Annotated in this window: 103 protein-coding genes, 2 pseudogenes and 1 riboswitch (2 of these 106 cut by a window edge); of the genes and pseudogenes, 52 read left to right on the plus strand and 53 right to left on the minus strand. The window is 70.8% G+C overall.

Annotated features, from left to right (window positions below):
• Positions 1–419 carry the end of a citrate synthase 2 gene (locus OG870_RS20730; protein ID WP_266516540.1) on the plus strand. It extends 682 nt beyond the left edge of the window, so 419 of the gene's 1101 nt are visible here — the last part of the coding sequence; its start codon lies off the left edge, out of view; it ends in the stop codon at positions 417–419.
• 381 nt (positions 420–800) lie between these two features.
• On the opposite strand, the gene OG870_RS20735 is transcribed toward OG870_RS20730, so the two are convergent.
• The 9 genes from OG870_RS20735 to OG870_RS20775 form a co-directional block, all read right to left on the minus strand.
• Positions 801–2021, minus strand: coding sequence for an RNA-guided endonuclease InsQ/TnpB family protein (locus OG870_RS20735; protein ID WP_327691245.1), 1221 nt, complete (start codon positions 2019–2021; stop codon positions 801–803).
• A gap of 290 nt (positions 2022–2311) precedes the next feature.
• Positions 2312–2932 carry a TetR/AcrR family transcriptional regulator gene (locus tag OG870_RS20740; RefSeq protein WP_266839827.1) on the minus strand — a complete coding sequence of 207 codons (621 nt, stop codon included), beginning with the start codon at positions 2930–2932 and terminating at the stop codon, positions 2312–2314.
• Positions 2920–3654 (minus strand): enoyl-CoA hydratase family protein, encoded by a 735-nt coding sequence (locus OG870_RS20745; RefSeq protein ID WP_266839825.1) that lies wholly within the window; start codon positions 3652–3654, stop codon positions 2920–2922. The genes OG870_RS20740 and OG870_RS20745 overlap by 13 nt, the downstream gene beginning before the upstream one ends.
• On the minus strand, positions 3651–5228 hold the full coding sequence (locus tag OG870_RS20750) for a 4-coumarate--CoA ligase family protein (RefSeq protein ID WP_327691247.1): 1578 nt from the start codon (positions 5226–5228) through the stop codon (positions 3651–3653). Before OG870_RS20750 ends, OG870_RS20745 begins: the two co-directional genes overlap by 4 nt.
• Positions 5229–5252: 24 nt before the next feature.
• Positions 5253–6389 carry an acyl-CoA dehydrogenase family protein gene (locus OG870_RS20755; RefSeq protein ID WP_266516549.1) on the minus strand — a complete coding sequence of 379 codons (1137 nt, stop codon included), beginning with the start codon at positions 6387–6389 and terminating at the stop codon, positions 5253–5255.
• Positions 6390–6471: 82 nt separating this feature from the next.
• Positions 6472–8313, minus strand: a complete 1842-nt coding sequence (locus OG870_RS20760; protein WP_266583622.1) for an acetyl/propionyl/methylcrotonyl-CoA carboxylase subunit alpha — start codon at positions 8311–8313, stop codon at positions 6472–6474.
• 11 nt (positions 8314–8324) lie between these two features.
• Positions 8325–9923 (minus strand): acyl-CoA carboxylase subunit beta, encoded by a 1599-nt coding sequence (locus OG870_RS20765; protein WP_266583620.1) that lies wholly within the window; start codon positions 9921–9923, stop codon positions 8325–8327.
• Positions 9920–11614, minus strand: coding sequence for an acyclic terpene utilization AtuA family protein (locus tag OG870_RS20770; RefSeq protein WP_266583618.1), 1695 nt, complete (start codon positions 11612–11614; stop codon positions 9920–9922). The genes OG870_RS20765 and OG870_RS20770 overlap by 4 nt, the downstream gene beginning before the upstream one ends.
• Positions 11611–12405, minus strand: a complete 795-nt coding sequence (locus OG870_RS20775) for a TIGR03084 family metal-binding protein (RefSeq protein WP_266516560.1) — start codon at positions 12403–12405, stop codon at positions 11611–11613. Before OG870_RS20775 ends, OG870_RS20770 begins: the two co-directional genes overlap by 4 nt.
• Before the next feature lie 157 nt (positions 12406–12562).
• Between OG870_RS20775 and OG870_RS20780 the strand changes: the two genes are divergently transcribed.
• Complete coding sequence (locus tag OG870_RS20780; RefSeq protein WP_327691248.1) at positions 12563–13306, plus strand: class I SAM-dependent DNA methyltransferase; 744 nt, start codon at positions 12563–12565, stop codon at positions 13304–13306.
• A 54-nt stretch (positions 13307–13360) separates the two neighbouring features.
• On the opposite strand, the gene OG870_RS20785 is transcribed toward OG870_RS20780, so the two are convergent.
• Complete coding sequence (locus OG870_RS20785; protein WP_405624511.1) at positions 13361–14290, minus strand: EamA family transporter; 930 nt, start codon at positions 14288–14290, stop codon at positions 13361–13363.
• A 254-nt stretch (positions 14291–14544) separates the two neighbouring features.
• A complete protein-coding gene (locus OG870_RS20790) occupies positions 14545–17475 on the minus strand; it encodes an FAD-binding and (Fe-S)-binding domain-containing protein (RefSeq protein ID WP_327691249.1) in 2931 nt (976 codons plus the stop codon).
• Positions 17476–17719: 244 nt separating this feature from the next.
• On the opposite strand from OG870_RS20790, the gene serC reads away from it, so the two are divergent.
• Both serC and OG870_RS20800 read left to right on the plus strand, forming a co-directional pair.
• Positions 17720–18838, plus strand: a complete 1119-nt coding sequence (gene serC / locus OG870_RS20795) for a phosphoserine transaminase (protein ID WP_266516568.1) — start codon at positions 17720–17722, stop codon at positions 18836–18838.
• Positions 18839–18942: 104 nt separating this feature from the next.
• Entirely contained in the window at positions 18943–19425 is a 483-nt protein-coding gene (locus OG870_RS20800) for a hypothetical protein (protein WP_266516571.1), read from the plus strand.
• An 87-nt stretch (positions 19426–19512) separates the two neighbouring features.
• On the opposite strand, the gene OG870_RS20805 is transcribed toward OG870_RS20800, so the two are convergent.
• Entirely contained in the window at positions 19513–21027 is a 1515-nt protein-coding gene (locus OG870_RS20805; protein ID WP_327691250.1) for a cellulase family glycosylhydrolase, read from the minus strand.
• A 329-nt stretch (positions 21028–21356) separates the two neighbouring features.
• Positions 21357–22367: a WD40 repeat domain-containing protein gene (locus tag OG870_RS20810; RefSeq protein WP_266516577.1), complete on the minus strand. Its 1011-nt coding sequence runs from the start codon at positions 22365–22367 to the stop codon at positions 21357–21359.
• A gap of 118 nt (positions 22368–22485) precedes the next feature.
• Between OG870_RS20810 and OG870_RS20815 the strand changes: the two genes are divergently transcribed.
• A complete protein-coding gene (locus OG870_RS20815; protein WP_327691252.1) occupies positions 22486–23160 on the plus strand; it encodes a GDSL-type esterase/lipase family protein in 675 nt (224 codons plus the stop codon).
• Positions 23161–23235: 75 nt separating this feature from the next.
• Here the strand turns inward: OG870_RS20815 and OG870_RS48200 are convergent.
• Positions 23236–23340 (minus strand): annotated as a pseudogene (locus tag OG870_RS48200) (aminoglycoside adenylyltransferase domain-containing protein); the annotation flags it as partial.
• A 119-nt stretch (positions 23341–23459) separates the two neighbouring features.
• Here OG870_RS48200 and OG870_RS20825 point away from each other — a divergent pair.
• Complete coding sequence (locus tag OG870_RS20825; RefSeq protein WP_266516583.1) at positions 23460–24050, plus strand: Uma2 family endonuclease; 591 nt, start codon at positions 23460–23462, stop codon at positions 24048–24050.
• Between the two features lie 10 nt (positions 24051–24060).
• On the opposite strand, the gene OG870_RS20830 is transcribed toward OG870_RS20825, so the two are convergent.
• Entirely contained in the window at positions 24061–24282 is a 222-nt protein-coding gene (locus OG870_RS20830) for a hypothetical protein (protein WP_266583602.1), read from the minus strand.
• Positions 24283–24425: 143 nt separating this feature from the next.
• Here OG870_RS20830 and OG870_RS20835 point away from each other — a divergent pair, with 143 nt between their 5' ends.
• From OG870_RS20835 to OG870_RS20845, 3 genes are all read left to right on the plus strand, one after another.
• Entirely contained in the window at positions 24426–25079 is a 654-nt protein-coding gene (locus OG870_RS20835) for a maltokinase N-terminal cap-like domain-containing protein (RefSeq protein WP_327691253.1), read from the plus strand.
• An 84-nt stretch (positions 25080–25163) separates the two neighbouring features.
• Entirely contained in the window at positions 25164–25379 is a 216-nt protein-coding gene (locus OG870_RS20840) for a type II toxin-antitoxin system VapB family antitoxin (RefSeq protein WP_266516591.1), read from the plus strand.
• Positions 25376–25792, plus strand: a complete 417-nt coding sequence (locus tag OG870_RS20845; protein ID WP_266516593.1) for a PIN domain nuclease — start codon at positions 25376–25378, stop codon at positions 25790–25792. The genes OG870_RS20840 and OG870_RS20845 overlap by 4 nt, the downstream gene beginning before the upstream one ends.
• On the opposite strand, the gene OG870_RS20850 is transcribed toward OG870_RS20845, so the two are convergent.
• Positions 25755–26192: a hypothetical protein gene (locus OG870_RS20850; protein ID WP_327691254.1), complete on the minus strand. Its 438-nt coding sequence runs from the start codon at positions 26190–26192 to the stop codon at positions 25755–25757. The two genes, OG870_RS20845 and OG870_RS20850, sit on opposite strands and share 38 nt — an antisense overlap.
• Here OG870_RS20850 and OG870_RS20855 point away from each other — a divergent pair.
• A complete protein-coding gene (locus OG870_RS20855) occupies positions 26136–26303 on the plus strand; it encodes a DUF397 domain-containing protein (protein WP_266583594.1) in 168 nt (55 codons plus the stop codon). The genes OG870_RS20850 and OG870_RS20855 overlap by 57 nt on opposite strands.
• On the opposite strand, the gene OG870_RS20860 is transcribed toward OG870_RS20855, so the two are convergent.
• Positions 26300–27256 (minus strand): nuclear transport factor 2 family protein, encoded by a 957-nt coding sequence (locus OG870_RS20860; protein ID WP_266516600.1) that lies wholly within the window; start codon positions 27254–27256, stop codon positions 26300–26302. The genes OG870_RS20855 and OG870_RS20860 overlap by 4 nt on opposite strands.
• Before the next feature lie 124 nt (positions 27257–27380).
• Here OG870_RS20860 and OG870_RS20865 point away from each other — a divergent pair, with 124 nt between their 5' ends.
• On the plus strand, positions 27381–28373 hold the full coding sequence (locus OG870_RS20865; protein ID WP_266516603.1) for an aldo/keto reductase: 993 nt from the start codon (positions 27381–27383) through the stop codon (positions 28371–28373).
• A gap of 207 nt (positions 28374–28580) precedes the next feature.
• Here OG870_RS20865 and thpR read toward each other — a convergent pair whose 3' ends face one another.
• Positions 28581–29177 (minus strand): RNA 2',3'-cyclic phosphodiesterase, encoded by a 597-nt coding sequence (gene thpR, locus OG870_RS20870; protein WP_327691255.1) that lies wholly within the window; start codon positions 29175–29177, stop codon positions 28581–28583.
• A 26-nt stretch (positions 29178–29203) separates the two neighbouring features.
• Between thpR and OG870_RS20875 the strand changes: the two genes are divergently transcribed.
• On the plus strand, positions 29204–29722 hold the full coding sequence (locus OG870_RS20875; RefSeq protein WP_266583592.1) for a GNAT family N-acetyltransferase: 519 nt from the start codon (positions 29204–29206) through the stop codon (positions 29720–29722).
• A 28-nt stretch (positions 29723–29750) separates the two neighbouring features.
• Here the strand turns inward: OG870_RS20875 and OG870_RS20880 are convergent, their stop codons facing one another.
• The gene (locus tag OG870_RS20880; RefSeq protein ID WP_405624517.1) at positions 29751–31097 is read right to left on the minus strand and encodes an MFS transporter; all 1347 of its coding nucleotides are present in this window, start codon (positions 31095–31097) and stop codon (positions 29751–29753) included.
• A 31-nt stretch (positions 31098–31128) separates the two neighbouring features.
• Positions 31129–31566, minus strand: coding sequence for a MarR family winged helix-turn-helix transcriptional regulator (locus OG870_RS20885; protein ID WP_266583590.1), 438 nt, complete (start codon positions 31564–31566; stop codon positions 31129–31131).
• Positions 31567–31747: 181 nt separating this feature from the next.
• On the opposite strand from OG870_RS20885, the gene OG870_RS20890 reads away from it, so the two are divergent.
• On the plus strand, positions 31748–31930 hold the full coding sequence (locus tag OG870_RS20890; RefSeq protein ID WP_405624518.1) for a ribbon-helix-helix protein, CopG family: 183 nt from the start codon (positions 31748–31750) through the stop codon (positions 31928–31930).
• Between the two features lie 9 nt (positions 31931–31939).
• On the opposite strand, the gene OG870_RS20895 is transcribed toward OG870_RS20890, so the two are convergent.
• Positions 31940–33391, minus strand: coding sequence for an NCS2 family permease (locus OG870_RS20895; RefSeq protein ID WP_327691256.1), 1452 nt, complete (start codon positions 33389–33391; stop codon positions 31940–31942).
• A 112-nt stretch (positions 33392–33503) separates the two neighbouring features.
• Here OG870_RS20895 and OG870_RS20900 point away from each other — a divergent pair, with 112 nt between their 5' ends.
• Both OG870_RS20900 and OG870_RS20905 read left to right on the plus strand, forming a co-directional pair.
• Positions 33504–33794, plus strand: a complete 291-nt coding sequence (locus tag OG870_RS20900; RefSeq protein ID WP_266516620.1) for a DUF2530 domain-containing protein — start codon at positions 33504–33506, stop codon at positions 33792–33794.
• A gap of 134 nt (positions 33795–33928) precedes the next feature.
• Positions 33929–36322, plus strand: a complete 2394-nt coding sequence (locus OG870_RS20905) for an HAD-IC family P-type ATPase (protein WP_327691257.1) — start codon at positions 33929–33931, stop codon at positions 36320–36322.
• Between the two features lie 120 nt (positions 36323–36442).
• Here OG870_RS20905 and OG870_RS20910 read toward each other — a convergent pair whose 3' ends face one another.
• The 5 genes from OG870_RS20910 to OG870_RS20930 form a co-directional block, all read right to left on the minus strand.
• Complete coding sequence (locus OG870_RS20910) at positions 36443–37315, minus strand: hypothetical protein (RefSeq protein ID WP_266516627.1); 873 nt, start codon at positions 37313–37315, stop codon at positions 36443–36445.
• Positions 37316–37541: 226 nt separating this feature from the next.
• Positions 37542–38462 (minus strand): hypothetical protein, encoded by a 921-nt coding sequence (locus OG870_RS20915; RefSeq protein ID WP_327691258.1) that lies wholly within the window; start codon positions 38460–38462, stop codon positions 37542–37544.
• Between the two features lie 55 nt (positions 38463–38517).
• A complete protein-coding gene (locus OG870_RS20920) occupies positions 38518–39297 on the minus strand; it encodes a DUF5707 domain-containing protein (RefSeq protein ID WP_266839793.1) in 780 nt (259 codons plus the stop codon).
• 215 nt (positions 39298–39512) lie between these two features.
• Complete coding sequence (locus tag OG870_RS20925) at positions 39513–42716, minus strand: sacsin N-terminal ATP-binding-like domain-containing protein (protein WP_327691260.1); 3204 nt, start codon at positions 42714–42716, stop codon at positions 39513–39515.
• A 252-nt stretch (positions 42717–42968) separates the two neighbouring features.
• Positions 42969–43895: a DUF3027 domain-containing protein gene (locus OG870_RS20930; RefSeq protein ID WP_266516638.1), complete on the minus strand. Its 927-nt coding sequence runs from the start codon at positions 43893–43895 to the stop codon at positions 42969–42971.
• Between the two features lie 333 nt (positions 43896–44228).
• On the opposite strand from OG870_RS20930, the gene OG870_RS20935 reads away from it, so the two are divergent.
• From OG870_RS20935 to OG870_RS20950, 4 genes are all read left to right on the plus strand, one after another.
• Positions 44229–45653 (plus strand): MFS transporter, encoded by a 1425-nt coding sequence (locus OG870_RS20935; protein ID WP_266516641.1) that lies wholly within the window; start codon positions 44229–44231, stop codon positions 45651–45653.
• Between the two features lie 61 nt (positions 45654–45714).
• The gene (locus tag OG870_RS20940; protein WP_266516644.1) at positions 45715–46227 is read left to right on the plus strand and encodes a DUF2771 domain-containing protein; all 513 of its coding nucleotides are present in this window, start codon (positions 45715–45717) and stop codon (positions 46225–46227) included.
• Positions 46228–46274: 47 nt separating this feature from the next.
• On the plus strand, positions 46275–46943 hold the full coding sequence (locus tag OG870_RS20945) for a futalosine hydrolase (protein WP_327691261.1): 669 nt from the start codon (positions 46275–46277) through the stop codon (positions 46941–46943).
• A complete protein-coding gene (locus tag OG870_RS20950; protein WP_327691262.1) occupies positions 46933–47784 on the plus strand; it encodes a 1,4-dihydroxy-6-naphthoate synthase in 852 nt (283 codons plus the stop codon). Before OG870_RS20945 ends, OG870_RS20950 begins: the two co-directional genes overlap by 11 nt.
• A gap of 36 nt (positions 47785–47820) precedes the next feature.
• Here the strand turns inward: OG870_RS20950 and OG870_RS20955 are convergent, their stop codons facing one another.
• A complete protein-coding gene (locus tag OG870_RS20955; protein WP_323178404.1) occupies positions 47821–48204 on the minus strand; it encodes a cold-shock protein in 384 nt (127 codons plus the stop codon).
• 165 nt (positions 48205–48369) lie between these two features.
• Here OG870_RS20955 and OG870_RS20960 point away from each other — a divergent pair, with 165 nt between their 5' ends.
• Positions 48370–48618: a hypothetical protein gene (locus OG870_RS20960; RefSeq protein ID WP_266516659.1), complete on the plus strand. Its 249-nt coding sequence runs from the start codon at positions 48370–48372 to the stop codon at positions 48616–48618.
• On the opposite strand, the gene OG870_RS20965 is transcribed toward OG870_RS20960, so the two are convergent.
• Both OG870_RS20965 and OG870_RS20970 read right to left on the minus strand, forming a co-directional pair.
• Complete coding sequence (locus OG870_RS20965; protein WP_327691263.1) at positions 48597–49262, minus strand: HAD family hydrolase; 666 nt, start codon at positions 49260–49262, stop codon at positions 48597–48599. The two genes, OG870_RS20960 and OG870_RS20965, sit on opposite strands and share 22 nt — an antisense overlap.
• A 63-nt stretch (positions 49263–49325) precedes the next feature.
• The gene (locus OG870_RS20970) at positions 49326–50315 is read right to left on the minus strand and encodes a hypothetical protein (RefSeq protein WP_266516664.1); all 990 of its coding nucleotides are present in this window, start codon (positions 50313–50315) and stop codon (positions 49326–49328) included.
• 354 nt (positions 50316–50669) lie between these two features.
• Between OG870_RS20970 and OG870_RS20975 the strand changes: the two genes are divergently transcribed.
• The 3 genes from OG870_RS20975 (at position 50670) to OG870_RS20985 (ending at position 56005) form a co-directional block, all read left to right on the plus strand.
• Positions 50670–53198, plus strand: coding sequence for a helicase-associated domain-containing protein (locus OG870_RS20975; RefSeq protein WP_266839782.1), 2529 nt, complete (start codon positions 50670–50672; stop codon positions 53196–53198).
• Positions 53199–53351: 153 nt separating this feature from the next.
• On the plus strand, positions 53352–54248 hold the full coding sequence (locus tag OG870_RS20980) for a UTP--glucose-1-phosphate uridylyltransferase (protein ID WP_327691264.1): 897 nt from the start codon (positions 53352–53354) through the stop codon (positions 54246–54248).
• Positions 54249–54358: 110 nt separating this feature from the next.
• Positions 54359–56005, plus strand: a complete 1647-nt coding sequence (locus tag OG870_RS20985; RefSeq protein WP_266583565.1) for a DNA repair helicase XPB — start codon at positions 54359–54361, stop codon at positions 56003–56005.
• 32 nt (positions 56006–56037) lie between these two features.
• On the opposite strand, the gene OG870_RS20990 is transcribed toward OG870_RS20985, so the two are convergent.
• Entirely contained in the window at positions 56038–56223 is a 186-nt protein-coding gene (locus OG870_RS20990) for a hypothetical protein (RefSeq protein ID WP_266516672.1), read from the minus strand.
• A gap of 343 nt (positions 56224–56566) precedes the next feature.
• Here OG870_RS20990 and OG870_RS20995 point away from each other — a divergent pair, with 343 nt between their 5' ends.
• Positions 56567–58693: a HelD family protein gene (locus OG870_RS20995; protein WP_327691265.1), complete on the plus strand. Its 2127-nt coding sequence runs from the start codon at positions 56567–56569 to the stop codon at positions 58691–58693.
• Between the two features lie 25 nt (positions 58694–58718).
• Here OG870_RS20995 and OG870_RS21000 read toward each other — a convergent pair whose 3' ends face one another.
• Both OG870_RS21000 and OG870_RS21005 read right to left on the minus strand, forming a co-directional pair.
• The gene (locus tag OG870_RS21000; RefSeq protein ID WP_266583562.1) at positions 58719–59420 is read right to left on the minus strand and encodes a copper homeostasis protein CutC; all 702 of its coding nucleotides are present in this window, start codon (positions 59418–59420) and stop codon (positions 58719–58721) included.
• A 96-nt stretch (positions 59421–59516) separates the two neighbouring features.
• Positions 59517–60225, minus strand: a pseudogene (locus OG870_RS21005) (maleylpyruvate isomerase family mycothiol-dependent enzyme).
• A gap of 46 nt (positions 60226–60271) precedes the next feature.
• Between OG870_RS21005 and OG870_RS21010 the strand changes: the two are divergent.
• The 4 genes from OG870_RS21010 (at position 60272) to OG870_RS21025 (ending at position 67358) form a co-directional block, all read left to right on the plus strand.
• Entirely contained in the window at positions 60272–60916 is a 645-nt protein-coding gene (locus tag OG870_RS21010) for an HD domain-containing protein (RefSeq protein ID WP_266924944.1), read from the plus strand.
• A gap of 83 nt (positions 60917–60999) precedes the next feature.
• Positions 61000–61344, plus strand: coding sequence for a Pepco domain-containing protein (locus tag OG870_RS21015; RefSeq protein WP_266516681.1), 345 nt, complete (start codon positions 61000–61002; stop codon positions 61342–61344).
• Between the two features lie 83 nt (positions 61345–61427).
• The gene (locus OG870_RS21020; protein ID WP_266520391.1) at positions 61428–62486 is read left to right on the plus strand and encodes a GNAT family N-acetyltransferase; all 1059 of its coding nucleotides are present in this window, start codon (positions 61428–61430) and stop codon (positions 62484–62486) included.
• A gap of 198 nt (positions 62487–62684) precedes the next feature.
• Positions 62685–67358, plus strand: coding sequence for an HD domain-containing protein (locus OG870_RS21025; protein WP_327691266.1), 4674 nt, complete (start codon positions 62685–62687; stop codon positions 67356–67358).
• On the opposite strand, the gene OG870_RS21030 is transcribed toward OG870_RS21025, so the two are convergent.
• A complete protein-coding gene (locus OG870_RS21030; protein WP_266516706.1) occupies positions 67324–67605 on the minus strand; it encodes a DUF4031 domain-containing protein in 282 nt (93 codons plus the stop codon). The two genes, OG870_RS21025 and OG870_RS21030, sit on opposite strands and share 35 nt — an antisense overlap.
• The gene (locus tag OG870_RS21035) at positions 67602–67982 is read right to left on the minus strand and encodes a hypothetical protein (RefSeq protein ID WP_266516709.1); all 381 of its coding nucleotides are present in this window, start codon (positions 67980–67982) and stop codon (positions 67602–67604) included. Before OG870_RS21035 ends, OG870_RS21030 begins: the two co-directional genes overlap by 4 nt.
• A 54-nt stretch (positions 67983–68036) precedes the next feature.
• Here OG870_RS21035 and OG870_RS21040 point away from each other — a divergent pair, with 54 nt between their 5' ends.
• The 4 genes from OG870_RS21040 to OG870_RS21055 all read left to right on the plus strand — a co-directional run bounded on the left by OG870_RS21040 (position 68037) and on the right by OG870_RS21055 (position 73641).
• On the plus strand, positions 68037–68972 hold the full coding sequence (locus OG870_RS21040; RefSeq protein WP_266516711.1) for a MurR/RpiR family transcriptional regulator: 936 nt from the start codon (positions 68037–68039) through the stop codon (positions 68970–68972).
• Between the two features lie 69 nt (positions 68973–69041).
• Positions 69042–69977 carry an N-acetylmuramic acid 6-phosphate etherase gene (murQ, locus tag OG870_RS21045; protein ID WP_266839773.1) on the plus strand — a complete coding sequence of 312 codons (936 nt, stop codon included), beginning with the start codon at positions 69042–69044 and terminating at the stop codon, positions 69975–69977.
• A 180-nt stretch (positions 69978–70157) separates the two neighbouring features.
• Positions 70158–70652, plus strand: a complete 495-nt coding sequence (locus OG870_RS21050) for a hypothetical protein (RefSeq protein WP_327691267.1) — start codon at positions 70158–70160, stop codon at positions 70650–70652.
• A 4-nt stretch (positions 70653–70656) separates the two neighbouring features.
• Positions 70657–73641 (plus strand): M48 family metallopeptidase, encoded by a 2985-nt coding sequence (locus OG870_RS21055; protein ID WP_327691268.1) that lies wholly within the window; start codon positions 70657–70659, stop codon positions 73639–73641.
• Between the two features lie 61 nt (positions 73642–73702).
• Here the strand turns inward: OG870_RS21055 and OG870_RS21060 are convergent, their stop codons facing one another.
• On the minus strand, positions 73703–74368 hold the full coding sequence (locus OG870_RS21060) for a class I SAM-dependent methyltransferase (protein ID WP_327691269.1): 666 nt from the start codon (positions 74366–74368) through the stop codon (positions 73703–73705).
• Positions 74369–74452: 84 nt separating this feature from the next.
• Between OG870_RS21060 and OG870_RS21065 the strand changes: the two genes are divergently transcribed.
• Positions 74453–74869: a DUF3592 domain-containing protein gene (locus tag OG870_RS21065; protein WP_327691270.1), complete on the plus strand. Its 417-nt coding sequence runs from the start codon at positions 74453–74455 to the stop codon at positions 74867–74869.
• Positions 74870–74874: 5 nt separating this feature from the next.
• Here OG870_RS21065 and OG870_RS21070 read toward each other — a convergent pair whose 3' ends face one another.
• Positions 74875–75264, minus strand: a complete 390-nt coding sequence (locus tag OG870_RS21070; RefSeq protein WP_327691271.1) for a hypothetical protein — start codon at positions 75262–75264, stop codon at positions 74875–74877.
• A gap of 115 nt (positions 75265–75379) precedes the next feature.
• Between OG870_RS21070 and OG870_RS21075 the strand changes: the two genes are divergently transcribed.
• The 6 genes from OG870_RS21075 to OG870_RS21100 all read left to right on the plus strand — a co-directional run bounded on the left by OG870_RS21075 (position 75380) and on the right by OG870_RS21100 (position 79955).
• Entirely contained in the window at positions 75380–76219 is an 840-nt protein-coding gene (locus OG870_RS21075) for a helix-turn-helix domain-containing protein (RefSeq protein ID WP_327691272.1), read from the plus strand.
• Positions 76203–76466: a DUF397 domain-containing protein gene (locus tag OG870_RS21080; RefSeq protein WP_327691273.1), complete on the plus strand. Its 264-nt coding sequence runs from the start codon at positions 76203–76205 to the stop codon at positions 76464–76466. Before OG870_RS21075 ends, OG870_RS21080 begins: the two co-directional genes overlap by 17 nt.
• 113 nt (positions 76467–76579) lie before the next feature.
• Positions 76580–77554: an ankyrin repeat domain-containing protein gene (locus OG870_RS21085; RefSeq protein ID WP_327691274.1), complete on the plus strand. Its 975-nt coding sequence runs from the start codon at positions 76580–76582 to the stop codon at positions 77552–77554.
• Positions 77555–77776: 222 nt separating this feature from the next.
• Positions 77777–78649, plus strand: coding sequence for a hypothetical protein (locus tag OG870_RS21090; protein WP_327691275.1), 873 nt, complete (start codon positions 77777–77779; stop codon positions 78647–78649).
• Between the two features lie 59 nt (positions 78650–78708).
• Positions 78709–79380, plus strand: a complete 672-nt coding sequence (locus OG870_RS21095) for a Uma2 family endonuclease (RefSeq protein WP_327691276.1) — start codon at positions 78709–78711, stop codon at positions 79378–79380.
• A gap of 5 nt (positions 79381–79385) precedes the next feature.
• Positions 79386–79955: a hypothetical protein gene (locus OG870_RS21100; RefSeq protein WP_266516727.1), complete on the plus strand. Its 570-nt coding sequence runs from the start codon at positions 79386–79388 to the stop codon at positions 79953–79955.
• Positions 79956–79968: 13 nt separating this feature from the next.
• On the opposite strand, the gene OG870_RS21105 is transcribed toward OG870_RS21100, so the two are convergent.
• From OG870_RS21105 to thrC, 6 genes are all read right to left on the minus strand, one after another.
• A complete protein-coding gene (locus OG870_RS21105; RefSeq protein ID WP_327691277.1) occupies positions 79969–81495 on the minus strand; it encodes a carboxylesterase/lipase family protein in 1527 nt (508 codons plus the stop codon).
• A 204-nt stretch (positions 81496–81699) separates the two neighbouring features.
• A complete protein-coding gene (locus OG870_RS21110; RefSeq protein ID WP_266583544.1) occupies positions 81700–82815 on the minus strand; it encodes an NADH:flavin oxidoreductase in 1116 nt (371 codons plus the stop codon).
• Between the two features lie 218 nt (positions 82816–83033).
• On the minus strand, positions 83034–84656 hold the full coding sequence (groL, locus tag OG870_RS21115; protein ID WP_115907423.1) for a chaperonin GroEL: 1623 nt from the start codon (positions 84654–84656) through the stop codon (positions 83034–83036).
• 384 nt (positions 84657–85040) lie between these two features.
• Complete coding sequence (locus OG870_RS21120; protein ID WP_016436693.1) at positions 85041–85247, minus strand: cold-shock protein; 207 nt, start codon at positions 85245–85247, stop codon at positions 85041–85043.
• A gap of 453 nt (positions 85248–85700) precedes the next feature.
• Positions 85701–85976, minus strand: a complete 276-nt coding sequence (locus OG870_RS21125) for a MoaD/ThiS family protein (protein WP_266516743.1) — start codon at positions 85974–85976, stop codon at positions 85701–85703.
• A gap of 110 nt (positions 85977–86086) precedes the next feature.
• Positions 86087–87370, minus strand: coding sequence for a threonine synthase (thrC, locus tag OG870_RS21130; RefSeq protein WP_266516745.1), 1284 nt, complete (start codon positions 87368–87370; stop codon positions 86087–86089).
• A gap of 18 nt (positions 87371–87388) precedes the next feature.
• A riboswitch (SAM riboswitch) is annotated at positions 87389–87544 on the minus strand.
• Between the two features lie 170 nt (positions 87545–87714).
• Between thrC and OG870_RS21135 the strand changes: the two genes are divergently transcribed.
• Positions 87715–88659 (plus strand): glucosyl-3-phosphoglycerate synthase, encoded by a 945-nt coding sequence (locus OG870_RS21135; protein WP_266516746.1) that lies wholly within the window; start codon positions 87715–87717, stop codon positions 88657–88659.
• 125 nt (positions 88660–88784) lie between these two features.
• Positions 88785–90203, plus strand: coding sequence for an alpha,alpha-trehalose-phosphate synthase (UDP-forming) (locus OG870_RS21140; protein WP_266839760.1), 1419 nt, complete (start codon positions 88785–88787; stop codon positions 90201–90203).
• A 52-nt stretch (positions 90204–90255) separates the two neighbouring features.
• Here the strand turns inward: OG870_RS21140 and otsB are convergent, their stop codons facing one another.
• The 3 genes from otsB to OG870_RS21155 all read right to left on the minus strand — a co-directional run bounded on the left by otsB (position 90256) and on the right by OG870_RS21155 (position 92777).
• The gene (gene otsB, locus OG870_RS21145; protein WP_266583540.1) at positions 90256–91143 is read right to left on the minus strand and encodes a trehalose-phosphatase; all 888 of its coding nucleotides are present in this window, start codon (positions 91141–91143) and stop codon (positions 90256–90258) included.
• Between the two features lie 88 nt (positions 91144–91231).
• Entirely contained in the window at positions 91232–91465 is a 234-nt protein-coding gene (locus tag OG870_RS21150; RefSeq protein ID WP_266516752.1) for a DUF3263 domain-containing protein, read from the minus strand.
• A 46-nt stretch (positions 91466–91511) separates the two neighbouring features.
• Positions 91512–92777, minus strand: a complete 1266-nt coding sequence (locus tag OG870_RS21155; RefSeq protein ID WP_443044431.1) for an ABC transporter substrate-binding protein — start codon at positions 92775–92777, stop codon at positions 91512–91514.
• Positions 92778–92888: 111 nt separating this feature from the next.
• On the opposite strand from OG870_RS21155, the gene OG870_RS21160 reads away from it, so the two are divergent.
• The 3 genes from OG870_RS21160 to OG870_RS21170 all read left to right on the plus strand — a co-directional run bounded on the left by OG870_RS21160 (position 92889) and on the right by OG870_RS21170 (position 96137).
• Complete coding sequence (locus OG870_RS21160; protein WP_266839758.1) at positions 92889–93845, plus strand: ROK family protein; 957 nt, start codon at positions 92889–92891, stop codon at positions 93843–93845.
• 80 nt (positions 93846–93925) lie between these two features.
• A complete protein-coding gene (gene nagA, locus OG870_RS21165; RefSeq protein ID WP_327692324.1) occupies positions 93926–95059 on the plus strand; it encodes an N-acetylglucosamine-6-phosphate deacetylase in 1134 nt (377 codons plus the stop codon).
• A 127-nt stretch (positions 95060–95186) separates the two neighbouring features.
• A complete protein-coding gene (locus OG870_RS21170; RefSeq protein ID WP_327691281.1) occupies positions 95187–96137 on the plus strand; it encodes a 1-phosphofructokinase family hexose kinase in 951 nt (316 codons plus the stop codon).
• Here OG870_RS21170 and OG870_RS21175 read toward each other — a convergent pair.
• Positions 96127–97068 carry a carbohydrate-binding protein gene (locus OG870_RS21175; RefSeq protein ID WP_266516756.1) on the minus strand — a complete coding sequence of 314 codons (942 nt, stop codon included), beginning with the start codon at positions 97066–97068 and terminating at the stop codon, positions 96127–96129. The two genes, OG870_RS21170 and OG870_RS21175, sit on opposite strands and share 11 nt — an antisense overlap.
• A 130-nt stretch (positions 97069–97198) precedes the next feature.
• A complete protein-coding gene (gene cdgB, locus OG870_RS21180) occupies positions 97199–98857 on the minus strand; it encodes a diguanylate cyclase CdgB (protein ID WP_266516757.1) in 1659 nt (552 codons plus the stop codon).
• 361 nt (positions 98858–99218) lie between these two features.
• On the opposite strand from cdgB, the gene OG870_RS21185 reads away from it, so the two are divergent.
• Together OG870_RS21185 and OG870_RS21190 are read left to right on the plus strand one after the other, a co-directional pair.
• On the plus strand, positions 99219–99803 hold the full coding sequence (locus OG870_RS21185) for a flavin reductase family protein (protein ID WP_266516759.1): 585 nt from the start codon (positions 99219–99221) through the stop codon (positions 99801–99803).
• 49 nt (positions 99804–99852) lie between these two features.
• Positions 99853–100353 carry a GNAT family N-acetyltransferase gene (locus OG870_RS21190; protein WP_266516761.1) on the plus strand — a complete coding sequence of 167 codons (501 nt, stop codon included), beginning with the start codon at positions 99853–99855 and terminating at the stop codon, positions 100351–100353.
• 34 nt (positions 100354–100387) lie between these two features.
• Here OG870_RS21190 and OG870_RS21195 read toward each other — a convergent pair whose 3' ends face one another.
• Together OG870_RS21195 and arfB are read right to left on the minus strand one after the other, a co-directional pair.
• On the minus strand, positions 100388–101308 hold the full coding sequence (locus OG870_RS21195) for a sigma-70 family RNA polymerase sigma factor (RefSeq protein WP_266516763.1): 921 nt from the start codon (positions 101306–101308) through the stop codon (positions 100388–100390).
• A gap of 159 nt (positions 101309–101467) precedes the next feature.
• Complete coding sequence (arfB, locus tag OG870_RS21200; protein ID WP_266516764.1) at positions 101468–101905, minus strand: alternative ribosome rescue aminoacyl-tRNA hydrolase ArfB; 438 nt, start codon at positions 101903–101905, stop codon at positions 101468–101470.
• A 168-nt stretch (positions 101906–102073) separates the two neighbouring features.
• On the opposite strand from arfB, the gene OG870_RS21205 reads away from it, so the two are divergent.
• Complete coding sequence (locus OG870_RS21205; protein WP_266516766.1) at positions 102074–102649, plus strand: TerD family protein; 576 nt, start codon at positions 102074–102076, stop codon at positions 102647–102649.
• A 131-nt stretch (positions 102650–102780) separates the two neighbouring features.
• On the plus strand, positions 102781–103308 hold the full coding sequence (locus OG870_RS21210) for a GNAT family N-acetyltransferase (RefSeq protein ID WP_266583534.1): 528 nt from the start codon (positions 102781–102783) through the stop codon (positions 103306–103308).
• Between the two features lie 81 nt (positions 103309–103389).
• On the opposite strand, the gene OG870_RS21215 is transcribed toward OG870_RS21210, so the two are convergent.
• Positions 103390–104784, minus strand: coding sequence for a M1 family metallopeptidase (locus tag OG870_RS21215; protein WP_266583532.1), 1395 nt, complete (start codon positions 104782–104784; stop codon positions 103390–103392).
• A gap of 37 nt (positions 104785–104821) precedes the next feature.
• Here OG870_RS21215 and OG870_RS21220 point away from each other — a divergent pair, with 37 nt between their 5' ends.
• Positions 104822–105322, plus strand: coding sequence for a hypothetical protein (locus tag OG870_RS21220; RefSeq protein ID WP_266516771.1), 501 nt, complete (start codon positions 104822–104824; stop codon positions 105320–105322).
• Positions 105323–105453: 131 nt separating this feature from the next.
• On the opposite strand, the gene OG870_RS21225 is transcribed toward OG870_RS21220, so the two are convergent.
• On the minus strand, positions 105454–106098 hold the full coding sequence (locus OG870_RS21225; RefSeq protein ID WP_266520400.1) for a pentapeptide repeat-containing protein: 645 nt from the start codon (positions 106096–106098) through the stop codon (positions 105454–105456).
• 254 nt (positions 106099–106352) lie between these two features.
• Between OG870_RS21225 and OG870_RS21230 the strand changes: the two genes are divergently transcribed.
• Genes OG870_RS21230 through OG870_RS21240 form a run of 3 tightly spaced genes read left to right on the plus strand, consistent with a single transcriptional unit; the run spans position 106353 to position 110160 of the window.
• Positions 106353–107525, plus strand: coding sequence for an NAD(P)-binding protein (locus OG870_RS21230; RefSeq protein WP_266516773.1), 1173 nt, complete (start codon positions 106353–106355; stop codon positions 107523–107525).
• 59 nt (positions 107526–107584) lie between these two features.
• Complete coding sequence (locus OG870_RS21235) at positions 107585–108565, plus strand: zinc-binding dehydrogenase (protein ID WP_266839753.1); 981 nt, start codon at positions 107585–107587, stop codon at positions 108563–108565.
• On the plus strand, positions 108562–110160 hold the full coding sequence (locus OG870_RS21240; RefSeq protein WP_327691282.1) for an MFS transporter: 1599 nt from the start codon (positions 108562–108564) through the stop codon (positions 110158–110160). The genes OG870_RS21235 and OG870_RS21240 overlap by 4 nt, the downstream gene beginning before the upstream one ends.
• A 116-nt stretch (positions 110161–110276) precedes the next feature.
• Here the strand turns inward: OG870_RS21240 and OG870_RS21245 are convergent, their stop codons facing one another.
• The gene (locus tag OG870_RS21245) at positions 110277–113519 is read right to left on the minus strand and encodes a Tat pathway signal protein (RefSeq protein ID WP_266516779.1); all 3243 of its coding nucleotides are present in this window, start codon (positions 113517–113519) and stop codon (positions 110277–110279) included.
• Positions 113520–113634: 115 nt separating this feature from the next.
• On the minus strand, positions 113635–114548 hold the 3' portion of the coding sequence (locus tag OG870_RS21250) for an NAD(P)/FAD-dependent oxidoreductase (protein ID WP_266839748.1). Its footprint extends 493 nt past the window's final position; only the last 914 of its 1407 coding nucleotides appear in the window; its start codon lies off the right edge, out of view; its stop codon occupies positions 113635–113637.

The following is a 114548-nucleotide window of genomic DNA, read 5'->3' on the forward strand; positions in this document are numbered from 1 at the left end:
CGTATGTGAAGCAGGCTCTGGACAAGGGCGAGCGCCTGATGGGCTTCGGGCACCGCGTCTACCGCGCCGAGGACCCACGCGCGCGCGTGCTGCGCCGTACCGCGCGTGAGCTGGGCGCTCCGCGGTTCGAGGTGGCCGAGGCGCTGGAGAAGGCCGCGCTGGCGGAGCTGCACGCCCGGCGCCCGGACCGGGTCCTGGCGACGAACGTCGAGTTCTGGGCGGCGATCGTTCTCGACTTCGCCGAGGTCCCGGCGCACATGTTCACGTCGATGTTCACGTGTGCCCGTACGGCCGGGTGGTCCGCGCACATCCTGGAGCAGAAGCGGACCGGGCGGCTCGTACGGCCGTCCGCGCGCTACATCGGACCCGGGACGCGGGGGCCGCAGGAGATCGAGGGTTACGAGGGCATCGGTCACTAGGGCCTGTTGCGAAAGTGGCGTCGTCGCCCGAAGGGCGGCCGCGCGGCGTCCGGCGTGGTGCTCTGGGGGTCCCCCCCGGCCGGAGGCTGGGGGAGTGCCGCCCGGAAGCCCTCGTACCGGGCGTACTCGGGCTTTCGGGCGGTGCGGCGAGTGGGGGCACCTCCCACGCCCTTAAGGCAGTGGGGGAGCGTGCCGGGCGTCGCGCGGCTGGGGGCACCCCCTCTGGGGGAGCCACTTTCGCAACAGGCCCTCGTGCCGGGGCACCGGCCGGGTGCGGTGGCCTCGCGTGGGGCTGGGCGGCTCCGCGTGGGGCCGCTCGGCCGCGACGGCCACGGGTTTTCCTTGAATCCTCCCCTCCCTGAAGGGAAGGGGATTCCTGGCTCAGGCTGCCTCCTGGAGCAGCGCTCCAGGAGGTCTTCCGCCATCAGCGCCAGCCGGGTTGAGACCAGCCCGGACGAGCATGACGCGTGCGGAGTTCTTGTCCCGTGGGGACACGTTTCCGCATACGGTGCAGGTGTAGGTGCGCTCACCCAGCGGCAGGCGATGCTTGGCTCTCGCATCGCAGTGCGCGCAGTCCATCGTGGTGTGCGCGGGGTGGACGAGGCGGATGTCCCGCCCGTGCTTGCGGCCCATCTCGATCAGCGCGGCCTTGGTGGCGCCGATGGCGGCGTCAGCGGCCTTGCGGGCCATCGTGGTCTTGGCGAGGAACTTCGGACGGAAGTCCTCGACAGCGATGGCATCGTGGTCGCGGACAGCCTTTTTGGCCCACTTGCGGCCGGTGTCCTGACGCTGTCTCGCAACCTTCTTGTGCGCCTTCGCCCGCAGTTTCTTCGCCTCGCGGTAGCCCTTCGACCCGGGCCGGCCCTTCTTCGGCCTGCGGCGGGCCATCATCCGGTCATACCGGGTCAGCTTCGCCTTCGCCTTCCTGCCGTGCTCGGCGTGCGGCAGGTCGTGCGCGTCGGACGTGGTCGTCGCGGTCTCCTTCACGCCCCAGTCGACGCCGAGTACACGGCCGGTCCGAGGCAGGGGCTCGACCTCGGCGGGGACGACGAACGAGCCATACCAGTGTCCGAGACTGTCCTGGTAGACGCGTACCGAGGACGGTTCGGCCGGCAGTTCCCGCGACCACACCACCGTCACGACGATGCCACCCGCCAGGTGCAGCCGGCCGTCCTTCAACCCGAACCCGCGCCGGGTGTAGTTGAGGGACGGCAGCGCCTCGCGTTTCGTCTTCCACTTCGGCATCCCGGCCTGACGCGCCATGGGCAGGCGCGCCTTGATGTCCTTCTGTGCCTTGGTGCGGGAGCGGCCGAAGTCGCGGATGACCTGCTGCTGAACAACCGACGAGCCCTCCCGCAGCCATGGCGTACGGGCGCGGGCCCCGGTCAGCATCCTGTCGAGCTGAGCCGGACCGCACGTGGCCTTCTGCCCGGTGGCCTTGTTGTGCAGGTGTATGGCCCTGGACTTGGCGGCGCATTCGTTCCACACCCAACGGCATCGGTCCCACTCCGCCGCCAGGGCGGTACGGGCGGCGGACGACAGGCGCAGCCGAAGGGTGTACCGGGCATGCCCGGCCTCCGCAGTCGCCTCCACCTGCGCCATCTCGCCCCCTCATGGCCCTGGGCCGGGACATCGCGCCGTCCCGAACCCTCCGAAGGACCATACGTACGACAGCCGCACACACGGACCATGATTCCCCGGCCATCACCCCGACCAGCGATCACGGGTACACGCGTTCGCCTCACCTCGGCGGTGCCGACAGCGGCGGGCGCTCCGCGCCCCTAACCGGATGCGGCGACGCTCCGCGTCGCGACACCCGGATGCGATTCCTCCCCGGCGTGAACGCCCGGGCCTCCTCGCAAGAAACAGGTGAACGGTTCCCGGCTCGGTGATCAGCCCAGGGCCTGGTCCAGCAGCGCCGCCCATTGCGCCACGACACGGTCCCGGCGCCCCGTGTCGTCGGTCAGCAGGTTGGCCAGGCCCAGGCCCCTGGCCATGTCCAGGAGGCCCTGGACGGTCTCCCGGGCACCGGGGCAGGATTCGTCGGCGCCCAGCAGGTCCACCGCTATCCGGTGTGTCTCGCGGCCGACGCGCGCCTCCAGTTCCGTCACGCGGGGGCGCAGCTGCTCCTCGTTCGAGGCGGCGACCCAGAGGTGGAGGGCGGCTCGGAAGAGCGGGCCGGTGTAGAGGTCGACGAGGGCCGACACGACGGCGCGCCGGTCGCCTGCCGCGCCTTGCGGGAACAGGGCGCGCAGGGCCGTGGACCGCTCTTCGGCGACGTATTCGACCGCTGCCGTGAAGAGGTCCTCGCGGGTCGGGAAGTGGTGCTGGGCGGCGCCGCGGGAGACGCCCGCGCGTTCGGCGACGACGGACACCGTGGAGCCCGCCCAGCCGTGCTCGGCGAGGCAGGCCACGGCGGCCTCCAGGAGCCGCTGCCGGGTGGCCCGGCTGCGGTCCTGCTTGGGCAGGCGGTCTACGCGTTCGGCGCTGCCGTCTGCGGTCACAGCACCCATGGGGGATCCCATCGTTCCAGGAAGGCCGTCATTCCCTCGCGGGCCTGCGGGGAGGCGAACAGCCGGGCGGAGAGCGCGGTGAGGTCGGCCGCGTCACGGTCGAATGTCTCCAGCACCCTAGCTGTGAGCAGCTGTTTCGTCTCGGCCAGGGCCTGGGGGGCGGCTCGGCGCAGACCGTCGAGGACGGGGGCGAGGGCCGTGTCGACGTCCTCGCCCGCCACCGTCAGCAGGCCGATGCGGGCCGCCTCCGTCGCGTCGAAGCGCTCGCCGGTGAGGTAGTAGCGGGCAAGGGCTCGCGGGTCCGTGCGGGGCAGGAGGGCGAGGGAGATGACCGCGGGGGCCACTCCGATCCGCACCTCGGTGAAGGCGAAGGTCGCCTCGGTGGACGCGGCCGTGATGTCGCAGGCGGCCAGCAGGCCCAGGCCGCCCGCCCGTACGTGCCCGGTGACCCGGGCGACCACGGGTTTGCGCAGGCCGACGATCTGCCGGAACAGCCCCACCAGTGCGTCCGGGTTCGGGGGGTCGCGCAGGTCGGCGCCCGCGCAGAAGGTGTTGCCGGTGTGGGTGAGGACGATCGCGCGTACGTCGGCGTCCTTGGCGCAGTCCGTCAGCGCGTCGGCCAGTTCGCCGACGAGCGCCGCCGAGAGCGCGTTGCGGTTGGCCGGGGCGTCGAGGCTGAGTGTCTCGACGCCCCGCGCGCGCGTGCGTGCGATCAACGTCATGTGCGCTCCCTGAGTGACCGCAGTTCCCGGCGCAGGATCTTTCCGGAGGCGGCCCGGGGGACGGCGTCCATGAAGGTGACCTGGCGGACGCGCTTGTAGGGGGCGACGCGTTCGGCGACGTACATCATGACCTCCCCTTCGGACAGGCCGGTCGCGTTCGGCTGGCGGACCACGTACGCGTGCGGGACCTCGTTGTTGTCGTCGTTGTAGACGCCGATGACGGCCGCGTCGGCGATGCCCGGGTGGGTCAGCAGCAGGGCCTCCAGTTCGGCGGGGGCGACCTGGAAACCCTTGTACTTGATGAGTTCCTTCACCCGGTCGACGACGAACAGCCAGCCGTCGGCGTCCACATGGCCCACGTCTCCGGTGTGCAGCCAGCCGTCCTCGTCGATCATCGCGGCGGTGGCGTCGGGGCGGCCCAGGTAGCCCTTCATGATCTGGGGGCCGCGGATGAGGATCTCGCCGCCCTCGCCGACGCCGAGGTCCTTGCCGGGGTCGTCGAGGGAGACGACGCGCATCTCGGTGCCGGCGATGAGCTTGCCGACGGTTCCGGGCGGTGCGTCGGCCATGGCGTCGAGGGGTACGACGTGGGTGCCGGGCGACAGTTCCGTCATGCCGTAGGCCTGCCCGACGGGCGGCAGGCCGAGCCGCCGGGAGCAGGCGGCGGCCAGGCCGGCGTCCAGCGGGGCGGCGGCGCTGACGATGTGCTTCAGGGACGACAGGTCGTACTGGGCGACCAGCGGGTGCTTGGCCAGGGCCAGGACGATCGGCGGGGCCACGAACAGGCCGGTGATGCGGTGGTTCTGGATGGCCGCGAGGAAGGTCTCCAGCTCGAAGCCCGGCAGGACGACGATCGTGGCGCCCTGCCTCAGCGGCGCGTTCATCAGTGCCGTCAGACCGTAGATGTGGAAGAAGGGCAGGACGGCGAGGATACGGTCGCCGGGGCCGGCCGGCATGACGGGTTCGAGCTGGGCGAGGTTGGTGGCGATCTGGCGGTGCGTGAGCATCACGCCCTTGGGGATGCCGGTGGTCCCGGAGGAGTACGGGAGCGCCGCCACGTCGGTCACCGGGTCGATGTCGACCGCCGGCTCCGGGGCGGCGGAGGCCAGCATGTCGATCAGTGACCGGTGTCCCGGTGCGCTGTCGCAGACGAAGATCTCCTCGACTCCGCCCGCGAGTTCGGCGGCTCTGCGCGCCGTCTGGAGCAGCGGCGACACGGTGATGATCCAGCGTGCCGCCGAGTCCTTCAGCTGCTTGCCGAACTCCTCGGCCGTGGCCAGCGGGTGCACGGTGGTGACGGAGGCACCCGCGCGCGTGGCCGCGTAGAACGCGGTCGGGAAGGCCACGGTGTTCGGGCTGTGCAGGGCGAGCACGTCCCCCTTGCGCACGTCTGCCTCGGCGAGCGCGGCCGCGATGCGCCGGTGGAAACGGTCCAGTTGCTCGTACGTGAGGGTGGTGCCGTCGGTTCCGTCGATCAGGGCGGGCGCGTCACCGAACTCGGCCGCCCGGCCCAGCACCGCCTCGTGGATGGGGAGTTCTACGGGCGGGACGTCTGCGTACTCGCTGCGGAACACGGTTCCTCCAAGGCGGCGGGCGGCCTAGTACGACTTGGGCAGGCCCAGGGTCTGGTGGGAGACGTAGTTGAGAATCATCTCCCGGCTCACCGGAGCAATACGAGCCACGCGCGAGGCCGTTATCAACCGGGCGAGCCCGAATTCGCGGGTGAGGCCGTTCCCGCCGAGGGTGTGCACGGCCTGGTCGACCGCCTTCACACAGGCCTCGCCTGCCGCGTACTTCGCCATGTTGGCGGCCTCTCCCGCGCCGGCGTCGTCCCCGGCGTCGTACAGGTACGCCGCCTTCTGCATCATCAGGCGGGCGAGTTCGAGGTCGATGTGCGCCTGGGCGAGGGGGTGCGCGACGGCCTGGTGGGCGCCGATGGGTGTCTTCCAGACGGTGCGGTCGCGGGCGTACTCGACGGCGCGGGCGAGGGCGTAGCGGCCCATGCCGATCGCGAAGGCGGCCGTCATGATGCGTTCGGGGTTGAGGCCGGCGAAGAGTTGCAGCAGGCCCGCGTCCTCGTCGCCGACGAGTGCGTCGGCGGGGAGGCGCACGTCGTCCAGGGTCAGCTCGAACTGCTTCTCCGCGGCGTGGAGTTCCATGTCGATCTGCCTGCGGACGAAGCCTTCCGCGTCGCGCGGGACGATGAACAGGCAGGGCTTGAGGGTGCCGGTGCGGGCGTCCGCGGTGCGGCCGACGATGAGGGTCGCGTCGGCTATGTCCACACCGGAGACGAAGACCTTGCGGCCCGTGAGCAACCAGTCGCCGGTGTCCGGGTCGCGGCGGGCGGTGGTGGTGATGCGGTGGGAATTGGAACCGGCGTCCGGCTCTGTGATGCCAAAGGCCATGGTACGGGTCCCGTCGGCGAGGCCCGGCAGCCACGTGCGCTTTTGGTCCTCGGTGCCGAAGCGGGCGATCACTGTGCCGCAGATGGCGGGGGAGACGATCATCATCAGCAGGGGGCAGCCTGCGGCGCCGAGTTCTTCGAGGACTATGGAGAGTTCGGCTGTGCCGCCGCCTCCGCCGCCGTGTGCCTCTGGCAGGTTGACGCCCAGGTAGCCGAGCTTGGCTGCCTCGGACCAGAGAGCTTCTCGGTCGAAGTCGCGGCCGTGGCGTCTGCCCAGGGCGGCGACGGCCGAGCGGAGGGCTTTGTGTTCTTCGGATTCGATGAGGGCCATCTGGTCTCCTTCGGGGTGCGGGTTGTCCGTGGCTGGTCGCGCTCACGCGGCGGTAGCCGCATGTCGATACGGCCCCGCGCCCTTAGGTGGGCTCTACGACCGCCAGCAATGCGTTGACCTCGACCTGCTGACCCACAACGGCTGACAAGGCCGTCAGCGTCCCTGTCACCGGGGCTGTGATCTTGTGTTGCATCTTCATCGCCTCCAGCCAGAGGAGGGGCTCTCCGGCCGTCACAGCAGCTCCTACGGTCAAGCCGTCGGCCACCCTCACGACCGTGCCCGGCATGGGGGCGAGGAGGGAGCCGGGGGCGTGTGGGGCCGTCGGGTCCGGGAAGCGTGGCAGAGCGGTCAGCGCCGTCGCGTTCACGTACACCTGGTCGCCGTACCGTGCCACCTCGAACCTGCGCCGTACGCCGTCCACTTCGAGTACGACGAGGTCGGCGTCCGCGTGCACCACCCGCACGCCGTCCGCCTCCAGGCCGGCCCGCGTGTGCCGGTACTGAGCCTCGTGGTCCTCGCCCGCCATCGCGTAGCGCCGGGTCTGCGGCTGGGAGGGGAGGTTGCGGAAGCCGCCGAAGCGGGAACGTCCCTGGGCCTGGGCGAGCGCGGCGGCCAAGGGGGCGTGCGGGTCGACGGTCGCGGTCGTCAGTTCGTCGAGGTGACGGTCGTAGAAGCCCGTGTCCATGCGGGACGTCGTGAACTCCTCGTGCCGCAGGGAGCGGAGCAGGAGGTCGCGGTTGGTGACCGGGCCGTGGATCGTCGCGCGTTCGAGGGCGCCCGCCAGTTTGCGGATCGCTTCCGCGCGCGTGGGGGCGTGGGCGACGGCCTTCGCGAGCATGGGGTCGTAGTGGACGCCGATCGGGTCGCCGGACGCGTAGCCGGTGTCCAGTCGGATGTGCTCCGGGACGTCGAGGCGGTGCAGGGTGCCCGTCTGCGGGGTCCACCCGGTCGCCGGGTCCTCGGCGTAGAGGCGGGCCTCGACGGCGTGGCCACGCGCGCGCGGAGGCTCCTTTTCCAGTGCGTGCCCCTGAGCGACCTGGATCTGCAGGGCCACCAGGTCGATGCCGAACACGGCTTCCGTGACGGGGTGTTCGACCTGGAGGCGGGTGTTCATCTCCAGGAAGTGGGGCCGATCGCCGGAGACGAGGAACTCGACGGTGCCGGCGCCCACGTAGTCGACGGCCCGGGTGGCTCGTACGGCCATCTCGTGGAGGGAGCCGGTCAGTTCGGGCGTCAGGGCCGGGGCGGGCGCCTCCTCGATCACCTTCTGGTGCCGGCGCTGCAGGGAGCAGTCCCGGGTGCCCAGCGCCCACACCGTGCCGTGCGTGTCGGCCAGGACCTGCACCTCGACGTGCCGGCCGCCCTCGACGTACGGCTCGACGAAGACCTCGCCGTCCCCGAAAGCGCTCGCGGCCTCGGCCCGTGCGCCCTCCAGTGCGGCGTCGAGGTCCGCCAGGCGGCGCACGACGCGCATCCCGCGGCCGCCGCCGCCCGCGGCCGCCTTCACCAGCACCGGAAGATCGGACTCGGTCACCGCGGTCAGCGGCGCGAGACCCATCAGCTTCTTGGCGCGCGTCTTGGAGGCCATCGCCTCGATCGCCTCCGGGGGCGGGCCGATCCACACCAGTCCGGCGTCGATGACGGCACGCGCGAAGTCCGCGTTCTCGGAGAGGAAGCCGTAGCCGGGGTGCACGGCGTCCGCGCCGGACGCGACGGCCGCCTTCACGATCAGGTCGCCGCGCAGATACGTCTCAGCGGGGGCCGCGCCCGGCAGCCGTACCGCCGCGTCGGCCACGCGCGCGTGGAGCGCGTTCTCGTCGGCGTCGGAGTGCACGGCGACCGTCCGGATTCCCCACTCACGGCAGGTCCGGAAGACCCGGCAGGCGATCTCGCCCCGGTTGGCGACGAGGACTGAAGTGATCACTGGAAGGTCCCTCACATCCGGAAGACGCCGAAGCCGCCCCGTGCGCCCTCGTACGGCGCCGTGTGGACGGCCGACAGGCACAGGCCGAGGACGGTGCGGGTGTCGCGCGGGTCGATGACGCCGTCGTCGTACAGCCGCCCCGACAGGAACATCGGCAGCGACTCGGACTCGATCTGCTGCTCCACCATGGCGCGCAGGGCGGCGTCCGCGTCCTCGTCGTAGGGCTGCCCCTTCGCGGCCGCCGACTGCCGGGCGACGATCGACAGGACGCCGGCGAGCTGCTGCGGGCCCATGACGGCCGACTTGGCGCTGGGCCAGGCGAACAGGAAGCGCGGGTCGTACGCTCGCCCGCACATGCCGTAGTGCCCGGCGCCGTACGAGGCGCCCATCAGCACGGACAGGTGCGGGACCCGGCTGTTGCTCACCGCGTTGATCATCATCGCGCCGTGCTTGATGATGCCGCCCTGCTCGTACTCCTTGCCGACCATGTAGCCGGTGGTGTTGTGGAGGAAGAGGAGGGGGATGTCCCGCTGGTTGGCCAACTGGATGAACTGGGCGGCCTTCTGGGACTCCTCGCTGAACAGGACCCCCCGGGCGTTGGCCAGGATTCCGACGGGATAGCCGTGCAGAGCGGCCCAGCCCGTCGTCAGGCTCGTCCCGTACAGCGGCTTGAACTCGTCGAAGTCGGAGGCGTCGACGATCCGGGCGATCACCTCGCGCGGGTCGAAGGGGGTCCTGAGGTCCCCTGGGACGACGCCCAGCAGTTCGTCCTCGTCGTACTTGGGGGGTGCCGCCGGTCCCGGATCGCCGTACGCCTTGCGGTGGTTGAGGCGGGCGACGACCCGCCGGGCCTGTCGCAGGGCGTCCGGCTCGTCGACGGCGAAATAGTCCGCGAGACCCGACACGCGCGCGTGCATCTCGGCGCCGCCGAGCGACTCGTCGTCGCTCTCCTCGCCGGTGGCCATCTTCACCAGGGGCGGGCCGCCGAGGAACACCTTCGCGCGCTCCTTGACCATGATCACGTGGTCGGACATGCCGGGGATGTACGCGCCGCCGGCCGTCGAGTTCCCGAAGACGACGGCGACGGTCGGGATACCGGCCGCCGACAACCGTGTCAGGTCCCGGAAGATGGCGCCTCCGGGGATGAAGATCTCCTTCTGGGACGGCAGATCGGCGCCGCCGGACTCCACCAGGCTGATGCAGGGCAGCCGGTTGGTGAGCGCGATGTCGTTGGCCCGCAGGGCCTTCTTCAGTGACCAGGGGTTGCTGGCGCCGCCGCGCACGGTCGGGTCGTTGGCCGTGATCAGGCACTCGACGCCCGACACGACCCCGATGCCGGTGACGAGCGAGGCACCCACCGTGTACTCGCTGCCCCAGGCGGCGAGCGGCGACAGCTCCAGGAAGGGCGTGTCCGGGTCGAGAAGCAGCTCGATGCGCTCGCGGGCGAGCATCTTGCCGCGCCCCCGGTGCCGCGCGACGTACTTCTCGCCGCCGCCCGCCAACGCCTTCGCGTGCTCCGCGTCCAGGTCGGCGAGCTTGGCGAGCATGGTGTCGCGGGCCGCCCGGTAGTCGGAACCCGCCGTGTCCAGGCTGGAGTCGATGACCGTCACAGCAGCTCCTGAGGAATGTCCAGGTGACGGGAGCGCAGCCACTCGCCGAGGGCCTTGGCCTGCGGGTCGAAGCGGCGCCGGGCGGCTACGCCCTCGCCGAGGATGCCCTCGACCACGAAGTTGAGGGCGCGGAGGTTCGGCAGGACGTGCCGGGTGACGTGCAGCGCGCGGCTCTCGGGGATCAGCTCGCGAAACCGGTCCGCCGTCAGCTCGTGGACGAGCCATCGCCAGGCCGCGTCAGCCGCGGACGTCCGCACCCACACGCCCACGTTGGCGTTCCCGCCCTTGTCACCGCTGCGCGCACCGGCGACGAGCCCGAGAGGGGCGCGCCGGGTGGGCCCGACGGCCGGCGGTTCAGGCGCTGCGGGGTCCGGAAGCTCTTCGAGTACGAGGGTGTCCTGGGCCGGAGCCACGGGAACCCGCCGTCCGTCATGGAGCACCGCCACATGGTCGACGGCGCCATGGGGGACGTACACGTCATCGAAGACCCCATAAGGCGCGCCCTTTCCAGGTGGCGCCAGCACATGGAAGCCCGGGTAGCTGGCCAGTGCCAGTTCCACGGCGGCCCCGCTCAGTGTCCGGCCGACGACCCTCTCGTCCGGGTCCCGTACGACGAGCCGAAGCAGCGCGCTCGCGGTCTCCTCGGTCGCCGCGTCGGGCCGGTCGGTGCGGACGAGATCCCAGCCGACCTCGCCGGGCGGTGACTTGGCCTCCCGGAACGCGGTCTCCATCTGCTCCCGCACGAGCTCGGCCTTCGCCTCGATGTCGAGGCCGGTGAGGACGAAGGCGACCTCGTTGCGGAAGCCGCCGAGGCGGTTGAGGCCCACCTTGAGGGTGGGGGGCGGGGCCTCGCCGCGTACGCCCTCGATGCGGACGCGGTCGGGGCCGTCCTGGGTGAGGCGGACCGTGTCCAGGCGGGCCGTCACGTCCGGTCCCGCGTAACGGGCGCCCGCCGTCTCGTACAACAACTGCGCGGTCACCGTCCCGACGTCGACGAAACCGCCGGTGCCGGGGTGTTTGGTGATGACGCAGCTGCCGTCGTCGTGGATCTCGGCGAGAGGGAAGCCGGGCCGCCTCAGGTCCCGCGCGCGCTCGTCGAAGAACGCGTAGTTGCCGCCGGTCGCCTGTGCCCCGCATTCCAGCACATGCCCGGCGACGACGGCCCCCGCCAGCCGGTCGTACTCCCCGGTCCCCCACCCGAAGTGCGCGACGGCGGGCCCGGTGACCAGCGCGGCATCCGTCACGCGCCCGGTGACGACGACGTCCGCGCCCTCCCGAAGGCAGGCCGCGATGCCGAACCCGCCGAGGTAGGCGTGGGCGGCGAGGCTGCCCGGGTGGGCGGCGGTGAGGTCGTCGCCCTCGACGTGCGCCACCCGGACGGGGATGCCGAGGCGGTCGGCCAACTGCCGTACGGCGCCGGCGAGTCCGGCCGGGTTGAGGCCGCCCGCGTTGGTGACGATGCGGACGCCGCGCGCGTGCGCGAGTCCCAGGCACTCCTCCAGCTGACGGAGGAAGGTGCGGGCGTATCCGCCGGAGGGATCCTTCATGCGGTCCCGGCCCAGGATCAGCATGGTGAGCTCGGCGAGGTAGTCGCCGGTGAGGACGTCCAGTTCCCCGCCGGTGAGCATCTCGCGCATGGCGTCGAAACGGTCGCCGTAGAAGCCGGAGGCGTTGCCGATGCGCAGGGTCATACGGCGCCTCCCTTGGGCTCGCGTCCGGCGCCCGACGGCCCCGCGAAGGCCTGGGCGATGTCGAGCCAGCGGTCGGCGTCGGGGCCCTCGGTGCGCAGGGCGAGGTCGAGGCGGTGGGCGCGCTGAGTGACCAGGAGGCAGAAGTCGAGGGCGGGGCCGGTGACACGGTCGTCGGCGTCCTCGGGGCCGTACACCCACAACTCACCGGAGGGCGCGGTCAGTTCGACGCGGAACTCCTCGAACGGCACGGGCAGGCCCTGCACGCCGAAAGCGAAGTCGCGGGTGCGGATGCCGAGGCGGACGATGTGCCGTAGCCGGTCGGTCGGGGTGCGTGCCACCCCCAGCGCATCCGCGACGTCCAGACCGTGGGCCCAGGTCTCCATGAGGCGGGCGGTGGCCATCGAGGCGGTGGACATGGGCGGGCCGTACCAGGGGAAGCGGGCGCCGTCGGGTGCGGCCCGCAGCGCCTCGGCCAGCGCGGTACGCCCGGCCCGCCAGTCCGCGAGCAGCTGCGCGGGCGGCTTCCGAGCGCCCTCCTCCGCGCCGTTGTCCACGAAGTCCCCGGGTGCGGCCAGCGCCTTCTCGACCTCACGCGCGAAGGCGCCCTGGTCGGTCACGGTCAGGAGGGACGAGTGGTCGGTCCAGGCGAGATGCGCGATCTGGTGGGCCACGGTCCAGCCGGGTGCCGGGGTCGCGAGCGCCCACTGCTCCGGGCTCAACTCGGCCACCAGGAGGTCGAGTTCCTCGCTCTCCGCACAGAGATCGTCGATCACGGGCGTCGGGTCAGCCATGGGGCGAGCATGGCAGCGACCCAAGAAACAATCAAGCGTGCTTGCATTATTTGTTCCCGGCGAGTGTCCGTGTCCTGAGTCTCCCGATCCGCCCGATCAGCGCGATCCGGGGGAAATTCCCGCGCGCCGCCCGCCGGTGCCGCAGTACGGTCGGCCGATGCTCGATGAGGACGGTTACTTCGGAGAATCCGTCGCGGCGGGGTACGACGAGTCGGCGGCGGACATGTTCGCGCCGGACATGGTGGGACCGGCCGTGGATCTGCTGGCGGAGCTGGCAGGCTCCGGCAGGGCTCTGGAACTGGGCGTCGGCACCGGTCGCGTCGCGTTGCCGCTGTCGGAGCGCGGTGTCGAGGTGCACGGCATCGAACTGTCCCGGGCGATGGCGGAGCGGCTGCGGGCCAAGCCCGGCGGCGACGCGATCGGCGTGACGATCGGGGACTTCGCCACGGCCAAGGTGGCGGGCGGCTTCTCCGTCGCGTACCTGGTCTTCAACACGATCATGAACCTGACGACGCAGGACGCCCAGGTCGACTGCTTCCGCAACGTCGCCGCGCATCTCGACCCCGGCGGCAGCTTCGTCGTCGAGGTGGGAGTCCCCGATCTGCGCCGGCTCCCGCCCGGGCAGAACGCGGTGCCGTTCCACGTGGGCGAGGGGCGGCTGGGCTTCGACCTGTACGACGTCGCCACCCAGTCGGTCAGCTCGCACCATGTGCGGGTGGAGGACGGGCAGGGCTCGTATCTGGCCGTGCCGTTCCGCTACGTATGGCCCGCGGAGCTCGACCTGATGGCCCGGATCGCCGGGCTGAGGCTGCGTGACCGGTGGGACGGGTGGTCCCGGCGGCCGTTCACGAGTGAGAGCCGGCAGCACGTCTCGGTGTGGGAGAAGGCCGCGGACTCATAGGTGCGGAGAAGGCCGCGGACTGATCGGTGCGGGAGAAGGCCGGACCGTCTCCCGTCAGGCCTCCGGCGCCACGGTCTTTCCTCGCCCCACCTGCGTCCGCACCGCGCCCATGCTCGCCGCGATGACCAGGGCGATCGCGGCGGCCTGCACGGCCGACAGGGACTGGCCGAGGATCAGGAATCCGGCCGTCGCGGCGATGGCCGGTTCCAGGCTCATCATGATCGCGAAGGTGGAGGCGGGGAGACGGCGGAGCGCGAGCAGTTCGAGGGTGTAGGGAAGGACCGAGGAGAGGATCGCCACCGCCGAACCCAGGGCGATCGTCGTCGGGTCGGTGAGTCTCGTCCCCGATTCGGCGATCCCGAGCGGAAGCATCACCAGCGCGGCCACGCCCATGGCCAGCGCCAGCCCGTCGGCCTGCGGGAACCGTCGCCCCGTACGCGCGCTGAAGATGATGTACGTCGCCCACATCGCGCCCGCCCCCAGCGCGAAGGCGACTCCCACCAGGTCCAGGTCGCTGAAGCCCCCGCCACCCAGGAGGAAGACGCCGACGAGCGCCAGGCCGGCCCACACCGCGTTGACCGCGCGGCGGGAGGCCAGGACGGAGAGGGCGAGCGGGCCGAGGACCTCCAGGGTGACCGCGAGGCCGAGCGGGATACGGGCGACCGCCTGGTAGAACAGTCCGTTCATGGCGCCCATGGTGAGACCGAAGACGATCACCGTGCGCCAGTCGGAGCGGGAGTGGCCGCGCAGCCGGGGGCGGCAGACCACCAGCAGCACCACGGCCGCCGCGAGCAGCCGCAGGGTGACCACGCCGAGCGCGCCGGCCCGCGGCATCAGGCTCACCGCCAGCGCCCCGCCGAACTGCACCGAGACACAGCCGGCCAGGACCAGGCCGACAGGCCCGAGGGAGCCGCGGCCGTGCGGGGCCGTGGCGGCGGCCTGCACCGCTGAAGGTGAGGAGGTGGTCGTGCTGGGGGCGGTCACGGGCGGTCCAGGTGCTCGGCTCGGATTCGTTCATCATGCTGCACTGCCGAGTCCAGGGTAATGGACTAGGTCAGGCGTGTGAACCCGTTTTACAGCTGTCCCGCATAGTGGACTCAGAGGACTGAGATCCCGGGCCACGGCTCCGCATCCGGTCCGTCACCCGTCCACATCCAGCCCCTCCACATCCAGCCCCTCCGCCTCCAGCCCGCCCGCCTCCAGCGCGTCGCCCTCCAGCCCGTCCTCGTCCAGCCCTCTCAAGCCCCCTCCAGCCCTTCCGCCAGGATCTCCGCGAGATGCCGCCCCCGCACCCCGCCCAGTTGCTCCAGCTGCGTCCGGCAGGAGAAGCCGTCCGCCAGGACCACCGCCGCGTCGGGTGCTTCGCGCACCGCCGGCAGCAGCTGGTCCTCCGCGCACGCCGCCGAGACCTCGTAGTGGCCCTTCTCGAAGCCGAAGTTGCCCGCCAGACCGCAGCACCCTCCCGCCAACTCCCCGGTGAGGCCCGCCGCTTCGCGCAGACGGTGGTCGGCGTCGTCGCCGAGGACCGCGTGCTGGTGGCAGTGGGTCTGGCCGGTGACCGGGCGGTCCAGGCGGGGCGGGGCCCAGTCGGGGGCCAGCCGCTCCAGGGCTTCCGCGAAGGTGAGGACGCTCGCGGCGAGACGGGCGGCGCGGGGGTCGTCGGAGAGGAGTTCCGGCAGGTCGGTGCGGAGGGCGGCGGCACAGCTCGGTTCCAGGACGACGAGGCGCGGCCCGCCGTCTCCGGCCGCATCGGGCCCGAGGAGCGGATCCAGCAGGTCGAGCGTGCGGCGCAACACCTCGCGGGCGCGGTCCAGTTGGCCCGTCGACAGATAGGTCAGTCCGCAGCAGACGCGCTCCCGGCGGGCCGTGAGGTGCCGGAGGGCGTACGGCGTGCTGCCGTCCTCGTCCGTCTCCGTGACGTACCCGGCCGTCCTGGGGATGAGGACCGGCGCCAGTCCGGCCGCCTCCAGGACCCGCACGGCCGCCTTCCCCACCTCCGGCGAGAGGTGCTCCGTGAAGGTGTCCGGCCACAGAAAGACGTGCGGGCCGGACGTCTTCTCCTCGTACTCCGGCCCCGTCTGCCGGATCATCCGCCGAGCCTGCGCCCTGGCCCGACGCCCGTACCACCGGCTGAACGTCTCCCCCGCCACCCGCGGGATCCGCCGCTCGGACGCGATCCCGCCGAGCCGCTTGGCGAGCGCCGCCAACGGTCCGACAGAAGCGAGGGCGTTGACCAGCCACGCCGTGCGGGTACGCTCCACCAGCCGCAGCCATCTCGGCAGCCATCCCATGCTGTAGTGCGCGGCCGGGCGGCGGCGCCCCTCGTAGTGGTGGTGCAGGAACTCCGCCTTGTACGTGGCCATGTCGACCCCGACCGGACAGTCCGAGCGGCACCCCTTGCAGGACAGGCACAGGTCCAGCGCGTCCCGCACCTCCGTCGACCGCCAGCCGTCGGTCACCAGCTCGCCCGCGAGCATCTCGTGCAGCAGCCGGGCACGCCCGCGCGTGGAGTGTTCCTCCTCGCCGGTCGCCCGGAAGGACGGGCACATGACGGACGAGCCCGCGGCAGCCGTCGTACGGCACTTCGCGACCCCCACGCACCGCCGCACCGCGGCCGAGAAGTTGCCGCCGTCGGCCGGGTATCCGAAGGCCACGTCGACGGGTTCGCGTGGCAGGACGGAGAAGCGGAGGTTCGCGTCGAGCGGGGCCGGGCGGACCAGCATGCCGGGGTTGAGGAGGTCGTCCGGGTCCCAGACGCCCTTCACCCGCTCGAAGAGGCCCACCATCCCCGCGCCGTACATCTTCGACAGCAGTTCGGCCCGCGCCTGCCCGTCCCCGTGCTCCCCGGACAGTGAGCCGCCGTGTGCGACGACGAGTTCGGCGAGCTCCTCCGAGAACCGCCGGAAACGGCCGACCCCCGCCGCGCTCAACAGGTCGAAGTCGATACGGACGTGAATGCAGCCGTCCCCGAAATGCCCGTACGGAGTGCCGCGCAGCCCGTGTGCGGTGAGCAGCCCGCGGAATTCGCGCAGATACCCGCCGAGCCTGGCGGGCGGCACCGCGCAGTCCTCCCACCCCGGCCAGGCCTCGCTACCGTCCGGCATCCGCGTCGCCGTACCGCTCGCGTCCTCCCTGATCCGCCACAACGCCCGCTGCCCGCCCGGATCGGTGACCACGAGGGAGTCGACGACATCGGCGGCCCGCACGATCGCCTCCGCACGCGCGCGTGCCGCCCCCTCCGACTCGCCGCCCGTCTCCACGAACAGCCAGGCCCCGCACCGCGGCAGCCCCGCCGCGGACGCGGGCGGCACCAGGTCCGCCGCCATCCCCTCCACGGTGAGCGGCCCGTACGGCAGCAGCCCGGCCGCGGCCTCGGCGGCGGCACTCTCGTCGGCGTACGCCAGAACGGCCAGCGCACGCGCGCGCGGCGCCTCGACGAGCCGCAGGACCGCTTCGGTCAGCACGCCGAGTGTGCCCTCGGAACCGCAGAAGGAACGGGCGACGTCCGCGCCCCTCTCGGGCAGCAGCGCGTCCACCGCATAGCCGGAGATACGGCGGGGCAGCTCCGGGAACCCGGTGCGCAGCCGCGCCAACTCCCCCTCCACCAAGCCCCGCAGGCCCTGCGGCGCCCCGGCCCACCCCTGCCCGGGGCTGAGCCGCTCCCCGCGCGCGGTGATCACTTCCAGCGCCCGCACGCTGTCCGCCGTGGTCCCCCAGGCCACCGAATGCGAGCCGCACGAGTTGTTCCCGATCATCCCGCCGAGCGTGCACCGGCTGTGCGTGGAGGGGTCGGGCCCGAACCGGAGCCCGTGCGGCGCGGCGGCTTCCTGCAGCCGGTCGAGGACGAGCCCGGGCTGGACGACGGCGGTCCGCGCCTCCGGGTCGATCGACACCAGGCGGTTCATGTGCCGGGTGAAGTCGAGCACGACGCCGATGCCGGTGGCCTGCCCCGCGATGGACGTACCGCCCCCGCGGGCGACGACGGGCACGCCGTGCTCCCGGCACACGGCCAGCGCGGCGGCCACGTCATCGGCGTCCCGAGGCGCGACGACCCCCTGCGGGACCCGCCGGTAGTTGGACGCGTCCATGGTCATCAGCGCCCGGGAGGCGACGTCAAACCGCACCTCACCCCGGACGACCTCGCGCAAACGTGCCTCGAGATCCGTCATGGGTCCAGCCAACCAGCCGATGGTCGGCACCCTCCAGCCGCCGACCGGAGCAATTGAGCCGACGGTCCGGGCATTCCAGCCCGTCCGGCGTTTGAGGACGAGGCCGTTCAGGCCGAGCGGGGGTCTGGGGGCGGCGGCCCCCAGGGACGGCGGGCGGCAGCCCCCAGGGACGCCCACCGAGACACGCGTCTCACCCGACGGACGAGGTTTCACCCAGGTTTCCCCCAGCGGCTAACCTCACTGCGTGGCTGAGATCCAGATTCCCGCTGACATCAAGCCCGCCGACGGACGTTTCGGCGCGGGCCCCTCCAAGGTGCGGACGGAAGCGCTGGACGCGCTGGCCGCGACCGGCACCTCCCTCCTCGGCACCTCCCACCGCCAGGCCCCGGTCAAGAACCTCGTCGGCAAGGTGCGCGAGGGCATCTCCGAGCTGTTCTCCCTGCCCGAGGGCTACGAGGTCGTCCTCGGTAACGGCGGCTCGACGGCGTTCTGGGACATCGCGACGCACGGCCTGATCGAGAACAAGTCGCAGCACCTGAACTTCGGCGAGTTCAGCTCGAAGTTCGCGAAGGCCGCCAAGCTGGCCCCCTGGCTGGCCGAGCCCACCGTGATCGCGAGCGACCCCGGCACGCACCCGGAGCCGGCGGCCGAGGCGGGCGTCGACGTCTACGCCTTCACGCACAACGAGACCTCGACCGGTGTCGCCATGCCGATCAAGCGCGTGGCCGGTGCCGACGAGGGCGCGCTGGTCCTGGTCGACGCCACCTCCGGCGCCGGCGGCCTCCCGGTCGACATCACCGAGACCGACGTCTACTACTTCGCCCCGCAGAAATCCTTCGCCTCCGACGGCGGCCTGTGGATCGGCGTCTTCTCGCCGGCCGCGATCGAGCGTGCCGAGCGCGTCCACGCGAGCGGCCGCCACGTCCCCGAGTTCTTCTCGCTGCCGACGGCGATCGACAACTCCCGCAAGAACCAGACGTACAACACCCCGGCCCTCGCCACCCTCTTCCTGCTCAACGAGCAGCTGGAGTGGATCAACGGCCAGGGCGGACTGGACTGGTCGGTCGGCCGCACGGCGACCTCCTCGCGCACGCTCTACGGCTGGGCCGAGGACGTCAAGTACGCGAACCCGTTCGTCACCGACCCGGCCAAGCGCTCCCAGGTCATCGGCACGATCGACTTCACCGACGAGGTCGACGCGGCCGCCGTCGCCAAGGTCCTGCGCGCCAACGGCATCGTCGACACCGAGCCCTACCGCAAGCTCGGCCGCAACCAGCTGCGCGTCGCGATGTTCCCGGCGATCGACCCGGAGGACATCGACGCACTGACGAAGTGCGTCGACTACGTGATCGAGAAGCTGTAACTCCAGGTTCCAACCCACCTCCGCCTCGTCAAACCTCGTAGATCCGCAGCTTGTTGCAGGGCCCTGTCGGTGACAGGGCCCTCACCATTGGGTACGGCCGTGGCATGAACAGACCGATACCGGGCACCGTGCAGGTTGCGGTGCGCCACATCCTCAGCGACAAGACGACGGGCGTCTTCACCCGGACCCGCCGGATCACCTGGCGTGACAGCCACTACCGGGTGCGCCGGCCGAAGTCGGGCAAGCAGACCGTGGAGCTGACCTGCCCCGTGTGCGACGCCTCGCTGCTGGCCGAGGTCCGCGACGAGGCGCGTACCCGCCGGACCGCCACGATCCTGCTGGTCCTGGCCGCCCTGAGCCTGATCGTCTTCTTCCTGGCATTCGGTTACGCCATCCACGAGGGCGGCAAGACCCTCCCCGAGGGCCAGTCGCTCCCGACCCTGTTCCCTGTCAGCGTCGTCTCGGTCTTCGTCACGTTCGTCGCCGCACCCGTGCTCTTCCTCCAGGGCCGCCGCTACAACGGCGTCAGCATGCTCGACGCCCCCAAACCACGCCGGCTCCACGGCGTCATGCCGGTCCGCGGCTGAGCGTCCGACAGGCGGCTGAGCATCCGATGCGCGGCTGAGCATCTGATCGCCGACGAGGGCGCCCGGTGAGTACCGGGCGCCCGCTGCTCACGCCGCCGTGCACGTCACGTTCGGCACACCTCCGCCCCCGGGCGCGGCCCCGAAGCCGAAGCTCACAGAACCCCCCGCCGGCACACTCCCGTTGTGAGCGGCGTTCACCGCGGTGACGGTCGAACCGCTCTGGGTGTACGAGGCGTTCCACATGCTGGTCACCTGCTGGGACCCGCTCCAGGTCCAGGTCACCTTCCAGGAACCGATCGCGCCGCTCCCGGTGTTGGTCACCTTCACCTCGGCGTTGAATCCGCTGCCCCAGTCGCTGCTGACGGAGTACGCGGCGCTGCAGGCGGCCGTGGTCCCACCGCCGCCACCGCCTCCGCCCCCGTCTCCCGTTCCGCCACTGGGAAAGAGGGGAGCCTTGATGCCCGCGAGGTATCCGTCCTTCACCGTGTCGACGGTCTGCCAGTCGTCCTTCAGGATCCCGCCCGTGTCACCGGAGTTGGGGTTCCAGGACCAGAACGTCCACTGGAAGGAGTCGGCGCCGTACGTCGACGTCGGCCGCAGGTAACTCGCCAGCGCCGTGAGCCACTTCTGGTCCGTCGTCGAAGCGAGCGTCGTACCGAACTCGCCCACCCACACGGGCGCGATGTTCTGCTTGAAGATGTAGCCCCAGTACTTGTCCCAGATGCCCGGCATGTTGCCGGGGAACGCCGGATCGCTGAACCAGGGCTGCTGGGCGACGCTGGTCGCGTAGTCGTGGGCGGAGTACACGACCCGGTTCGGGACATCCAGTTGCACCGGATACCGGGCCACCCCCATCAGGTTGCCGCCCCACCACCCCGACACGCCGTCGTACGTCTGCACGCCCTCGACGAAGATCAGCAGGTCGGAGTTGGCGGAGAGCACCGCGTTGCCGGCGCGCTGGGCCGCGAGCCGCCAGTCGGTCGCCGTGTCCCCGCAGCCCCAACAGGCCGGATCGTGAGGTTCGTTGTGCAGGTCGATGCCGATGACGGCGTCCTGGCCCCGGTAACGGGCCGCCAGGGCCTTGAGGTTGGTGATCCACGTCGACTCGGGGACGGCGGCGGTGTACCAGAGCGCCGACTGGCCGCCCGAGTCGGGACGGTGCCGGTCGAGGATGACCTTGAGGCCGTCCCTGCCCGCGTACGCCACGAGTTTGTCCATGACCTGGAGGGAGTTCAGCCCTTGCAGGTCCGCGTTCTTGCCGCTGCTGAAGTCGATGCTGTTGGGGACGGCGCCGGCCTTGAAGATGTCGTCGCTGTAGGGCAGTCGGATGGTGTTGTAGCCGAGCGACCTCATCTGGTCGATCATGCTCTTGTAGTCGCGGGACCACAGGCCGTGGACGACGTGGTTGGCGGTCTCGAACCCGAACCAGTTGATCCCGGCGATCCGGACCGGCTGCCCGGCGGCGTCGAGGATCTGACGGCCGCTCGTGTGCCAGTAACCGGCGCCCGGGGTCTCGGCCGCGTGGCTCGTCTGCGCACCGGCCAGCGGTAACAGGAGCACCGCGGCAACGGCGCACAGCGCTCTTCGCAGGCTGCGGAACATGTCGCTGCTTCCTCTCGGGAGATCGGGAGGCGCGGGCCCGGAACGAGTGGGAGCGCTCCCACAACCCGGCACCTCCCATGGAAGCCGCGCTGCATGAACACGTCAAGACAAAAGGCGATGGACGTCGAGGCTGAGCTTCCGGACCGTGCGCCAGCCACAGGGCCCTAGTGCCGCGGCAGGGAACGTTTGCCCGTCAAGGAGCGGCGTCCGGTGCGTGCTCTCGGCGTGCCGGCCGGAAGTCCTCGTACTGGACGTACTTGGGCTTTCGGCCGGTGCGGTGAGAGTGCGTGCCGGGCGTCGCGACGGGGCGAACGTTGCCTGTTGCGGCACTAGTTACGGCGCAGCAGCCGCCGGAACCCGAACACCACCGCCGCCGCGACCGCCACGGCGAGGGCGCCGACCTTGAGGGTGCCGCCCGCGCCACCGCCCGAAGCGCCCGAAGCGCTCGAACTGCCGCTTCCCGACGGAGACTTGGAGCCGCTGCCACTGCCGCCGCCCGGCGGGTCCTCCGCCTGCACGGGGCTGTCGTTGCCCTCGCTGCCGTACATGAGCTTCGAACCGTCGGCGGAGTAGGTGACGGACTCGCCCTGACCCTGCAGGGGCACGTCCAGCCGGCCCTTGCGCTTGATCTTCCCGCCGTTCCAGTCGTAGTAGATCCCGCCGAAGTAGCCGCGGACGGCGAGCTGTTCGCCGTTCGGGGAGATGGCGGCGTCGGTGGCCCAGAGGTCGACGGCGGCGACGGGCTTGAAGATGTTGGTCCCGGAGGCAGAGAGCTTCGCCGGGCCCTCGTACAGGTGCCCGCCGTCCTCGTTCTTGTCGATGATGTACGGGCGCCCGGTCTTCGGATCGACGACGAGCGACTCGGCGTTGCGGGCCCCGTCCGCGTACTTGACGATGTACTGCGTGGCCCGGACCGTCTGGTCGACCAGCTTCTTCGGCTCGGGCAGCTGGTAGATCCAGACGTACGGCCACTTGCCGCCGAGGTTGTCGCCGATGTCGCCGACGTAGATCTGGTGGTCGGGGCCGATGGAGATGGCCTCGACGTCCCGCGGCGCACCGATGCCACTGAGGGTGATCCGGGCGACCGTCCTGCCGGTGCTGCTGTCGACGGCATAGATGTACGGCCCATCGGCGCTGTCGTTGTGGGTCCAGTAGATGCCGGGGTGGAGGCGGGACGCGGCGAGTCCGCTGGACTCGGTGATGTGCGGGTCCTTGATCGTGAACCCCTGGTCGCCCTTGCCGTCACCGTCGGAGGCGGAGGCAGGCGCGGCGGTGGAGACTGGTAGGGCGAAGGCGCCCACGAGCAGGACCCCGGCAAGGACAGCGAACGGTCGGCGCATGACCCCAAGCCTGCCATCCCCGCCCGCCGTTCGACGGCGAGGCGCAGGGAGGGGCGCGTGGCAGGCCTCACATCCCACCCGTCCCTTTGATCCCTCGCCGATCGTCCATCATGAGCGGATGCTCAGGTTCATGCCGGTCGGCGACTCCATGACGATCGGAAGCGCGGGAGAACACACCTGGCGTTACCGCATGTGGCGGCATCTGCGCGACACGTACGACGGCCCGTTCGCCCTCGTCGGCCCGCGCGAGACGCTGCACGACAAGGCGACGGACGCGCCGACGTCGTACGAGTACGCCGATCCCGACTTCCCGTGTGCCCACCTGGCCGGCTGGGGCGAGGGCTGGCAGCACATGGTTCCGCTGATCGGCGAGGCGGTGCGCTCCTCGCGCGCGGACGTCCTCCTGGTCTCGCTGGGCCTGATCGACCTGGGCTTCTACACGAACGCGGAACAGACGGGGGAGAACGTGCGCCGGTTCGTCGAGGAGGCGCGGGCGGCCCGGCCCGGCGTACGCATGGTCATGCTGCCGGTGATCCCGAACGTCCGCGCCGCCGACGACGCCCCCTTCGGGGCCCAGGTCACCCTCTTCAACGAGTTGCTCGGGAAGACGGTCGCCGACCTGGACGAGCCCCGCTCACCACTCCTCCTGGCCTCACCCCCGCAGTCGTACGACGTCAACCTCGACACGTACGACGGCACCCACCCGAACGCGAGCGGCGAGCACAAGATCGCGGCGGCTTTCGCGGACGCGATGCACCAGGCGTGGGACATGGGCGGGCCCTACGAGGCCTGAGCCTCCTCGATGGCCCGGACGAGGAAGCCGGAGGCGGACCCCGGGCAGCAGATCGTCCCAGTGCTCCTGCTCCTCCCCGAGGAAGACGTCACGCGCGCGTGCCATCAGGGGCCGGTGCTCGGCGGGCAGCCGTTCGAGCGCCCAGTCGGCGGCGGCGTCCTTGGAACGGATGTCGCCCGTGGCGAGAGGGTGACTTGGTCACCGTGCGTATCGTTGTACGGCCGGTGACTTGGTCACCGTGCGTATCGTTGTACGGCGCGGCTGCACCTGTTCGTGGGCAGCCGGGGAGGAGCGCCACGATGACCGTCCTGGAAGACAGGATCGACATGGCCGACGCCGACGCCAACACCGAGCGCCTGGACGAGTGGTTCAAGCGCCTTGAGCGGATGCCCGTCCCCGAAGGATTCAGGGTCGAGATCGTCGAGGGCAACGTTCATATGACGCCGCAGCGGGACACTCACTGGAGCATCATCTTCCGCATCGCGGGGGCAGTCGCGGCGAAGTTCGGGATGGACAAATTGTTCTCGGACGTCCGGATCGACTTCCCGGGCCACGAGAACGGCTTCTGCCCGGACGTCGCCCTGCTCAAGGACTCGGCGAAGAAGGACGGCAAAGGCCACTGGCGGTACCAGGACGTCGAGTTCGTGGCCGAGGTCATCTCGAAGGGGACGGCTGCCAACGACTACGGCCCGAAGAAACTCGCCTACGCCGAGGCAGAGGTCCCCCTCTACATCATCGCCGATCCCTATCAGGGCCGCTGCTACGTCTACACCGACCCCAAGGACGGCGACTACGAGAGCCGGACTCCTGTGGACTTCGGCACCGACATCGACCTGACCGGCACCGTCGTCGACCTCGTCCTCAAGACCGACACCTTCCCCCGCGACTGACACCGCCCCCTCAGAACCCCACGTCGGCCGCCCGATACGTCGGCGGTCGCCGTACCCCGCTCGCCCGCTCGTACGCGTACGCCAGCCGCAGCAGCGTGGGTTCGCTCCATGCCGTGCCCATGAAGGGCGTGGCCGCCGCGACGGTGCCGAGCGCGAGCACGCCCCGGCCGGTGGTACGCCCCCGCTCCTGGCCCTCCGTCTCCATGTCTGTCATATGTTTCGTGTCTTTCATGTACGTCGACGCTATAGATGCCGTCGGCGTAACTCGCCCCGACTGACCCCCTGTTCCGCACGGGCGGCACCCCCAGCACGGCACCGGGGGACAGCCCGAAATCGCCCGGCGCCAACACGAGTCGGCTGACAGAATCCGTTCACATGGCACTCATTCACCACACCACGCTCAAGCCGACCAAGCTGGAACTGCTCAGCACCTGGCTGCCCACCCGCCCCTGGTACCAAGGTGACGCGGGCGCACCGGAGTTGACCAAGGCAGGCGGCTTCCGACTGGACGACCCGGAGGGCGAGGTCGGCATCGAGTTCATGGTCGCCACCGACACCTCGGGCTCCGCCCCGGCCGCCTACCTGGTGCCGCTCACCTACCGCGCGGCCCCGCTCGACGGCGCGGAACACGCCCTCGTCGGCACCATGGAGCACGGCGTGCTCGGAAAGCGCTGGGCCTACGACGGCTGCCACGACCCGGTGCTGCTCGCGCAGCTCCTTGCCCTGATCGAGGGCCGGGCCCAGGCGCAGGCCCAGAGCCTCACCGACACCCCCGACCACGAGGTCACCCACTCCTATACCGGTGACTCCACCACCCTCGAAAGCCCCCTCTCCGCAGCCACGGACACCGCCGACGCCACCGAACTCCGCACGGCAGACGGCAAGTTGCTCCGCCTGCACCGGGTCCTTGATCCCGCACCGCTTCCGCCGGAGGGAGTGCTCGGCCATGTCGCCGGAGCGTGGCAGGCGGCGGACGACAGCCGCGCCCGGGCCGTGTTCGTCACCCTGCACGCCACCTCTCGCAGCTGAAGACCGCCGCCCCACACGGCCGCGTGATATCAATCAAACGAAAAATTGATATCATTTCCCGAGGTGGACCCCAGGGAGGCTCTCATGGCACGAACAGTCATCGACATCGACGACGAGAAGCTGGCCGAGGCCGCTGAGATCTTCGGGACGACCACCAAGGTCGCCACCGTGAACGCGGCTCTCGAAGACGCCATCAAGCGTCGGAAGCGCGCGTCGTTCCTGAGCTGGCTGGCGGAAGGCGGACTGCCCGACCTCACCGGGCCCGTGGAGACACCGGCCGACTCTCAGGGCGCAGCGTGACCGACCTGTACCTGATCGACAAATCGGCGCTGGCCCGCTATCCGAAGCCCGCGGTCCGCGCCGTCATCGACCCGCTGCACAACGCCGGGCTGCTCGCGGTGTGCGGCGCGGTCGAACTTGAAGTACTGCACAGCGCACGGTCCAAAGCAGACGCCGAACGGATCCGCGACGAGATGCGCGGCTTCGACTGGCTGACGACGCCGGACGAGGCCTGGGATCGCGCACTGGAAGTCCAGAGCCTCCTCATCGGCGGTGGCAACTGGAAGGCACTCTCGGTCTCCGACCTGATCATCGCGGCGACGGCCGAACGACACGATGCCGTCGTCCTGCACTACGACGGCGACTTCGACATGATCGCTTCGGTCACCGGGCAGCCTATGGCTTGGGTGGCACCAGCGGGCACGGCCGACTGACTCGCCCCACCACCTCCGCCAACAACTCCTCCGCCACGAACAGCACCCGTTCCGACGGCACCGACCGCCACCCCAACGGCCACGTCTGCCCGCTCAGCGCCGGTACGCCCACGTACGCCTGCGCGCCGTCACCGCGCGTCAACGCCCGTACGCCTGGCGGCCATCGGAAACCGGATGCGGTTTGCGGAGGCAACAGGAAGTACAGGTACCGCTCGCCGGTGAACTCCCGGAGGATCGGCCCGGCGTCGAAGTCCGTGCACAACACCAGGTCGGTGGCGACGTGTTCACCCAGCTCACCCTTGATACGGATGGCGTCGAAGTGGATGCCGGCGTGCCGCAGGGCGTGACCGGAGGCGGGGATCCAGGTCGGGATCCAGGGGGAGGAGATTCTCTCGTTCATGAAATAGCCCTCACCCCGGCCACCATCCACATCCGCGACTCCAAGCACCCCGCCGCAGACGTTCTCCACCTGACCCCCGCCACCTGGTCGGCGTTCCTGAAGTCCCTCTAGAACATCCCGTTGCCGTTCGCGGAGCTCTCCGGTACGTCCTGCAGCACATCCCAGTGCTCCACGATCTTCCCGCCCCGCACCCGGAACAGATCGACCACGGCCTGACCCCGCTCCCCCGGCGCGTTCACGTAGTGACTGTGCACCGCCACCAGATCGCCTTCGGCGATGACCCGCTTCGGCGTGACCGTCAGCTGCGGGAACTGCTTGAAGTACGCGCCGAGCCCTGACCTCGCGCCCTCCACACCGTCCGCGATGTTCGGGTTGTGCTGGTGGTACTCGGACCCCCAGTACCGGTCGAGCGCCGACAGATCCTTCTTCACCAGCAGTTGATCGACCGCAGCCGTCACCAGCTTCTCGTTGTACGCGGTGAGGAAACGCGAACCCGGACACACCGTCTGCGGCCAACTCACCGTCGAGAACATGTCGTTGCCGTTGGCCGACTTCTCCGGCACGGCCTGCCCCGTGTCCCAGTGCTCGGCGATCTTCCCGCCCTGGAAGCGGAAGATGTCGAAGACCGCGGAACCGCGCGTGCCCGGCGTCAGGACGACGTTGGAGTGCACCAGGACGAGGTCACCCTCGGAGATCACCCGCTTGATGTCGTACGTGGCGTCGGGGAACTGCCGGTGTACCGAGACGGCCAGGCCCTTCAGCGTCTCCGCGCCGTCCGCGGCCAGCGGATTGTGCTGGATGTAGTCCGGCCGTACGAAACGGTCCACGACCGCGGTGTCACCGCGCTCGAACACACCCTTGAGGACGTCGGCGGCGACCGCCTTCTGGTAATCGAGGCGGGCGGAGGCGTCGTAGCCGGAACCCGCATGTGCACCGAAACCGGCGTGTGTACCGGAACCGGCGACCGGCGCGGACGCCACGGCAGGCACGGCGGCGGCGCCCAGCAGCACGGCTGAGACGGCAACGGCGACAAGGGTCCTGCGGGCAGACGTGGTGGGGGGCATGTGGCTCTCCGGTGATGGATATTGAAAGTTCAAGCTTACGCTTCCCACAGGAAAGCACTAACCATTGGTTAGCGTCAAGATCTCTCTTGCGTAGAGCGCACTCCAAGCCGTTGGCTAGGGAGTCATGGAGTACACGCAGCTCGGACGCACGGGACTCAAGGTCAGCCGGCTGGTCCTCGGCACGATGAACTTCGGACCGCAGACGAACGAGGCGGACAGCCACGCGATCATGGACGCGGCGCTGGACGCGGGCATTAACTACTTCGACACGGCCAACGTGTACGGCTGGGGCGAGAACAAGGGCCGTACCGAGGAAATCGTCGGCACCTGGTTCGCCAAGAGCGCCGCTCACCGCGACAAGGTCGTCCTCGCCACCAAGGTCTACGGCAACATGGCCGCCGACGGCGCCGCCTGGCCGAACCACGACAAGCTTTCCGCGCTGAACATCCGGCGCGCGGTCGACGCCAGCCTCAAGCGGCTGCAGACCGACTACATCGACGTCTACCAGTTCCACCACATCGACCGCAGCACTCCCTTCGAGGAGATCTGGCAGGCGATCGACGTGCTGGTCCAGCAGGGCAAGATCCTGTACGTCGGGTCCTCCAACTTCCCCGGCTACAAGATCGCCCAGGCCAACGAGATCGCAGCGAAGCGTGCCGGCACCATCGGCCTCGTCAGCGAGCAGTGCCTCTACAACCTCGCCGAGCGCCGCGCCGAGATGGAGGTCATTCCGGCCGCGCAGGAGTACGGGCTCGGGGTCATCCCCTGGTCGCCGCTGCACGGCGGGCTGCTGGGCGGTGTCATCAAGAAGGAGGTCGAGGGCGGGCGCAGGGCGAGCGGCCGGGCCGCCGACACCCTCGCCAACCCCACCGAGCGCGCGCGGATCCAGGCCTACGAGGACCTGCTGGAGAAGCACGGCGTGGAGCCCGGCGAGGCCGCCCTGGCCTGGCTGCTCACCCGGCCCGGCGTGACCGGCCCGATCGTCGGCCCGCGCACCGCCGAGCAGCTGGAGTCGGCCGTGCGCGCGGTCGAGCTGGAGCTCAGCGAGGAACTGCTGTCCGGCCTGGACGAGATCTTCCCGGGCCCGGGGCCCTCTCCGGAGGCCTTCGCCTGGTAGCGCCCGTCAGAGGCAGGGCGCGGGGCGGAGCCGACGTACGGCTCCGCCCCACGGGCGCTGCCGGCCGCACTCGGCGCGCAGCCGGAGAACGGCCGCGGTTCCGTCCGTCGCTACCTGACGGCCGCCGCCACGACGACCACCACGAGCATGAGAACGAGCGCACCGGCCATGATCCGGTTCCGGGTTTTCGGGTCCACGTGGTCGAGCCTAACCGGCCCCGCCGAGCGCCCACCGGGCGACCGCCTCATAGCGGGGCTGTTCCCCGGGTACGCCGGACCTCGGCAGATTGCTGCGCACCAGTGCCAGCTCGCCCACCGTCCACGTGCGGCTCGTGAACCCCTCCAGCGCCTCCAGGTACGGCTGTGCGTCGATCGCATCCCTGCTGCGGGCCACCGTCAGATGGGCCTTGTACCGCCGGTGCTCCCCCATCGGCACGCCGGCCTTCCGCGCCGCCGCCTCCGCCCGGTCGGCGAGCAGCCGCAGTGTGTGCACCTCCCCCTCGGCGCCGGCCCACAGCGCCCGCCCGTGCCCGAACTGCCCGCCGCCCCGCACCGCCAGCGCAAAGGGATCGGTACGCCGGGCCGCCCGCTCCAGCCGGGCCGACAGGTCCGGTACGACGTCGTCGTCGACGTCTCCGTAGAACGCGAGCGTGAAGTGCCAACCAGGGGCCCCGCCGCGGGGCGACCCCGGGCGCCCGGTCCAGCGCAGCGCCTCCGCGCCGGGCAGCTTCCTCAACTCGGCCACCTTCGCGGCGAGTTCGGCGGCGACGTCGTCCGGGGGAAGCACGGCGGCGAAGAGTCTCATGCGCACCACCCTGCCACCATGGGCGCATGGAGATCAGCATCAGAGAAGGCGGACCCGACGACGTCCCGGCGATACTCGGCATGCTCGACAGCTGTGTGGAGTGGCTGGTGGCCGAGGGCCGCACCGGCCAGTGGGGGACCGAGCCCCTGTCCGAGCACCGGAAGACGGTGGACTCGGTCGTGGGGTACATGGAGGAGGGCACGACCTACATCGCCGAGGCGGACGGCGTGCCGGCGGCCACCCTCACCGTGACCGGCGCACCCGGCGCCTACCTGTCCCACCTGCCGCCGCCCGGCGAGCCCGAGCGCTACATCCACTGGCTGGCCTCCGACCGCCGGTTCAAGGGCCACGGCGTGGGCAGCGCCCTGCTGGCGCACGCCGCCGAGGAGACCAGGCGTGCCGGCGTCCTGCTGCTGAGGGTCGACTGCTACGCCGGCGACGACGGCAGGCTCGTCCGCTACTACGAGGACAACGGGTTCCTGCGCACCGAGACCTACACCGCCTCGAGCGAGTGGCCGGGACAGGTGCTGGCCCGGAGGCTGTAGTCCGCAGCCTCCGGGCCCACGGGCGTTCTCACGCCGCCGCGGCCAGCTCCTCCTGCCGCTCCCGCGGCACGAACCGGACGTGGGGGTGGCCGCGGTTCCAGCCGACCGACAGACGCAGGCCGCCGACGCGGGCCAGGACGAGGCCGATGACGATCGCCGCACCCGCGGCGATCGCACCGCCGACGGCCATGCCCGCCCGGACGCCGTACACGTCCGTGATCCATCCGGCGATGGGCGCGCCGATGGGTGTGCCGCCCATGAACACCATCATGTAGAGGGCCAGTACCCGGCCGCGCATGGCCGGGTCGGTGGCCATCTGGACGCTGGTGTTGGCGGTGACGTTGACCGTCATGCCGAACATGCCGATCGGGACCATCAGCAGGGCGAACAGCCACAGCGAGGGGGCGGCCGCGGCCACCAGCTCCAGGGCGCCGAAGGCCAGGGCCGCCGCGATCATCACCCGCATCCTGGCCGTACCGCGGCGGGCCGCGAGCAGCGCGCCGGCCAGCGAACCGACGGCCATCAGCGTGTTGAAGAGGCTGTAGGAGCCGGCTCCGGCATGGAAGACGTCGTCGGCGAAGGCGGACAGGTAGACCGGGAAGTTGAAGCCGAAGGTGCCGATGAACCCGACCAGGGCGATGGTCCAGATCAGTTCGGGGCGCCCGGCGACATACTGGAGCCCCTCCCTCAGCTGGCCCTTCCCGCGCGGCGCCCGCTCGACGACATGCAGCTCACGCGCACGCATCAGCAGCAGGCCCACCATGGGGGCGACGAAGGACAGGCCGTTGAAGAGGAAGGCGTAGCCGGTACCGACACCGGTGATCATGAGGCCTGCGACCGCCGGGCCGATCAGGCGGGCGGACTGGAAGTTCGCCGAGTTCAGGCTGACCGCGTTCTGCAGTTGCCCGGGGCCGACCATCTCGCTGACGAAGGACTGCCGGGCCGGGTTGTCCACGACCGTGGCGAGGCCGACGGCGAAGGCGGCGAGGTAGACGTGCCAGACCTGGACGTGGCCGGAGAGGGTGAGGACGGCGAGCGCGATGCCGGCGACGCCCATCGCTGACTGGGTGACCAGCAGCGTGCGGCGCTTGGGCAGGCGGTCGACGAGTACACCGCCGTAGAGGCCGAAGAGCAGCATCGGCAGGAACTGCAGTGCCGTCGTGACACCGACGGCGGTCGCGGAGCCGGTGAGGCTGAGGACCAGCCAGTCCTGGGCGATGCGCTGCATCCAGGTGCCGATGTTGGAGACGACCTGGCCGGCGAAGAAAAGTCGGTAGTTCCTGACGCGCAGGGAGCTGAACATCGAGGATCTGTGCGAAACAGGGGTAGTAGGTGCCGGTGCGGGGGCGGAGTCTGCTCCGGATCCCGTACTCAAAAGGGTTCGCCTCCTTGTCTGGGGGTGCGGCTTACAGATGTGCGAGCTTCTCCAGCACGGGGGCGGCGGCGCGAAGTTTCGCCCACTCGTCCTCGTCCAGGCCCTCGACCAGATCGGCCAGGAACGCGTTGCGCTTGGCGCGGCTCTCCTTGAGCATCGCCTCGGCCTGCTCGGTCTTGGTGACGACCTTCTGGCGCCGGTCCTCGGGGTGCGGCTCCATCCGGACCAGCCCCTTTGCCTCCAGCAGCGCGACGATGCGGGTCATCGACGGCGGCTGCACGTGCTCCTTGCGGGCGAGCTCGCCAGGCGTGGCACTGCCGCAGTTGGACAGGGTGCCCAGCACCGACATCTCGGTGGGGCTGAGCGACTCGTCGACCCGCTGGTGCTTGAGCCGACGCGACAGCCGCATGACAGCTGATCGAAGGGAGTTCACGGCGGCAGCATCGTCGCCATGGGTGAGGTCCGACATCTCTTTAGCGTAACTCATTACCCTGGCTAAACAAGCTGGCGCGTGCACGGATTCCCGTGACTCAGGCCACTGAAACCCGGGGATCTGGGGGCATCCCCCAGTAAACGCAGCTTCACCCGTACGAGTGAGTCAAGTGCGGAAAGTGAACATCGCTCGAAGCCCGCCAGCGACCCTCGTGTGCATGGGGACCAGCGTGCTCAGCCTGCGGATGGACGGGGAGCTGCTCGAACGGCTCCGGGACCGTGCCACGAAAAGGGGAATGAGCGTCCAGGACTATGTGGTCCGGACGCTCATTCGAGACGACTTCGACGAGCGCTTCCAGGCGGCCGTCGACGAGACGGAGAAGTTCTACGGGGTCACGTGAGCCCGCGCATCACGTCAGGCCCAGGGCCGGCATCAGGTAGTAGAAGGCGAAGACCGCCGAGACGACGTACATCGCGACCGGGATCTCCCTGCCCCGCCCGGCGGCCAGACGCAGCACGACGAAGGTGATGAAGCCCATGCCGATGCCGTTGGTGATCGAGTAGGTGAACGGCATCATCACCATCGTCACGAAGGCCGGCATGGCGATCGTGTAGTCGGCCCAGTCGATCTCCTTGACCGAGCCGGCCAGGATCAGGAAGCCCACCGCGAGCAGGGCCGGGGTGGCCGCCTGGGAGGGGACCATCGTGGCGACCGGCGTGAGGAACAGGGCGATGGTGAACAGTCCGCCGGTGACGACGTTCGCGAAGCCCGTACGGGCCCCCTCGCCGACACCCGCCGTGGACTCCACGAACGCGGTGGTGGCCGAGGAGGAGCTGGCGCCGCCGGCCGCGACCGCGAGACCGTCGACGAACAGGACCTTGTTGATGCCCGGCATATAGCCCTGGGCGTCCGTCAGTTTGGCCTCGTCGCTGACACCCATGATCGTGCCCATCGCGTCGAAGAAGCACGACAGCAGCACCGTGAAGACGAAGAGGATGCCGGTCAGCACGCCGACATGGGAGAAGCCACCGAACAGGCTGACCTTCCCGATCAGGCCGAAGTCCGGGCTGGCGACGGGGTTCCCGGGCCACTTCGGCGTCGTCAGACCCCAGGTCGGGATCTTCGCGACGGAGTTGATGATCACCGCCAGGACCGTCATCGTGACGATCGAGATCAGGATCGCGCCGGGAACCTTGCGGACGATGAGCGCGAGGGTGAGCAGCGCGCCCAGGATGAAGACCAGGACCGGCCAGCCGTTGAGGTGCCCGTTGCCGCCGAGCTGGAGCGGCACGGTGGTCTGGGCGACGTCCGGGATGCGGGAGACGAAGCCTGAGTCGACGAGCCCGATCAGCATGATGAACAGGCCGATGCCGATGGAGATCGCCTTGCGCAGGCTGTAGGGCACGGCGTTCATCACGCGCTCGCGCAGTCCGGTGGCGACCAGCAGCATCACGACGAAGCCCGCCAGGACGACCATGCCCATCGCGTCCGGCCAGGACATCCGGGGCGCCAGCTGGAGCGCGACGACCGAGTTCACACCCAGGCCGGCGGCCAGCGCGATCGGCACGTTGCCGACGACACCCATGAGCAGCGTGGTGAACGCCGCCGTCAGCGCCGTCGCCGTGACCAGCTGGCCGTTGTCCAGATGGTGCCCGTACATGTCCTTCGCGCTGCCCAGGATGATCGGGTTCAGCACGATGATGTAGGCCATCGCGAAGAAGGTGGCGAAGCCGCCGCGGATCTCGCGCGGCAGGGTGCTGCCGCGCTCGGAGATCTTGAAGTAGCGGTCGAGTGCGCCGGACGAGGGCGCGTCCCCCGGCTGTTCGGGGGCGGGGACCTTGGCGGGAGCCGAGGTGGGCATTGGATGTTCCTACGAGCAGAAATGGACGGATGGAAACGGTTTCAGTATGAACATATGAACCCATCGACGCTATCTCCGCGCGTAGACCTGATCGCCTCGTAAGCTGTCCCCCATGGCGAAGTGGACACCCCAGCACGAGGCACCGGAGCCCCTTGAGGGCCCCGTCGTCGCCACCATCACCGGCGGCACGATCCTCTGGTTCGTCCTCTTCCTGGTACAGCTCCCCTTCTACGGCTGGTTCGACGACCGCGGACACGCCTGGTGGGTGTGGACCTGCCTGGCCGGAGGCGTGCTCGGGCTGTACGGCATCTGGTTCGTCAGGAAGCGGGACGCGGCGATCAAGCGGGCGGCGGCACAGGCACCGGGGACGGAGCCGGAGCCGGCTTCCGAGTCCGAGTCCTAGTCCGAGTCCTAGTCGGCCGAACAGGCCTTCCTGCCACCGGCCGTACTACCACCGCACGAGTTCGCTCCTCCCCAGGTCGGATCTTCCGGTCACTCGGCGGGTGAAGCCGCAAATCCGCACGTACCGTCGAATGCATGACGCACATCGACGCCGGCGCCGAGCTCGACCCTGTGCACCCCGTCCCCTTCCCGACGCCGGCGTTGGGCCTGACCGCCGCCGAGGTCGCCGAGCGGGTGGCGCGCGGGCAGGTCAACGACGTTCCGCTGCGCAGCAGCCGGTCGATGGGCGAGATCGTCCGGGCGAACGTCTTCACCCGGTTCAACGCGATCATCGGCGTGCTCTGGCTGATCATGCTGTTCGTGGCGCCGATCCCGGACAGCCTCTTCGGCTTCGTGATCCTCGCCAACACGGGCATCGGCATCGTCCAGGAGTGGCGGGCGAAGACGACCCTGGACTCCCTGGCCGTGATCGGGGAGGCGCGGCCGACGGTACGGCGGGACGGCACCGCCGGAGAAGTGAGCACGTCGGAGATCGTGTTGGACGACCTGATGGAGATCGGGCCCGGGGACAAGGCCGTGGTCGACGGGGTGTGCGTCGAGGCCGACGGGCTTGAGATCGACGAGTCGCTGCTCACCGGCGAGGCCGACCCGGTGGTCAAGAAGCCCGGGGACCAGATCATGTCGGGCAGCTTCGTCGTCGCCGGCGGGGGCGCCTTCAAGGCCACCAAGGTGGGCCGCGAGGCCTACGCCGCCCAGCTCGCCGAGGAGGCCTCCCGCTTCACCCTCGTCCACTCCGAACTGCGCACCGGCATCTCGACCATCCTCAAGTACGTGATGTGGATGATGATCCCGACCGCGATCGGCCTGGTCATCAGCCAAATGCTCGTCAAGCAGCACGGCTTCAAGGACTCGGTCGCGCGGACCGTCGGCGGGATCGTGCCCATGGTCCCGGAGGGGCTGGTGCTCCTCACCTCGGTCGCCTTCGCGATAGGTGTCATCAGACTTGGCCGGAAACAGTGCCTCGTGCAGGAACTCCCCGCCATCGAGGGCCTCGCCCGCATCGACACCGTCTGCCTCGACAAGACCGGCACCCTCACCGAGGGCGGCATGGACGTCACCGAGGTCAGGCCGCTGCAGGGCGCCGACGAGACATACGTACGCAAGGTCCTTGGCGCCCTCGGCGAGTCCGACCCGCGCCCGAACGCCTCCCTCCAGGCGATCATCGACGCCTACCCGGACGTCGATGACTGGCGCTGCACCGAGGCCCTCCCCTTTTCCTCCGCCCGCAAGTACAGCGGAGCCCGCTTCAGCGAGGGCAACGGCGAGTCCAGTACATGGCTGCTGGGGGCGCCCGACGTGCTGCTTGCCGCCGACGACCCGGCGCTCGCGGAGACCGAGCGGCTCAACGAGCAGGGCCTGCGTGTCCTGCTGCTCGCCCGCGCGCGCCACGACCTCGACGATCCGAAGCCGGCGCGGGGCGCCCGGCCCACCGCCCTAGTCGTACTCGAACAGCGGCTGCGGCCCGACGCGGCCGACACCCTGCGCTACTTCGCCGACCAGGACGTCCGCGCCAAGGTCATCTCCGGCGACAACGCCGTGTCCGTGGGAGCGGTGGCCGGAAAACTGGGCCTCACCGGAACGACCGTCGACGCCCGCCGCCTGCCCGCCGAGCAGGACCGCATGGCGCAGGCCCTCGACGAGGGCACGGTGTTCGGACGGGTCACCCCGCAGCAGAAGCGGGACATGGTGGGCGCGCTGCAGTCCCACGGGCACACGGTCGCGATGACCGGCGACGGCGTGAACGACGTACTGGCCCTCAAGGACGCCGACATCGGTGTCTCCATGGGCTCGGGCTCGGAGGCCACGCGCGCCGTCGCGCAGATCGTGCTGCTCAACAACAGCTTCGCGACGCTGCCTTCGGTGGTCGCGGAGGGCCGCCGGGTCATCGGCAACATCACGCGAGTCGCCACGCTCTTCCTGGTCAAGACGGTCTACTCGGTGCTGCTGGCCGTCCTGGTGGTGTGCTGGCAGGTGGAATACCCGTTCCTGCCCCGCCACTTGACGCTGCTGTCCACCCTGACGATCGGCATCCCGGCCTTCTTCCTCGCCCTGGCCCCCAACAAGGAACGCGCACGGCCGCACTTCGTACGACGGGTCATGCGGTACTCGGTCCCGGGCGGGGTGGTGGCCGGGACGGCGACCTTCGTGACGTATCTGATCGCCCGTCACTACTACGTCGGCAAGGGCTCGTTGGACGCGGAGACCAGTGCGGCGACCCTCACGCTGTTCCTGATCTCCATGTGGGTCCTGGCGATCATCGCCCGCCCCTACACCTGGTGGCGGATCGCCCTGGTGGCTTCGATGGGTGTGGCGTTCCTGTTCGTCCTGATCGTGCCGTGGCTCCAGCACTTCTTCGCGCTGAAGCTGGTCGGCGTGACGATGCCGTGGGTCGCGGTCGGCATCGCGGCGGTGGCGGCGGTCGCCCTGGAACTGCTCTGGAAATGGGTCGACCGCCGCGTTCCCGCTTAGCGCTTGGCTTGGCCGGGAGTGCCGATGCGGGCGTTTTGGCTGCGGACCGGTGGTGGCTGGTCGCGCCCACGCGGCGCAGCCGCACAGGTCACAGCCCCGTGCCCCTTCGGGGGCGCGGCGCTAGCGCACGTCGACGTAGTCGCCCGTGGCGTTGACCGCCGGGGTCGTCGAGGTGCCCGCGAAGGAGTAGCGGAAGTAGCCGTCGACCGTGGCCTTGGTCGTCGTCTTCAGGTCGCCCGTCGAGTTCGACGTGATGGTCTTCAGCGTGGTGTAGGTGCTGGAGCTCTTCTTGCGGAACTGCAGCTTCACCGGCTGGCCGGTGTAGCCGTGGTACTTGCCGTCCTCCCAGTTGGCGCGGGAGAGCTTGCCGGTGACCGTGACGGTCTTGCCCTTCGTCACGGGCTCCGGAGCGGCGTTGACCGTCAGCTTGGAGGCGCGCTGGAGGAGGGTGGAGCCGAGGCCGCCCTGCAGGGAGTAGTCGTTGGTGCTGTACTGCAGCGCGAGCGCGCCGGCCGACCACTTGCCTGCGTCGGAGTTGAGCAGGTCGCCGTCTTCCAGGCTGATGTCGATCTTGCCGGTGCAGTTGGCGGTGGTGGTCGAGGTGACCGTGCAGGTGGCGGGGAGCTGGCCGCCGAGCAGGTTGGTGTTCGGGTCGGTGATCGAGCCGCGGTAGATGACCGGGCCGCTGTCGAAGTCGTCCGACGTGACGTCGTAGTTCGCACCGTGGGTCAGCTTGTAGCTGACCGTGGTGGAGTAGTGGCCGGTGGCACCGATCCGGACCGCCGTCGCGATCTTCAGGCCGGAGAAGGTGACGCCCAGGTCCGCGGCGGCGTCGGCACTGCTGAACGCGGTCTTGCCGGAGTGCGCGGCGAGTACCTTCGCGGCCTCCGCGCGGTACGACGGGGCGGAGCCGGTGGCGTGCGCGGCAGGCACGACGAAGGCGGAAAGGGCCAGGGCGCCGGAGACGGCAGCCACGGTGGCGCGTATGCGCATGTGTTCCCCAAGTGGAGAAGTGATCGTGGAGTCTGTTGACTCACGGGATCAGATCCGTGACGGATGTGGCGGGTTGTACAGCTGAGACGGATTTTTGTTCGGGGATTGCAAAGACCTTGCGAGTTACAGAGAAACGGCCGCTCCCGGGGTCCCCTACCGGAAGCGGCCGTAACTCACTGCTGCTTACTGCTTACTGCTTACTGCTTACTGCTGATGCTTGGTGCGCCTACTGCACGTCGACGAAGTCACCCGCGGCGCTGACGGCCGGAGTCGTCGTGGTGCCCGCGAAGCTGTAGCGGAAGTAGCCGTCGACCGTCGCCGGCGTCGTCGTCTTCAGCTCACCCGTCGAGTTCGACGTGATGGTCTTCAGCGTGGTGTAGGTGCTGGAGCTCTTCTTGCGGAACTGCAGCTTCACCGGCTGGTTGGTGTAGCCGTGGTACTGGTTGTCGTCCCAGTTGGCACGGGAGAGCTTGCCGGTGACCGTGACGGTCTTGCCCTTCTTCACGGGCTCCGGCGCGGCGTTGACCGTCAGCTTGGAGTAGCGCTGCAGGTTGAAGGCGGCGGCCTTGTCCGTGACGGCGACACCGACGTTGTCCAGGTTCGGGTTCTCCTGGTCCTCGCCGTTGAAGGCGACGGCGAAGCCGGCGGCCTTCCAGGCACCGGCGTCCTCGTTCAGCAGATCCGCCGGGTCGATCTCGACCGTGGCGGTGCAGGAGGCGGCGGTCGTGGAGGAGTCGCTGCAGGTGGCGACGTTGCTGTCGAACCACCAGATCTCGTCCTCGAACGTGGCACCCCGGTACAGCTCGATTCCGGCGACGAAGTCCGCGGCGTGGATGTTGACGTCCTCGCCGTGGTTCAGGGTGAAGGACACCGGCACCTTCACCACGTTGGTGGTGCCGACGGGGATGTTCTTGCCCTCGTTGACCTTCACGTTCGAGAAGAAGGCGTCCAGGGCGTACGGGGTGCCCTCGGCGTCGGCGGCGCTGCTGAACGCGGCCTTGCCGGTGGAGGCGGAGTGCGCGGCCTTGTTGGCCGGGGCGACACCCGCGGGGGCCTTCGGGCCGTCGGCGGCCAGAGCGGCCGGCGCGACGAGGGCGGAGAGGGCCAGGGCACCGGACACGGCGGCCACGGTGGCGCGAATTCGCATGTACTTCCTCAAATTGGCGGAAAGAGAAAGGGAGTGGGAGGTGGGCTCGCCGTGGCTATCGCACGTCGACGTAGTCGCCCCCGGCGCTGACCGCCGGAGTCGTCGAGGTGCCCGCGAAGCTGTAGCGGAAGTAGCCGTCGGCCGTCGCCTTGGTCGTCGTCTTCAGGTTGCCCGCCGAGTCCGCGGTGACGGTCTTCAGCGTGGTGTACGTGCTGGAGCCCGCCTTGCGGAACTGCAGCTTCACCGGCTGGCCCGCGTAGCCCGAGTACTTGGCGCTGTCCCAGTTGGCGCGGGTCAGCCGGCCGGTGACCGTGAGGGTCTTGCCCTTCGTGACCGGCTCCGGCGCGGCGTTGGCCGTCAGCTTCGACAGGCGCTGGACCTTGAAGGTCTTGACGTTGTCCTTCTGGACGAAGTCGGCGTCCTTGCCGGAGGCGATGCCCCAGACCTTCCAGGTACCGGCGACCGCGTTGATGGTGTTGTAACCCGGCTTGAAGTCGAACGTCGCCTTGCAGTTCGACGTGGTCGCGCTCACCGCGGAGCAGCTGGCGTAGTGGTCGCTGCTGTTGGCGACGGCGCCGCTGTCGGAGTGGTCGAAGTCCGAGCCGTGCCACAGGATGGCCATGGCCGACTTGACGCCCGAGTTGTCCTTGACGGTGAAGGTGACCGTGATCGTCTTCTTCGCAGTCGCCGAGACGACGACCGGCTTGCCGCCGTTCACCACGACGTTCGAGATCGTGGTGTCGCCGTGCACTTCGTCGGCCTGGGCGGCCGGAATGGCGAGAGCGGTAAGGGCCACGGCGCCGGTCACAACGCCGAGGGTGGCACGCATGCGCATGTGTTCCCCACGTGGAGAAAGGGGCCCCGTCGCCCGTCGTTGCGTACGGGGCCCAAGTGATCATGGAGCCTGTTGGCTCAGGTGATCAGATTCGTGACGCGGGTGAATGGTTGTACGGCTGGTGAAAAATTTGTGCGAGAGATTTTGAGATCTTGATCCTCCGGTGGCCGGTCGAAGGATCTCAAGGAACTTGAGGATCTTGAGGGCTCCGACGGTCAGTCGAACCACCGGTCCCGCGCCAGCTCCCCCGTCCGCGACGGATCCTCCAGCAGCGCCGCCACCTCGAAGCGCCGCGGCCACTGCCCGGCGGCCCAGGCGAGCCCAGCGGCCACACCCTCCAGGGTGGCCGCGTGCAGCACCCCGTCGCCGGTCAGCCGCCAGTCCAACTCCACGCCGTCGACGACGAGTTCCTCGTGCTCGACGTACGTCGCGGGGGTACGGGCGCCCAGCAGCACCCGCACCGGGTCCGGTACGTCGTGTTCGGCGCCCTCGGAGTCGACCTCACCGGTGACGGACTCGCTCAGCCGCCGCACCTGGAACAGCTCGGCCAGCTCGGCGGCCCGCGCCGGCCGTACCGGCAGCAGCGGGACACCCTCGGTGAAAGGCAGCAGGTCGGGCGAGTCCACGACCACGGCGTCCGCGGCGTCCACGACCTCGACCCGGCCGTCGACCACGGCACGCAGCTCGTCCGGCAGGGTCACCTGCTCGGGTTCCAGGTCGGCCAACGCGCCGTAAAGGGCGTGCAGTTGGGCGCCCGAGACCTCACGCTCGGGGTCGGCGAGCCGGTCGAGCAGCTCGGCGGCGCCGCCCGGCTCGTCGAGCAGCGCGGCCACGGAGGTACGCACGCCCAGCGACCGCAGCACCTGCTCGTCGTCGAACCCGGTCGCGTCGGCCTCGTCGTAGAGCCCGCGCAGGAGGGGGTCCCCGCCGGAGGCGAGCAGACCGGCCGGCCGTCGGCCGTCGAGCACCGGGTGCCCGCGCAGCCACCAGGCCGTGTAGGGCCGTACGACCTCGTGCGTGCCGTCGGGCAGCAGGATCCGCATCGGCTGGGTGAGCGCGTCCCGCAGCGGCGGCCGGGCCAGCAGGGCCAGGGCCTGCGGCCACTTGTCGTCGTCCACGAGGTCCAGGTCCCGTACGGCGACCAGCTCGGTGGCGACCGGCGGTACCGGCGCGTCCGGGAACCGGTCGAGGACGTCCTCGCTCCAGACGTCCACGGCGTCGAGGAGACCCGCGTCGTCGGGCTCGGCGAAGTCGCCTTCCCTGGGCTCCAGTTCGTCGGGGTCCAACACCACGTCCGTGGCCCGCACGAGGGCGAAGTCGGCCAGCACACCGCACGCGGCCAGCGGTTGCTCGCCCCATCGGTCGGCCAACTCGGCGTCCACCGTCGCGAGTTCGCCTTCCCGGATGACCTGATGGAAGGGGCTGCCGGGGAAGACGAGTTCACCGGCGGGCGCGGGCTCCCCGTCCTCGTCCGGGAGCGCGAGCGCGCCGAGCCAGGGCTCGTCCCCGGGATCCAGCGCCGCGTCCCGCACCAGTGCGAGGACGGTGTCGGCCAGCTCCTCCGCGTCGGGCGCGTCCTGCTCCCAGTCCAGCCCCCCGTCGTCGTCGAGGGAGGCGGCGACGGCGGCGCGGACCTGCGGGGTGGTGAGGACGGCGCGCGGCGTCGCCGGAAGCGCGCCGAGTTTCTCCAGCAGGGGGTGCGTGGCCTCCGGGTGGGCGACCTTCAGCCCGAGCCGGGCGAGCACCTCCGGGTCGGTGTTCGTGGCATCCGGCGAGGGCAGCAACACCTGGCGCGGGCCGATGGTCGTACGTCCGTCGGCGAGCGGCACGGGAAGTCCGGACAGCCGGTCCGGATCGACCCCGGCGAGGCTGTCGTAGAGCCGCCGCCACCAGCCGGGCTCCTTCTCCAGCCCCGCGAGCCGGTCGACGGCGTCGGTGAGCGGCACCCGGGCGACGCCCAACGTCCGTAGCTCCACCCGCCGTTCGAGCCCGGCGGGCAGCAGGGTGGGCAGCACCTCGGCCAGCACCTTCACGGTGTCGGCACCGGCGCCCTCGATGATCTCGGCGTCACGGGGACGGAGGGAGCCGCCGAGGTGGAGACCCCGATCCTGCTCCCCCGCCAGTACGGGGCCGGCGAGACCGTCGCCGGGCTCACCGGGCTCGCCGAGTTCCACGGCGTCCTGGCTGCCTTCGGCCGGTGCCACGGCCGGCGGCAGGAAGGAGGTCCGCGGGAGCCGCTCCAGGATCGCCGCGCGCAGGGCGCCGTCCAACTCCCCCTTCCCCAACGGGCCGGGGACGAGACCGATGATGCCCTCGGTCACCGGGAGCCAGTCGGCGAGGAGTTCGGCGTAGGCGTCGGCCGCGCGCTGGACGAGGAAGTCGGTCAGCGGGCCCGGGGCCGCGCGCCGGCGGGTGGTGTCGAGGGGGAAGGACCCGATGAGGAGGGCCGGGACGCCGAGGGGCTCGTCGCTGGGCGTGGGGGCGTGCACGACGGGGCTCGTACGGGGGTGGGCCGGGCTGCCGTCGGAGTCGGCCGGCACGGCCCAGGTGACGGACCAGTGGGGGCGCAGCCGCTCCTCCACCGGACGGTCGGCGAGGAGGTCCGGAGTGAGGGGGCCCTGCGTGCAGACGGTACGCCAGCGGGTGGTGCCGCCTCGGGTGTCTTCCACGACGGTGAAGGGGCCGTCCGTGCCGCGGCGCAGGGTGCGGACGCCGTCGGTCTCCACCACGACCTCCTCCAGACCCGGCAGGGCGAGGAGCAGGGCGTCGTCTACGGCCTCCAGCAGCCGCTCGGCGAGGTCGGCCGCAGCCGTGTCGCGCAGGGGCAGGATGACGACGGTGTCGTACGACTCCGGGGCGGTCCCCTCGGCGGCGAACGGCAGCCGCAGCAACGGAACGTGTCCGTCCCTGCGCCGGATCTCGTCCCCCAGCCCCGGGCTGTACCGCGCCGTGTCCGCGGCCAGCTCACGGGCCTCGGCGAGCGACCAGCGCACACCGCCGTGCCGGCCTACGACCGCGGGCTCGTCGGTGACGGCGATCACGGCCGCGAACCCGACGCCGAAACGCCCGACGGCGCCTTCGTGGGTGTCCCGCTTCGCGGAGGCGCGCAGGGTCGCGAGCGACTCGACGCCGGCCGCGTCCAGCGGGGCGCCGGTGTTGGCGGCGACGAGAACGCCGTCGCGGAGGGTGAGCCGCAGGCGTCCGGGGACTCCCGCGCGAGCCGCCGCGTCCGCCGCGTTCTGAGCGAGCTCGACGACGAGCCGGTCCCGGTAGCCGCCGAGAACGAGGTCCTCCTCGGCGTTGGCGTCCTCGCGGAAACGGGCGGGGCTGGTGGCCCAGGCGTCCAGGACTCCGCGGCGCAGACGGGCGGTGCCGAACGGGTCCGCGCCCTCGGGGGCCGGCCGCACGAACTTGCTCACGTTGACTCTCCTCATCGGCCCACTTCGGCGTGAGCACGAAGGTACCGCGAGATGTTCACCGCCCCCGCCGCCCCTACCCGTCCCCACCCCAGGGGCTCCGCCGCCGGACCCCCGCTCCTCAAACGCCGGAGGGGCTGATCCAACGCCGGCCGGGGCTTGGTTTTCAGCCCGTCCGGCGTTTGAGGACGAGGCCGTTCAGGCCGAAGCGGGGGCCTGGGGGGCGGCAGCCCCCAGGGACGTGTACTCGCAGACCTACGAGTGTCCCAAATCGGCCGCTTCACCGTCGGAGACGACCGGGACGGAACCCGAGTCCGCCGCCGGCCGCAGCGGGAACGGATCCACCCGCGTCTCGTCGATCACCGGAGGTGCCGGCTGCGGCGGCTTGGGCATGACCGCCGCCTCGGAGTGCCCCCCGCAGCCGTACGAAAGAGAGACCACCCGGCCGTCGGCCGGCGAGAACTCGTTGGCGCAGACACCGAACGCCTGGCCCAGCGAGCCACCGATCGGCTGGAGGAAGCCACAGCTCGCACAGGACGCGGGGGCCGCCTGAGCCATCGGCGTCTTGGAGCCGTACGCCTCGTCCCAGCGGTCCGCGGCGACATGCAGCCCGTAACGGGACAGGACCCGGGCGCGGCGCACGCCCAGTTCCTCGGCGACGGCCGCGATGGAGCCACGCGACGGGGCGACCGGCAGGCTCGCGGGAGTGCCCGCGGAGACCTCGGCGTCCTCCGCCTCGGCCAGCTCCGCCAGCTCCTCGGAGAGCGGCGAGTTCGGCGGCGGCTCCTCCGCGCCGGTGAAGCCGGGCTCCAGACGCAGGTCCTCGGCGTCGGTGGGCAGGAGGTCGCCGGGGCCCATGTCGCCGGGGCGCAGCCGCTCGCTCCACGGCACCCACTCGGGAGCCAGCAGCGCGTCCGAGCCGGGCAGCAGGACGACCTCGTCCAGCGTGACGAACTTGGCGCGGGAGGCGCGCGCGACCGTCACGGCCCAGCGCCAGCCCCGGTACCCGAGTTCCTTGCACTCGAAGAAGTGCGTGACAACACGGTCGCCCTCGGACTCCAGACCCAGGTGCTCGCCCACCACCCCGGGCGCGGCAGCCTCCTCGGCTGCGCCGCGGGCGAGGTCGACGGCCTCCGCGCACAGGCGGTCAGGGGTGCGGCTTCGCGTGGTCGCTGCGCTCACAGGTATCGCTTCTCTCCTACGCCGTCACTCGGGTGCGCCGGCCTGAAGGCGATGGGAGCGGACGGAGCGGACCGAAGGACCGCGTCGACGTCCGCGCCCGATCGCACTCGGGCGCACCTCATACATCCATTCTGCGGGATGTCCGAGAGGCGCGCGGCCGAGAACGTTCGCCACGACGCGCTACGCACGCTACCTTCTCGCGACCGCTCGGCCTACACCGACGGGACGTTTCCCCCCACGGGCCTGGCAAGTACCGGGGAAATACACAGGAAGTACGCGCCCATACGCGCGGTAACCCCACTACACACAGCTTTCTCGGGGCACTATGACGGAGTGGCAGCCGCAAGGACGCCCCAAGGAGCCACCGGGGTCGGTGGGGTCAAGGGCAGCAGTCGTGGTGGCGGTTCGGGCCGGTTCGGCGGGTCCGTCCGCGCGGTCGGCCGTGCCCTGCACTTCCCGTTCACCGGAACCGCCCGCGGGATCCGGAAGGCGACCCACGCGCACGGCGCCGGCGAGTCCGGCCTCGGCAAACTGATCGAACTGCACGCGGTGAACGGCGCCGGGGACGTCATGATCACCGTCGCCCTCGCCTCCACCGTCTTCTTCTCCGTCCCCACCGACGAGGCACGGGGGCGTGTCGCGCTCTACCTGGCGATCACCATGGCGCCGTTCACGGTGCTCGCCCCGGTCGTCGGCCCGCTCCTGGACCGGCTCCCGCACGGCCGCCGCGCCGCGATGGCCGGCTCGATGCTCGCCCGGGCGCTGCTCGCGCTGATCATCGCCGGGGCCGTCTCCACCGGCAGCCTGGAGCTGTATCCGGCCGCGCTGGGCGTACTGGTCGCGTCGAAGGCGTACGGGGTGGTCAGAAGCGCGGTCGTGCCCCGGCTGCTGCCACCCAACTTCTCCCTCGTGAAGGCCAACTCCCGGGTCACGCTCGGCGGGCTCCTCGCCACCGGTGTCGCGGCGCCCATCGGGGCGGGCCTGCATGCCATCGGCCCGCGCTGGCCGCTGTACGGCGCCTTCGTGATCTACATCTGGGGCATGTTCCTGTCCTTCACCCTGCCGCCGAAGGTCGACTCGGCCAAGGGCGAGGACACGGCGCTGCTCGCGGCGGACGCGGACCATCTGCACGGGCCGCACCTCAAGCCGGTGAAGCGGCCCGGCCTGCGCACGGTCGGCCTCGCGGTGACCCACGCGCTCGGCGCCAACGCGGCCCTCCGCTGGCTGTCCGGGTTCCTGACCTTCTTCCTCGCCTTCCTGCTGCGCGAGCACCCGCTGACCGGCTCCAGCGCGGCCGTGTCGCTGGGCATAGTGGCCGTCGCGGCGGGCGCGGGCAACGCCCTCGGTACGGCGGTCGGGGCGTGGCTGAGACAGCGGGCGCCGGAGATCATCATCGTGGCGGTCCTGCCGATCGTGCTCGCCGCCGCGATCACGGCCGCGATCTTCTTCGGGGCGTTCCTGGTGGCGTGTCTGGCCGCGTTCGCCGGGTTCTCGCAGGCGCTGGCCAAGCTGTCCCTGGACGCGCTGATCCAGCGGGACGTGCCCGAGACGGTGCGCCCCTCCGCGTTCGCGCGCTCCGAGACCATGCTGCAGATGGCCTGGGTGCTGGGCGGCGCGATCGGCATCGTGATGCCGCTCAACGGGGCGGCGGGCCTGAGCCTGGCGGCCGCCGTCATCGCCCTCGGCTGGGTCACCACCGCCCGCGGGCTGATCGGCTCGGCCCATCACTCGGGCGCCTCGAAGCCCCGCGTGGCGTAACACACAGGCATGCCGCCCCCCACGTGGGGGGAGCGCCGCAGGTGCCCGATAACCTTCGCCCATGACCTCGATGCCACGCGGCGGAGCCGCAAATGTCCGCGCCTCTGTGCGACGCCGCCGCACCGTCGCCGCCGCCGGCGCCGTTTCCGCCGGACTGCTCGTCCTGGCCGCGTGCGACAAGCCGACGCCGGTCTCCACGATCACGGTCGGCCGCTCCTCCGTCAGCGCGCAGGCCACCTGCGGTGGCGAGGGCAAGTCCCTGCAGACCGCGGACCTCGCGAAGTGCCTCAAGGACAAGGACATCAAGTCCATCAAGGTCGACCCCGACGACACCGTCCGCTTCGGCGTCGACCCCGACATCGCCGACAAGCGGTGGACGATCCTGATGAACGGTCAGCCCCTGACCGAGGACAGCGACAAGACCTACCGCACCGTCCCGGGCAGCGTCTTCTTCAACCAGCAGTACGGCGCCACCGGGAACTCCACCCTGGTCACCATCAAGGCGGGCGACGGCAAGAAGAGCGGCAGCGCGGTCACCGGCCTGTGGTCCTTCAAGCTCAAGAAGAACGACTGACCCCGACGTCCGGGCCCTCCATGCCGTCCACGCCGTCGATGCCGCCGATGCGTTCCGTACGCGTCCTCGTGGCCACCGCGGTCCCCGCCGAACGGGACGCGGTGGCCCAGGCGTTCGCAGGTGACGGCCAGGTCGTGATCGCCGCCGGTGTGGGCCCCGCTCTCGCCGCCGCCTCCACCGCGACCGCCCTCACCACCGCCGCCCTGCGGGGCAGCCCGTACGACCTCGTCGTCTCCGCCGGGATCGCGGGCGGTTTCCAGCCCGAGGCCCCCGTCGGCTCGCTCGTCGTCGCCGACGAGATCACCGCGGCCGATCTGGGCGCCGAGACGGCCGAGGGCTTCGTACCGGTCACCGAGCTCGGCTTCGGGACCGTCACCCACCGTCCGCCGGAAGCACTCGTACGAGAGCTCGCGGCCGCCACCGGCGCACGCCCCGGAGTCGTCCTCACCGTCTCCACGGTGACCGGCACCGCCGAGCGCGCCGCAGTGCTCCGTGCCCGCCACCCCCGTGCCCTCGCCGAGGCCATGGAGGGCTTCGGGGTGGCGGAGGCGGCCGCCGCGCACGGTGTGCCCGTGGTGGAGCTGCGCGCGGTCTCCAACCCCGTCGGCCCGCGCGACCGCGGCGCCTGGCGCATCGGCGACGCCCTCGCGGCCCTGACCGAGGCCTTCGGGAAGCTTGCGCCCGTCCTGGAGAGTTGGAAACAACATGACCTCTGAGCACCCACTGCAGATCGCGTACTCGCCCTGCCCGAACGACACCTTCGTCTTCGACGCCCTCGCCCACGGCCGCGTGCCGGACGCGCCCGCGCTCGACGTGACCTTCGCGGACATCGACATCACCAACGGCATGGCCGAGCGCGGCGAGTTCGACGTGCTGAAGGTGTCGTACGCGGTGCTGCCGTACGTCCTCGGCGAGTACGCGCTGCTGCCGTGCGGGGGTGCGCTGGGCCGGGGCTGCGGGCCGCTGGTGCTGACCCGGGAGGCGGGTGGGGCACTCACCGGCCGTACGGTCGCCGTGCCGAGCGAGAGGTCGACGGCGTACCTGCTGTTCCGTCTGTGGGCGGCGGACACGGTCCCCGGCGGGGTGGGCGAGATCGTCGTCATGCCGTTCCACGAGATCATGCCGGCGGTGCGGGACGGAAAGGTCGACGCGGGGCTCGTCATCCACGAGGCGCGCTTCACGTACCAGAACTACGGGCTGCACAAGCTCGCGGACATGGGTGAGCACTGGGAGCACACGACCGGGCTGCCGATCCCGCTGGGCGCGATCATCGCGAAGCGCTCACTGGGCGCCGAGACCCTGACGGGCCTGGCCGACGCTATCCGCACCTCCGTACGCGCCGCCTGGGACGACCCCGAGGCCTCCCGCCCGTACGTCATGGAACACGCCCAGGAGATGGACCCGTCCGTCGCCGACCAGCACATCGGCCTCTACGTCAACGAGTTCACCGCCGACCTCGGCGAGGACGGCTATGCGGCGGTACGGGGGCTGCTGACGCGTGCGGCGGCCGAGGGGCTGGTGCCGCCCCTCGGCCCGGATGCGCTCGAATTTCCGTAGGAGTCACGGGTTTTCGGTATGTCGCGGCTTTCGCGGCTATACGTCCAGCTGATCGGCGACCGCGCGCAGCAGACCCGCGATCTTCGCGCCGGAGGCCTTGTCGGGGTAACGGCCCTTCTCGAGCATCGGCGTGATGTTCTCCAGAAGGGTCGTCAAGTCCTGCACGATGGAGGCCAGTTCGTCCGGCTTCTTACGGGTGGCGGCCGCCACCGAGGGGGTCGGGTCCAGGACGGTGACCGAAAGTGCCTGGTCGCCACGCTGACCGGCGACGACGCCGAACTCGACGCGCTGGCCCGGCTTGAGTGTCTCGACTCCGGCGGGGAGGACCGAGGAATGGACGAAGACGTCACCGCCGTCGTCACGGGAGAGAAAGCCGAAGCCCTTCTCACTGTTGAACCACTTGACCTTGCCGGTTGGCACCGTCTGTCCTCGTCCTCGTACTCGTCGGAAAACTGCTTCGGAAACGGCTCTTGATAGCACTGGGGCGGGTCGTCACGGACCCGCCGGTACCAAGGCTAATGCTCTTCAGGCCGGTGACAAGACGTCGCCGGGTTGTTCCTTCGGGCAGGGAACTACCCTGGTCCGGTGCGTGACAAAACCCAAACGAATTCCGCCGAGCCCGGTGACCGACTGATCCGTGCCGGTGCCATCGTGTTCTTCCTCGGCGCGCTGGCCACACTCGTCACAGTGGCTCCGCTGTTCCTCCACGCGAAGCCATTTCCGACCTACATGTTCGGACTGAGCATGCTCATGGGCGTCGGCTTCCTGATGGCGGGAGCCGGCGTGCTCCAGTCGATGGCAGCGGGCCGCCGTCAGGCGCGCGCCGGGCGGTAGTCCGCGAGCCAGCCGGGGAACTCCATGAGGTCCCCGAGCACGACGTCCGCTCCGGCCGTGCTCAACTCCTCGGCACTGCACGGCCCGGTCGCCACGGCGACGGACAGGGCGTCGGCCTTGCGTGCGCCGCGCACGTCCCCGATGTGGTCACCGACGTAGATCCCGGCCCCGTGCTCGCGCAGCGCCTCCGCCTTCTGCTCGGCCCACAGGTCGCCGACGACCTCGTCGGGGTGGATGCCCAGGTGCTCCAGGTGCAGCTTGGCGTTCGGCTCGTACTTGGCGGTCACCACGATCGCGCGCCCGCCGGCCGCCCGCACGGCGTCGATGGCCTCAGGGGCGCCGGGCATCGCGGGCGTCGAGGCGATGGCGAACGCCGGGTACATCGACCGGTACAGGTCGGACATCTCCACCACCCGGTCCTCGGGGAACCAGTTGATCAACTCCTCGGCGAGCGGCGGCCCGAGCCGCGTCACCGCCAGGTCGGCGTCGATGTACGTGCCCGTCCGCTCGGCCAGCGCCTGGTAGCAGGCGCGGATGCCGGGACGGGAGTCGATGAGAGTCATGTCGAGATCGAAGCCGACGGTCAGGGCGGGGGCGGTCGCGGAGGAAGTCGTGGAGGAAATCGAGGAGGCCATATCGGCCATTGTGCCCAGGCCCTGCGGCGGGCAGTCGGCGGGCCGGTGTGACCTACATCTTCCTCGCGCGGCCTACGCCCTCCGCTGTGACCGCCACACCACGTACAGCGCCGACAGCACCGCCGCCCCGCGCACCACCCAGGGCCAGGTCCCGGCGATCGCGTCGTTCATGTGGCCCTGGGCGATCGGGGTGCCCCAGCGGCCGTCGTTCCTGCCCCACAGCCAGACGAGTCCGGCGGCGAGCGCGAGGCCGGGCATGCCGATGACGGCCCACTTCGACTCGTTCTGGGTCAGGCGGCGGGAGGCGTAGGCGATGAGCCAGCCGAACAGCAGGGCGAACCAGTTGCCGAGGATGGCGCCGACGACGAGCAGTCCGGCGGCGATCAGGAGGAGCGGGTTGCTCCAGCCGCCGGCGGGGAGGGAGAAGCGGCGACGACGGGCGGCCTGCGCCTCGGGCGCGACCTCCTCGGCTTCCACGGCCTTCTCGGCGGCCGGTGGCGGTACCGCTTGTTTCTCCGGCTCCTTCGGCCGCGGTGGCCTGAGCAGATCGGGGATCTCCACGCCGCCGGTGAACCCCGGGACGCTCTCACCGAACGGTGTGCTCTCGACCCGCCACCAGTCGGGCTGGGTCGCACTGCCGCCGAGTTCCTGGGCGCTCGCCGTGTGCGGCGACGAGGGGGCGTCGAAGAAGGCGTCGGCGGGGGCGGGCTTCTCGGGCTGGGCGGGGCGCGGGCGCGGTACGACCCGGCGCAGGCTCTTCGGCAGCCGCCTGCCGTCCTGCGGCTCGTCGTCCCGCTGCACCGGCACCTGGGCGGGGGTCCCCTGCGGGGCGGCGCCGCCGCCCGCGGCCGCCACGACCTCGTCGGGGCTGCCGAGCCGGGAGAGGATGCGGCGGACGGCGGCGGGACTGTCGACGGCAGTCTTCGCCCGGCGCCGATCGATCTCGCCCCGCAGCTCCGACACCAGGCGCATGCGCGCGGCCGACGGCAGCTGACGCTGCTGGGCCACGTCGCCGACGCGGCTCAGATACTCGTAGACGACCTTGTCGCTCTCGATCCCCACGAAGTCCCCTCCGGGGCGGGTGTGTTGGATACCCCCAGACCACGACGTTAGCGCAGGGCAACGACATCCAGCCCACTTCAGCCCACGTCGGCCATTCCATCCCGACCCGCGAGCACGCAGGAGCCCACCTCGCCCAATCCAGCCCGTCCGGCGCACACACGAGCCCACCACGCCCAATCCAGCCCGACCCGCGCGCACACACGAGCCCACCACGCCCAATCCAGCCCGTCCGGCGTTTGAGGACGAGGCCGAAGGCCGACGGGGGTCTGGGGGCGGAGCCCCCAGGGCCGCGAACCCCCACCCACCCGCAGCTACCACGCTCAACCACCACACGTACCCGCTACCGTGAGTCAGATGAGCACCCCGGCCGCTCCGCGTTCACTCGCAGAGGCACTGCGCAACAGGGACGACGCCTCCCTGGCGGAACTGCTGCGCGCCCGCCCCGATCTCATCACCCCCGTCCCCACGGACCTCACCCAGCTGGCGACCCGCGCCGGCACACGCGCATCGGTCGTGCGGGCACTGGAGCGACTGGACCGTTTCGCGCTGCAGTCGGCGCAGGCGCTGGCGGTGGCGCCGGACCCGGCCGGGTATGACGAGCTGCTCGGGCTGCTGGCCGGTGACGACGGCGATGCGGCGGTCGCCACGGCACTCCCCCGCGCCCTCGCCACCCTGCGCGAGCAGGCCCTGGTGTGGGGCGGCGACGACCGGCTGCGGCTGGTGCGGACGGCCCTTGAGCTGCTCGCGCCCTCGCCGCAGCACCCGTCGCCGACGGGACTCGGGCCCACGGTGCAGGAGGCGACGGCGGGCATGTCGCCGGGGCGGATCCAGGAGATCGTCACCGCGGTCGGGCTGCCCTCGACGCACGATTCCGTCTCCGCGGTCGGCTCGCTCGCCGCCCTGTTCGGCGACCGTACCCGGATGGCGGCGCTGCTGGCCGGGGCGCCCGAGGAGTCGCGGGAGGTGCTGGACCGGCTGGTGTGGGGGCCGCCGTACGGGCAGGTCACGGCGGATCCGGCGGCCCGGCTGCGCTGGCTCCTTGACCGCGGGCTGCTGCTGCCGACGGCGCCCGGGACGGTCGTACTCCCTCGTGAGGTGGCCCTGCATCTGCGCGGCGGCCGTGCCCACCGGGTCGTCGAGCCGCGGCCGCCCGCGCTGGAGGTGACGGGCACGCACCGTCCACAGGTTGTGGACGCGACGGCGGCCGGGCAGGCGTACACGGCGCTGTCGACGGTCGAGGAACTGCTGAAGGACTGGGACGAGGGCGGGCCGACCGTGCTGCGGGCCGGTGGGCTCAGCGTGCGTGACCTCAAGCGCACCGCCGTGGCCCTCGACGTGTCCGAGCCGGTCGCCGCCTTCTGGGTCGAACTCGCCTACGCGGCCGGGCTGCTGGCCTCCGACGGCGAGGCCGACGAGCGGTACGCGGCGACCCCGGCCCACGACGAGTGGCTGGAGCAGCCGGCCGCAGAGCGCTGGGCGCGGCTGGCCCACGCGTGGCTGACGGCGACGCGGACGGCGGGCGTGGTCGGGGGGCGGGACGCCAAGGACCGGACGTTGTCGGCGCTCGGACCGGGGCTCGACCGCAGCGCCGCGCCGGAGGTACGGCACCGGGTGCTGACGCTGCTGGCCGGGCTGCCGGAAGGGGCGTCGCCCGCTGCCGCGTCCGTGCTGGAGCGGCTGCGCTGGGAGCGGCCCCTGCGTGGCCCCCAGCAGGACGACGACCTGCGCGGACGGCTCGCCACCTGGGCGCTGTCGGAGGCGGAGATGCTGGGTGTTACGGGGCGGGGCGCGCTGTCGGCGCACGGGCGGGCGCTGCTCGGGGCGCCGGAGCCGAAGAAGTCCCCGTCCGCGGACGGGGACGGGGGCGGGGGACCGGGCGACAAGCTGCCCGTCCACCATGTGCCGGTCGCCCTGGAACCCCTCTCCCCCGCCGAGCAGATCACCGCCTCCGCCGCGGCCGCCCGCCTCCTCGCCCCGATGCTGCCCGAGCCCCTGGACCACGTCCTGCTCCAGGCGGACCTGACGGCGGTCGCGCCCGGTCCGCTGCGGCGGCCGCTGGCCGACATGCTGGGTCTGCTGGCGGACGTGGAGTCGAAGGGCGGGGCGACGGTGTACCGCTTCACGCCGGGCTCGGTGCGGCGCGCCCTGGACGCCGGGAACGCCGCCTCCGACCTGCATGCCTTCCTGGCCGCCCACGCGCGTACCCCGGTCCCTCAGCCGCTGACGTATCTGATCGACGACGTGGCCCGCAGGCACGGGCATCTGCGGGTCGGGTCCGCCTCGGCGTATGTGCGCTGCGACGACGACGCGATGCTGAACGAGATCCTCGCCGACAAGCGCGCCGCGGGCCTGCGTCTGCGCCGCCTCGCCCCGACCGTCCTCGCCACCCAGGCCGACCCCGCGACCCTCCTCGACGGTCTGCGCGCGATGGGCTTCGCGCCGGCCGCCGAGTCGGCGGAGGGTGATGTCCTGATCACCCGTGCCGACGCCCACCGCACCCCGCCCCGCGCCGCGCCCGAGCCGGTCCCGGACGGCCCGCCGACCCCCGACGCGACGCTCCTGACGGCCGCGATCCGGGCGATCCGGGCGGGCGACCTGGCCTCCACGGCCCCGCGCAAGCAGGGCCCCTCGGCCGCACCGGGCGGCGCCCTTCCGCGCACCGGCTCCGCCGAGACCCTCGCCACGATGCAGGCCGCAGTCCTGACCGGCGAGGCCCTGTGGATCGGCTACGTCAACGCCGAGGGCACCGCCAGCCAGCGCGTCATCGCCCCGATCCGCGTCGAGGGCGGCTTCGTGACGGCGTACGACCACACGGCGGACGAGGTACGGACGTATCCGCTGCACCGGGTGACGGGAGTGGCGGAGCTGGCGGACGAGGCGTGAGCCGGGTGCCCTTCGGATGCGATTCCGTGCGCTTCGTCGCAGCTCCACCCGCGTGACCGGAACTGTTCACCCGGGGCTTCCGGCACGGGCTCGCGGGCAGCGTTTCCTGAACGGGACCGGAACCGAGACCGGCTTTTCGACGAAAGGGGCCTCATGGCCACGACGATCCGCCGCGCAGTCATCCCCGCCGCCGGGCTGGGGTCCCGCCTGCTGCCGCTGACGAAGGCGATCCCGAAGGAGATGCTGCCCGTCGGCGACAAGCCCGTCGTCGAGCACACGGTGCGGGAGCTGGTGGCGTCCGGCATCACCGACATCACCATCGTCGTCTCCGGCGGCAAGGGTCTGATCCAGGACCATTTCCGGCCGAATCCGGCGCTCGTGGCCCAGCTGCGGGCGGACGGCAAGGAGGCCTACGCGGACGCGGTGGAGGAGGTCGGCGAGCTGTCCCGGCAGGGCCACATCACCTACCTCGACCAGCACGGCCCGTACGGCAACGGCACGCCCGTCCTGAACGCCGCCCGCAACGTCGGCGACGAGCCGATCCTCGTCCTGTGGCCGGACGACGTGTTCGTGGCCGACGTCCCGCGCGCCCAGCAGCTGATCCGGGCCTACGAGGCGACCAGCTGCCCCGTCCTCGCGCTGCTCCCCATGGATCCGGCCGACTCGCAGCGCTACGGCGTGCCCCGGGTCAAGGAGGATCTCGGCGACGGCCTTCTGCGCATCACCGGCCTGGTCGAGAAGCCGAAGCCGCAGGACGCCCCCTCCGGCTACGCGGCCATCGGCGGCTACGTCATCACGCCGGGCATCGTCGAGGAGCTGCGCAAGCAGACCAAGGCCTGGTACGAGCACCGGACCGGCGAGATCTACCTGACCGACGCGATCAACGCCTACGCCGCCACCAAGGCGGTGTACGGCCAGGTCATCCAGGGCCGCTGGTACGACACCGGCAACCCGCTGGCCTACCTCACCGCCCAGTTCGCCGCCGCGCTGGCCGACCCGGAGTACGGCCCGCCCCTGCGCCGCCTTGCGGAACTCACCGAGGGCTCCTGAAGATCGCGGGCTGCCCGGTGTGACGTGCTCGCCTCCCCGAAAGGAGGCGCGGTACGGCAGACTGGACGTTTGGCCGTCCCCGTCCGGCCGTTCGGAAAGGGTGCCCCCGCGTGAATGGTCCACTCATCGTCCAGTCCGACAAGACCCTGCTCCTGGAGGTCGACCACGAACAGGCCGGCGAGTGCCGTCGGGCCATTGCCGTGTTCGCGGAGCTGGAGCGGGCACCCGAGCACATCCACACCTACCGGGTGACGCCGCTGGGGCTGTGGAACGCGCGTGCGGCCGGGCACGACGCCGAGCAGGTCGTGGACGCGCTCGTGCAGTACAGCCGCTACCCGGTGCCGCACGCGCTGCTCGTCGACGTCGCCGACACGATGGACCGGTACGGGCGGCTGACCCTCAGCAAGCACCCCACGCACGGGCTGGTCCTCACGACCACCGACCGGCCGGTGCTGGAGGAGATCCTGCGCTCGAAGCGGGTCGCGCCGCTGGTCGGCGCGCGGATCGACCCGGACACGGTCGCCGTGCATCCCTCCGAGCGCGGGCAGATCAAGCAGACGCTGCTGAAGCTGGGCTGGCCGGCCGAGGACCTCGCGGGGTACGTGGACGGTGAGGCGCACCCGATCGAGCTGAACGAGGACGGGTGGGCGCTGCGCCCGTACCAGAAGCAGGCCGTGGAGAACTTCTGGCACGGCGGGAGCGGGGTCGTGGTGCTGCCGTGCGGCGCCGGGAAGACCCTCGTCGGCGCCGGGTCGATGGCCCAGGCGAAGTCGACGACGCTGATCCTCGTCACGAACACCGTCTCGGCGCGGCAGTGGAAGCACGAGCTGGTGAAGCGGACCTCGCTGACCGAGGAGGAGATCGGTGAGTACAGCGGGACGCGGAAGGAGATCCGCCCGGTCACCATCGCCACCTACCAGGTGCTGACCACGAGGCGGAAGGGCGTCTACCCGCACCTGGAGCTCTTCGACTCCCGTGACTGGGGTCTGATCGTCTACGACGAGGTGCATCTGCTGCCCGCGCCCGTCTTCAAGTTCACGGCGGATCTGCAGGCGCGGCGGCGGCTCGGGCTGACGGCGACCCTCGTGCGCGAGGACGGACGTGAGTCGGATGTGTTCTCCCTGATCGGTCCCAAGCGGTTCGACGCGCCGTGGAAGGAGATCGAGGCGCAGGGCTACATCGCGCCCGCCGACTGCGTGGAGGTCCGGGTCAACCTCACCGACTCCGAGCGTCTCGCCTACGCCACCGCCGAGACCGAGGAGAAGTACCGCTACTGCGCCACGACCGAGACGAAGCGCAAGGTCACGGAGGCGATCGTGCGCCGGTTCGCGGGTCAGCAGATCCTCGTCATCGGGCAGTACATCGACCAACTCGACGAGCTGGGCGAGCACTTGAACGCGCCGGTCATCAAGGGTGAGACGTCCAACGCCCAGCGGGAGAAGCTCTTCGGCGCCTTCCGGGAGGGCGAGATCAGCGTGCTGGTGGTCTCCAAGGTCGCGAACTTCTCCATCGACCTGCCGGAGGCGACGGTCGCCGTCCAGGTGTCGGGCACCTTCGGCTCACGCCAGGAGGAGGCCCAGCGGCTCGGGCGGGTGCTCCGCCCCAAGGCCGACGGCCACCAGGCGCACTTCTACTCGGTCGTCGCCCGCGACACCCTCGACCAGGACTTCGCCGCGCACCGCCAGCGGTTCCTGGCGGAGCAGGGGTACGCGTACCGGATCGTGGACGCGGACGAGCTGCTGGCGGAGGAGGCGTAGGACTCGGCCCTCGGCCCTCCGCTTGATTGCGGTCACTTACGTCGTACGCCCGCTTCCTCGCCGTACTCGCCGAGTACGACGACGCTGAAGGCCGCGCCCGCGAAGACCTTGATCGCGCGCAGGGCGTCGCCGAGACGGTGGGGGTGGCTGCCCGTGACGGCTGTGGCACCGCCGGGCCGGCCCGGGCCATGGGCTGGGGTGAAGGTTGCTGCGCTCATGTATCCATGGTGGCTCTTAGCACATAAGGCCGGCATCGGCCTGCGGACCGAAGCTCCGCCGCCGCCGCGTACGACTTCGGGCAGAGCAGTCCCTCCCGGGTATGACGGGGACATCCCCTAGGGGACTAGGGGACTAGGGGACTGAGGGACTAGGCGACTGAGGACCGGGGCCCCTGGGCGGCGGAAAACGGTTGGCTTCCGTCTCGGCGTCTGGCCTAGAATCTCCGCTCTTGCCCGCCTCCCTCCACGGAGCGCCGCCGCCCGGCCGGAAACCGGACGGCTTTCCGCCATGCAGCGCCGTCCACCGGCGCCATCCGCACCGCAGGCCTTCGGAGGCATTCCCGTGTCCACGCCCGTCGACGACTCCAAGCCACTCGACGACCCCAAGCCATCCGCTGACGCCAAGCCGTTCGACGACCCCCTCGACCCGCTCTCCCGCGAACGCTCCCACCTCACCGACTCGCGGGCCGCCCTGCGCGCCATGCGTGAGGACGTCGAGTCGCTGGACATCCGCGACGTCACCGCGAACTGGGTCAACGCCGAGGTCCTGGCCCGCCAGATCGACGAGCGCATCAAGGCGCTGGCCGACCTCAGCGACACCCCGCTGTTCTTCGGCCGCCTCGACTACCTGCACCCCCCGGGCGCCGACCGGGCGGAGGGCGCGGACGACGAGCGCCCGCGGCCGGAGGACGCTTATCAAACGCTGTACATCGGGCGCCGGCACGTGCACGACCACGACGGCGACCCGATGGTCATCGACTGGCGGGCACCGGTCTCGCAGCCGTTCTACCGGGCCTCCAAGAAGGACCCACTGGACGTCGCGCTGCGCCGCCGCTTCGGGTACACGGGCGGCGACCTCACGGCGTACGAGGACGAGCATCTCTCCGACCCGGCGGAGGCGGCCCGCACGAGCAAGCTGCTCCAGCAGGAGATCGAGCGCCCGCGCGTCGGCCCGATGCGGGACATCGTCGCGACCATCCAGCCCGAGCAGGACGAGATCGTGCGCAGCGGGCTGGGCGGCACGGTGTGCGTGCAAGGAGGGCCCGGGACCGGAAAGACCGCCGTCGGCCTGCACCGTGTCGCCTATCTCCTCTACGCCCATCGCGAGCGGCTCGCCCGCACCGGCACGCTCGTCATCGGCCCGAACCGGTCCTTCCTGCACTACATCGAGCAAGTTCTGCCCGCCCTGGGCGAGTTGGCTGTCAAGCAGGCCACCGTGGATGACCTCGTGGCGCATGTCGAGGTCAGGGGCGCCGACGAGGCACCGGCCGCGATCATCAAGGGCGACGCGAGGATGGCGGAGGTGCTGCGGCGGGCCGTCCACTCGCACGTCACCCTGCCGACCGAGCCGGTCGTCGTGGTGCGCGGCTCACGCCGCTGGCGGGTGCCCGCGCACGAACTCGGGGACATCGTCCGCGAGTTGCTCGACCGCGGTATCCGTTACGGCGCCGCCCGCGAGGCCCTTCCGCAGCGCATCGCGCACGCCGTGCTGGTGCAGATGGAGCGGTCGGGCGAGGCACCGGACGACCGGGTGCAGGACGCGGTGGCCCGCAACAGCGCGGTCAAGGCGGCGGTGAAGGCGGTCTGGCCGCCGGTCGACCCGGCGAAACTGGTTCTGCGGCTGCTGACGGACGCGGACTTCCTCGCCGTACACGCGGAGGGGTTGTTGAGCGAGGACGAACAGAAGACGATCCTCTGGGCGAAGCCCGTGCGCAGCGCCAAGGCCGCCAAGTGGTCGCCCGCGGACGCGGTGTTGATCGACGAGACGACGGACCTGGTGCAGCGCACGCACTCCCTCGGCCATGTGGTCCTGGACGAGGCGCAGGACCTCTCCCCCATGCAGTACCGGGCCGTCGGCCGCCGCTGCACCACCGGTTCGGCGACGGTTCTCGGTGACCTGGCGCAGGGCACCACGCCCTGGGCGACGAGGAGTTGGGACGAGGCCCTCGCCCACCTCGGCAAGTCGGACGGTGTCATCGAGGAGCTGACGGCCGGTTTCCGCGTCCCGACGGACGTCATCACGTACGCCTCCCGGCTGCTCCCGCACATCGCGCCCGGCCTGACGCCGGTCGCCTCGGTCCGTGAGAACCCGGGCTTCTTCGACCTCCGCCCGATCACCGACACCGCCGAAGTCGTCGCCGCCTGCGAGGAGTTGCTGGGCAACGAGGGCTCGACGGGGCTGATCGTGGCCGACGCCCGCGTTCCTTCCCTGGCGGCGGCGCTGACGGCGGCCGGCATCACCTACCTGGCCCCGGGCGAGGAGACCACCCAGGACACCCGCCTCACCCTGGTCCCGGCGTCGCTCGCCAAGGGCCTGGAGTACGACTACGTGGTCCTGGACGAGCCACAGGCCGTGGTCGACGGAGAGCCGGACGAACGCACGGGCCTGCGGCGACTGTATGTGGCGCTGACCCGAGCGGTCTCCGGCCTGATCGTGACGCACGCGGCGCCGTTGCCGACGCAGCTGTGATGGCCCGCACGTCAGGTGGGCACGTTCAGCGTTCGTCCAGTACGCGACGCCACTGACGCACCGCCTCCGACGCAACCGGTCCGTCCCAGCCCCCCGGCCGTGCCGCACCGCCGATGTGGAACGCGTCGATGCCGGCGGCCTTCAGTCGGGGTACGTGTTCCAGCCGCAGGCCGCCGCCGACCATGATCCGCGGCTCGTAGCCGGGGTCTCCGCGCCGGGCCGCCTCGGTGAGCAGGGTGGGCAGGCCGTCGTCGACGCCCGTGGCCGAGCCGGCCGTGAGGTAGGCGTCCAGGCCGGGCAGTCCGTCGAGCTGCTTGCGCAGGGCGTCGCGGTCCGCGGCCCGGTCGATGGCGCGGTGGAAGGTCCAGCGGCAGCCGTCCAGCTCCCCCACGATCCGCTCCACGGCGTCCAGGTCGACGAGGCCGTCGGGGTCGAGGAACCCGAGCACGAACTCCTCGGCCCCCGCGGCCCGCATCTCCCGGGCGGCCCGGACCAGCCGCGCGACGTCCTCGGGGTCTCCGGCGGCGAATCCGTCCGTCAGCCGCAGCATCACGCGCAGGTCGATGTCGACGGCGGCCCGGATCCCGGCGAAGGTCTCGACCGGCGGGGTCAGCCCGTCGGCCGCCATGTCGGTGACCAGCTCTAGGCGGTCCGCGCCTCCGGCCTGGGCGGCGACCGCGTCCTCGGCACCGAGGGCGATCACCTCCAGGACTGCACGCGTGCTCATAGGACCCCTTCCGTCGGTGTTCCCTGGAGCGGCTACAGGTCTAGTCCAATCTCAGGGTACGACGGGAGGGCGGAGGGCCGCGAGATCGCCCCCCCGTCACCCGAAGATGTTCAGCTCCCCGACATCCGCCCCGACCAGCTCGTACGCCGCGGTTTTCGGCACGGGACGCCCCGAACAGAGCCGTACGAGCGTGGCGGCGTCCCCGATGAAACGGGCCGGCGTCCGCTCGCCGCTCATCTCGCCCAGCAGCAGCGGCTCGTCCACGTCGTCGAGGTCGGCGTGCAGCGGTACGCGGCCCTTCTCCCGGGTGATCCGCGCGAGGAGGGTGAGCGCGTCCGGGAGCCCGGCGCCCCCGTAGGCCCCCGGCTCGCCCCAGACGTCCCGTACGTCACCCGCGTGCACCCTCCCCCACTGCTTTAAAGGCGTGGGGGGACCCCCACCCCAGCGCCACCATGTCCAGCACCCCGCCCGCCTTGGCGATCACCGGCCCGGCCTCGGTCATGCCGCGCTCCAGCTCGTCGACGACCTGCGCGTTCGTCCACTGGGCGCGCTCGGCGATGTCGCGGTCGTTCGACTCGGGCGAGAAGACCCCCTTCTCGAACCGGCTCTCCACGACCCGCATCAGCGCGGACGAGCAGTGCGCGAGCACGTCCCGGACACTCCAGCCGGGACAGGAGCCGGTCAACGTGGCGAAGTCGGCGTCGGGGCGGGTCCGCAGCAGCGGTACGAGCGCGTCGCGTTCCATGGTCAGGAGTCGTCCGGGCAGTTCGGGGTCGCGTACGTCGTGCAGGTCTGCAGTCGTCATGGGGATCACGCCAGGGGTCCGGCGGCAGACACGGGAGAATGCGTGCATGGTCGATCTCGACGCCCTGCGCACCCGCTGGAACCGCGCCCTGGAAGGAGCCCGGCCGCCCGGCGCCGGCCCCGACCCGGCCCCGTACGCCGACAACCTCCTGGCCCGCTGGCAGGAACCGCAGCGGCACTACCACACGCTCGCCCACCTCACAGCGGTCCTGGAGCACATCGACGTACTGGAGAAGTACGCGGCCGACCCCGACGTCGTACGCCTGGCGGCCTGGTTCCACGACGCCGTCTACCTTCCCGAACGGTCGGAGAACGAGGAGCGCTCGGCCCGTCTCGCCGAGCGGGCCCTCCTGGAGGCGGGGGTGTCCGAGGCCAGGACGGCACAGGTCGCCCGGCTGGTCCGGCTCACCGTCACCCACGCCCCCGCCGACGACGACCGCGACGGCCAGGTCCTCTGCGACGCCGACCTCGCGATCCTGGCTTCGCCCCCCTCCGCGTACGCCGCCTACACGGCCGCCGTGCGCGAGGAGTACCACTTCGTGCCCGGAGCCGCCTTCCGCGAGGGACGCGCCGCGGTGCTGCGCCAACTCCTCGATCTGCCACACCTGTTCAGGACGCCGTACGGACAGACGGAGTGGGAGGCGACGGCGCGCTACAACCTGAGCGCCGAGCTGGAACTGCTCACCCAGTGAGTGACGTCCCGCCGTTCCGCCCCCTCAACTGCCCTGCCAGGCCCTAAGGTTGGCCCAACACCGTCACGGGGAGGAACACGCGCATGTCCGACACGAACGAACTCACGGAGCCGAGCCTGTCGTTCTGGGTCACCGCAGTCGAGGACGGCGACGACGACTCGATGGGGCTCTTCGGCGGCGGCAGCGGCAGCGGCAGCGGCGACCCTGTCCTCAGGTCCGTACCGCTCGGCCCCCTGCGCAAGAACCTCGCGGCGACCGTCGACGCCCTCCAGCAGTTGTTCGCCGACGCCGAGGCCCGGGGCGGCACCCTGCCGCTCGCCGAGGCGCAGCTGTCCTTCCAGGTCACCGCGAGCGGCGGCGTCCAGCTCATCGGCACCGGCCAGATGCAGGGAACCCGCGGGCTGACGCTGGTCTTCAAGCGGCCCTGAGAGCAGCCCCGGACCGGCCCGCCACCGCGAAAACCAGGTTCGTTCGGACGCCTGTTTCCCCTACCCTGCACGACATGCGAGACATGGGCGGGGACTACGTGACAGAGTCCGTCGCAGGCTGCCTGGCGGCACTGCGGCCGGCGGTGGAGCGGGACTGGACGAAGGTGAGGGCGGCCGGCCTGGAGTGGAACTGCCATGAGACGGCGGTCCACATCGCGGACGACCTGATCGCGTACGCCGCCAACCTGGCCGGACGCGCCCAGGACGCCTACGTCCCCTTCGAACTCAAACTCGATGAAGGCACCGACAACGCGGGCCTGCTGCACGTGATCGAGACGACCGGCGCCCTGCTCGCCGCGGCCGTGCGCACCGCACCGCGCGAGGCCCGCGCCTTCCACCCGTACCCCTTCCGCAGCGCGAACCGCGAGGGCTTCGCCGCGATGGGCATCGCCGAGGTCGTGCTCCACACTCGCGACCTGGCGGGTGGCCTCGGTCTCGCGTACGAACCCCCGTCCGCTCTCGCCGAGTTCGTCCTCACCCGCCTCTTCCCGCACGTCCAGCCCGGCCCCGACCACTGGCGCACCCTCCTGTGGGCCACCGGCCGCGGCGAACTGCCCGGCCGCACCCCGCTCACCGAGTGGCGCTGGAACAACAACCTGGTCCTTTCCGCCGATCGCCTCACCCTCCAGGGCATCACGCCCGCGGCCGCGCGCGACCTGGTGGCGGGCGGCGACGGCGGCTTCGAGTGGATCGACGGCGGCCCCTTCGACGGCACCCGGGAGGCCTCCGGCTTCCTGCTCAAGGCATACGAAGGGGGCGTGCACCGGCCGGAGTTCGGCGTCTTCGCCCTCGTGAGGCGCGAGGACGGACGGGCGATCGGCGGCATCGGCTTCCATGGCGCCCCCGACGAGGAGGGGCGCGCGGAGATCGGCTACGACCTGGTCGAGGGCGGCCGCGGCAACGGCTACGCGACCGAGGCACTGCGCGCGCTGTCTCAGTGGGCGCTGGCACGGGACGACGTACGCACTCTCTTCGCGACGGTCGAACGGGACAACCTCCCGTCCCAGGCGGTGGTCACCCGCGCGGGGTTCAGGAAGGTGAGCGAGGTCGAGGAGGGGCTCGCCTACGAACTGCGCGACTGAGCCCGCCCCGCGCGACCGGCATCGCACGGCCGTATCGAACCTGGGCTTCGATGGGCGCAACAGCGCTTGTCGGAACTAAAGTTGGCCTCACCAGCAGGCGAAGGGGCGGACGGCATGAGCACAGGCACGACGGACCACACCGGGAAAGCCCCTGGAAGCATCCGGGCCGAGATGGCCCGTCCCGTCTGACCGCCACGCATGCCACCTCAGCACAAGGCTCTGCTCATCGGAGCAAGCGAGTACGACGACCCTCGCATCCTGGACCTGCCGTTCGTCCCCGACGACCTGCAGCGGATGCGCGACGCCCTGGTCGAGCGCGGGTTCCAGTCCGCCGAGATCGTCGAGAGCAAACGCGGGATCACTCCGAACACCGTCAACAGCCGGATCCGCACCTTCCTGCGTGACGCCGATCGGGGCGACACGCTGTTCATCCTGCTCAGCGGACACGGCCAGCACTTCAAGGGCAGCGACTACCTGATCCCGGAGGACGCGACCTTCGACGTGGAGGTCTTCGCCGAGACCTGCATCGAGATCGGCTGGGAGCGGGAACTCGAGGAGTCCCACGCGACTCATGTCGTGTTCCTCGTCGACGCCTGCCGGGAGGGCATCGACCTCGACACCATGGCCCCGCCGGGGCTGAAGCAGTGGTCCCAGCGCAAGGTCGCCGACGCACTGCGGCGCAAGGTCGCGTACGTGTACGCCTGCACGGCGCCCCAACGCGCGAGGTTCGTCCGCCCGAACGACGAGCTGCGGCCGGGATGCGAGGTGGGGACCCGGCCCGGAGAGTCGTTCAGCCTCTTCTCACGCGCCGTGGCGGACACGATCTGCGCCGATCCTCACGCCCTGCACCTGCACGACTTCTTCGAACGGGTCCAGCAGCGGGTGACAGACCTGCACCGCGCCTACGGCAAGGAGGGCGCCGTCCAGGTCATCACGGTGCGCGCCGACACCACCCCCGGAGGCGGAAACTTCCCGCTGCTTCCCGGCCCCGAGCGGCAGCCCGAGGCCCACCCCTGGATCCGTGCCGTCGAGAAGCACCCGGTCTGGCAGCGCACCCCGGACGGCAGCGCCCGTCAACTGCTGCAGCAGGCCTGCGTCGTGCTCGCGGGCCGGCTGGCCCCGGCGTACGAGGAGGCGGCCCGCGCCCTGCACGACGACCCCTGGCACGACAGCGAACTGGCCCGCCGCACGCACGACAGGCTCGGCTTCCTCACCGGCCGCCTGGCCGCCGGTGAGCCGCTGTCCCCGACCGAGGCCGCGCTCGCCGTCCTCCTTCCCCTCGTCGAACAGACCTTCTGGGCCCAGGAGGCGGCCCAGCGCGTCGGCCTGCTCACCCGCGACGCGGGTGAGCAGGGCCCCGACCACAGCCGCTTCCGCAAGTTCGCCCGGGGCTTCCCGCGGCTGAAGCGCCGGCTGCGCACCCTGGACAGCGAGAAGACGGCGGACGACTCCGTGGCACACATCCGGTGGTGGCTCTTTCACCGCTGGCTGATCCAGCAGCCCGAGCTGTACGCGGCCGAGGCACTCAAGTCGCTCCTCGGCGATGTGGCACACGACCCGGACCAGCCGGCCTGGGTGGCCGACGCGCTTTCCGCCGACCGTCTGATGCGCCTGCTGAAGGAACACCGCACGGCCCCCTTCTCGACCCGCCGGGCCATGGCTCCCGCGCCCCAGGCGGCCGACAGCGCGCCGCACCACGACCACGACGTCATCGCCGCCAGCACGGGCGACGAGCACGAAGTGCGCTCCGCCCTGGTCTCGGCGCTCGTCAAGGCGGCCTGCGCCATGGCCGTGGACCCGATCGACCTGCCCGAGATCGTGGTCGAGCACATCGGCATCTACGACAGCGTCGACCTCGGCTCCCTGGTGGACACCGTGCGCCGGTCCGACTGGCGCAACTCCGGAGCAGGCCGCTCCCTCAACGCCCTGTGCACCCACCCGGCGGTCCAGATCGCCCTGCGGGAGCACGCCTGCCGGGTCGACGGGCTGCTGCGGGACATCAACCGCGGCGACAACCCGTCCCTGCTCCCCCTCCGCCCCCTGCCGGCCTACGCCGACGGCAGCCTCGTCCGCCTCGGCGGCAACACCCCGGACCAGCTCTCCGACGGCATCCGCTTCCAGCTCGCCGAGGACCGCGTCCAGGAACTCCTCATGGGCGAACAGCTCTACGGCGACCGCAGGCTGGCCATCCGCGAGCTGTACCAGAACGCCCTCGACGCCCTGCGCTACCGGGACTGCCGGACGCGGTACCTGCAGCGGACGGGGCAGCCGGTGACGGCGTGGGAGGAGGGCCGGATCGAGTTCGTGCAGGGCGTGGACGACAGCGACGGCCGCCCGTACCTCGAATGCCGCGACAACGGCATCGGCATGAGCATCACCGAACTCAGCAGCGTCTTCTCCCAGGGCGGCGTCCGCTTCGTGGACCTGCCGGAGTACGTCGAGGAACAGGTCGCCTGGAGCGAACTGCCCGAGCCGAAACTCCGCCTCTACCCCAACTCCCGTTTCGGCATCGGCGTGTTGAGCTACTTCATGCTCGCCGACGAGATCGTCGTACGGACGTGCCGGATGGGCCGGGACGGAAAGCCCGGACGGCTGCTCCAGGTGACCATCGCCGGGCCGGGAAACCTGTTCCGGGTCGAGGACCTGGGGCAGGGCCAGGAGTCGGGCACGGTGGTGCGGCTGCTGCTGTCACGGAAGGGGCGGGGCGTTTCGTCCGTGGAGGCGCTGCAGCGGCTGCTGTGGGTTGCTCCGTACCGGACCACGGCCGTGCACGGGGCGCGGGAACACGAGTGGGTGCCGGGTGAACTGAACCTTGTCGCGCTGGAGATGAGGGTTTCGAGGCCGGAGCGGAGCCGCCCCGTGTCTCCCGCCTGCTACGCATCGGACTCACCGGATCTCTGGTGGGTCGACCACAAGGGGATCGCCCTGTCGGACGGCCTGCTGACGAACTCCGAGGGTCCGGGCATGGCCAGGCGCCTGCCCTACGGCATCATCGTCAATCTGCACAGTGACCACGCGCCAGTCCTCACCGTGGACCGCAAGTCGCTGCGCTCCTTCGACCAGCCCCATGTGCTGGCCGTCATGACCGCCGCCGCCCCGAGCCTGACGCGCCCCGGGCAGGCTCTTCCGAACCCCGAGTGGCTGAGCGCGGTCAGCAAGTCCACTCTGCGGTTCGCCGACGTGGTGGCCGAGCACGCGCGGCGCGCGGATCTCGACTGGCCGCTCGGCCATCACTCCCTGCCCTTCAGCAAGGTCGGCCACTTCCTTCCGGATGCCGACCTCCTCCCGCTGGTGACCGGTCACTACCCGGCCGACTACGCCTACTCCCACGCCGGGTTTTTCTACAACTTCCCTTCCACGGTTCTGCGTTGGCGCCTGCGCACGCTGTACAGCACGGGCGCCGGAGATCCGCGGTCGCTGCCCGGTGCGGAGAGGTCCGACGCGTTGTGCGCACGGCCGTCGGACTTGTTGCTGCTGGCAGCCGACGGCTACATGTACGCGCTGTCCTGGGACAAGGTGCTCTCCGACTGGCGGACGGACAGCGGATGGCAGAGCGCCGTAAACCGCCTCGGTCTGCTCTTCCGCTGGCGTGATCCCGCCCAACCCGTCAGCGCCGCCCAGATCTTCCACCTGAGCCTGAAGTCGGAGCATCCGCCCGCGGAAGTCGCCGAGCGGCTCACCGCCCTGGGATACCAGGTCGAGCCACTCTCCGGCTGTGCCGAGGCACACTGCGCCGATCTGCCACTGCTGCGCCGGATCGGCGATCCGTTGGACTGGCTGGCTCCCGGCTCGTCCCTCTCGGCCGCCCAGGTCTGCGTCAGCGCGGCACAACTGCGCTGCTCCACCCTCCAGGCCGCGCAACGCCTGCGGGAACTGGGCTTCACCGTGCCGGAAGACGTCCCGGCCCGGGATCACTGGACCGACCAGGAACGGGCCATTCTCCGGGATCTGTGGAAGCCGTACGCCACACCGCCGCCCCCGGAGACGGCGGTGCACGTCTCCCGCGCCCAGCTGGTCTCCTCGACCTACATCACGCGCACGACCGTGCGACACACCGCGGACTTCCTGACCGAACTCGGCTTCGACGTGCCGGCCGACGCCTCGACCGGACCCGAGCCGACGGAAGAGGACTATCCCCTCCTGCTCTGGAGCGGACAGTGGGCCTGGGTGGACCAGGAGGTCTCGCTGCTCTACATGGCGGTCGTCGCGCGCCACATCCACTGGCCCGTCACCGCCGTCGCGGAGCGTCTGCGAGAGCTCGGCTTCACAGTGGCGCCCGTTCCCGACGAGGATCAACTGCCTTCTCACGAACAGACCGCGCTCGTCGGCTTCGGCACCAAGCTGGATGTGAATCGTCCGCTGAGCCTCCGCGCCGTGGCCGAGCGCGCGGATGTGACCGGTATTCCCCTGGTCGAGGCGATCGCTCACTTCGCCGCGCAGGGCTTCAAGTGCGGCGTTAGCGTCGAGGCGCTGTCCCGGGCCGAGCAGGACGCTCCCCTTGCCCTGCTCGGCCGGGTCTCCGACCCCCATTCGTTCGGGCCGGTCTCCCCGGACGAGGTTCACGCGGTGGGCGCCGAAGCCGCCGGCCCGCTGCGGGATTTCGGATTCGAGGTCGCGCCGCCGACCCAAGCGTGGCTGAGGGAACGCCAGTTGGAGGAGGACCTCCGTCAGGCCGTGCAGGCCACCGGCCACACCCCGCGGCCTGCGCCGACCCCGGACGATCCCCCGCTCTCGCTCGTCACCCTGGCCGTGGTGGGCCTGTCGACCGGCACAGCCCTCCGCGAGGTCGCCCTCACTGCGACGCGGCTCGGCATCCGCCACGAGATCGAGGACTGGTTCACCCCGGCATCGGAGGAATCGCCCGCCCCTTAGGCCGCCGCAACCCCGCCCCCGTCAGCAGCCGCACCACCTCGCGGCTGCTGACCTGCACGGCGCCGGCGTGCACCGCGTCCGCGTAGCGGTGCGACGGGATGTCGTAGTGGTCGCGCTCGAAGGCGCGCCTGGGTACGCCCAGTGCGTCGGCGAACGTGTGCAGTTCCTCGTAGGAGAGGTCGCTGACCAGGTGGGACCACATCCGGCCGTGGCCCGGCCAGGTGGGCGGGTCGATGTACACCGTCACGACGGCGTTCCACCCATGGCCGGCCCCAGCGCCCCCACGGCCGCGACCTTCACGCCCGCCTTGTGACACACCCAGTGCGGGTCGGGACCCAGCTCCGGCTCGACCTCCAGCGCGTGCGGGTCGCCGCCGCCGCAGACCGGGCACAGGGGCCAGCGGCCGTACGCCTCCAGCAGGGCGTCCTGGACGTCCTGGGCGACCAGCCCGGCAACGTACTCCACACCCTCCGGCCACTGCTCGACCCACCAGCGGCGCTGCACGACGGACTCCTCAACCATGGACACGACGTCCGCCGCGGCGACCTCGCTCGCGGCCAGGTCGGCGAGCACGAGGGCGCGTGCCGCGTGCAACGCCTGCTCCAGGGGACTGATGGGATGCATGCCCCCATTGTGCGCACTCTTGACCCGGCACCAAGCCGAAAATATCTTTCATACGTGACCCAGAACGTGAAGGAAATTTTCGCGAAGCCCGGCGGCGGCCCCGGCCGCCCCTCGGGCGCGCCCCCCGCCCCCGCCGCGCTCGCCGCCAAGGTGCGCACGCTCAGCCCTTCCATGACCCGCTCCATGCAGCGTGTCGCCGAGGCCGTCGCGGGCGATCCGGCCGGCTGCGCGGCCCTCACGGTCACCGGTCTCGCGGAGCTGACCGGCACCAGCGAGGCCACCGTCGTCAGGACGGCCCGGCTGCTCGGCTACCCCGGATACCGCGACCTGCGCCTCGCCCTCGCCGGACTGGCCGCCCAGCAGCAGTCCGGGCGCGCGCCCGCCATCACCACCGACATAGCGGTCGACGACCCCATCGCCGACGTCGTCGCGAAACTCGCCTACGACGAGCAGCAGACCCTCGCGGACACGGCGGCCGGGCTCGACACGGTGCAGCTGGGGGCGGCGGTGAGCGCGGCGGCAGGGGCGCGGCGGATCGACGTGTACGGCGTCGGCGCGTCCGGGCTCGTCGCCCAGGACCTCGTGCAGAAACTGCTGCGGATCGGGCTGATAGCCCAGGCGCACAGTGATCCGCACCTCGCCGTGACGAACGCGGTGCAGTTGCGCGGCGGCGATGTCGCCATCGCGATCACGCACTCCGGGTCGACCGGGGACGTCATCGAGCCGTTGCGGGTCGCGTTCGAGCGCGGGGCGACGACTGTGGCGATCACCGGACGGCCGGACGGCGCGGTCACTCAGTACGCCGACCATGTGCTGACGACGTCCACCGCCCGGGAGAGCGAGTTGCGGCCGGCCGCGATGTCGTCCAGGACCAGCCAACTCCTCGTCGTGGACTGCCTGTTCGTGGGGGTGGCGCAACGGACGTACGAGACGGCGGCGCCGGCCCTGGCAGCGTCGTACGAGGCGCTGGCGCATCGGCATCGTCGGTAGCGAACCCTCGCCGTTTCGTACGCCGGTAGCAAACCCTCACCGTTCCGTACTTCGAAAGAGCCGCGCCCCATGACCTCCACCTCCAACCCTCGTGATCTCCGCGCCGAGTTGGAATCACTCACCACCGAGGCCTTCCGTCCCGATCTCGCCGACATCGACCGACTCGCCACCCTCGACATCGCCCGGCTCATGAACGGCGAGGACGCCACCGTCCCGGCGGCCGTCGCCGAACGCCTCCCCGAGATCGCCACCGCCATCGACGCCATGGCGGAGCGCATGGCGAGGGGCGGGCGGCTGATCTACGCCGGTGCGGGCACGGCCGGCCGTCTCGGTGTACTGGACGCCTCCGAGTGTCCGCCGACCTTCAACACCGACCCGGACCAGGTCGTGGGCCGTATCGCGGGCGGCCCGGCCGCCATGGTCACATCCGTCGAGGGCGCCGAGGACTCCGCGGAACTCGCCCGCGCCGACCTCGACGCCCTCCGCCTCATCGCCGCCGACACCGTGGTCGGCATCTCGGCCTCCGGCCGCACCCCGTACGCCATCGCCGCCGTGCGGCACGCCCGCGAGCTGGGCGCCTTGACCATCGGCCTCGCCTGCAACGCCGACAGCGCGCTCGCCGCGGCCGCCGACCACGGCATCGAGATCGTCGTCGGGCCCGAGCTGCTCACCGGCTCCACACGCCTCAAGGCGGGCACGGCCCAGAAACTCGTCCTCAACATGCTCTCCACGATCACGATGATCCGTCTGGGCAAGACGTACGGGAACCTGATGGTCGACGTACGCGCCTCGAACGAGAAGCTGCGGGCCCGCTCCCGCCGAATCGTCGCCCTCGCCACCGGCGCCGGCGACGAGCAGATCGAGCGAGCACTGTCGGCCACCGACGGCGAGGTGAAGAACGCGATCCTGACCATCCTGACCGGCGTCGACGCCCCGACGGCGGCCCGCCTCCTGGACGACTCGGACGGACACCTGCGGGCGGCGCTGGCGGCGGCGGCCCACTGAATGCCTCCTGCGCGAAGCGCCTCCGAGGGGCTCACGTGCGTGCGCTGTCGTGAATCAGTGCTGATTCCGCAGATTCCATGGCAGAGTTGACATTTACGCGTCAACTTGACAGGTGTGACAGGCAGCGAGCCCACGGGGGTGGACATGGCTTCTGGAATGACTACGTCGGGCGGGAGGCACGTGCGCGATGTCGTCCGCGAGGTGGTGGCCGACGTGGCGTCGGACGAACTTCCGCTCGTGGACGGGTTGTTCCGATTCGATGACCGGACGGCCGTACGGCGGCTGAGCGGACGGGGCCGTCGACGGGAACCGCTGGGGTTCGGCTGGGGTGAGGTCGCGGTCCTGGTGACGCCGGTCGTGTGGCTGACGGTGGACCAGGTTGCCAAGCGCTTCGGCGAGGTGATCGCGGAGGACGCGGTGCAGGGCACCAGGGCCGTCGCACACAGGGTCTTTCGTCGACCCCCCGCTCCTGTCGTCATTCCGCCGCTCACCCGCGAGCAGATGGGCCAGGTGCGGGAGCGGGTGCTGCAGGCCGCCGGGGAACGGGGGATCTCCGAGCGGCGGGCGAAGGAGATCGCGGACGCCGTGGTGGCCAGGCTGGTGCTGGCCGATACGAGCGACCCTCCACGGGACCGGGACGCCCCGACCGACGGCAGTGCCCCGGTCCAGGGCTGATTCGATGACTGCGCCTGATCCACGGGCTCAGTTCGCCGACCGCTCGATCGGTGTGGGCACGACCGTTCGCTTCGCGATGCTGTTGGTCCTGCTGCTGGCGGCCAGCGGTGCGATGACGCTGCCGGTCCTCCAGGCACTGCGCACCTCGGACGCCCTCGGCTGCAATCTCGCTGCCGGGGTGGATCCCTACAACATCGGTAACGGGCCCGCTCTGGTCAGTGCCCTCAGCCAGGCCGTCCCGTACCTGGCCTGTATGGCCAAGTACGCTCCGCCGCCGCCGTGGTGGGGGCTCGTCGGGCTGCCGGTCCTGCTGTCCGGCGTGGCCGGCGTGCTGTTCCTCGTTCTTCCAGCCTGGAAGGCCGGACGCGGCCGGGTCGTGCCGCTGGAGACGGTCGACCACGACGGGGAACTCCGCCGCCTGCTCGATGCCCTGGCGGCGACGGCCGGCCTGGCGCGGACGCCGCGGGTGGTCGTCGACCCGGCCGCGGCCTCGACCGGCGCGGTGGTGTTCGGGCGCAACCGCCGTCCGACCGTGTGTCTGCACGGCGGTCTCCTCGCCCGAAGGAACCGCGAGCCCGAGCGCTTCCGGGCGGTGCTGCTGCATGAACTCGCGCACATCGCCAACCGGGACGTGACCATCACCTACGTCACCGTCGCCCTGTGGAGGGTGTTCCTGGCCATGGTGCTGCTGCCCTACCTGATCTGGGAGGGCACCGTGATCCACGGGACCTACTTCGAGTCCGGGGCGGCGAACTGGCCCAGTTACCTGCCGGCGACGACGCGGGGCGTGCTGCTGCCCATCGTCATGGTGGCGCTGGTGTACCTGGCGCGGTCGGACGTGCTGCACAGCCGGGAGGTCTACGCCGACCTGGCGGCGGTGCGCTGGGGCGCGGACCCGCGGAGCTGGGCTGTCACGGGCCCGACCCCACCCGGCGGCGCACTGCGGCGGGCCGCAGGGCGGTTCCTGGAGGTGTGGCGCACCCACCCACGATGGGAGCTGCGCCAAGACGTCCTGGCCGATCCCGCGCCGCTGTTCGGCATACGCCCGCTGTCGATGTTCCTGGCCGGGACAGCGGCGGCACTGATCGACTCCTCGGTGCTGAACTACCTGTCGCCGTACTTCCTGTCCGGCGGCTGGCTGAACCAGGCGGTCTTCCTGGCCTCGGCGGTCCTCGTCACCGGGGTGGCCGGGATCGCCCTGTGGCGGGCGGTGGCGCACGCCGTGCTGACGTCGGGCCGAGTGCCCTCGGGGGTGCGGACGGGGCTGTGGCTCGGCGCCGGCATGGCCTGCGGCAACCTGATCACCGGCTTCGGCTCGGGTGCCGAGTGGTTTCCCAGCCGGCCCCAGCTCCTGCTGCTCGTCGTGTGCGCCGGCATGGCATACACCTGGTGGGTGGCCCAGTGCGCCCGCCTGTGCACCAGGGCGTGGCGGGGGCGGACGCTACGCCCGGTGATGCTGTTCAACCTGGCCGCTGCCGCCCTGGTGCTGTGCTGCTGGCTCGCCTGGTGGGGGCAGGCCGGGGCGCCGTACGCCGACGGGTTCTGGTTCTCCGCGCCCGGGGTGCAAGCGGCCTTGCGGTACGACTTCCCTGGCCCGATCACGGGGCACCCGGCCATGCTGTCCGCGATCACCGCTGTGCTGCCGCCGGTGCTGAACGCGCTGATTCCGCCTCTTGTCCCCGCCGGGGTCGCGGTGTTGTGGGTGGTGCCGCTGCTGGCCTGGGCGATCGGTCCGAGCGCGGCCGCACCCCGCTGGGCCGACGGTGCTCTGCCCGACACCGGCATCCTCGCGGTGCCGCCCGGGGACGGGGTACCGCGGCTGGGGCGGGTGCTGTGGCCGGGACTGCTGGGCGGGGCCGCGGCCTGGATCGCCGTCGTGGGTGTGCAGACGTACATGCACACCTGGCAGCCCGGCCCGCAGCAGCGCGGGGGCATCTTCGTGTGGAGTTACCTGGCGTGGCTGTTCGTGGCCTTGGTGTCGGCGACGGTGGTCGCGGCCGTCGCCGCCATCGTGAGAAGCGGCCCCTACCGGCTGCTCGGCGCACTGATCGCAGCCGAGACAGCCGCCCTGACAGGCCTGGCGGGGACGCTCCTGATCGTCTCTTCGGACGGGTGCGTTCAGCCGCTGAACACCCTTGGGTCCGGCTGCACCTGGACACCCGCCTGGCAGCTGCTGCGGCCGGCGTTCCCGACCCTGGTGAACGGCACGCTGGTCCTCGCCGCCATCGGGGCCGTGCTCACGACCGCGGTCGGATCGATCTGTCGACGCGTCCGGCCGTCCCGGGCGTGGCGGCCGGCCCGGACAGCCGCTCCTCCCAAGACCCGGAAAGCCGCTCCTCTCAAGGAGGGGCCGCGGGCGGTTCGCGGCCTGCGGATCGGTGTGAGCGTGCTCTGCATCGTGGCGGTGGGGATCGCCGCGACGGAAACGGCCAGGCAGGCGCGGCAGAAGGTCCGGATCGTCACCCCGTCGGCCGCCCAGCGATCCACGCAGCAGTGGGGAGGCGTCGCAGACGCGCCGGTGTCCGCCAGGACGAGAGCGGAGCAGGTGCACGCCTGGTACCGCCTCGGCGGGCATTACCTGATCTGGCACGCCAATGCCCACTCCGCCTATTTCGTCACCGAGCTGCGTGCCATCACGGCTGCCAAGGACGTGAGCATGACCTCCCTGAGCCGAGTCCGCCCCACCTGCACCAACCTGAGCAGGGTCGCGCGATGGGCGAACGGCTCCTACTTCCGGATCCCCGATCCGCAGGCTCGCCTGCTGTGGCAGCAGTTCGGCGCCCAGGCGTGGAAGGGCAGCCAGGACTGCCAGAAGGCTCTGGCACAGCACAACCGCGATCTCTTCGTCACCGCTGTAGGCGAACTCGTCGAGGCACGGAAGAGCGCCACGGCGGTCAAGAACAGGGTCGACAAGGTGCTGCTGGACGACGGCTACTCGGCCCCCAGGCACCCCGGCTGGTACTTCACGGTCCCGCCCGGCGCTCAATGACACTCGCCGACTCGACCCGCCCCGCCCTCGCGGCCTGGCACGGCATCGATGACCCGCACTCTCAGCCCGCGTCCCGGCGCCAGACAAGCGTGTACCGCCAGAACAGCCGCCGCCGGATCCGGGCGCCCGGAAGGATACGGCCGGCTTCGCGAACGATCTCGGCGAGCGAGGCCTCGGCGGCCCGGGTGACGGCGGTCATGGCGACAGGCCGAGGCGCCGCACGCCCTCCGTTCTTGATCCACCCCGTGACGGCGTTGAGCGGAACGGACACGTTGCCGAGCAGACGCTCGACGAAGGTCTCCTCACGGGCGAGGCCGATCACCACCAAGACGCCGGCGGGGGCGAGTTGCTGCCGGAAGCAGGCGAGGGACTCGGCCAGCGGCAGATGGTGGAGTACGGCGACACAGGTGATGAGGTCGTACGGGCCCGGGGGCAGCCCATCGGGCGCGTCGGCGACGGAGAAGGCGACATGGGCGTACTGATCTCCGGTCAACTCCCTTGCCCTGGCCACGATTTCCGGGTCCGAGTCGACCCCGCACACCCCCTTCGCCCGCCCCGCGAGCAGCCTCGCCAGACCACCGGTCCCGCAGCCGACGTCCAGAGCCCGATCGAAACGGCGGGGCAACTGCCGCAGCAGCCACGGGTGGTAGTGGGCGTTGTGGTCCCAGGGGTGGGCGGAGTTGAAGCGTTCGAGGGCTTGGAGGACTCGGGGCGTGAGGATCTTCATGAGGGCAGTTCACCAGTACTGGTGGGCTCGCGTATGAAGTAGCGTGCAGCGACGGGTCCCGGGTGACGAGGAGATACAGGGTTCATGGGCGGGTTGATCGGGGCGGGTGTTCCGCTGCTGCTCGGGACGGTGTTCATGACCATCGGCGTCGTCGTCGGGCGACGCTCGCGCAGGTTGCGGCAGGAGGGGACGAAGACCCACGCGACGGTCGTCCGGCTGAAGACCTCCCGCGACTTCGATTCGAACCGCACGATGTACCAGCCGGTCGTCCAATGGGTGACCGGTGACGGCCGGACGGTGGAGGCCGTGTCCTCGGTCGCCAGGAACACGGTCGGCGACCTCCACCAGGGCGCGGTGGTGACCGTCTTCTACGACCCGGCCAACCCGAAGCGGATGCTCATCGACGGCCACGACGGCGGCGTGCTGGTTGTCGTCTTCTGCATCGTGGGCGCCGCGGGCCTGGCAGCCGGCCTGCTCGTCGCCTGGTTCACCGCCACCTGACGCCCTCACGTCAGACGCGCCTCCCGGTTCCGGCTCCGCACCCGGGCCCGCAACACCTCCTCCGGCAGCGCCGCCCCCAACGCCTCCGGCGGACACTCCCACTCCCGCCCACCGCCGACCGGCCGCAACTGCACCCGCCCGCCGACATGCCCCATGACCTCGCCGACCCGCCCGTCCCGCGCATCGGTTGCGTACGCACCGACCGCCGGCCGCTCCCCGCGCAGCACGGACGCCAGCCTCTCGGCGGTACGGACGTTGCAGCGCCCGAGGTCGACCAGAGCGAACGGCTCGTCGCTCGCGCCGGTCACGGGATCGACGCACAGGGACGGCAGGGTGACACCGACGCCCGTGAGGGCCTCCCGCAGGGTTTCGACGACTTCTTCGGTCGACCGCACGTCGCTCGTACCTCCACACTGAGTTTGCTGTTCGCAACACAGCGTGGCCACAACGCCCCTAACCTGGCCATACGAAACGTTCCAACAACGCCCTCCGTCAGACAGGGAGTTGCACATGCCGGGACCGAAGGACCTCGATCCGTCGTCTTCGCCGCGCGCGCTGCTGGGCTCGGAGCTGCGGCACGCGAGGGAGAAGGCGGGGCTGAGCCAGGAGGAGCTGGGGCAGCGGCTGTTCGTGAGCGGGTCGTTCATCGGGCAGTTGGAGGCGGGGACGCGGCGGATGCAGCCGGAGTATGCGCGCCTGTTGGACGAAGTCCTGGGGACGGGGGGCTTCTTCCTGCGGAACTGCGGGGCAGCCAACAAGTCCAAGTACCACGAGGATTTCGCGGAGGCGGCAGAGGCAGAGGCGCAAGCCACGGCTATCAGGGAGTACACACCGCTCCTGATCCCCGGACTGCTGCAGACACCCACGTACACATGGGCCGTGAACCGCGCGTACGACCCAATGGCGCCGCAGGAAACCATCGAGCAGTGGGTGGAAGGCCTGATGGAGCGGACCCGCCTGCTCGACCATCCAACAAAGCCGCTGTTGTGGGTGGTACTTGACGAGGCAGCGTTGCGCCGGGAGACCGGTGGCCGAGAGGCGATGGCAGAGGTCCTGCTCCGCATCGCGGATCTGATGCGCCGGAGTCGGGTCATCGTGCAGGTGCTGCCGTTTAGCGCGGGAGCGCACGCGGCGATGCAGGGCGCCTTGAAGTTGATGGAGTTCGAAGACGCCCCTCCGCTGGTCTACTTCGAGGGGGTCGGCACAGGGCGGCTGGAGGACGCCCCGGCCACCGTCGCCCAACTGAGGTTCAAGTTTGATCTCCTCGTGGCCTCCGCGCTCTCGCGGGATAAGTCCCTGGCCCTGATCGAGGCATTGGCGCAGGATTACGCCCATGAGGAACATCTCTGACTACGACCTGAGCACGGCCGCCTGGTACAAGTCGAGCTACAGCGGAGGCGGCGGCAACAACTGCCTGGAAGTCGCCCGCTGGCGCAAGTCGAGCTACAGCGGAGGCGGCGGCGACAACTGCCTCGAAGTAGCCGACGGCCACCCCACCCTCGTCCCCGTCCGCGACTCCAAAGCCCCCCACGGCCCGAAGCTCGTGTTCCGGGCAGAGGCCTGGTCCGCGTTCGTCGATGACGTGAAGGGCCGGTAGAACGGCCCATCCCCTCAAGCCCCGCCCCAAGCCCAGCCCCAAACCCAGCCCCGTTGTCAGTGGCGGCTGCGATGGTGTGGGTACGGAGATCGGCGGGCCGAGAGGGGCACGGGATGACGGGCAGGGACGCCAACGGCTGGGCGGGCATGGACTATCGGGGCTGGCAGGATTACGCGGACGTGGCGCGGCGCCTCGACGCGGGAGCCGACCCGGAGAGATGGGGCGTCGGCGGCTCCCTCCCCCTGCACAGGGCGGCCGTGTTCGGCTCGCCCGAGACCGTCGCCGAACTGGCCCGCCGCGTGGCGGACGTCGACGCGCTGGAGAACGGGACGACGGCACTGTGGGACGCGGTCGTGGCGGACCGTACGGAGAACGCGCGAGCGCTGGCCGCCGCCGGAGCCGACCTGGGGTGGGTCGGGCACGGCGGCTGGACGCCGGGGCGGCTGAGCCTCGCCGGGCCGGAGCCCGACCTGTTCGCCGCGCTGCCCGAGGCTCAGCCCGGCCTGACGCAGGCGGAGCGCGCGGTGGTGCAGGAGGGCCGACGGCTCATCGCGGCGCTCGGCGATTTCTACTACGACGGCCTGGGGCTGGCGTGCGCGGCCGGGATCGACGCCGAGGAGGCGATACGCCGCCTGGAGGCGACGCCGGCCGACGCCGAGCTGATGGCGGACGTGCTGGCGGACCCGTACGAGTACGACCTGGACGAGACACTGCGGCTGGTCGGCGTGACGACCGTGCCGGGCGGCGCCGTCCTCACCCAGCCGTGGGGATACGGCCCTTCGATGCCCGGCATCCACACCCGCCTCTCCGCAGGCACCGTCTCCTACGGCCTGTACACCAACCCCAAGAGCGGCAACCAGGGCAGCATCCACCGCGACGGCGTCTGCGAGGGCTCGGACCTGCACCCGGGGGGCGGTCCGGACGAGGAGCAAGGCCCGGCGGAGGTCCTGTTCTCGTACGTCCACAACCACAGCGCGGTGGCCTACTCACTCGCGTACGCCGGTCTGCGCCCGACCGACGCCCGCTCGGTCCTCGGCCCGCCGGACCACTGGGTCGAACTCCCGGATCGCGACTACTGGACGGTCTGACGAGGGCTCCCGAAGCTCAAGCCGCCAGCCCCGAGCCCTCTTTTCTTGGAATGGGTGGAGGGCCTCAACCCACCCTCCCACCCTATGAGTTGACGTGACGCGTTCGGTTTGCCACGCACAGTGACGATCGTCTAGCGTGCCCGCATAACGAACAGCCCCCGCCAGGTGCAGCAAACACCGGCGGGGGCTTGACCTACAAGATCGAAGGACAAGTTCGATCCCATGGCTGTTGCCAAGCTTAGTGCCGCCTCCCTGCCCGCGCACGCGTCCCCGCACCCGATGGCCAATCCGGGTTACGGCAAGCGCTCCGCTCCGGACCAACTCCGCCGCACCGCGTACGACTTCGCCCACCTCCCACCCCGCGAAGCCGCCGTCGCCGCGTACATCGACCGCCTTCCCGACGGCGCCGACATCTCCGTAAAGACGCTGGCCAAGACGCTGCCGTACGGACAGTGCGCTCTCCGGACGGCGCTCAACCGGCTTCAGCAACAAGGGCACTTGCGGCGCGGACGCGAGAGGCTGGCCAACACCGAGGGCATCCGGTGGATCACCCGATCGTGGTTCTCCCGCACACCACGCGGCGATGACTGGTGGGCGGCCTTCACGCGAGGTGACGTACCGGAGGAACCGCCGGACCAGCCCCGCCGCACCCGTTCCCGCGCCCATGTACTCCTCGCCGCGCTCGGCCGTAGCGCCCCCGTCCTTTCGCTCTCCCAGGCCGACTGCGCGGCCCTGGCCCCGCTGGTGACCGACTGGTTCGCCCGTGGAGCCAGTGATGAGGCCGTACTCCACGCCCTGACCAGCGGCCTGCCCACCCCCGTCCACCATCCGGCAGCCCTGATCCGCAGACGTCTGACCGACAAGCTCCCGCCGGAGCCACCGCTTCCGCGACCACCCCGCCGACACCTGGAGTGCGCCGAGTGCGGGGTACCGGGCCCCCCGGAAGCACTGCTGGGAGGCATGTGCGGCGGCTGCCGGAATGAACGCGCCCCCGCACGCCCCGCCACACTCCTGCCCGCCCCTGTGATCCACACCCGCGCGTCCGAGATCCGCGCTGCCATGTCCCTGAAGCGACAAGAGAGGGCACCCGTATGACCGCTCCTACGGTCCGACGCCATCACGCCGGGGCACGATGGAAGGGAGGAGGCGAAGCCATGACCCCCAGCACCGCCGAACGCCCGCAGATGCCCATCGAGGACTTCGAGGACCTGGTCGCCGCGGCCCCGGCGCACGTACGTCTCGAATACGTCGACGGCCGGGTCCGCACGACGGATCCGCTCAGCGTCGAGGACTTCGAGGAACTGGAGCGCCGGGCGCCGGAGACCGTCCGGCTTGAGTACATCAACGGAAAACTAGAGGTCAAGGCAGTGCCGGACGGCAACCACCGCGAGATCTTCGTCTGGCTGCAGGAACAATGCATGCAGCACCGCCCCGACCTTCGCGTCTACGGCGAGTCCGGCGTCAAGACCGAGGCCTACCGCAAGGGCCGTGCCCGCACGGATGGCGCCGTCGCACTCAAGGGACATTTCAAAGGACACGGCGAGTGGTCCGCCTCCAACGGCATCCTCATGGCCGTCGAGATCACCTCCCACGACCGCGACACCAATCAGCGAGACCGCATCGACAAGCCCGTCGGCTACGCAGCGGTCGACATCCCCGTCTACCTGCTCATCGACCGCGACAACGACACAGTCGTCGTCTACAGCGAACCCAAGGACAGCCGCTACCAGCAGATCTCCTCGTACCCTTGGGGAACCCCCGTCGAGCTCCCCGACCCCCTCGGCTTCACCCTGGATACCGAAGAGCTCAAGGACTACGCAGACTGATACCCATGAACCACGCCCAGCTGACCGCGCTCGGCCGCGCCCTCCGCCTCCTCGGCGAGCACGGCGAGGCCCTCACCGGCGACACACCGGACGGCAAGCTCCACGAGGTCAAGGCCGACCTGCGCCGCGCCCTGGCCCTGCTGGACGACAGCGTCACCGGCGCCGCGCCCACCACCCGCTGCCCCGAGCACCCGAACGGGCCCGTCGACGAGAACGCCCACGACCTCTGCCTGCTCTGCGAGACCCGGCGCCGAGCCGCCCGCCGCGCCGAGTACAGCGGCGGCCCGGTGCCCCCGCACACCACCGAGACCGCTCCCTCCCGCTACGGCGTCAGCGCCGACCGCCCCCAGCCCCAGCAGCGCTGGCTGCCCGAGCAGTGGAACGGCCAGGTCTGGCAGCTGTGCGGCACCCCGCGCCGCGACCGGCGCGAGGCCGAGCTGTACATCAACGCTCAGCGCCGCGGCCCCCGCCCCGCGATGGCGTACCGGCTCGTGCACGAGTTCACCGACTACGAGGTGCTACGGGTCTGGGGCACACCGGTAAAGGTCGACATCGAGCCCCTGGGCAACCTCTAGCCCTCTCTCTGCCCTACTTGAGCAGGGGCAGCTCGCCGAACTCGTACCCCTCCCACAGCCGCCGCGACGCCTCCTCCGGGTAGGGCCAAACGGCAGCCTTCTCCTCCGTGTCCAGCACCTGCACAAGCCGCCGCTCCCGGTCATAGGGCGGCCAGCCCGGGTCGCCGGACCTCGCGAACGCCGTCCACGACCTGCGAAAACGGGCCGACAGTTCCTCCGCCTCCGCCGGCACCCCGCTGTCCGCGAACAGCAGCAGCCCCAGGTCCGCCTCGAACGTGCCGAAGAGCAGCGGGATGTCCAGGCCGTGGCACGCGCCGAGGGCGCCTCCGACGCCCGGAGCCGGCCAGGTCAGTTCGTAGACGTGCGCGCGACCGCCGCCCGTGAGCTGTGCCTCGGCCAGATGCAGGGAGGGCATGTTGAACAGCCAGTCGGTCTGGACGCGTTCGAACAGCTCTCCCGGCGTGGCCTCCGGGAAGGCCGCGCGATACGACCGCTCCCCGTCCGGCCCCGGCCCGAACGTCCGCAACGCCCAGGCCGCCTGCTCCTCCCCGATCGAGCCCAGCAGCCCGCCGAGGACGAGGAACAGCCGGAACTCGTCCCGGTTGTGACCGACGAGGAGGTCGACGTCCCTCCCCGCGCCCGCCCTCAGCGCCTCCCAAGGGGTGGACGGCAACACCTCTCCGTCGACGACCGGGGAGAAGGGCGTGGCCGTGGGCGCGACCTGCCCCCAGCGGTCCTCGTACGTCCGCATCCTGGCGCCCAACGCCTCGCCCGCCGCGGTCAGTTGACGCGGGTCGACGGTGGCCAGGTCGGCCGCAGTCGGGCGCAGGCCGGCCTCCTTCGCGATCGAGCCGGCGATGTCGCGCGCCAACTCGTCGGAGAAGTAGGTACCGGGCACACTCTGCGCGACAGCACGCCGGAAGAGCCCCCGCGCGCTCGGCATGGCCAGCAGCGACGCCACCGACCCCGCGCCGGCCGACTCACCGAAGACGGTGACCTGCCCGGGGTCGCCGCCGAACGCCGTGATGTTCTCCCGTACCCATTCCAGGGCGGCCACCTGGTCGAGCAGACCGCGATTGGCGGGCGCACCGTCGATACGGGCGAACCCCTCTATGCCCACCCGGTAGTTGAAGGTGACCACGACCACGTCGCCGTCTCGCGCGATGCGCTGGGCGTCGTAGCCGGGGCTGCCTGCGTGGCCGAGTTTGTACGCACCGCCGTAGATCCACACCATCACCGGACGCCGGGCGGCCGAATCCGCCTCCGGAGTCCACACGTTGACGGTCAGCCAGTCGTCGCCCCCGGACGCGTCGACCACACCCCTACGGCCCTGGATGCCGGACTCCTGCGGGGGCGGCGGACCGAAGGCATACGCCTCCCGGGTCCCTTCCCAGCCCCGCACCGGCCGCGGCGCCCCGAACCGCCCCTCCCCAACCGGCGGTTCAGCAAACGGCACCCCACGAAACACCGCGAGCCCACCCTCAACCCGCCCCCGCACCAAACCGGCCACGGTACGAACGGTGCGCACGCCTGTCGTCATCAACGATCTCCTCTGCTGCTCTCGCCGGCCCGACGGGCGATCCTTTCAGCCCGTCCGGCGTTTGAGGACGTCCTTTTCAGCCCGTCCGGCGTTTGAGGACGATCTCTCCAGCCCGTCCGGCGTTTGAGGACGAGGCCGAAGGCCGAGGGGGGTCTGGGGGCGCAGCCCCCAGGGACGCGCACCCAGACCCACCCGCACCCGAACTCAGCTCAGCGAGCGCAGCGCAGCCGCGTCGTACGGACGAAGCTCCTCCCCCCGCCCCCCAAGAACCTTCGCCGCCCACTCCGGATCCTGAAGCAGCGCCCGCCCCACGGCAACGAGGTCGTACTCCTCACGCTCCAGCCCGTCCAGAAGGTCGTCGATCCCCCGGACCGGCGAACCCTCACCCGCGAAGCCCCGGATGAAGTCCCCGTCGAGCCCCACCGAGCCGACGGTGATCGCGGTCTTGCCCGTCAGCTTCTTCGTCCAGCCGGCCAGGTTGAGGTCCGAGCCCTCGAACTCGGGCAGCCAGTAACGACGAGTGGACGCGTGGAACGCGTCGACACCCGCGGCGGCCAGCGGCGTGAGGATGGCCTCCAGCTCCTCCGGCGTCTCGGCGAGACGAGCGTCGTACGCCTCCTGCTTCCACTGGGAGTAACGGAAGAGGATCGGGAATTCGGGCGAGACCGCCTCCCGGACCGCCGCCACGATCTCGGCGGCGAACGTCGTACGGGCGACGAGGTCACCCCCGTACGCGTCCGTACGACGGTTCGTGCCGGCCCACAGGAACTGGTCGAGGAGGTAGCCGTGGGCGCCGTGGATCTCCACACCGTCGAAGCCGATGCGCTCGGCGGCGGCCGCAGACTCGGCGAACGCGCCGATGACGGCGTCGATGTCGGCCTGGGTCATGGGGGTCGCGCCCTCGGCGCCGGTGACGCGCAGGCCGGAGGGGCCGTGCGAGGGGGCGTCCGGGTAGGGGGCCTCGCCCTGGTTGCGGACCGTGCCGATGTGCCACAGCTGCGGCACGATCGCGCCGCCCGCCGCGTGCACCGCCTCGGCCACCTTCGCCCAGCCCGACAGCTGCTCCTCGCCGTGGAAGCGCGGGACGCTGTCGCTCTGCCCGGCCGAGTCGTGGCCGACGTACGTGCCCTCGGTGACGATCAGACCGACACCGGCGGCGGCACGACGGGAGTAGTACGACGCCACGTCCTCGCCGGGGATGCCACCCGGGGAGAACATGCGCGTCATCGGCGCCATCACAACGCGGTTCGGGACGGTCAGGCCGTTGATCGTGGTGGGCCGGGAGAGGATCTCGGCGGCGCGTGAGGGGGTGGCAGTCACGTGGGGATACTCCTCAGTATGTGCATGCGCATCGACACTTCCCAGGCGTCAACCGCCCCATGCGCCACCGCATTTCCTGCCGCCCTGTGACCCCGGACACGCCCGAGGGCGGCACCCCCTGTCGGAACAGGGAGTGCCGCCCTCGGTGTCGTACAGACGCGTACGGCAGATGCGTACCGCAGATGCGTACGGCGATGAACTCGTGATCCTCGGGAGGATCAGAAGTCCATGTCACCGCCCGGCATGCCACCACCGGCAGGCGCGGCGGCCTTCTCCGGCTTGTCGGCGATGACGGCCTCGGTGGTGAGGAAGAGCGCGGCGATGGAGGCGGCGTTCTGCAGGGCAGAGCGCGTGACCTTCGCCGGGTCGATGATGCCTTCCTTGACCAGGTCGACGTACTCGCCGGTCGCGGCGTTCAGGCCGTGGCCCGGGGTCAGGTTGCGCACCTTCTCCACCACGACACCGCCTTCGAGGCCGGCGTTGACGGCGATCTGCTTCAGCGGGGCCTCAAGCGCGATGCGCACGGCGTTGGCGCCGGTCGCCTCGTCACCTTCGAGGTCCAGCTTCTCGAAGACGCTGGACGCCTGGATGAGCGCGACGCCACCACCGGCGACGATGCCCTCCTCGACGGCGGCCTTGGCGTTGCGGACGGCGTCCTCGATGCGGTGCTTGCGCTCCTTGAGCTCCACCTCGGTGGCAGCGCCGGCCTTGATGACCGCGACACCGCCGGCGAGCTTCGCCAGGCGCTCCTGCAGCTTCTCGCGGTCGTAGTCCGAGTCGCTGTTCTCGATCTCGGCACGGATCTGGTTGACCCGGCCCTGCACCTGCTCCGTGGAGCCGGCGCCGTCGACGATGGTCGTCTCGTCCTTGGTGATGACCACCTTGCGGGCGCGGCCCAGCAGGTCGAGGGAGGTGTTCTCGAGCTTGAGACCGACCTCCTCGGAGATGACCTCGCCGCCGGTGAGGATGGCGATGTCGTTCAGCATCGCCTTGCGGCGGTCGCCGAAGCCCGGGGCCTTGACGGCGACGGACTTGAAGGTGCCGCGGATCTTGTTGACGACCAGGGTCGACAGGGCCTCGCCCTCGACGTCCTCGGCGATGATCAGCAGCGGCTTGCCCGACTGCATGACCTTCTCCAGGAGCGGGAGCAGGTCCTTGACGGAGCCGATCTTGGAGTTGGCGATGAGGATGTACGGGTCGTCGAGCGACGCCTCCATCCGCTCCATGTCGGTGGCGAAGTACGCCGAGATGTAGCCCTTGTCGAAGCGCATACCCTCGGTGAGCTCCAGCTCCAGACCGAAGGTCTGGGACTCCTCGACGGTGATGACGCCTTCCTTGCCGACCTTGTCCATGGCCTCGGCGATGAGCTCGCCGATCTGGGTGTCGGCGGCGGAGATGGAGGCCGTCGAAGCGATCTGCTCCTTGGTCTCCACGTCCTTGGCCTGCTCAAGGAGGGCACCGGAGACGGCCTCGACGGCCTTCTCGATACCGCGCTTGAGGGCCATCGGGTTGGCGCCGGCGGCTACGTTGCGCAGGCCTTCCTTGACGAGGGCCTGGGCGAGAACGGTCGCGGTGGTCGTACCGTCACCGGCGACGTCGTCCGTCTTCTTGGCGACTTCCTTGACCAGCTCGGCGCCGATCTTCTCGTACGGGTCCTCGAGCTCGATCTCCTTGGCGATGGAGACACCATCGTTGGTGATCGTGGGGGCGCCCCACTTCTTCTCGAGGACGACGTTGCGGCCCTTGGGGCCGAGCGTCACCTTGACGGCGTCCGCGAGCTGGTTCATGCCGCGCTCGAGGCCGCGCCGCGCCTCCTCGTCGAACGCGATGATCTTGGCCATGTGAAGTGGTCCCTCCAGGACTGGGGGTGATTCCTTCGGACCGCGCCCGCGCCCGCGACGGACGGCTCGCACACCTTGTGGTTCCTTGCCCCACCCGGCCTGCGGGCCTCACCGACCCGGTCCTTCGTTGTCACTCTCACCTTCAGAGTGCTAACGCCAATGATTAGCACTCGCCCCTCCCGAGTGCAAGGTGCGCCCGCGAAGCAGGCTCGTTTGAGGGGTGACGGTCGGGCGACGGGCGGGCGCAAGCGCCTCCCGGGGATCGGACACGTGGCCGCGGGGGCCCGGCGCGGGAACCCCGGGCATGCCGAAGGGCCCGCACCCTGAGGCGCGAGCCCTTCGATCAATAAAGAAGAACGTCGCTGCAGTAACCCGGCGCGTGCTTCAGCCGGCCGCCAGCCGGACCATGTCCGCCTGCGGCCCCTTCTGGCCTTGCGAGATCTCGAAATCGACCCGCTGACCCTCTTCCAGGGTGCGGTAGCCGTCCATCTGAATCGCACTGTAGTGGACGAAAACATCCGCACCACCGTCGACCGCGATGAAGCCGTACCCCTTCTCCGCGTTGAACCACTTGACGGTGCCCTGAGCCATGCCTAACTCCCCTATTACTGGCCCTTGCACAGATCCACACTTCGCGGATCCGGGTCAGACCTCACCCCCCACGGTTGGGGGCGTGCGCCGGAACGCGTCGACCGCGGCCGAATGTATCTGTCCAACTGCCGTCTGCAACAGGTCAATCGGACGAGAAATCCGGGCACGACCGATCGGGAATTTACCGAGAATTCGCCCGAATACAGGGCAAGTCGGACCCCACAAAAGGAGCATAAGACGCAAAAAACCCGCACACTTTGGCTGCTTCTCATAGCCTGAAAAGAGAGAACTCATATGCATCCGGCATACGGAGCCAAGCGGGTTCCCCAACTGTACCGTGCTCAACCATGCAGAATTGCCCCCTCCGTTTCTCTCACGGAGGGGGCAATTCGATGAACTCTCGGTGACCGACATTACCGACGGTAATAATCGGGTCGTTCGACCTGTTTCGGGTCAGCCTCCGGCGACGGCCGGGATGATCGAGACGCCCGCACCATCCGGCGTCGCCGTCTCCAGCCCCTGCTCGAAGCGCACGTCGTCGTCGTTCACGTACACATTGACGAAGCGGCGCAGCTTGCCCTGGTCGTCGAGAACGCGCGCGGCGATACCCGTGTGCTTCTTCTCCAGGTCGGCGATGACCTCGCCGAGGTTGGCCCCTTCAGCAGCGACCTCGGCCTGGCCCCCGGTGTAGGTGCGCAGGATGGTGGGGATGCGGACGGAAACGCTCATGTTCAAACCTCCGGTCAGGTACGCGCCCTCGGGGGGCGGGGCTGTGCTTGATGTGCGACTACCGCCGCGCGGGCGCGATCAGCCCCCAGCGACCCGCAGACTAAAGACAACTACACGAGCCCAGCGTCGCGGAACGACTCCAGGTTGGGGCGAATCGTCGCCGTCAGCCCCGTGCCGGCCACCGCGTCGAGGGTCTTGAGACCGTCACCGGTGTTCAGGACGACCGTCGTCAGCGTCGGATCCAGCAGACCGTTCTCGATCAGCTTCTTCGTCACGCCGACAGTCACCCCGCCGGCGGTCTCCGCGAAGATGCCCTCGGTCTGGGCGAGCAGCCGAATCGCGTCGACGACCTGCTCGTCATTCACGTCCTCCACCGCACCACCGGTGCGACGGGCGATGTCGAGGACATACGGACCGTCCGCCGGGTTGCCGATCGCCAGCGACTTGGCGATGGTGTTCGGCTTCTGCGGCCGTACGACGTCGTGGCCCGCCTTGTACGCGACCGACACCGGCGAGCAGCCCTCGGCCTGCGCGCCGAAGATCTTGTACGGCTTGTCCTCGACGAGCCCGAGCTTGATCAGTTCCTGCAGACCCTTGTCGATCTTCGTGAGTTGGGAGCCGGAGGCGATCGGGACGACCAGCTGGTCCGGGAGCTGCCAGCCGAGCTGCTCGCAGATCTCGTACGCCAGGGTCTTGGAGCCCTCGGCGTAGTACGGCCGCAGGTTGACGTTGACGAAACCCCAGCCCTCGCCGGCCGGGTCGCCGATCAGCTCGGAGCAGAAGCGGTTCACGTCGTCGTAGTTGCCCTCGATGCCGACGAGCTCGCCGCCGTAGACCGCGGCCATGACGACCTTGCCCTGCTCCAGGTCGTGCGGGATGAAGACGCAGGAGCGGAAGCCGGCGCGGGCGGCGGCGGCACCCACCGCACCGGCGAGGTTGCCGGTGGAGGAGCAGGAGAGGGTGGTGAAGCCGAAGGCGCGCGCGGCCTCGATGGCCTGGGCGACGACGCGGTCCTTGAAGGAGTGCGTCGGGTTGCCGGAGTCGTCCTTCACGAAGAGCTTGCCGGCGTCGACGCCCAGCTCGCGCGCGAGGTTGTCGGCCTTGACGAGCTTGGTCCAGCCAGGGTTGATGTTCGGCTTGTCCGCCACGTCCGCGGGGACGGGCAGCAGCGGCGCATAGCGCCAGATGTTCGCGGGACCCGCCTCGATCTGCTTGCGGAGCTCCTCGGTGTCGTAGGCCGAGAAGTCGTACGCGATCTCCAGCGGGCCGAAACACTCCTCGCAGGCGAAGACCGGACCGAGGGGTACCCGGTGACCGCACTCTCGGCACGAGAGAGCCGCGGCGGGACCCAGATCGACGGTGTTCGTGGTGCTTGCAACAGTCTGCGCAGCCATGTGAGGCGAGGCCCTTTCTCCTCATCTTCCCCACGACGCATCTCGCCGTGAGACGGATTTGGCACCTTCCCTAGCCGGGAGCCTCGCGGAATGATCAATATCGATCTACGAGAACCGACTGGAGGGTTGCCGGGGCTTCATCGGGCCGTATCCCTCTGCCCCTCTGGATGAGCGGTATGTAGTTGTTGAACTCGTTGAACGCGGGACGACCCCCGACATGCGATGGTCATCAGCGTTGTTCAAGACTGTAACCGAAGGCCAGGACAGTTGAGATAGCCGTCCGATGCGCGAGATGGATCACACAGAATCCACGCTCGCCGAGAGAACGCAAAGGAGCCGCGTACGTGCTGGAAGAAGTCGAGCGCTGGCTGAGCACCCGCTCCTGGTCCCTCACCGATCGCCCGCTGCACCAGATTCTCGCCGCCAAACACCGCACGGGCCAGTCGGTCAGTGTCGTGCTGCCCGCGCTCAACGAGGAGGAGACGGTCGGCGACATCGTCGCGGTCATCCGTCACGACCTCATGCAGCAGGTCCCGCTCGTCGACGAGATCGTGGTCGTCGACTCCGGGTCCACCGACCGCACCTCCGAGGTCGCCGCGGCGGCCGGGGCCAGGGTCGTGCACCGCGACGACATCCTGCCCCGCCTTCCGGCCGTCCCCGGCAAGGGCGAGGTGCTGTGGCGGTCCCTGCTCGTCACGAGCGGGGACATCGTCTGCTTCATCGACGCCGACCTGAAGGAGTTCTCCTCCGACTTCGTCCACGGGATCGTCGGCCCGCTGCTCACCGACCCCGGGATCGACCTGGTCAAGGGCATGTACGACCGCCCGCTCTCAGGCGCGGCAGGCCAGGGCGGCCGGGTCACCGAACTCATGGCGCGCCCGCTGCTGAACATGCACTGGCCGCAGCTGGCCGGCTTCGTACAGCCGCTCGGCGGCGAGTACGCGGCCCGCCGCAGCCTGCTGGAACGGCTTCCCTTCCCCGTCGGGTACGGCGTCGAGCTGGGCATGCTGATCGACGCCCTGCATCTGGTGGGCCTCGACGCGCTCGCCCAGGTGGACGTCGGCGTGCGCAAGCACCGGCACCAGGACGGGCAGGCGCTCGGCCGGATGTCCGCCGCGATCTACCGCACGGCGCAGCTGAGACTGGCCCGCGGTCACCTGATCCGGCCGTCGTTGACCCAGTTCGAGCGGGGCGAGGACGGTTTCGAGCCGCGCACCTACTCCGTGGACACGGAGGAGCGGCCGCCGATGCAGGAGATCGCCGAGTACGCGTCACGCAAAGTCGCCTGACGGAGTCGCTTGACGGGGTCGCTTGACGGGGTCTCCTGGCGGATGCGCGTCACGGGGCGTATACGGTCCGCCCCGAACCGCTACCAAACGTTTGAGCGTTTCCGGGCCGGGCTAGGTTGAGGTCTATGGCTTCCACGGCTTCCACGGCTTCCACACAGGGCGCTGCTGCTCATCAGGGGCATCAGGTGCTGGTCGCGTCCAACCGCGGCCCGGTCTCGTACGAAGTGCGGGAGGACGGCTCGCTGCTCGCCAAGCGCGGCGGCGGCGGGCTGGTCTCCGGTCTGTCCGCGATCGGGCCGGACGCGGGTGCCCTGTGGGTGTGCTCGGCGCTGAGCGACGGCGACCGGGAGGCGGTACGGCGCGGGGAGGGCGAGGCCGGCGTGCGGATGCTCGCCGTCCCGGCCGACGTGCACGCCGACGCGTACAACGGCATCGCGAACTCGGTCCTCTGGTTCGTCCACCACATGCTGTACCAGACCCCGCTGGAGCCGGTCTTCGACGCGGAGTTCCGTCGGCAGTGGGCGTCCTACGAGACCTACAACCGGGCCTTCGCCGAGGCACTGGCCGAGGAGGCGGCCGAGGGGGCCGCGGTCCTCGTGCAGGACTACCACCTGTGTCTGGTGCCGGGGATGCTGCGCCGACTGCGGCCTGACCTCAGGATCGGGCACTTCTCGCACACACCGTGGGCTCCGGTGGACTACTTCCGGATGCTGCCGGACGACATCGCCGAGCAGCTTCTGCGCGGGATGCTGGGCGCCGACCGGCTGGGTTTCCTGACCCGGCGCTGGGCGGAGGCGTTCACGGCGTGCACCGAGCCGGTGGGCGGGCTCGGCGGTACGCGGATCGGGGTGCACGGGCTGGGCGCGGACGCCGACTTCCTGCGGCAGCGGTCGCACGAGCCGGACGTCGACGAGCGGATGGCCGCGCTGCGGGCGCAGATCGGTGCGGGCCGCAAGGCGATCGTGCGGGTCGACCGCACCGAACTGTCGAAGAACATCGTGCGCGGGCTGCTGGCGTACCGGCACCTCCTCGACGACCGTCCCGAGTGGCGCGAGCGGGTGGTGCATGTCGCCCTCGCGTACCCCTCCCGCCAGGACCTGGCGGTCTACCGGGACTACACGGCCGAAGTGCAGCGCGTCGCGGACGAGATCAACTCCCGCTACGGCACGCCCGGTTGGACCCCGGTGGTGCTGCACGTCAAGGACGACTTCGCGCGCTCCCTGGCCGCGTACCGGCTGGGGGACGTGGCCCTCGTCAACCCCGTCCGCGACGGCATGAACCTGGTCGCCAAGGAGGTGCCGGTCGTCTCGGACGAGGGCTGCACGCTGGTGCTGTCACGGGAGGCGGGGGCCCATGAGGAGCTGGCCGAGGACGCGCTGACGGTGAACCCGTACGACGTGATCGGCACGGCGGACGCCCTGCACGCCGCGTTGTGCCTGCCGGCGGCTGAGCGGGCCGAGCGGACGAAACGGCTGGCTGCCGCGGCTACGGCGTTGCCGCCTGCCCAGTGGTTTCTTGATCAGCTGGAGGCTTTGCGGGGCTGAGGTCTGGGGCTGCCGCCCCAGGCCCCCGCTCTCGGCCTGAACGGCCTCGTCCTCAAACGCCGGACGGGCTGAGGGAAATTCGGTCCGCCAGTGCTCGCAGCAGGCGTACGACCCCCTCCGGGCCGTCCACCACCACATCCGCCCGCTCCCGCAGCTCCGTCACCTCGTCGCTGCCGCTGCACACCAGCAGGCCGGGGACGCCGTCGGAGCGGAGTTTGTCGACGGCCGCGAAGGCCGGGAGGTCGCCGAGGTCGTCGCCGGCATAGAGGACGGCCGACGCGCCGATCTCGCGGACGTACTCCAGCAGGGCCACGCCCTTGTCCATGCCCGGCGGGCGCAGTTCCAGGACCAGGCGGCCGGGCTCCACGATCAGGCCGTGGCGGCCGGCGAGGTCGGTGAGGGGTGCGCGCAGGGCCTCGAAGGCGGCCTGGGGGTCGCGGGCGCGGCGGGTGTGGACCGCGACGGCTCGGCCCTTCTCCTCGATCCACGTGCCCTGCCACGCACCGATACGGTCCAGGAAACCAGGGAGTTCGGCGCGGACGGCGGCGACGCCGGGGTGGGGGGCGGGCGCGCTGACGTTGCCGCTCACCGCGTCCCAGCGTTCGGCGCCGTAGTGGCCGAGGACGACCAGGTGCTCCAGGCCCGCCACGCCCGCGAACCCGCCGTGCCGTACGGCGACACCGGCCGGGCGGCCGGTGACGACCGCCACGGAGGCGATCTTCGGGGCGAGGGCGGCGAGCGCGGGCACCGCCTCGGGATGGGCGCGGGCCTGCTCGGGGTCCGGCACGATCGGGGCGAGGGTGCCGTCGAAGTCGAGGCCGACCACCGTCTTCCCCGGGTGCGCGAGGATCGCGGCCAGTCCGTCGCGGCCCGCCTGTGTGGCGGGCGTCGGCAGGGGGTCCATGGAGTGCGTCGAGTCCGTATCCGTATGGGTGCCCATACGGTGACCTTAACCGCGGACGGCCGGGCTCACCCATGGCTCCGCGGGAGCACGGCAGTCGGCAGCACTGTCGCCGTTGTCGGCGTGGTCAGCGCTCCGCTCGCCGTGTCTCCCGCACCCTGCGCAGCCTGTTCACCGTCACCGGGTCGTGGGCGAGCGCCCGCTCGTCGTCCAGCAGGGCGTTCAGCAGCTGGTAGTAGCGGACGGGGGCCAGGCCCAGCTCCTCGCGTATCGCGCGCTCCTTGGCGCCGGGGCCCGGAAAGCCCCGGCGTTCGAGGGCGAGGATGGCCTGCTCGCGGTCGCCCAACTGCTCCTGGTCCATGCCCCGCACGGTAGCCCCCGCCACTGACAACGCCTGCGCGGCACTGCTAGTCCGCGTTCTCCGCCCTGGAGGCCGTCGCCTGGAGCTGTGCGAGGGTGGCGGCCGGGTTGCCGCCGGGGGCGACCGCCCGGCCTATGTTCTTCTTGACCGCCGCGGCGACATCGGCCCAGGAGGTGTTGCCGACCGGGTACAGCTCGGACAGCGGCAGCTGGTCCAGGAACGGCTTGAGGTCGGCGTCCTGCTTGTCCGTGCTCATGGCCTCGGAGGCGGACGCGGTGGCCGGCAGCAGGTCGTACTCGCGGGAGAAGTCGAGCACGTTCTTCTCGCTGTAGACGAAGTCGAGGAACTTGCCGACCTGTTCCGCGTGGCCGTTCTTCTTGAACGCCATCATCCAGTCGGCGACGCCCATCGCGGTCTTGTGCTGGCCGTCCAGGCCGGGCATCGGCACCATGCCGAACTTCACACCCTGCTTCGCGGCGATCTGCATCAGCGAGGGGTGGCCGTTGAGCATGCCGACGTCCCCCTTCGCGAAGGCGGCGAAGGCGGCGGCGCGGTTCAGCCTGCCGGGCGCGACAGGACCGGTCAGGCCCTTGTCGACCAGGTCGTCCTTGAGCCAGGTGAAGGTGTCGACGTTCTGCGGGGAGTCGATGCCGTACGTGCCGACGGCGTCGGTGTAGCCACCGCCGCCGCTCAGCAGCCACTGCATCGTCTCGGCCTGCGCCTCCTCCGGGCCGAGCGGCAGCGCGTACGGGTACTTCACGCCCTCGGTCTTGAGGGCCGCGGCGTCGGCGGCCAGCTGCTTCCAGGTCTTCGGCGGGGTGAGGCCGGCCTTCCGGAAGAGGGTCTTGTTGTAGAAGAGCAGGCGCGTGGAGGCGGCGAACGGCATCCCGTACTGCACGCCCTTGACCTGGCCCGCGGTGGCCAGCTGGGAGGCGAGGTCGGCCTGGGTGGTGATGGAGAGCAGGTCGTCGGCCGTGTAGAGCAGGCCCTTGTCGGCGTAGTCGGCGTACGCGCCGATCTGCGCCATGTCGGGTGCCTGGCCGGCGTCGACCAGCTCCTTGACCTTGCGGTCGACGTCGTTCCAGGAGTAGACGCTGACCTCGATCTTCACGCCGGAGTGCTTGCTCTCGTACTCCTTCACCAGCCTGTCCCAGTACTTCTGGGAGCTGTTGGCGGCGGAGTCGCCGTAGTCCGCGGCGATCAGCTTCAGGGTGACGTCACCCGAACCGCCGGTGAGGCCGCAGCCGCCGAGGACCGCCGTCATGCCCAGTGCGGACACCGCCGCGATCGTTCCTGTCCTACGCCGCTGCACTGCTTGTGACCTCAACCCTGCTGTCTCGCCGTTCAATTAAATGGACACGATAGGTCTACACCACGTAAGTGGACTAGACCTCTCGCGGGTCGTGGGGTCACACTGTCCCCCGTGAGACATGTCATCGCCCTCGATGTGGGCGGCACCGGGATGAAGGCGGCGCTGGTCGCCGCCGACACCTCCCCCAGAGCCCCTGTGCTGCTGCATCAGGCGCGCCGGGCGACCGGGAGGGAGCGCGGGCCGGACGCGGTCGTCGAGGGCATCCTCGACTTCGCCGCCGAGCTCAGCGCCCTGGGCGCCGAGCGGTTCGGCGAGCCCGCGTCCGCCGCCGGCGTCGCCGTCCCCGGCATCGTCGACGCCGACCGGGGCATCGCCGCCTACGCGGCCAACCTCGGCTGGCGCGACGTACCCCTGCGCGACCTGCTCGCCGCGAAGCTGGGCATCCCCGTGGCCCTCGGCCACGACGTGCGCACCGGCGGGCTTGCCGAGGGCCGGATCGGTGCGGGCATGGGCGCCGACCGCTTCCTCTTCGTCCCCCTCGGCACCGGAATCGCTGGCGCGATCGGCATCGAGGGCCGGGTGGAGGCGGGCGCGCACGGCTTCGCGGGCGAGATCGGCCACATCGTCGTACGGCCCGGGGGCGCCGCCTGTCCGTGCGGTCAGGTCGGCTGCCTGGAGCGGTACGCCTCCGCGGCGGCCGTCAGCGAGGCCTGGGCGACGGCTTCGGGAGACCCCGACGCGGACGCCGCCGACTGCGCCAAGGCCGTCGCGTCCGGCGACCCGAACGCCGTCCGGGTCTGGCAGAACGCGGTGGACGCCCTGGCCGACGGCCTGGTCACCGCCCTCACCTTGCTTGACCCGCGCACCCTGATCATCGGTGGCGGCCTCGCGGAGGCGGGGGAAACCTTGTTCACACCGCTGCGGGACGCCGTCCGGCGGCGGATCACCTTCCAGAAGCTGCCGTCGATCGTCCCCGCGGCGCTGGGCGACGCGGCGGGCTGTCTGGGCGCCGGGCTGCTGGCCTGGGATCTCCTCACTACAACTGACGGCACGGAGGCAACGCCCTGATGACACCCCCCCTAGGGGCGCGGGGAACTGCGCGCCCAGCCACACACAACCCGCACCCCGCATCCCGCAAGGTGCCCCTGATCCTCTCCGGCGCCGACGTGGTCCTCCCCACCGGAACCGTCGCAGACGGGCAAGTGGTCGTGGACGGCACCCGAGTCGCCGCCCAAGCCCCGCAGGACAACGCCCAGGTGATCGACGTATCCGGCTGCACGCTCGTGCCGGGATTCGTCGACATCCACAACCACGGCGGCGGCGGCGCCTCCTTCACCTCGGGCACGGTCGAGGAGATCCTCAAGGGCATCCACACCCACCGGCAGCACGGCACGACCACCCTCGTCGCGTCGACCGTCACCGGTGAGATGGACTTCCTCGCGCGGCGCGCGGGGCTGCTGAGCGAACTCGCCGAGCAGGGGGACATCGCCGGCATCCACTTCGAGGGACCGTTCATCTCACCCTGCCGCAAGGGTGCCCATTCCGAGCGACTGCTGCGCGACCCCGACCCGGCGGAGGTGCGCAAGCTGATCAACGCGGCACACGGCACGGCGAAGATGGTCACCCTCGCCACCGAACTGCCGGGCGGCATCGACTCCGTACGCCTGCTCACCGAGCACGGGGTGATCGCGGCGATCGGGCACACCGACGCGACGTACGAGCAGACGATGGAGGCCATCGAGGCCGGCGCCACGGTCGCGACCCATCTCTTCAACGCGATGCCGGCCCTCGGTCACCGCACCCCCGGCCCGATCGCCGCGCTCCTGGAGGACGAGCGCATCACCGTCGAGCTGATCAACGACGGTACGCATCTGCACCCCGCCTCCCTCCAGTTGGCGTTCCACCACGCGGGCGCGAACCGGGTCGCCTTCATCACCGACGCGATGGACGCGGCCGGCTTCGGCGACGGCAGATACATGCTCGGCCCGCTGGAGGTCGAGGTCAGCGAGGGTGTGGCACGGCTGGTGGAGGGCGGCTCGATCGCGGGCTCGACGCTGACCCTGGACCGCGCGTTCAAGCGGGCGGTGACCGTGGACGGCCTGCGGGTCGAGGACGTAGTGACGGCGATCTCGGCCAACCCGGCCAAGCTGCTCGGTATGTACGACACCGTGGGGTCCCTGGAGCCCGGCAAGGACGCCGACCTGGTGATCCTTGACCATCAATTCGACCTCAAGGGCGTGATGCGCCGCGGCGAATGGGTGATCGATCCGCAACTGGGGTGATCTGTCCGGCTGTTGAGGGCGGCGGTTGTCCTGGGAGACTAGGCGGACCGCCGTCCGTTCGGCATGATCACCCTGCCGAACGGCTCGTCGGTCAGCGCGTTCTGCATTCTTCGGGAGGTCGGTCCGGGTGATTCTCACGGTCACGCTGAACACCGCCCTCGACATCACGTATCGCGTACCGGCGCTCAAGCCGCACGCCTCCCACCGGGTCACCGAGGTCACGGAACGGCCCGGCGGGAAAGGCCTGAACGTGGCCCGCGTGCTGGCGGCCCTGGGGCACGAGGTGACGGTCACCGGCTTCACGGGCGGCGCCACCGGGCGCGCCGTGCAGGAGCAACTCACCGCCGTACCGCGGCTGGTGGACGCCCTCGTCCCGGTCACCGGAGCCAGCCGCCGCACGATCGCCGTGGCCGACGAACGGACCGGCGACACCACGCAGCTCAACGAACCCGGCCCGACCATCGGCCCCGCCGAGTGGACCGCCTTCCAGGAGGCCTACGAGGATCTGCTCGCGTCGGTGTCCGCGGTGGCCCTGTGCGGCAGCCTGCCGCCGGGGGTCCCGGTGGGCGCGTACGCCGGGCTGATACGGACGGCGCGGTCGGCCGGGGTGCCCGTGCTCCTGGACACCAGCGGGGAGCCTCTGCGCCGCGGGGTCGCCGCCCGCCCGGACATCGTCAAGCCGAACGCCGACGAACTGGCCGAACTCACCGGCTCCCACGAGCCGTTGCGCGGGGCGCAGGACGCCCGCCGCCGAGGCGCCCACGCCGTCGTCGCCTCCCTCGGCGCGAACGGCCTCCTGGCGGTGACCCCCGAGGGCCGCTGGCACGCCACCCCACCCGCCCACCTCCACGGCAACCCGACCGGCGCGGGCGACTCGGCGGTGGCGGGCCTGCTCTCGGGCCTGGTCGAGAACCTGCCCTGGCCGGACCGCCTGTCCCGCGCGGTGGCCCTGTCGGCGGCGACCGTACTGGCGCCGGTGGCAGGGGAGTTCGACCCCGCGGCCTACGAGGACGTGGTGGGGCGGGTGGCGGTCAACGGGCGGGTCAGTGCGGCCCAGGGGGCGTCCCCTAGTTCTTGACCTGGCCCTTCTTCACATACAGCTGGTCCAGCAGGACGTTGCACTTGTCGCCGTCCTGGCAGGTCAGGGTGAAGGTGTTCGAGCCCTTCTTGAGCGTGGGCCACGCGTAGGTCTTCGTCCAGCCCTTGGTGAAGTCACCGTCCGCGGCGTGCGCGAAGTTGCCCAGGTTGTACTTGTTGCCGAAGGGCTTGCCGTTCACCAGGAGCGTCATCGACTGGTCCTGGCCGGGGACGCTGTAGTGCGCGAAGAGCGTGTAGGCGCCGGCCTCGGGAATGTCGTCGACGGTCCAGGTGACCGAGGCGCCGACATTGTTGAGGTTGCCGACATACGAGCCGCCGTCGGACTGGGCACCCTCGACGTCCGACACCACACTCGCCCCGCCGCCCAGCTGAACGTCCTTCGCGTCCGTCTTCGGCAGGTCCGCCGCCGCGCTGGCGCTCGCCGTCCGGCTGGGCTTGGAGTTCTGCGAGGTGGACGGGCTGGGCGAGACGTCGTCGCTCGCCTTGTCGTCCGAGTTGCCGTTCATCATCGCCACACCGATACCGATCACGACCGCGGCGACCACCGCGACCGCGCCGATCAGCAGGCCCTTGGTGTTGGGGCCGCGGCGGCCGCCGCCACCGCCGGGCATCGGGTGCTGGGTGGTGGGAGCCCCGCCGGGGAGCATCTCCGGCGCCGCGTAGTGGGCGTTCGGCTGGCCGTACGCGCCCTGCTGCTGCGGAACCTGGCCGTAGGCGGCCGTCTGCTGGGGCTGGGCCGGCTGGCCGTACTGTCGCTGGCCGACGGCGCGCACGCGGTTGACGGAGCCCGGGTAGCCGTAGCCGCCGCCACCGGACGGCGGCTGGGCTCCATTGGCCTGCCCGTCGGCGTAGAGGTAGCCGAACGGGTCGTCGTCCTCGGGCGTACTGGCGCCGTTGTTGCCGGACGTCATCCCTTGGTACTCCTCAGCGGTGCGGGTCGGTGCGATACGTGGGGTCAGAATGGCGAGCCTACCCGCTCGCGATGGCCCAAACAGGTGACTCGGATCGCATCGGCACACGCCCGGCTCGCTGACCTGGAAATCAACCCGCGCGTCTGTGCTGTTTGGGACGAGATCGTTTCTCTACGTACATGCGCTCGTCGGCGGACTTCAACACTTCGTCCGCAGTCATGCCGCAGTGAGCCCACCCGATACCGAAGCTGGCGCCCACGCGCATGGCGCGGCCGTCGACCCGGATGGGCTGGATGATCTCGTTGCGCAGGCGAACGGCGAGGTCCTGGGCGTCGGCCTTGCCGAGCCCGTCGGCCAGCACCACGAACTCGTCACCGCCGAGCCGCGCCACCGTGTCACCGTCGCGCACCTGCCGCGACAGCCGCCGGGCGACCTCGATGAGAACCGCGTCACCCGCGTTGTGCCCGAACCGGTCGTTGATCGACTTGAAGCCGTCGAGGTCGCAGAAGAGGACCGCGAGCCCCTTGGTGCCGTCGTCGTGGTCGGCCGCGGGCGCGGCGGTGTGCACATGGTGGTCGTAGCCGTCGAAGACCTCTACACCACCGCCCGGCCGGAAGTCGAAGCCGTGGCCGTTCGCGTCGAAGGCGGGGTGGCCGTAGGCCGCGTCCAGGGACTCCAGGGCGCCCGGGTGGCTGGAGCGCTGACAGAGCCGGGAGGAGAGGCGGGAGCGCAGCTCGGCGGAGTTCGGCAGGCCGGTGAGGGAGTCGTGGGACGCGCGGTGGGCGAGCTGCAGCTCACGGCGCTTGCGGTCCTCTATGTCCTCGACGTGGGTCAGCAGGAACCGGGGGCCGTCGGCGGCGTCCGCGACCACGCTGTTGCGCAGCGACACCCACACGTACGTCCCGTCGCGGCGGCCCAGGCGCAGTTCCGCGCGCCCGCCCTCGGCGGAGGTCCGCAGCAGCGTGCCGACGTCCTCGGGGTGGACGAGGTCCGAGAACGCGTAGCGGCGCATCGCGGAGGCGGGGCGGCCCAGCAGACGGCACAGGGCGTCGTTCGTCCGCAGGATCCGGCCGTGCTGGTCGCCGCCCATCTCGGCGATGGCCATGCCGGAGGGGGCGTACTCGAAGGCCTGCCGGAAGCTTTCCTCACTGGCGCGCAGGGCTTGTTGCTCCCTTTCGAGCCTGACCAGTGCGCGCTGCATGTTGGCACGTAGACGCGCGTTGCTGATCGCGATCGCGGCCTGGAACGCGTACATCTGGAGCGCTTCGCGACCCCATGCGCCCGGCCGCCGGCCGTTGCGCGGCCGGTCCACGGACAGGACGCCGATCAGTTCACCGCAGGAGCCGCCCGGCGCGGCGGGCGTGTGCATGGGGGCGAAGAGCCGGTCGGAGGGGTGCCACTCGTCCTCGAAGCGGGGCGCGGGCCCGTCGGTGTACCACTGCGGGACGTCGTCGTCGTCGAGGATCCAGCCCTCGGTGTGCGGTATGAAGACCAGGTCACCCCAGTGTTCGCCCATGCCCAGCCGACGGTCCCAGGACTCGCGCGAGCCGGCCCGGCCGGTGATGAGCGCCTCCGCGGCCGCGTTCCCGGAGAAGGCGGCGACCACGAGGTCGCCGTCGGGGCGGACGAGGTTGACGCACGCCAGCTCATAGCCGAGGCCCTTGACCACGCCGTCCGCGACGGTCTGCAGCGTGTCCGCCAGGCTGCGGGCCGTGTTCATGTCAGCCATGACCTGGTGCAGTTGCCGCAGGGTCGCAAGACGGACGTAGGGCTCTGACTCGGTCTCCATGCTCGCCCTCCCCCCGAGTACCTCGCAGCGAATCAAGGGTTCTCATCGGCGTATCGTTCTGGCAGCTTCCCAGCCACTGAATCACAGCGCGCTGCCCACTCGGTACACAGGGTCAACAATTAGTGGCCCTTGTGACTCAAGTCACAGCTAAAGATGAGCAATTGAGTGGTGTTTCTGCGTTCTCCCTGTGCGTTTACTGAACGCAAACTTTGTGGGTTTGTGGAGATGCCGAACGAGGCTACGCCGGGATACCGGCAAGGACCGGGAAAGATGCGTCGGCGAACTCCGTCGGTGGTCCTAGGTCCGGTCTCCGCCCCGGGCCCGATGCGGTCCGTGCGGGGCGGACATTAGCGTCTCCGGCGTGCCGAACACTCCTGCTGCCACGTTCCCGATCACTGCTCCGCGCACCTCCGGGCATGCTGAGGGGGTGAGCAACGACGAGTTCCGCGCAGCCATGTCCCGGCTGGCCGCGGGCGTGGTCCTGGTGACCGCGCAGGAGCCCTCCCTCGACCCGGACGACCCGTCCGCGCCGGACGGCGAGGACGTCGGCATGACGGCCACCTCCTTCATGTCGGTCTCCCTGGACCCGCCGTTGGTCCTGGTCAGCCTGCGCGAGGGCTCCCGCATGGACGACCTGCTCGACGAGCAGCCACGGTGGGCGGTCTCGGTCCTCTCCGAGAGCCAGCGCCACATCGCCGGCCGCTTCGCCATGAAGGGCCGCATCAGCGACCGGCTGCTCTTCGAGGACATCCCGTACGCCCGCGGCAAGGCGTCCGGCGCGCCCCTGGTGGGCGGCGCCCTGGCCACCCTGGAATGCCAGACGGAACAGCGGGTGCGGGCCGGGGACCACACGCTGGTGATCGGGCGGGTACTGACGGCCGGGGTGCCCAGCGCGGACGGCGGTCCGCTGACGTACTTCCGGGGCCGATACCGGCAGTTGGGCTGACCTGGTAATTCCGTGGCCCGCGCGCGTGCCGAGTCCCTAAGGTGCGCAGATGACTACGACGACGCCGACGGCTCGACTCGAAGGGGTCACGCCGGCACCCCGACTCGAAGAGATCACGCCCCGGAACTTCGAGGCCGCGACGGGAATTCAGGTCCGGCCGGAGCAGGAGTTCGCCGTCTCCCCGGTGATGAAGTCCCTCGCGGAGGCATACGTTCATCCCGCCGGGGTCGCCTGGCCGCGTCTGATCGTCGACGGCGGCCGCCCGGTCGGTTTCCTGATGGCCTTCTTCGACATCGACTGGAAACAGGACGGCACCCTCCACCGCTCCGGTCTGTGGCGGCTGAACATCGCCGCCGGTGAACAGGGCCGCGGATACGGCCGCTTCGCCGTCGAGTCCGTGGCGGCCGAGATCCGGCGCCGGGGCGGCAAGCAGCTGTACGTCACCTGGCACCCCGAGCCGAACGGTCCGGAGGAGTTCTATCTGAAGCTCGGCTTCCGAGACACCGGCGAGCTGAGCGGCGGCGAGACGGTCGGCGTACTGGATCTCTAGACCACCTCAAGTCCAGACCCCCTCCAGACCCCCTCTAGACCAGGCTCACATCGAGCCGGGCCACCCGCTCGGGGTCCGTCACGATCTCGATGACGGCGATCCGCTCCCCGACGAACGTGAAGCTCAGCGCACGGTCCAGGCGCCCCTCCAGGAACACCGCGAGACCCGTGGCACCGCCCACCAGAGCGGGCCTCGACACGTACGCGAAGTGCGCGAAGCTCGACGCGCCCCTCGCCACGGCCTGCGCGCCCGTGGTCACGCCGACGTCGGTGCGCGCGACGACGTCCGGGTCGAGCAGCTCGACCAGCGCCTCGAAGTCGCCCTCCCGCGCGGCCGACAGGAACGCGTCCACGACCTCACGCTGCCGCACCAGGTCCGCGTCCGGGGCGTCGGCGCCCTGCACCCGGCGCCGCGCCCGGCTGGCCAGCTGCCGCGCCGCCACCGGACTGCGCCCCACGATGTCCCCGACCTCCTCGTACGACACCGCGAACAGGTCGTGCAGCACGAACGCCAGCCGCTCCGCGGGCGACAGCGCCTCAAGCACGACCAGCAGGGCGACGCCCACGGAGTCAGCCAGCAGCGCGTCCTGCTCGGGGTCGGGGGCGGCGGCGTCCGGCACGCGCGCGGTGACACCCGACGGCTCCAGCGGCTCCAGTGGCTCCTCCGCGCGCGACTTGCGGGAGCGCAGCATGTCCAGGCAGACCCGGCCGACCACCGTCGTCAGCCAGCCCCCGAGGTTGTCCACCTGCCGGGTGTCGGAACGGCTGAGCCGGAACCAGGCCTCCTGCACCGCGTCGTCGGCCTCGGCGGACGAGCCGAGCATGCGGTAGGCGACGGCCCGCAAATGACTTCGATGCGATTCGAATCGCCGCGCGAGAAATTCGCTCTCCGCCGCCTCAGCCGCCTCAGCCGCTTTCCGCGGGCCGTCCTCGGCGGGAATTCCGTTCTCGTTCATCGCCACAGCTCCTCGCACGCCGGTCCCTTGTCGATGACTTGACGGACGGGCCGCCGAGGATGTGACAAAGGACGTTCTACGACTGACGTTCCACGACTGACGTTCTGGCAGTTGTTCTACGGCAGCGCAGCCGGCGTCGCTTTCTCGACGCGGGCGGTCTCAGCCCCAGTCCCGGCCCTGCCGCCCCCGCTTCGTGTCGGAGCGCTGCTTCTTCTCCCGCAGCCGTCGCTCATTGATCCCCCGGGGAATCCGGGTCGGCCTGCGCGGTTTGGGCGGCGGTGCGGTGGCCTCGGCGAGGAGGGCGGCGAGCCGCACCGCGGCGGTCTCGCGGTTGCGCCACTGGGAGCGGTGCTCGGAGGAACGGACGGTGACGACGCCGTCGACGAGCCGGCCGGCCAGCCGCTCCAGCGCGCGTCGCTTCCACACCTCGGGCAGCGCCTCGGTCTTCGCCAGGTCGAAGCGCAGCTCCACCTGCGAGTCACTGGTGTTGACGTGCTGCCCGCCAGGCCCCGACGACCGCGAGAAACGCCACAGGAGCTCGGCCTCGGGGAGGGAGACGGAGCCGCGGATGGGATAGGGACCGGACATGCCGTCCATGGTCGCTCGGCTGTCCGGTCCACGTCACCCGAATATCTCAGGTAAAGAAAGTAAAGAGACACGGGCGGACGGGGAACCTCTGGTACCACTCTTGGCGTTCATAGAGGTACCGGTAGCTTCGTCTCCAGTACGAAGCCCGTACGCAACGAGGGAAGGGACTCCCAAACCATGGCTGTAAGCCTGTCCAAGGGTGGCAACGTCTCGCTCACCAAGGAGGCTCCGGGCCTGACCGCCGTCACCGTGGGCCTCGGCTGGGACGTCCGCACCACCACCGGAACGGACTTCGACCTCGACGCCTCCGCGATCGCGGTCAACACTCAGGGCAAGGTCTTCTCGGACGGCCACTTCGTCTTCTTCAACAACAAGCAGACCCCGGACAACACGATCGTCCACACCGGTGACAACCGCACCGGCGAGGGCGAGGGCGACGACGAGGCGATCCAGGTCAACCTCGCCGGCCTCCCGGCCGACATCGACAAGATCGTCTTCCCGGTCTCGATCTACGACGCCGAGAACCGCTCGCAGAACTTCGGCCAGGTCCGCAACGCCTACATCCGCATCCTCAACCAGGCCGGCGGCGCCGAGATCGCGCGCTACGACCTCTCCGAGGACGCGGCGACGGAGACGGCCATGGTCTTCGGCGAGCTGTACCGCAACGGCGCGGAGTGGAAGTTCCGCGCGGTCGGCCAGGGCTACGCCTCGGGCCTGGTGGGCATCGCCCAGGACTTCGGTGTGAACGTCTGACGCATGCCCGCGTGTACGTGTGACGCGTGACCGTCCGACGGTCGGCCACGCGGTGCGGAGCCCCCGGCCATCCGGCCGGGGGCTCCGGCGTTCCCGGATGACAGACGCATCCGGGCGATAGGTTGCCCGACGTGATCCTCACCGCCCTCCCCCTCACCCCCGACCACGACATCCCGGCCCCGCTCCTCACCGAACTCACCGCGCTCTACGCCTCCAACCGCGAGTTCCAGGCCCTCAGCGGTGACTTCCCGGACCCGGACGACATCCGCCCGGAGCAGGTGGCGGCCGCTTTGGCCGACGAGCTGGCGAATCCGGACGCCGAGGTGCTGCTCGCGCGCTCCGCAGGCCGGCTGGTGGGGGTCGCGATCACGCTCGCCGACCACCCCGATCCGGCCGACCCGGACCCGTGGATCGGGCTGCTGATGGTGGACGCGGGCGAGCACGGGCGAGGTCATGGGCGCCGGCTGGCCACGCTGGTCGAGGAGAGGTTCCGCGTGGCAGGCCGGGACGCCGTACGTCTCGCCGTACTCGACAACAATCCGAAGGGGCTCGCCTTCTGGACGGCGCTCGGGTACCGGGTGATCGGCCACCGCACGGACCTCCAACTGGGGCGTCCGTGCGCGGTGTTGCGCAAGGAGCTGCCCACCCCGGCCGCGTGAGCCGCCCCGCGACGGTGCACTGTGCCGACGTGGAGTGAACGACCTTGGCGCCGGGTGTGACCCGTCGTCGCCCCCGTCAGGTCACCGGTGCTTCGGCTTGCCGTCCCCGTACAGCCAGTCCTTCCAGATCTCGTCGAAGTCCTTGCCCGGCGCCTTCTTCTCGACGTACGCCGTGAAGTCGTCGGTGTCGACGTTCCGGTGGCGGTAGGTGGCGGCCCAGCCCTGGATGATGTCGTAGAAGGTGTCGTCGCCGACGGTCTGCCGGATCTTGTGGAGGACCATCGCGCCGCGCTGGTAGACGGGATCGTCGGAGATGTGCGCGGCGCTGCTCGGTTTCGCCGGCGGGAACGCCCACAGGTCCTCGTGGTCGTCCTCGCCGTGGTCGTACAGCTTGTCGAACGTCTGCTGGGCGGTGTCGCCGCCGTGGTCCTCGTCCCACAGCCACTCCGCGTAGGTCGCGAAGCCCTCGTTGAGCCACATGTCCCGCCAGGTCTTCGGTGTGACGGAGTCGCCGTACCACTGGTGGGAGAGTTCGTGGACGAGGGTCCCGGTGTCGGGGGCGCCGGGGAAGACGGGCCGCGTCTGGGTCTCCAGGGCGTACTCGGCGTCCTGACCGCGGTCGACGATCGCGCCGGTGGAGGAGAAGGGGTACGGGCCGAAGTTGTACTCCTCCCACTCGATGATCTCGGGGATCTTCGCGAGCACCTTCCGGCTCGCCTTCACCTGGGCCGGGTCGACGGCGACGTACACGGGCAGGCGGTCCTTGCCGATGGTGGACCGGCTGATGTCGTAGTGGCCGATGGCGACGGTGGCGACGTAACTCGCCATCGGCTCGGCGGAGTGCCAGGTGAAGGTCGTACGGTTCCTGTCGCTCGTCTCTCCCGTCAACTCCCCGTTGGAGACGGCCTGCAGGCCCTTCGGCACGGTGACGGCGATGTCGTACGACGCCTTGTCGGAGGGGTGGTTGTTGCCGGGGAACCACGCCATGGAGCCGGTGGGTTCGCCGAGCGCCAGCGCGCCGTCGTCGGTGCGCAGCCAGCCCTCGTGGGAGGCGTCGGGATCGGTGATCGTCTGCGGGGTGCCGGAGTAGCGGACGGTGACGCTGAAGGTCTCGTTGTCGTCCAGGTCGCGGCGCGGGCGGACGGTGAGCTCCTGCCCGGCGCGGTTCCAGCGGGCACGCCTGCCCTCGACGGTGACCTCGTCGACGTGCAGCCCCTTGAAGTCGAGGTCGAACGCGGACAGATCCTGGGTGGCGCGGGCGGTGATGGTGGCGGTCCCGGTGAGGCGGTGTCCGTCGGCGGGGTCGTAGGCGAGCTTCAGGTCGTAGTGGCTGACGTCGTATCCGCCGTTGCCCGCCTTCGGAAAGTACGGATCGTGCACCCCGGAGCCCCCCGGGGTGCCGTGCACACCCCCGTCGCACGCGGTCAGGACGAGGGCGAGTACGACGGCCGGGACAACCGGTGCTGATCGGGACACGCCAGTGATCCTAAGGCGGCGTGACACCATCTCGTACGTGCTCGACATCGGCTACGCCCTCTCCAACCGCTTCCCGGACCCGCCGCAGACGGACTACCGCCGCGCGGACGTCCACGCCCTGCGCCACGACCTGTTCTGCGGTGACGTCTATCTCGCCGACACCAAGGCGGACCGGGAACTGTCCACAGCCTGGGGATGGGTGCCGGTGCTCGACTTCGCCTGGGCGCTGTGCGACATCGTGGAACGGCTGGACCGGGATCCGGCGGGGTCCCGCGCCGCTCGTCCCCAGCACGCGGAGCTGGACTTCACCGAGTCGACCGACCGGATGCTCTTCGAGCGCCGCTTCGGCTGGGTGGACGTCGAGGCGGACTGGATGCCGGCGGAGGAGCCGCCGCTCAGCTTCTCCCACGCCGATCTGCGCCGCGAGGCGCGGGACTTTCTGCACGACCTGCTCGCCGACCTGGTCGATCTGCACGACGACCTCGGGGAGAACCCGGCGATCTGGACCCTGCAGGCCCGCTTTCCGCGGGTGCCGTGAGCTTCCGGTCCCGTGAGCTTCCAGTCCCGTGAGCTTCAGCGACCGTCTACCGGGGGCTGCGCCCCCAGACCCCCCCTTTCGGCCTGAACGGCCTCGTCCTCAAACGCCGGACGGGCTGAAGGAAGCTCGGATCACTCCACCCGAATCCCCATCTCCACCGCCAACACCGGCGCCAGGTCCATCAGTTGGGCCGCGCTGATGACCGCCCCCGCCAACCGCTCCACACCCCTCGCGATGCCCAGCTCCGCCGCCCCTCTCAGGTCCACGTCCTTCAGGACCACGCCCGTGAGGTCCGCCTCCTTCAGGACGCAGTCCACGAACTCCACGCGCTCCAGGACTGCGCCTGCGAAGTCCGGCTCGACCAGCACGATGTTCTCGAAGACGACGTCCTTGAGCCGGGCCGCGCGCAGGTTCAGATAGTCGATCTTGCCGCCGCGGAACACCACGCGCTCCAGGACGGCACCGTGCAGTTGCACCCCGCCGAGACGGGCGTCGACCACCTCGGCATCGCGCAGGGTGCACTCCGCGAGATCCGTACCGACCCCTCGTGCCCCCGTCAGCACCGAGTCGAGGATCCGGGCATGGTGCAGCCGCGTCTCGTCCAGCGCGCACCCCGTCAGCGCGCAGTCCATGAACCGGGCGCCGCCGCCGTCCTGCCCGGCGAAATCCGCGTCCCGGAACTCCAGCCCGTCGTAGTCCCCGTCCGGCTCCAACTCCCCGCCCCCGAACGGCTCCAGCGCAGGCAACCGCACCTCCGGCCGCCGGGCCCCCTTCACCGCCGTACGCCTCGAACCACCCACGCGATCGGAACCATCCTTCCCGCTCGAACCGCTCGCCGCATCCACGCCACCCACCGCTCTCCTCGCCACATCCCCATCGTGCACCCCACCTCTGACAATCCCCCTGACCAGCCAAAACACAGATTCATGTCACATTCCGGGGCCCCAGCGACGTCGTATGAACACAGCGCATGAACTGAGACACAGCGCATGAACACAAAGGCGACTCCAACCCGAGGGAGACCCCACCCATGCACCGCATCACCGTCATCGGCGGCGGTTTCGCCGGACTGACCGCGGCCGTCACCGCTGCCGAGGCGGGCGCCCGAGTGACCATGTTCGAAGCCCATCACACCCTCGGCGGGCGAGCCCGGACCGCCGAGGGCCCGTACCGGACGAACGACGGACCGCACGCCCTCTACAGCGGCGGCCCGCACTGGACCTGGCTGAAGCAGCGCGACCTGATCGGGCCGCTCGCCCCGATCCCGCCCCTGGAGGCGGCCCGGCTGCGGCTGCGCCACCACGGCGTGCTGCGCCGCACCCCGCCCTTCGCGATGCTGAAGCTGCTGCGCCACGGGCTCCAACAGGCGCCCGTCGACACCGACTTCATGAGCTGGGCCACCGGCATCGCGGGCGAGGAGGCCGCACGGGCCGCCGCCCACTACTCGGCCGTCGCCCTCTTCCACCACGACCCCGGCGCCCTGTCCGCCGCGTTCGTGCAGGAGCGGCTGCGCCGCGCCACCAAGCTTCCGCCCGAGGCGCACTACCCGCGCGGCGGCTGGGCGAACGTCATCGACCGCATGGCCGCCCGCGCGTGGAATCTCGGCGTACGGATGGAGACCCTGTCCCGCGTCGACACCCTCGACTCCCTTCCGGCGACCGGCGGCCCCGTCATCGTCGCCACCTCCCTCGACGCCGCCCGGCGGCTCCTGCGCGACGACACCCTGACCTGGACCGGCGGCCGTACGGCTCTCGTCGATCTCGCGGTACGGACCCGCCGCGGCGACGCCTTCGCCGTGTCCGACCTCGACTCCCCCGGCTGGCTGGAACGGTTCACCGCGCAGGACCGTACCCTCGCCCCGGCCGGCGAGCAGCTCATCCAGGGCCAGATCCCGATCGCCCCGCACGAGTCGAAGGCCGACGGCATCGCGCGCGCCGAGGAGCTCCTCGACCTCGCCTTCGAGGGCTGGCGCGGGCGCGTCACCTGGCGGCGCGAGGCCGTCGCGAACGGCCGTACCGGCGCCGTCGACCTGCCCGGCACCGGCTGGCGCGACCGCCCGGCCATCGACCGCGGCGACGGCGTCTACCTCGCCGGCGACCAGGTCGCGGCCCCCGGCGTCCTGTCGGAGGTCTCCTTCAACAGCGCCCTCGCCGCGGTGTCGCTGGCGCTCGGCCGCCGGACCCTTGACCTCAAGCAAGCTTGAGGTTGAAGAGTGACTCCATATACAGAGGTGGGCTCCACACCGACAGTTGGGGGATCACGATGCACGCCACCCGTCTGCACGCCTTCGGTCCGGCCGAGAACCTCCGCTACGAGGAGGTGGCCGACCCCGCGCCGGGCCCGGGCCAGGTCCGTATCGCCGTGGAAGCGGCCGGAGTTCACCTGCTCGACACCGCTCTGCGCGAAGGCGAGCAGGGCCCGCTGCCCGAGCCGACCCGGCTGCCCACCGTCCCGGGCCGTGAGGTCGCCGGTGTCGTGGAGTCCCTGGGCGAGGGCGTCGCCGCGCTGTGGCTCGGCAAGAGGGTGGTCGCCCACCTCGGCTTCGCGCCGGGCGGCTACGCGGAACTCGCCGTCACCGATGTCGACCGAGTGCACGAGATACCGGAGAACCTGGACCGGGCCGAGGCCGTCGCCATGATCGGGACCGGGCGTACGGCGATGGGGATCCTGCAGTTCGCCGAGCCGGGCCCGGACGACGTGGTCGTGATCCCGGCGGCCGCGGGTGGCATCGGCACCCTGCTCGTGCAGTACGCGAAGAACGCCGGCGCCGTCGTCGTCGGTCTTGCCGGCGGCCCGGAGAAGGTCGCGCGGGTACAGGCGGGCGGCGCCGACCTCGCCGTCGACTACAACGGCCCGGGCTGGCCGGACAAAATCCGTGCCTATCTGGGCGGACGCCCCGCCACCCTCGTCTTCGACGGCGTGGGCGGCGAGGTCGCCCACGAGACCGTCGCCCTGCTCGGGCCCGGCGGCAGGCACCTCGTCTTCGGCTGGTCGGCCGAGGGCATCCGTGGCGGCGGGCCCTACCTCGTCGACGGCGTATCCGAGCAGGTCCTGGGGCCCGTGATGATGCGGAAGGCCGGCGGCCCCGACCCCCTGCGCACCCTCGAACTGCGCGCCCTCGCCGAGGCCGCCGCGGGCCGGCTGACCCCCGCGGTGCAGCGCTTCCCGCTCGCCGAGGCGGCGGCCGCGCACCGGGCACTGGAAACCCGCGCAACGACCGGAAAGGTGGTACTGGAGCCATGACCAGGCACATTCCCAGTCACAAGGCATCTGCATCCGCGCCCGCCCCCGCCCCCGAGGCGCCCGCGGATGCGGCTCTCCCCGATCCGTGGTCTTCTGGCCGGGTGCGCGTCACCCCGACAGGTGAACCCCGGGACGCCGATCCCCGCCGCTGGTGGGGCCTGGTGATCATCGCGCTCGCGCAGCTCATGGTCGTGCTCGACGCGACCATCGTGAACATCGCGCTCCCTTCCGCACAGCGCGACCTCGGGATGTCCGACGGCAACCGGCAATGGGTGATCACCGCCTACACGCTGGCCTTCGGCGGCCTCCTCCTGCTCGGCGGCCGCATCGCCGACCTGGTGGGCCGCAAGCGGACGTTCATCATCGGGCTGATCGGCTTCGCCGCCGCGTCCGCGCTCGGCGGCGCCGCCACCGGCTCCGCCATGCTCTTCGGCGCCCGCGCGCTGCAGGGCGCCTTCGCCGCGCTCCTGGCCCCGTCGGCCCTGTCGCTGCTCACCACGACCTTCACCGACCCGAAGGAGCGCGGAAAGGCGTTCGGCATCTACGGCGCCCTCGCGGGCAGCGGCTCGGCGATCGGTTTCATCGTCGGCGGTCTGCTCACCGAGTACCTGAACTGGCGCTGGTGCCTCTACGTCAACATCCCCATAGCGATCGTCGCCGTCTTCGGCGCCTTCGCCCTGCTGCACGACCGCCCCGGCCACGCGGGCGCCCGCCTCGACGTACCGGGTGCGGTGCTGGGCTGCGGCGGCCTGGTCGCGATCGTGTACGGCTTCAGTGAGGCCGAGCCGCGCGGCTGGACCGACCCGCTGGTGCTGGGGTTGCTGGCGGCGGGCGTCGTACTCCTGATGGCCTTCGTGTGGTGGCAGTCGCGGGCACGGACGCCCCTGCTCCCCCTCCACATCGTCAAGGACCGCAACCGCGCCGGCTGCTTCCTGACCATGGGACTCGCCGTCATCGGCATGTTCGGGCTGTTCCTGTTCATGACCTACTACCTCCAGGTCATCCTCGTCTACTCGCCCCTGAAGACCGGCCTGGCCTTCCTGCCCCTCACCGCAGCGATCATCATCGGCTCCACCCAGATATCCGCCCGGCTGATGAACCGCGTCCCGCCGCGCCTGCTGATGGTCCCCGGCATGATCCTCGCGGCGGGCGGCATGGTGATCCTCACGCAGTTGACGGTCGACTCGTCCTACGCCACCGAGATCCTGCCCGCCCTGCTCCTGATGGGTCTCGGCATGGGGCTGACCTTCATGCCGGTCTTCGCCACCGCGACGGCGGGCGTCGCGCCCCAGGACTCGGGTGTGACCTCGGCGACCGTCAACACCGCACAGCAGGTGGGCGGTTCGATCGGTACGGCCCTGCTGAACACCATCGCCACCACCAGCAGCGCGACCTACATCGCCGCGCATCTCCACGGTCCCGCGCAGCAGGCCCTGATCGCCAGGGAGGGCGTCGTCCACGGCTACACGGTCGCCATCTGGTGGGCCGCCGGCATCATGCTCCTGGCCGGCCTGGTCGCGGGGTTGATGGTGACGGCGAAGGCCCCCAGGCACGGCGCCCCGGCGGAAGCGCCCGTACCGGAACCGGTGTCGTAACCGGAGTCGCAGGACCGGAGCCGGTGCCATAAGACCGGGGAGGGGCCCCACGGACCGCGGACCCCTCCCCCTCAGCTCACCCGACCACCCAGGCACCCGGGCACCCGGTCAACCACTCACCCGGCGACCGCGCCGCTCGCCTTGCTCACCGCCGACCCGTCCTGGTGACCGGTGCGGTGCGCGACCACCTTCACGGTGATCTTCTTGCCCTTCTGCGCCGGCTTCAGCACCAGCGAGGACCGGGTCGCCCCGCTGATCGCCTTCCCGTTCGCGTACCACTGGTACGCGTACGAGGTCGCCGTCGGACTCCAGGTCCCGGCCGTCGACTTGAGCGTCCTGCCGACCTTCACCGTCCCGCTGATCACCGGCACCTTGGTCGCCTTGGGCGCGTCCCCCTTGGCGACGGCCACCCCCGCCGAGGCCGCCGTCCCGCTCTGCCAGCCGCTCCTGGCCGCGGTGACCGTCACACCGAGCTTCTTGCCGAGCTGCGCCGCCGCAATCGTGTACGTCGACGCCGTGGCCCCGCTGATCGCGTTCCCGTCGGCCGTCCACTGGTAGGTGTACGACGAAGGGGCCGCCGACCAACTCCCGGCCGCCGCGGTGACCTTGGCGCCCACCTTGGCCGTACCCGTCACCTTGGGGGCGGCCGTGTTCGTCAGCTGGGGCCGGGTCACGGTGAAGGTGCCGTGCTGGTACTCGACGCCGTGCGCGATCACGCTGACGTTCCAGGTGCCGGTCGCCGCGCCCGTGAGGTCGACCGTGGCCGTCAGCGTCCTGTTGTCGGCGGAGACCGAGTCCGTCGTGGCGGTCAGGGTCTTGCCGCTCAGGCTCAGGCGGACCGTGTCGTTCGGGCCGAGCGCGGTGCCGGTCACCGTCAGCCGCACCTTGCTGCCGCTCACCCCGGTGTCCGGGCTGACCCCGGTGACGCTCACCTTGTCCGTGCCGCACAGCGGGGACGTACAGCTCAACTTGGCGCTGTAGGACGTTCTGGACGCCTTCTCGGGAAGGCCGAGCAGGAACACGCTCTGCGCGGCCCCGGTGGACGAACCACCCGCCGCGCACTGGTAGCCGGTCGGCATGTACAGCGTGCAGCCGTTGTTCCAGGCGCTGTTGTAGAGGACCGGCACAGCGGTGGTGGCGGCGCCGGTCGTGTCGGTGATCGCGGCGTCGAAGCGGTCGAACCCGGCGGTGGGCAGGACGGCGCACACGGCGGTGTGCGACTCGTCGAGCGTGCCGGTGATCGGCCCGTAGCCGTACGCCACCGACGGCACCCTGGTGCACTCCGGCGCGGGACCGTCGGCGGTCGCGACGCGCAGGGCGTCCAGGTGGTATTCGGGCGACGCCTTGAGGGTGGCCGGGGTCTGCACCAGAACCTGGTGAGTGGTGGAACCGGTGGCCGCGCAGGAGCGGTTGCGGAAGGAGCACTCCGGCTTGCCGTCACCGCCCATGACCGCGATGTTGGCCGTGCCCAGCGCGTCCCGCACATCGAGGTGTACGACGTCGGTGGTCGCGTCGGTGGTGACCTGGTGGCAGTTCAGGGTGCCCGGGGCACCGTAGCCGCCCTTGACGGACGGTCCGCCGACCTTCACCGCGGCGGTGCGCGTACAGCCCGCCGCGTCGGCGGTCGCGGTGACGTCACGTCTGGCCAGCGTGTACGTGGCGGCCTTGTCCTGGCCCGTGACCAGCACGGTGTGGGCCTTGCCGGGGGTCAGCGCGCACACCGTCCAGCCGTCGGTGGTGGCGATACGGTCGCAGACCTTCTTGCCGGTGGAGTCCAGCACCGAGAACTTCGCGGGAACGCCGCCGGAGGTGGCGAGGAGTTGGAAGACCTCCGCACCCGTGTGCGCGTCCGCGGGGATGCTCAGGCAGTGCGAGAAGACGCCGTCACCGGTGGCAAGCGTGGCCTTGGCGCCGTCGGCGGCGAAGCTCCCGGCGGGCAGCACGGGGCAGTCGTTCGCGGCGTCGGTGCGATGGAAGGCGACGGAGTAGGCGCCGGTCGCGTCGTCCGCGCTGTCCTCGGTGTGCACCAGCGCCCGGTAGGGGGCGGTACCCGTGAGCGCGCAGTCGCCGTTCGAGAGCGCCGTGGCGTCGCACTGCGCCGTGCCGTCCCGGTCGAGGACCTCCACATCGGCGTCCACCCCGGACGAGATCAGCGGGGTGAGCGCGGCGATCCGGGCGCCCTGCGGAGCGGAGAGCGAAAGGCAGTCGTACTGCCCCACAGCGCTCAACTCGCCCTTGTACAGCCCCGTTCCGACAGCGGCACACCCGGAGTCGGAAGCCCGGTCGAACACGACCAGCCCCTCACGGGAGTCCTGGAAGGGGTACGAGCCGTCGAGGACCGCCGTGTATGTGCCCGCCTTCGCTATCCGGCAGGGGTCGTCGCCGGACCGGCACACGGTCAGACCGTCCGCGTCGTACACACTCACTGGACCGGCGGACCGATCCTCGCTCACGTAGTGCACGGTGTACGGGCCCGACCTGCCGACGGTGAACGTGTAGCAGGGGTTCGTGGTCAGGTCCTGCTGCGCCGGCGCACCGTAGGGCCGGACGGGCGCGGCGGTGCAGCCCCGCGGATCGTTCAGCCGGCGCACCTTCACGCCGTACTGGGCGGGGAACCCCTTCTCCGTGTACGAGACCCGGGAGATCACCCGGAAGGGCCCGCCACCGGGCAGCACGCAGCTGTCCTCGCCGTCCTCCGGGAAGTGCGGGCAGACGCGGGCGCCGGTCGCGTCGGTGATCCAGGCGAGGGAGTCGCCGTACACCTTCGAGCCGTGGGTGAGCCGGATCCGCTCGCCCTCCTTCGCCTCGAACGGCAGGCAGTCGACCTCCACCGGGCTCACGGCCGTACGGCTGTCGTCCGGCTGGTCCCAGTTGGTGCCGGCGGGGTCCGCGCAGCCCTTCGTGCCACCGAGCGGGACGACGGCGACCGCGGTCTCCGCGTCCGTCCAGCCGTCGTTGACCACCTTGACCGTGTACGTGCCCGCCGAGGGCAGCGCGCACATGCCGTTCGTGGCGTACTCGTCCCCGTTGCAGTCCACCTGGCTGCCGTCGGCCGCCAGCACCTGCCGGTACGCGCCGTTGCTGCTGTCCTGCAACGGCACCAGGTACAGGCCCGGCGCCTCGGCGGTGACGGTGTAGCAGGCACTCGCGCCGGGAACGACGGTCGCCCTGCCCACGGCGTCGCCCGGGTCGCCGAACGGAGCGACGGCGAGCGTCGCGCACTCGGTATCGGCGGCCTCGACGGCAGCGGCGGAACCGGCCCCGGTCAGGCCAAGCAGCGAAGCGAGCAGCGGAACGGCAGCGAAGAAAGCGGCCGCCCGCCGGCGTCTCGTACGCGGACAGGAATCGGCGTCCGACATGGAATCCCCCCGGGTCATAGGTCGTTGAGGCGATAGTGGCACACAGGTCCGACACAGCACTCAAGAGATTCCAGAGGCTGTGGACAACTGGCCGCTGCCGCCTCCGGCACCGCTCTCAGTGCCGCCCGGCCACCCGGTCGGCGATCCGCGCCAGCCGCGACGACTCCACGCTGTGGCTGCTGCGCTCCCGCTGGTCGGCCGCCCGATAGGTGAGGTACAGCCCCTGCACCCCGAGCCACCGCAAGGGCTCCGGCTCCCACTTGCGCACCTTGTGCCCGACCCACGGCAGATCGGTCAGCCCGGTCCGCCCGCCCTGTCCCGAGTCGAGCTGCACCAGATCCCGAAGTGTCCGCGCCGCGAGATTCGTCGTGGCCACGCCCGACCCCACATACCCACCGGCCCAGCCCAGCCCGGTCGTCCGGTCCAGCGTCACCGTCGCGCACCAGTCCCGGGGCACCCCGAGCACCCCCGACCAGGCATGCCCGACCCGCACCCCGGCGAGCGAGGGGAAGAAGCGCACGAGGATCTCCCTGAGCGCCTCGATCGTCGCCTCCTGCGTCCGCCCGTCGTTGTCGGTCCTCGACCCGAAGCGGTACGGCACCCCGCGCCCACCGAGCGCGATCCGCCCGTCGGCCGTGCGCTGCGCGTACATGTACGCGTGCGCCATGTCCCCCAGCGTCTCCAGCCCGTCCCACCCCACCGACTCCCACTGCTCGTCGGTGAGCGGCTCGGTCGCGATCATCGAGGAGTTCATCGGCAGCCAGGTGCGCCGATGCCCCTTCAGACCGGCGGTGAATCCCTCCGTGCAGCGCAGCACATACGGCGCCCGGACCGTCCCGTACGGAGTCACCGCGTGCTTCGGCCGGATCTCCGTCACAGGCGTCGACTCGTGAATGACCACCCCGAGTGCCTCGACGACCCTCGCCAGCCCCTTCACCAGCTTCACCGGATGCAGCCGCGCCCCGTGCGGGGTCCACGTCGAACCGACCGCGCCCGCGACCCGGATCCGCTCGGCCGTCCCACCGGCGT

The organism is Streptomyces sp. NBC_00461, assembly GCF_036013935.1.
Taxonomy (GTDB): domain Bacteria; phylum Actinomycetota; class Actinomycetes; order Streptomycetales; family Streptomycetaceae; genus Streptomyces.

Coding starts and splice junctions, on each gene's coding strand:
- OG870_RS20735 (WP_327691245.1), bottom strand. CDS start 2,021: ATGGCGCAGGTGGAGGCGACTGCGGAGGCCGGGCATGCCCGGTACACC.
- OG870_RS20740 (WP_266839827.1), bottom strand. CDS start 2,932: ATGGGTGCTGTGACCGCAGACGGCAGCGCCGAACGCGTAGACCGCCTG.
- OG870_RS20745 (WP_266839825.1), bottom strand. CDS start 3,654: ATGACGTTGATCGCACGCACGCGCGCGCGGGGCGTCGAGACACTCAGC.
- OG870_RS20755 (WP_266516549.1), bottom strand. CDS start 6,389: ATGGCCCTCATCGAATCCGAAGAACACAAAGCCCTCCGCTCGGCCGTC.
- OG870_RS20770 (WP_266583618.1), bottom strand. CDS start 11,614: ATGACCCTGCGCATCGGCAACGCCTCCGGCTTCTACGGCGACCGTTTC.
- OG870_RS20775 (WP_266516560.1), bottom strand. CDS start 12,405: ATGGCTGACCCGACGCCCGTGATCGACGATCTCTGTGCGGAGAGCGAG.
- OG870_RS20780 (WP_327691248.1), top strand. CDS start 12,563: ATGCTCGATGAGGACGGTTACTTCGGAGAATCCGTCGCGGCGGGGTAC.
- OG870_RS20790 (WP_327691249.1), bottom strand. CDS start 17,475: ATGACGGATCTCGAGGCACGTTTGCGCGAGGTCGTCCGGGGTGAGGTG.
- OG870_RS20800 (WP_266516571.1), top strand. CDS start 18,943: ATGAACAGACCGATACCGGGCACCGTGCAGGTTGCGGTGCGCCACATC.
- OG870_RS20805 (WP_327691250.1), bottom strand. CDS start 21,027: ATGTTCCGCAGCCTGCGAAGAGCGCTGTGCGCCGTTGCCGCGGTGCTC.
- OG870_RS20810 (WP_266516577.1), bottom strand. CDS start 22,367: ATGCGCCGACCGTTCGCTGTCCTTGCCGGGGTCCTGCTCGTGGGCGCC.
- OG870_RS20815 (WP_327691252.1), top strand. CDS start 22,486: ATGCTCAGGTTCATGCCGGTCGGCGACTCCATGACGATCGGAAGCGCG.
- OG870_RS20825 (WP_266516583.1), top strand. CDS start 23,460: ATGACCGTCCTGGAAGACAGGATCGACATGGCCGACGCCGACGCCAAC.
- OG870_RS20830 (WP_266583602.1), bottom strand. CDS start 24,282: ATGAAAGACACGAAACATATGACAGACATGGAGACGGAGGGCCAGGAG.
- OG870_RS20835 (WP_327691253.1), top strand. CDS start 24,426: ATGGCACTCATTCACCACACCACGCTCAAGCCGACCAAGCTGGAACTG.
- OG870_RS20840 (WP_266516591.1), top strand. CDS start 25,164: ATGGCACGAACAGTCATCGACATCGACGACGAGAAGCTGGCCGAGGCC.
- OG870_RS20850 (WP_327691254.1), bottom strand. CDS start 26,192: ATGAACGAGAGAATCTCCTCCCCCTGGATCCCGACCTGGATCCCCGCC.
- OG870_RS20860 (WP_266516600.1), bottom strand. CDS start 27,256: ATGCCCCCCACCACGTCTGCCCGCAGGACCCTTGTCGCCGTTGCCGTC.
- OG870_RS20865 (WP_266516603.1), top strand. CDS start 27,381: ATGGAGTACACGCAGCTCGGACGCACGGGACTCAAGGTCAGCCGGCTG.
- thpR (WP_327691255.1), bottom strand. CDS start 29,177: ATGAGACTCTTCGCCGCCGTGCTTCCCCCGGACGACGTCGCCGCCGAA.
- OG870_RS20875 (WP_266583592.1), top strand. CDS start 29,204: ATGGAGATCAGCATCAGAGAAGGCGGACCCGACGACGTCCCGGCGATA.
- OG870_RS20885 (WP_266583590.1), bottom strand. CDS start 31,566: ATGTCGGACCTCACCCATGGCGACGATGCTGCCGCCGTGAACTCCCTT.
- OG870_RS20890 (WP_405624518.1), top strand. CDS start 31,748: ATGGGGACCAGCGTGCTCAGCCTGCGGATGGACGGGGAGCTGCTCGAA.
- OG870_RS20895 (WP_327691256.1), bottom strand. CDS start 33,391: ATGCCCACCTCGGCTCCCGCCAAGGTCCCCGCCCCCGAACAGCCGGGG.
- OG870_RS20900 (WP_266516620.1), top strand. CDS start 33,504: ATGGCGAAGTGGACACCCCAGCACGAGGCACCGGAGCCCCTTGAGGGC.
- OG870_RS20905 (WP_327691257.1), top strand. CDS start 33,929: ATGACGCACATCGACGCCGGCGCCGAGCTCGACCCTGTGCACCCCGTC.
- OG870_RS20910 (WP_266516627.1), bottom strand. CDS start 37,315: ATGCGCATACGCGCCACCGTGGCTGCCGTCTCCGGCGCCCTGGCCCTT.
- OG870_RS20915 (WP_327691258.1), bottom strand. CDS start 38,462: ATGCGAATTCGCGCCACCGTGGCCGCCGTGTCCGGTGCCCTGGCCCTC.
- OG870_RS20920 (WP_266839793.1), bottom strand. CDS start 39,297: ATGCGCATGCGTGCCACCCTCGGCGTTGTGACCGGCGCCGTGGCCCTT.
- OG870_RS20940 (WP_266516644.1), top strand. CDS start 45,715: ATGACCTCGATGCCACGCGGCGGAGCCGCAAATGTCCGCGCCTCTGTG.
- OG870_RS20945 (WP_327691261.1), top strand. CDS start 46,275: ATGCGTTCCGTACGCGTCCTCGTGGCCACCGCGGTCCCCGCCGAACGG.
- OG870_RS20950 (WP_327691262.1), top strand. CDS start 46,933: ATGACCTCTGAGCACCCACTGCAGATCGCGTACTCGCCCTGCCCGAAC.
- OG870_RS20965 (WP_327691263.1), bottom strand. CDS start 49,262: ATGGCCGATATGGCCTCCTCGATTTCCTCCACGACTTCCTCCGCGACC.
- OG870_RS20975 (WP_266839782.1), top strand. CDS start 50,670: ATGAGCACCCCGGCCGCTCCGCGTTCACTCGCAGAGGCACTGCGCAAC.
- OG870_RS20980 (WP_327691264.1), top strand. CDS start 53,352: ATGGCCACGACGATCCGCCGCGCAGTCATCCCCGCCGCCGGGCTGGGG.
- OG870_RS20990 (WP_266516672.1), bottom strand. CDS start 56,223: ATGAGCGCAGCAACCTTCACCCCAGCCCATGGCCCGGGCCGGCCCGGC.
- OG870_RS21000 (WP_266583562.1), bottom strand. CDS start 59,420: ATGAGCACGCGTGCAGTCCTGGAGGTGATCGCCCTCGGTGCCGAGGAC.
- OG870_RS21010 (WP_266924944.1), top strand. CDS start 60,272: ATGGTCGATCTCGACGCCCTGCGCACCCGCTGGAACCGCGCCCTGGAA.
- OG870_RS21015 (WP_266516681.1), top strand. CDS start 61,000: ATGTCCGACACGAACGAACTCACGGAGCCGAGCCTGTCGTTCTGGGTC.
- OG870_RS21020 (WP_266520391.1), top strand. CDS start 61,428: ATGGGCGGGGACTACGTGACAGAGTCCGTCGCAGGCTGCCTGGCGGCA.
- OG870_RS21025 (WP_327691266.1), top strand. CDS start 62,685: ATGCCACCTCAGCACAAGGCTCTGCTCATCGGAGCAAGCGAGTACGAC.
- OG870_RS21035 (WP_266516709.1), bottom strand. CDS start 67,982: ATGCATCCCATCAGTCCCCTGGAGCAGGCGTTGCACGCGGCACGCGCC.
- murQ (WP_266839773.1), top strand. CDS start 69,042: ATGACCTCCACCTCCAACCCTCGTGATCTCCGCGCCGAGTTGGAATCA.
- OG870_RS21055 (WP_327691268.1), top strand. CDS start 70,657: ATGACTGCGCCTGATCCACGGGCTCAGTTCGCCGACCGCTCGATCGGT.
- OG870_RS21060 (WP_327691269.1), bottom strand. CDS start 74,368: ATGAAGATCCTCACGCCCCGAGTCCTCCAAGCCCTCGAACGCTTCAAC.
- OG870_RS21065 (WP_327691270.1), top strand. CDS start 74,453: ATGGGCGGGTTGATCGGGGCGGGTGTTCCGCTGCTGCTCGGGACGGTG.
- OG870_RS21075 (WP_327691272.1), top strand. CDS start 75,380: ATGCCGGGACCGAAGGACCTCGATCCGTCGTCTTCGCCGCGCGCGCTG.
- OG870_RS21080 (WP_327691273.1), top strand. CDS start 76,203: ATGAGGAACATCTCTGACTACGACCTGAGCACGGCCGCCTGGTACAAG.
- OG870_RS21085 (WP_327691274.1), top strand. CDS start 76,580: ATGACGGGCAGGGACGCCAACGGCTGGGCGGGCATGGACTATCGGGGC.
- OG870_RS21090 (WP_327691275.1), top strand. CDS start 77,777: ATGGCTGTTGCCAAGCTTAGTGCCGCCTCCCTGCCCGCGCACGCGTCC.
- OG870_RS21095 (WP_327691276.1), top strand. CDS start 78,709: ATGACCCCCAGCACCGCCGAACGCCCGCAGATGCCCATCGAGGACTTC.
- OG870_RS21100 (WP_266516727.1), top strand. CDS start 79,386: ATGAACCACGCCCAGCTGACCGCGCTCGGCCGCGCCCTCCGCCTCCTC.
- OG870_RS21105 (WP_327691277.1), bottom strand. CDS start 81,495: ATGACGACAGGCGTGCGCACCGTTCGTACCGTGGCCGGTTTGGTGCGG.
- groL (WP_115907423.1), bottom strand. CDS start 84,656: ATGGCCAAGATCATCGCGTTCGACGAGGAGGCGCGGCGCGGCCTCGAG.
- OG870_RS21120 (WP_016436693.1), bottom strand. CDS start 85,247: ATGGCTCAGGGCACCGTCAAGTGGTTCAACGCGGAGAAGGGGTACGGC.
- OG870_RS21125 (WP_266516743.1), bottom strand. CDS start 85,976: ATGAGCGTTTCCGTCCGCATCCCCACCATCCTGCGCACCTACACCGGG.
- thrC (WP_266516745.1), bottom strand. CDS start 87,370: ATGGCTGCGCAGACTGTTGCAAGCACCACGAACACCGTCGATCTGGGT.
- OG870_RS21140 (WP_266839760.1), top strand. CDS start 88,785: ATGGCTTCCACGGCTTCCACGGCTTCCACACAGGGCGCTGCTGCTCAT.
- otsB (WP_266583540.1), bottom strand. CDS start 91,143: ATGGGCACCCATACGGATACGGACTCGACGCACTCCATGGACCCCCTG.
- OG870_RS21150 (WP_266516752.1), bottom strand. CDS start 91,465: ATGGACCAGGAGCAGTTGGGCGACCGCGAGCAGGCCATCCTCGCCCTC.
- OG870_RS21175 (WP_266516756.1), bottom strand. CDS start 97,068: ATGACGTCCGGCAACAACGGCGCCAGTACGCCCGAGGACGACGACCCG.
- cdgB (WP_266516757.1), bottom strand. CDS start 98,857: ATGGAGACCGAGTCAGAGCCCTACGTCCGTCTTGCGACCCTGCGGCAA.
- OG870_RS21190 (WP_266516761.1), top strand. CDS start 99,853: ATGACTACGACGACGCCGACGGCTCGACTCGAAGGGGTCACGCCGGCA.
- OG870_RS21195 (WP_266516763.1), bottom strand. CDS start 101,308: ATGAACGAGAACGGAATTCCCGCCGAGGACGGCCCGCGGAAAGCGGCT.
- arfB (WP_266516764.1), bottom strand. CDS start 101,905: ATGGACGGCATGTCCGGTCCCTATCCCATCCGCGGCTCCGTCTCCCTC.
- OG870_RS21205 (WP_266516766.1), top strand. CDS start 102,074: ATGGCTGTAAGCCTGTCCAAGGGTGGCAACGTCTCGCTCACCAAGGAG.
- OG870_RS21230 (WP_266516773.1), top strand. CDS start 106,353: ATGCACCGCATCACCGTCATCGGCGGCGGTTTCGCCGGACTGACCGCG.
- OG870_RS21235 (WP_266839753.1), top strand. CDS start 107,585: ATGCACGCCACCCGTCTGCACGCCTTCGGTCCGGCCGAGAACCTCCGC.
- OG870_RS21240 (WP_327691282.1), top strand. CDS start 108,562: ATGACCAGGCACATTCCCAGTCACAAGGCATCTGCATCCGCGCCCGCC.
- OG870_RS21245 (WP_266516779.1), bottom strand. CDS start 113,519: ATGTCGGACGCCGATTCCTGTCCGCGTACGAGACGCCGGCGGGCGGCC.